The organism is Amycolatopsis albidoflavus, assembly GCF_039525725.1.
Lineage (GTDB): Bacteria > Actinomycetota > Actinomycetes > Mycobacteriales > Pseudonocardiaceae > Amycolatopsis > Amycolatopsis albidoflava.
This window is the reverse complement of record NZ_BAAAHV010000021.1, coordinates 108,421-221,123: the sequence shown is the minus strand read 5'-3', so window position 1 is coordinate 221,123 and position 112,703 is coordinate 108,421. Positions and strand designations below refer to the sequence as shown.

Sequence of the window (112,703 nt, the reverse complement as noted above, 5' to 3'; positions counted from 1 at the left end):
CCACGGCCCCCAGCTGGCCAGCCTCGCGGCCGCGATCTCGGCGGTCTTCACGGTCATCGGCTGCATCGGCACGCCGTGGCTCGCCGACAAGCTCGGCCGCCGGGGCGCGCTGGCGCTGTTCTTCGCGCTGATGACGGTCGGCATCGTCGGGACCTACGCGATCGCCTATCCGCTGAAAAACCTGCCGCTGCTCTTCGCGTTCCTGCCGATCCTCGGCCTCGGCGGGGCGAACTTCGCGGTGTTCACCGTGTGGCTGCCCGAGCAGTACCCGACGCTGTTCCGGGCCACCGCGTTCGCGTTCACCACCACGATCTCCCGCTGGTTCGCGGCGGTCGGGACGTTCGTGCTCGGCGTCGCGATTCGCGGCACGGGTTCGATCGCCGTGCCGCTGGCGTCCACCGCCGTCGTCTTCGTCGCCGGATTGCTCCTGCTCCCGCTTGTCCCCGAGACCCGCAACAAACCGCTGCCCGAGTGAGGAAATCAGTGAAGGACACCCATCAGCCGCCCCTGTTGACCGCGTTGTCGAGCGCTTCCGCGGACAGTCCGTTCGTCCGGGTCGGCGATTCCTCGCTGTCGCTCGACGACCTGCGCGGTGCCGCCGCCGCGGTCGCGGACCGGATCGCCGGAGCCCGCCGGGTCGCGGTCAACGCGAACGCGAGCATGGAGACGATCGTCGCCGTGGTCGGCTGCCTGACCGCGGGCGTGACCGCGGTCCCGGTCCCGCCGGATTCGGGACCGGCCGAGCGACGCCATGTCCTGTCCGACTCCGGCGTCCAGCTCTGGCTGGGCGAGGCACCAGACGACGTCGAACTCCCAGTCGTGCCTATCGACGTCTCGGCCCGGTCCTCGAAGAGCTATCCGGAACCAGCCGCCGAAAGCCCGGCGTTGATCGTCTACACCTCGGGGACCACCGGCGCGCCGAAGGGCGTCGTGCTGTCGCGCTCGGCCATCGCCGCGTGCCTGGACGCGTTGAGCGAAGCGTGGGAGTGGACCGCCGAAGACACCTTGGTGCACGGGCTTCCTTTGTTCCACGTCCACGGGCTGGTGCTGGGCGTCCTCGGCGCATTGCGCGTCGGCTCACCGCTCACGCACACCGTGCGGCCGAAGCCTGCGGCTTACGCGGAAGCGCGGGGTTCGCTGTATTTCGGCGTCCCGACCGTATGGTCCCGGGTGTGCGCGGAGCCGACTGCCGCGCGTGCGCTGGGGTCCGCGCGACTGCTTGTTTCGGGCAGCGCGCCGCTGCCCAAGCCGGTCTTCGAAAAGCTGTCCGGGCTTACCGGTGCCGCGCCCGTCGAACGCTACGGGATGAGCGAAACGCTGATCACCCTCAGCACGCGATACGACGGCGAACGGCGGCCGGGCTGGGTCGGCACCGCGCTGTCCACTGTCCAAACGCGACTGTGCGATGACCGGGACCAGCCGGTTCCGCACGACGGCGAGAGCCTCGGGCAGCTTCAGGTGACCGGCCCGACGCTCTTCGACGGGTACCTCGGCCTGCCGGAGAAGACCGCGGAGTCGTTCACCGAGGACGGCTGGTTCCGCACCGGCGACATCGCCGTCGCCGACCCCGGCGGCTTTCACCGGATCGTGGGACGGGAATCGGTCGACCTGATCAAGTCAGGCGGCTACCGCATCGGGGCGGGCGAGGTGGAACAAGCGCTGCTGGCCCACCCCGGCGTCCGCGAAGCGGCGGTGGTCGGTGTGCCCGACGACGACCTCGGGCAGCGAATCGTCGCCTATGTGGTCGGAGACAGCCTCGACGGCGCCGTGGTGACGGACTTCGTGGCGGGGACTTTGTCGGTCCACAAGCGACCGCGTGAAGTGCGGGTCCTGGAATCCTTGCCGCGCAATGCGATGGGGAAGGTGCAGAAGAACCTTCTGTGACCATCGAGTGCGGCGGCGAGGTGTTTCGTCGCCGCACTCGGCCGGGCTACTTCGCCCCGATCGCCTCCGCCAACGCCAGCACCCGCCGGGCGTTCTCCACATGCAGATTCTCGATCATCCGCCCATCCACAGTCACCACACCGCGTCCCTCAGCCGAAGCCTCCTCGAACGCCGCGATGATCCGCTGAGACCGGTCGATCTCCTCCTCCGAAGGAGCGAAGACCCGGTTGCACGGCTCCACCTGCGAAGGATGGATCAACGTCTTCCCGTCGAACCCGTACTGCCGCCCCTGCAAGCATTCCGCCTCGAAACCGGCCGCGTCCTTGACGTCGTTGTAGACCCCGTCCAGGATCACCTTCCCGGTCGCGCGCGCGGCCAGCAGGCACAGCGAAAGCCCGCCCAGCAACGGTCCCCGGCCCGGTACGAACTCCGCGTGCAGTTCCTTCGCCAGGTCGTTCGTGCCCATCACCAGCACGGTCAACCGTTCCGACGCCCCCGCGATCTCGGCGGCGTGCAGCATCGCGATCGGCGTCTCCACCATCGCCCAGATCTTCGTGTGTTCCGGCGCTCCGCCAAGCTCCAGCGCGCGCTCGATGTTGTGCACCTCAGCCGCCGAGTTCACCTTCGGCACCACCACGGCGGCGGGGCCGGCGGCAGCCGCGGCGCGCAGGTCGGCGTCGTGCCATTCGGTGTCCAGGCCGTTGACTCGGATGGTCACTTCGCGCTTGCCATAGGTACCAACAGCAGCGCAGACACGTTCCCGTGCGGCTTCCTTCGCGTCCGGTGCGACGGCGTCTTCCAAATCCAGGATCAAGGCGTCCGCCGGAAGCGTCTTCGCCTTCTCCAGCGCGCGTTCGTTCGCGCCGGGCATGTACAGCACGGACCGCCGCGGGCGGAGTTCGGTCATGACTGGGTCTCCTTCGTCGCGGCGTCGTACGCGGCGGCCAGTTCGGGGTCGGTGGCGGCCAGTTCGTCGGCCAGTTCCACGACCACCCGGCACTGCTTGACCGAGGCGTCGTCCTGCATTTTCCCGTCGATCATCACCGCGCCGGTGCCGTCGCCCATCTCGGCGATCACGCGCCGGGCCCACGCCACATCCGCGGGGGACGGCGAGAAAACCTTCTTCGCGATGTCGATCTGCACCGGGTGCAGGCTCCACGCGCCGACGCAGCCGAGCAGGAACGCGTTGCGGAACTGGTCCTCGCACGCCACCACGTCGCGGATGTCGCCGAACGGCCCGTAGTACGGAAGGATTCCGTTCATCGCGCACGCGTCGACCATCCGCGCCACCGTGTAGTGCCAAAGATCCTGCTGATACGTCGTCCGGCCCTCGTTGAGGTCGTCGCCGACCGGGTCGGTGCGCACCAGATAACCCGGGTGGCCGCCGCCGACACGGGTCGTCTTCATCCGGCGGCTCGCGGCCAGGTCGGCCGGGCCCAGCGAGATGCCCTGCATCCGCGGTGACGCGCCGGCGATCTCCTCGACGTTCGCCACGCCGCTCGCCGTTTCCAGGATCGCGTGCACCAGCAGCGGTTTCGTCAGCCCGGCCCGTGCTTCCAGTTGCGCCAGCAACCGGTCGACGTAGTGAATGTCCTGTGCGCCTTCGACCTTCGGGACCATGATCACGTCGAGCTTGTCGCCGATCTCGGTGACCAGGGTGATCAGGTCGTCGAGCACCCACGGCGAGTCGAGGCTGTTCACCCGCGTCCACAGCTGCGTGCGGCCGAAGTCCGTCGCCTTCGCGATCGACACCAGCCCGGCGCGCGCGGCTTCCTTGCGATCCGCGCGGACCGCGTCCTCGAGGTTGCCCAGCAGCACGTCGGTCTTCTTCGCGATGTCCGGGACCTTCGCGGCCATCTTTTCGTTGCCCGGATCGAAAAAGTGGATCATGCGCGACGGCCGCACCGGGATCTGCCGCGGCGGCTGCGGCGCTCCGACGGCGAGCGGGGCGAAGAAGTCCTTCGGCGAGCGCATCCTGGTCCTCCCGGCGGGTACTTGACCGACGGGTAACCCTAAACCGGAGACCCGAACCCCCGCTGCGGCGAAGCTCACCCGCCATCCGGGTGACGCCCGTGACCAGGGAAAGTCCACTGTGGAACCCGGTTGATTAGGCCGATCGGAGTAAGGCATTGCGCCGCCTGCCTCGCCCCCGCGCGGGTGGCGCGACACCCAGGGGAAGCGCTCCGTGCGCACCACTCACCCCCGTCTCACTCGGTTGGCCGCACGGTCGGGCTGAAGTCGAACGACCGCCTACCGACCGGTCACCGACCGCTGAGCGCCGCCGATCGCACGCGGCCGGGCAACCCGGAGACCTCGCGTCTTTGCCCTGGTACTCAGTTCATGTACCGGTTTTCGCCGGTGCTTGAGGAACAGGTGCTTGAAGGAGGCGGACTCGTGGCGGCTACCCCACAGAACACCGAGCGCTCGACGGTCGCCGGCGGTGCGAAGCGCAGCCGGACGACGGCGAGCCGGGTGCTGCCGCCGATCGAGCTCCCCGCGAGCGTCGACGAGCTGGCGCGCAAGGCCGCGGCCCTGCTGGGCTGGAACGGCGTAGTGCTGCCCGCGACGACCCTGCTCGGCCGCAAGGTCAGCATCGTCGCGAAGCTCAAGACCGACGTGCACGCGGAGCGGATCGCGATGGGTGTCGGTCCCGTCGCCGATCGCGCCCTCGTCGACACCTGGACCTGGCCAGAGCTGGCCGCGACCGCACCCGCGCCGGCCGCCGAGATCATCGGCGTCCTCGCGGTCGCCCGGCACTGGCGGACCGCGATGGCCTCCGCGGTGCCCTTTTCGCGCTACGGCGAGGCCGCGATGGTGCTCCCATCGCCTGCCGTGCTGACCGATGACTACGTGACGAACTGCCTGCCGCGCGCCCGCGCCTACGGCCTCGCGGTCGTCACCGCCGACCCGTACGCCACCACCGACCTCGACCTCGACACCCACCACGACCGGGTGCTGCTGCAGGAGGACCCGGTTTCGCGCTGGGTCAACGAGATGGCCTACGACCTGCTGTTGCGCGAGGACGCCGACGCCCCAGTCCCGGCCGAGGCGGACTGAAGCACCGGCGTCGGTGCTCGCGCGGCGATAGAGTCGGGTTCATGCGAGTCGTCATTGCTGGCGGACACGGCCAGATCGCCCTGCACCTGGAAAAGCTGCTCGCGCAGCGGCACGACGCTCCGGTCGGCATCGTGCGCAACCCGGATCACGAAGCGGACCTCATCGCAGTCGGCGCCGAGACTGTTGTGCTCGACCTCGAGAAGTCCGATGTGGACGCCGTCGCCAAGGTGCTCGAGGGCGCGGACGCCGCGGTGTTCTCCGCCGGTGCCGGCCCGGGCAGCGGCGAGGGTCGCAAAGACACTGTGGACCGCGGCGCGGCCGTGCTGTTCGCCGACGCCGCGCAGCGCGCTGGCGTCCGCCGGTTCATCCAGGTCGGTTCGATCAACGCGGACAAGGCGGACGACCCCGGCTTCGACCCGGTTTTCGCTGCCTACCTGCGGGCCAAGCGCGCCGCCGAGGAAGACCTCAAGGTCCGCGACCTCGACTGGACGATCCTGCGCCCCGGTCGCCTGACCAACGATTCCGGCACCGGCCAGGTGAAGATCGCGGAGAAGGTCGGCAGCGGGGAGATCCCGCGCGAGGACGTCGCCGCGGTGCTGCTGGCGCTGCTCGACACTCCGGCGACGGCCCGGCGCACGCTGGAGCTGGTCTCCGGCGACGAGTCCATCGCCGACGCGCTGTCCCGGATCTGATGCGCGACATCGCGGTTTTCAGCGGCAGCGCGCATCCCGAGCTCGCCGAGGAAATCTGCGCCAACCTGGGCGTTCCGCTGCTTCCGGTGGAGATCGACCGGTTCGCCAACGACTGTCTCCAGGTCCAGCTCCAGGCCAACTGCCGCGAGCGGGACGTGTTCCTGATCCAGCCGCTGGTCAAACCGGTGCAGGAACACCTGGTCGAGCTGCTGCTGATGCTCGACGCGGCCCGTGGCGCCTCCGCCGCGCGCACCACCGTCGTGATGCCGCACTATTCGTACGCGCGCTCGGACAAAAAGGACGCGCCGCGGATCTCCATCGGCGGCAGGCTGGTCGCGGACTTGATGGTCACCGCGGGCGCGAACCGCGTGCTCACCATGACGTTGCACTCGCCGCAGGTGCACGGGTTCTTCAGCGTGCCGGTCGACCATCTGCACGCGCTGCGCGAGCTGGCGCGGTACTTCCGGCAGTACGACCTTTCGGAGACCACGGTCGTGTCGCCGGATTTGGGCAACGCCAAGGAAGCCGCGCATTTCGCCCGGCTGCTCGGCGCGAAGGTCGCGGCCGGTGCCAAACAGCGGTTCGCCGACGACCGGGTCGAGATCACGTCGGTGATCGGCGAGATCGCCGGACGCGACATCATCGTGCTGGACGACGAGATCGCGCGCGGCAGCACGGTGCTGGAACTGCTGGGCCGGCTGCGGGAGATGGGCGCGCGGTCGATCCGGGTGGCCTGCACGCACGGGCTGTTCGCCGACGGCGCGCTCAAGCGGATCGGCGGCCAGGAGGACGTGCTGGAGATCGTCTGCACGAACACGGTGCCGGTTCCGGTCGAGGAGCGCACGGAGAAGCTGCGGATTCTGTCCATCGCCCCGGCGCTGGCCGAGGCGATGCGGCGAATCCACAATGGAGAGTCGGTCAGTTCGCTGTTCGAGCCGAACTGATCACGCGCTGCCGAGGACCCGGTCGAGATAGGTGTTGGCGAACGTCCCGGCCGGGTCGCATTCCTTGCGGATCCGCAGGAAATCGTCGAAGTGCGGATAGCGGGTGCGCAGGACGGACGCGTCGAGGTCGTGCATTTTGCCCCAGTGCGGCCGTCCGCCGACCTGGCCCACGACGTTCTCGAACGCGGCGAAGTATTCGCGGTAGGGCATGCCGAGGAACTGGTGGATCGCGATGTACGCGGAATCGCGGCCGTTCGCGGTGGACAGCCAGATGTCGTCGGCCGCGGCCACGCGCACCTCGACCGGGAACGCCACCGGATCTTTCAGCCGCGGTACCACTCCGCGCAGTTCGGCCAGCACGTCGAGCACTGATTCGCGCGGGACGGCGTACTCCGACTCGACGAACCGCACGCCGCGATGGGTGACGAAAACGCGGTGCGAAAGATCGCTGTACTCCCGAGGCGACGACACCTGCGAGGCGAACGCGCCCAGCGGCCGCACCAGCTTCGGCACCGCGCGGCCGAGCCGGCAGAGCCCGCCGAACGCGACGTTCTCGGTGAGCTCGTAGTCCACGAACTGCTTTAGGCGGGACAACGGTTTCCGCTCGGCGTTCACCGGCAGCCGGTTGTTGCGCTTCACCAACGCCTTGGTGCCGTAGGGAAACCAGTAGAACTCGAAGTGGTCGTTGTTCGCGGCGTTGTCGTCGAAGCCCTCGAGAACCTGCTCCAGCGGCTCCGGACGTTCCTGCGCGGAGAGCACAAAGGACTGTTCACATTGGAGGGTCACGGTGCTGATGACGCCAAGCGCGCCAAGGCCGACGCGGGCGGCGTGGAACAACTCCGGACGTTCGTCGGCCGAGCAGCGGACCAGCGAACCGTCAGCGAGCACGAGTTCCAGTGCGACGATCTGCGTCGAGATACCGCCGAAGCGCGCACCGGTGCCGTGCGTGCCGGTGGAAATCGCGCCGGCGATCGTCTGTGCGTCGATGTCGCCGAGGTTCGTCATCGCGAGCCCGAGCGCGTCGAGAGCGGCGTTGAGGGTGCGGAGAGTGGTGCCGGAACGGACCGTGACCTGCTGCGTTTCGAGGTCGGCGCGCTCGATGCCGGTCCACGCGGTGAGGTCGAGCGCGTCGGAATCGGCGGCGGCGATCGCGGTGAACGAATGCCCGCTGCCCCACGGGCGGACGCGGTGGCCCGCCGCGGCGACCCCGGCCACGACCTCGGCGATCTCGGCCGCGCTGCGCGGCCGGTGCACCCGTTGCGGGGTGGCCTTGGCCGTTCCGGCCCAGTTGCTCCACGTCATTGCGGCACCTGTTCTTCGCTGGAAGGTTCCCACGATAGATGCCGGAACCGTAAGTGAATAGTATTCGCGTTTCAAGCGTTGTTGTCGTACCGTAAGTGCGTGACCACCTCAGCGCACGGGTACGACCTCGCGACGAAGGACCTGGATCCGCCGCTCGCGATCGTCGACCTGGACGCCTTCGACGCCAACGCCGACGACCTGCTGCGCCGGGCCGCGGGCAAGCCGATCCGGGTGGTCAGCAAGTCCGTGCGCTGCCGTGCGCTGCTGGAGCGGGCGCTCGCGCGAGACGGCTTCGAAGGTCTGATGTGCTACTCGCTCGCCGAGGCCGTTTGGCACGCTGAGCTGGGCACTTCCGACGACATCGTGGTCGCGTACCCGACTGCCGACCACGAAGCGCTCCGTCGGCTGGCGGCGAGCGAACGTGCTCGCGCGGCGGTCACGATCATGGTCGACTCGACCGAACACCTCGACCTGGTCGACGCGGCGCTTGGCCATGGCCACCCGGACATCCGCGTGTGCCTCGAACTCGACGCTTCCTGGCGCCCGCTTCCCGGCGTGCATGTCGGGACAAGGCGTTCGCCGGTGTTCAAACCGGGGCAAGCTGCGGCGGTGGCGCGGAAGATCGTCGAGCGGCCGGGCTTCCAGCTGGTCGGGATGATGGCGTACGAAGGCCAGATCGCCGGGCTCGGCGACGCTGCCGGAAAAGGCCTGCAGAACCGGGTGGTCGGCTGGATGCAACGCCGTTCCGCGGCCGAACTCGCCCGCCGCCGCAGTGCCGCGGTGCGCGCCGTGCGCGAAGTCGCCGACCTGGAGTTCGTCAACGGCGGCGGCACCGGAAGCATCGAGACCACCGGCGCGGAGAACGTGGTCACCGAGATCGCCGCCGGTTCCGGCTTCCTCGCGCCGACGCTGTTCGACGGCTACTCGCACTTCCAGCCGCGCCCGGCCGCGCTGTTCGCGCTGCCGGTGGTGCGCCGTCCGGCCAAGAACGTCGCGACGCTGTACTCCGGCGGCTACATCGCTTCCGGCCCGACCGGCCCGTCGCGCGAACCGTCGCCGTACCTTCCGGAAGGCTTGCGCCTACTGGGTTTCGAAGGCGCTGGCGAGGTGCAGACGCCGGTGACCGGCGAGGCCGCGCGCAGCCTGCGACTCGGCGACCGGGTCTGGCTGCGGCACGCGAAAGCCGGGGAATTGGCCGAACGCTTCCTGGCCTACCACCTCGTCCGCGGCAGCCAGGTGGAGCGCACCGTCCCGACTTACCGCGGCGAGGGGCAGAACTTCGGCTGAGCCGGATGTTGGCCTCAGTCGCCGAATTTGCTTGCCAGATAACCCTTCACCACGTGCTTGGCCTCGGCGACGATCCGCTCGTCCCCGTTCGGGTCGCGGCGGAAGGCGAGCTTCAGCAGCGCGTCCGCCGTCTCGTTGGCGATCGCGATGGCGAAGCGGAGTTCGTCGGCCGGCCGGTCGACGTGCCCGCGCAGGATTTCGACCAGCGAGTCCGCGATGACGGAGTTGTTGTCGCGGTCGTCGGCCAGCAGCCGGACGTCGATGACGTCTCCGAAGTGGACCTTCGAGAATCCCGGCACCTCGCGGTGCATCTGCAGGTAGATGTCCAGCACCGAGTCGACGATGTTCCACCAGTGCTCCGGGCTGAGCTGCTGCAGCCGCTCGTTCACCGCGGCCACGAACCGTTCCAGGTTCCGCTGCGTCAGCGCCTGCACGACCGCGCGTTTGTCCGGGAAGAACTGGTACAGCGACCCGACCGCGACGCCCGCTCGTTTGGCGATCAGCGTGGTGGTGAGCGCGTCGTAGCCCAGCTCGTCGATGAGCACGGCGCTCGCGTCCAGCATCTGTTCCACTCGCCGGGCACTGCGTTGCTGAACCGGCTTTCGCCGCAGCGGTGTGGGTTCAGCCTGGGTCTCGGCCACGTCGTTCCTCGGAGTCTCTCGCGATTCACTCATCTGATCTGGGACTTTAGCGCCCCGCGGGGCTTCCCCCGAGACGAGTGACGACCTAACATATGAGAACTTTTCACGTTCACCCGCGAGGGTGTCCGAAGGCAAGGGGTGCTCAGCGTGGACCATCCGACCTTCCCGCCCGGCTTCCTGTGGGGTGTCTCGACCTCGGCGTTCCAGATCGAGGGGGCGACGGCCGAGGGCGGCCGGGGACCGTCCATCTGGGACACGTTCACCGCCACCGAAGGCAAGATCGCCCGGGGCGAGGACGCCAAGGTAGCGGCCGACCACTACCACCGCTACTCCGAGGACATCGCCCTGATGGCGGAACTCGGCGTCGGCGCCTACCGGATGTCGATCGCCTGGCCGCGCATCCAGCCCGACGGCGCCGGCAAGCCCAACGCGGAGGGACTTGCCTTCTACGACAAGCTGATCGACGAGGTATGCGCCGCCGGAATAGCTCCGGCGATCACGCTGTACCACTGGGACACGCCGCAGGCGATCGAGGACGCGGGCGGCTGGCGCTCCCGCGACACCGCCTTCCGCTTCGCCGAATACGCCACGATCGTGGGGGAGCATTTCGCCGATCGGGCGAAACTCTGGATCCCGCTCAACGAGCCGATGGTCATGTCGATCTACGGCTACGGCATCGGCGAGTACGCGCCCGGCGAGTTCCTCCTGCTCGACGCGCTCCCCACGGCGCATCACCAGAACCTCGCCCACGGACTGGCCGTGCAGGCGCTGCGCGCGGCGGGCGCGACCGGCATCGGCACCGCGAACAACCACTCGCCGATCTGGCCGGACCACGACACGCCCGCCGACCGCGCGGCAGCCGACTGGCTCGACGCGCTGATCAACCGCACCTTCGCCGACCCGATGCTGCTCGGCAGCTACCCCGAGCAGGTCCATCCGCACCTGCCGGAGAACTTCGCCGACGACCTCGCCACGATCGCGCAGCCGCTCGATTTCTACGGCGTCAACTACTACGAGCCCCAAGGCGTGACGGCTCCCGGCGAGGGCAACCCGCTGCCGTTCGAACTGCGCCCGGTCGAGGGTTATCCCATGACCACCAACGATTCCCCGATCGTCCCGCAGGCACTGCGCGACCTGCTGGTGTCCTTCCACGAGCGCTACCGCGAGCACCTGCCGCCGATCCAGATCACCGAGAACGGCTGCAGCTTCGCCGACGAACCGGCCGCCGACGGCACCGTCCCGGACCCCGAGCGGATCGAATTCCTCGCCAGCCACCTGCAGGCGTTGCGCGAAGCGATGGATGCCGGCGTGGACGTGCGCGGATACTTCGTCTGGTCGCTGCTGGACAACTTCGAATGGTCCAAGGGTTACGCGCCGCGGTTCGGGCTCGTGCACGTGGATTACGAGACACAACGCCGCACCCCCAAGGATTCCTTCTCCTGGTACCGGAAGCTGGTCCGCCATGAGTGACACCGCCGCCGCTGTCCCGGATGTCTTCGCCGAGCCGGTCAAACGCGTCCGCGCCGGGTGGATGACGCTGCTGTTCCTCGCGAACATCGCGCTCTGGCTCGGCGTTTACGCGCCGATTCAGGTGCTGCTCCCGCAGCAGGCCGAACTCCTCGACGCCGCGCACAAGGAAACCGTCTTCGGCGTCGTGACCGGCATCGGCGCGGCCGTCGCGCTCGTCGCGAACCCGGCGATCGGCCTGCTCTCGGACCGCACCTGCTCCCGGTTCGGCAGGCGGCATCCGTGGACGATCGCGGGCGGCGCGATCGGCGCGGCCGGGCTGCTGGTGCTGGCCGAGGCCCCGAACGTCGGCGTGATGACGATCGGCTGGTGTCTCGTGCAGGCCGGGCTCAACGGCATGCTCGCGACGCTGATGTCCGGCATCGCCGACCGGGTTCCGGTCGGGCAGCGCGCGCAGGTCGGCGGGCTGGTCGGCATCGCGCAGATGCTCGGCACCGTGCTCGGTGCCGTGGTGGTCGTGGTGATGCTCGACCTCGCCGGCCTCCCGCTCGGCTACGCCGCTTGCGCCGCGATCGTGCTCGCCGGCGCGGCGGCGTTCGTGCTCCGCACACCGGACGCGCGGCTGCCGGTGGAGTTTCGGCCCAGCGGCCGGATCCGCGAAATCCTCGCCGACCTGTGGGTCTCGCCGCGGCGGCATCCGGACTTCGCGTGGGCGTGGGGCTGCCACTTCATGATCAACCTCGGCAACGCGTTCGGCACGCTCTACCTGCTGTTCTTCCTCAAGGACGCGGTGCATTACCCGGATCCGGACAGCGGCCTGCTGATCATGATGGGGCTGTACGGCGTGGCGTTGGTGATCGGCGCGGTGCTGGCCGGGCACTTCTCCGACAAGTCCGGAAAGCGCAAGCCGTACGTCCTCGGCTCGGCGGCGATCATGGCGTTGGCCGCGCTGCTGCTGGTGATCTGGCAGAGCTGGCCGGTCGCGCTGGTGGCGTCGCCGTTGCTGGGCGTCGGCTTCGGCGTCTACATGGCGGTGGCGTTGGCGATGCTGACGCAGGTGCTGCCCGCGGCGCAGAACCGGGCCAAGGACCTCGGCGTGGTCAACATCGCGAACTCGCTGCCGCAGGTGATCGCGCCGCTGCTCACGACACTGATCCTGCACTGGCTCGGCGGGTATCCGGGGCTGTTCGCGGCGTCCGCGGTGGCGACTTTGCTGGCCGGGATTTTGGTGACGCGGGTCCGGTCGGTGGGTTAGCGCTTGCGTTTGAGCGCGCTCACAGGCTTAGCGTCTTCGGCATGGAGAAGGAAGACGCGCTGACCGAGGCGCTGCGCCTGGCGGTCGACCCGCCGGGCACGGTGTCGGTCGAAGCGCTGCGGGAACTGGCCCGGGACGACGACGCGAACGAGTGGGACATCGCCACCACCGCGGAACACCTCGGGCTGAACCCGCACACGCTGCGGTACTACGAGCGGATCGGGCTGGTCGAGGTCGCCCGCGACAGCGCCGGGCACCGGGTTTACGACGCGGCATCGGTGCGCCGGCTGGTGTTCCTGACGCGGATGCGCGTCTCGGGCATGCCGATCAGCGACCTGCGCCGCTACGTCGAGTTGATCGAGTCCGGCGCGGACACCGTGCCCGAACGGCGCGAAATGCTCCTGGAGCACCGCGACACCCTGCGCGCGCAGATCGCTCAGCTGCAGCTTTCCCTCGCCGCCACCGAATACAAGATCGCCACTTACCAGGAAGGCCCGCTCCCGTGACCCAGTACGACATCGACAGCCCGGAAAACCTCGCCCGCCGCAAGAACGGGCTCGAGGTGCTGTCCCGCATCGACGGTCACCAGGGCGAGGCCGTCATCGATTCGCTCGCCGACATCAACCCCGCGCTCGGGCACCACGTGGCCGCGTTCGCCTTCGGCGACATGTACGACCGGCCGGGCCTCGACCCGCGCAGCCGCCAGCTGGTCACCCTCGGTGTGCTGACCGCGCTCGGCGGCTGCGAACCGCAGCTGAAGGTGCACATCGGCGCGGCGCTGAACGTCGGGCTCAGCCGCGAGGAAATCACCGAAGCGCTCATGCACTCGGCGGTCTACGCGGGATTCCCGCGAGCGCTGAACGCCACCTTCGCCGCGCGCGAGGTGTTCGCCGCGCGCGACGCGGAGGAAACCGTCTGACGTTCGCGGCGTCCTACTTCTTGTCCGGCAACGGCGGCAGGTCCGCGGGCGGGATGATCTCCCCTTTTTCGTTTCGGCTGAACGGGTCGCCCTTGGGCGCGTTGTCGAACTGATTCGGGTACGGATGGCCCATGACGCGATTGCCGTTCGCGTCGTCCATGGTCTTGGGCGGTTTGAGGTTGTCGAAGTCCTTGATGAGCTTGTCCACGTCCGCGGCACTGTGCTTCCCGGGGTCTTTGCCGAGGTCAAGGAACCGGTCGCGCATGTCGCTCCATTCCTTGTACTGCTCCTTCGTGCCGCCGGGCCAGTCGAAGTCCGAGCTGCCCTTGACGTTGTCCATGAACGCGTCCTGCTCGGGCTTCTTCATGTGGTCGGTGGCCTTGATCGCCCCGTCCGCGTATTCGTTCTTGATGTCCTTGAGGTAGCCCGACGAATTGTCGAAGGCCTCCTTCGGCGTCTCGCCGTTCTTGATGCGGTCCTGGACGTGCGGGAACTTGTCCACGACGCTGCCGATAGAGGTGTTCGGCTTGCCAGGGCCGAGCGGAAGGTTGTTCGGGTTGCTGTTCATCTTCCGCAGCTCTGTCGTGTACTTCTTCGTCAGTGCGGCCTGATCCTTCGCGGGCTGGTGTTCCACCCACTTCTTCATGTTGTCCCGCATGGTCTGGAACGAAATGATGTGTCGCGCGTGAACCTTGTCGCCGGTGTTGTAGAACGGGCTCTTCGGGTCCTTCTTCTGCGCGTCGATGACGTCCTGGGCGCGCTTCTGGAATCCGCTCGGGCGGGCCCAGGGACCCTTTTCCTTGGGCTCGGCATCGGTTTTCTTTTTCTTGTTGGATTTGTCCGAGCTGGCGCTAGTGCCGTCGTCGTCCTTGTCGCGCTTGCGCTTGTCTCCGGCCTTGTCCTTGCTGGCCGAGGAAGAACTGCCGCCGCCGTTGTCGGAGTTGTGCTTGGCGGTGGAGTCCGCGGGCGGCGGGTCGGTGTCCTTGCCTTTGCCCTTGTTGCATTTGAGGCCGAGCACGTCGGTGGCGGCGAACGGGTCGGGAACGTAGTTGCCCGGGTTCGGCCCGCCTTCCAGCCCGAGCGGGTCCTGGCTGATGTAGCGCGCGACGGCCGGGTCGTAGTAGCGGAAAACGTTGTAGTGCAAGCCGGATTCGGCGTCGGCGTACTGGCCGGGGAACTGCAGTGGGATCCCGCCGGGCTGGACCTTGCCCCACAGCGAACGCCGCGCGCTCCAGGCGAGGCCGCCCTGCTCGTCGATCAGTTCGGTCGGGGTGCCGATGGCATCGGTGACCACGGACGCGAACCGGTCGCCGCCGGGGCCGCGTTCGACCTGGGTGACCGGTTCGTCGCTGCCCGGCCTGCGTTCCCAGGTAGTCGTCCGGCGCACTCCGGCCGGGTCGGTGTGCTCCTGTTCGATGAGCACGAAGCCGTCCCACACGAACCGGGTCGATTCCGCGACGGAGCCGTCGGCCAGCAGCCGCTCCTTGGCGATCCGGCGGCCGAGCGGGTCGTACCGGTAGCGCCACTGGGCGCCGTCCGGCGTGCGCAGGCCGGTGAGCAACTCGCCGGTCCAGGAGTACTCCCACACCCGCACTCCGCCCGGATGCACCTCGCGGTGCCGGATCCGGCGGCCGAGGGCGTCGTAGTCGGCGGACAGACCGGAGCTGCCCGACCAGGCGGTCAGCTCGCCGGCCGGGTTGTAGCGCAGCTCTTCCGTGCCCGCCGCGGAGGACACCGTGACCACGCGTCCGGCCGGGTCCCGCGTGTAGCCGGTCTTCCCGGCGAGGCTGTCTTGCACCGCGGCGAGGCTGCCGTCCGCGTAGTACTCGAGACCGCGCCGCCGCACCGGGGATGTTCCACGGGAAACCTGCTGCGCGGTGAGCAGCCCGCGCGGGCCGAACGCCTGCTGCAGGGTGCTGACCCCGTCGGTGTCGCGGGCGAGCACGCGGCCCTCGTCGTCCAGCCGGTAGCGCACGGTGTGCCCGGCGGTGGCCAGCGAAACCGGCCGGTCCTCCTCGTCGAAGGTCCACACGCTCTCGGCGCCGGACGGCGTGCGACGGCGGATGGTCTGGCTCTCCTCGTCGTAGGCGAAGTGCACCTCGACGCCGTCGATCGCCTCGCGGACGACCCGGCCGTACCGGTCGCGGTCGAACTCCACCACCGAGTCCGCGGACTCCGCGCGCACGACGTTGCCGACCGGGTCGTACGCGTAGCGCACGGTCCGGTGCGGGCTGCGGATCTCGACCCGGTTGCCCAGCAGGTCGTACTTGTTCTCGGTGACTGAACCGTCCGGCTCGGTCACGGCGACGGTCTGCCCGGCCGCGTCGTAGGCGTAGGTCCGGGTCCGGCCGTCGAAATCGGTCTGCGCGACCAGCCTGCCGAGCGGGTCGTAGGTGTAGGTCCAGGTGCGGTTCAGCGGATCGGTCACCGACGTCAGCCGCAGCTCGGTGTCGTAGGTGTAGCTGGTGCGCGCGCCGGACGGGTCCACGACCGCGGTGACCATGTCGAACGGACCGTACTCGCGCTTGGTCGCGCGGCCGAGTTCGTCGACGTGCTCGATCTCGTTGCCCTCGCGGTCGTACCGCCACATCGCGCGCTCGCGGCGCACCCCGACGCGCGAGGCGGGTTTGCCGTCGACCGTCCAGCCCAGCTGCACGCGTCCGCCGCCGACCTCGGGCGCGGTGCGCGGCCGGCCGAACTGGTCCAGCTCCTCGTCGGAGACCTCGGCTTCGGCCAGGAAACCGGGCAGCTCAGGTACCGCGGGCTGGTCGTACCGGCGTTGCCAGGTCCGTCCGTTGCCGTGCACCGTGATCGAAGCCAGTTCGACGCCGTCGTGCTCCAGTTCGGCAAGGCTGCCGTCGGGACGGGCGATGGTGAGCGGCGTGCCGTCCTCGTCGTAGGTGTACTCGGTGATCCGGCCGAGCGGGTCGACCCGGCGGAGCAGATTGCCGTAGCGGTCCCATTCGGAGAGCGTCACGTTGCCCAGCGGGTCGGTCTCCCGGACCGGCCGTCCCTCCAGGTTGTACTCGTATTCCGAGGTGTGGCCGAGGGAATCGGTGAACCGGGTGATGCGGGCCTCGGGGAGGAACTCGAACGCGCCGCTGTAGAAACCCTGATCGCCCTCGGTGCGCACGCAGCGGCCTTCGGTGTCGTAGACGTAGCGGTAGGCGATCCCGTTGCGGTCTTCCCAGCTCGTGACCCTGCCGTCGGGATCGTAGGTGTAGCGCATCGCCGTGCCCGAGGAGTTGATGACCTCGGAGAGGTGACCGCGGTAGTTGTAGCGGTAATTGCGCACGACGACGTCCGGAGCCGGGCCGGCACCGATCATCCGCAGTTCGGTGACGCGGTGCCCGTCAGTGCGGAAGCCGACCTGGATCCCGCTGGAATGCGTGAGCAGCGCCGGCGCGCCGGAGTCGTCGTAGGACAGTTCGGTCCGCGCGCCGTCGGCGTCCTCGATCGAGCGCAGCGGCAATGCCTTGCCCTCGCCGGAAAACCGCATCGTCCGGTCCGGACGCACCTGGTCGATGGTGCAGCTGCCGTCGGCGTGCTTGGTGAGCGGCCAGCGCGCGCCTTCGGTCGGCAGCACCGGCTCGTCCCCGGCGGGCATCGGGTAGTAGAGGGTCACGCCTTCCGGCCCGTAGTACCGGATGTACTCCTCGCCGAACTCCAGCCGCTGGTCCACAGTGGACGCCCAGGTCGAGCCGAACCACCGCCCGGAGCGATACGACGACCGGTGCGTCCGCCGCATCAGCAGTTCCGGCAGTTCGAGGTCGTAGTCCTCGACGAGCACCTCGCCGGTGGAGATGACGACCGGGTCGGTCAGGCAGGGCGGATCGGCGTCGCCCTCCTGCTTCGCGTTGGACGCCTCGGTCTTGTCCTTCTCCGGGTCGGACCGCTCGTTCCCGCCGCGTTCGTTCTTGTTCCCGCCGCCCTCGGCACCGCCGTTGCCCTGCGGCTCGTCCTTCGCGGGTTCGCGCGGAGGCGGCTCGTGGTTCCCGCCGCCCTTGTTTTCCGGCGGCGGCCCGTCGTGCGCGCCGGAGGTGTTGGTGGACTCGTCCTTGACCGGCGGCGGTTTCTCGCCGCCGCCACCGCCTTTTTCGTTCGGGGTGTCCTTCGCGCCGGAAGGCTTGGTGGAGCCGCCGCCGGGAGACTTGATCTCCTTCGGCGTGTGCGTGGCGTCCTTGGCGCCGCCCTTGATGCTCTTCATCGACTTGGCGACGTTCTCGAACAGGCCCTTGGTCTTGGTGAGGAGCTTGCCGAGTTCCTTGAGCGCCTTGGTGAGGTTCTTGACCAGTTCGGCGATCTGCTTGGCGGTCTTGGCCACCAGGTTGACCACCTGCGGCACCACCCAGGCCATCCCGATGCCGAGGGTGAACAGCACCTGCAGCGCCCACGAGATCAGGTGCGCCACGACCTGGGCGATGATGTCGCGCACGAGCATCCGCACCGCGCCCACGACCTCGCCCGCGGTCTTCACCCCGCTGCCCGCGCCTTCGCAGGCCTGCGCGGCGCCTTCGAGAGTCTTGGCGACCTCCTCGGCCTGCTTGCGGTAGGCGTCGGCGCTGGTGCCCTCCCAGGACTCGATGTCCTTTTTGACCTGTGCGGCCAGGTCCTGGGAGACCGCCGAGACCTCTTTGGCGACGTTCTTCCAGGTCTCGGAGTACGCGTGCACCTGGTCCGGGTCGCCGGCCAGTTTGTCCAGCGCTTCCTTGAGCGGGCCGACATGCTCGATCAGCCAGCCGACGCCCGCGGCGAGGATCGCGCCGAACGGGTCCATCACCGCGGCGAGCGCTTCCATGCCGACCCCGACCGCGCCCATCACGGTCGCCGCCCAGTCGCCGGACTCGATACCGTCCTTCAGGCCCTTGCCAGCCTCGAGGATCGAGATGCCGGAGATAGCCGAGGTCGAGTCCTGCTTTTCGGCGACCAATGGATTCGACATACCGGCCCTTCTCGACGCTCAACACACATCACTTGGGCGCGCAGCCGAATTCGAACGCACAGACCCCCGGATCAGGTTACCGAGAGTTCTCGCGCGGTTGCCTCGGTGTTGCGCTTATGTACGTCGGCGGTGCCCGCGTTTGCCAGCGGGCCGGCGGCAAGCGCACAAAACCCGCCGCGGAACTCCGGAACTCGGAGTCGGCGGCGGGTCTGGGAAGTGGAACCGCGGGCCGGTGCCGGTCGGGGGAGGGGAGTGCAACGGCACCGGCCCGCGGAGTTCTGGGTCGCGACCGGTGCGGCGGCACCGGTGCGATGATCTTCAACCTAGCGTCCGATTACTGCGTCCGCTAGGTGTTCTGCCGGACATTTTTCGATTAATCGCGTTTGCGGGCTAGGGGTGGCCGAGGGCGGTCCGTCTCGCTCGGGGGGACGGACGGACCAGCCCTCGGCCGGGCGAGGATGCCGGGCGGCCGAGCCGGTTGGGGCTTCCGGGCTCGCCGCGCGCTCGCCAGTCGAGACGGGTGGGGTGATCCGCCCGGACTCACCCCACCCGAGGGGTCAGGCGCTGATCGGCCGGGGCTTCACCAGCGCGTGCCTGCCAGTGGTCTCCGCGGGCGATTCGGCTCGCCGGTTCTGGCCGGGCACGGCGGGAACCGCGGCGCGGCGGCGGGCGGGCCGGTGCCCGGCCGCGGAGAGCGCCTGCGGGGCGAGACCGCCCGCGACCAGGTGCTCGTGCGCCACCTGCCACACCGAACACGGGGCCTTGCAGCGGTGCCAGCGCGTCGAACAGGTGGGGCAGTCGCCGCGCTCGTCGGGCTCGTGCGCCTGCAGCATCGCGCGCCAGCCCTCGGCGAGCCGGGGCAGTTCGGAGCGGGCGACCGAGACCAGCGACGGGGCGTCGGCGCGTTCCGCCAGGTCGGACAGCATGTCGAGGCGCTCCCACACGGCGTTGCGGAGAACCTGACCGAGAACCTGATCCATGGGGAAACTCACCGTCACCTTTCCGCCATCGTGGCGGCTTCGTTGAGCGCGGCCCGGAGCTGGCCGAGCTGGCCGGACGTGAGGCGGGCGGTCTCCCCGGGAGGGGACACCACGACGACCTCGTCGTCCTCGACGAACACCGTCACGGCGCGCTCGCGGCTGATGAGATCTCCGCATTGCACGCGCCACACGACCTGGCCGCCCTCGAAATGCCGCACGCCCGCGGTACGCGGGTCAGCGGACACCGAAGCGGCGACAGCGGAAGCGACAGTAGGCGGCACCGGGCGTGCCGTGGCGATTCCCGGTGCGGCGGGCCGAACGGACCGCACCGCGGTCCCGGCGTGTCCTCCACCGAGCGAATCCACGAACTCCACTGTCCCTCCACGCTTTCTCGTCCCGGGCCGGCGCATCTTGCGAGATGCACCTGTCCCGGCAGATCTGTGTCGTCGGGTCCATCGCTCTCCGTGATCGCTGCGGGTGTGCGAGCAGTGACGGAGATCTGGCAACTACAGTGAAGTGAAACCGGGTGCGAGAGAAGGTCGAAACCGCGTCATAGCGGTGACCGGACCGCGTTCCACGGTAAGCGGTCAGCGGAGTTCGGCCCTGCCGATCAACCCGGCTGTCCGCGCGTTTCACAAGGTTCTCGCGTGTGCTTAGGGTGCTGATCAGACGCCCAGGAGACGGTGAGGGGGCGCAATGGCAATGGATGCCAGTGCTGGCAGTGGTTCCGGAGTCTCTCACGCAGACGCCCGGTCAGGCAGTCCGGTTCCGGCCGACGCCTGGGAACAGCCCGACATGCGGGAGGCGCTCGCCGCCCGCGAGGTCAGCGCCGTGTACCGGCTGTTGCGCAAACACGGAGTATCGCAGCGCCAGATCGCCGCGATGACCGGCCAGTCGCAGTCCGAGGTGTCGGAGATCCTCAAGGGTCGCCAGGTCATGGCCTACGACGTGCTCACGAGAATCGCCGACGGCCTGGGTGTCCCCCGTGGATACATGGGTCTCGCCTATGACGAGACCACGGCGATACGGGTCGTCGGCGCGTCCGACGGCCGGCAGGCTGAGGAGGACGAGTCCGTGAAGCGACGGAGGTTCCTCGCGCACGCCGCCCAGGTCACGATGGGTGCGGCGGTGTTCGGTCCGGAATCCGGCACGTGGTCGGAGGCGCCCGCGCGCACTCCCGCCCCCGGGCGCATCGGGACGACCGACGTGCGCCAGGTCGAGGCGGCGACCAGAGCGTTGCGCGCGCTCGATTACCAGTACGGCGGCGGATTCTGCCGCGACGCGGTCGTCGCGCAGCTGTCCTGGGGCCAGCAGATGCTCGACTCCAGCGCGGCCGAGCAGGTGAAGACCCGGCTGTTCACCGCGATCGCGGACCTGCACAGCCTCGCCGGCTGGACGTCGTTCGACACCGGTCTGATGGATTCCGCGCGCGGGCATTTCGCGCAGGCGCTCGACCTGGCCAAACAGGGCGGCGACCACCACCTGGTGGCCAACGTGCTGTACCGGATGGGCCGCGTCTACCTGCACCAGGACGCGGCGAACGACGCGCTGAAGCTGTTCCAGCTCGGCCAGATCGCCGCCCAGGAATCCGGTTCCGAGCTGGCCGTCGCCGTGCTCTGCGCCAACGAGGCGTGGGCCTACGCGATGATGGGCAACGAGGAACAATCGGTGAAGCTGCTCGGCCGGTGCAAGGACGAATTCGCCCGCGCCGACCTGGCCTCGGCCGAATCGTGGGTCAAATTCTTCAACGAGACCGACGTCTACGCGATGACCGGCACCGTGCACACCGTGCTGGCGATGAAGAACCCCGAGCACACGAAGTACGCGATCCCGGCGCTGAGCCGGGCGGTCGACGCCTACACCGACGACATGGCCCGCAGCAAGGCGTTCATGCTGAGCGCGCTCGCCACGAATCACCTGCTCGAGGGCGATATCGACCACGGCGTGAAGATCGGCGGCAAGGCCATCGAATGCGCGGAAAGCATCAAGTCCGCGCGGGTCAAAGACCGGATGCGGCCCCTTCAGGTGGAGGCCGAACGGCGGCGCAACAACCCCGACGCCCGCGACCTCGCCGACCGGCTCAAGATCTTCTACGCGGCCTGAGCCCGACCGGATTCGCCTTGCCCGAAGGCAGGTTCACCCCTGCGAAACTGCGCCGGGTGCTGACCGCCACGTGCGCCCGGCTGGGTCTCGACCCGGCGGGCGCACGTCTGCTGCGGTTCACCAACAACGCGGTGTTCGCGCTGGCCGGGGCACCGGTCGTGGTGCGGATCGTCGGCTCCACGCGGCTGCGCCACCGCGTCGGCACGGTCGTGCGCGTTGCCGAGCATTTCGCCCGGCACGACGTGCCCGCGGTCCGGCTGCTGGCCGGGGTCGAGCAACCGCTCGACGTGCGAGGACACCTCGTCACGGTCTGGGATCTGGTGCCGTTCGCCGGACCGCCGCCGACGCCCGCCGACCTGGCCGGGCTGCTGCGCCAGGTGCACGCGCTGCCCCCGCCGGACGGCCTGCCCGAATGGGAGCCGCTGAGCTCGATCGAGGCCAGGGTCGCCGACGCCGAGGAGCTCGCCGCCGCCGACCAGCGGTTCCTGCTGGAGCGCTGTGCCGAGGTGCGGGACCGGCTCGACACCCTGGATTTCCCGCTGGCCAGGGGATTCGTGCACGGCGACGCGCATCCGGGCAACGTGTTGCCCGGTCCGGACGGCCCGGTGCTGTGCGATTTCGATTCCTCCTGCGTCGGCCCGCCGGAATGGGACCTGACGCCGCTCGCCGTCGGCCGCGAACGGTTCGGTGACCCGCCTGCCCGGTATGCCGAGTTCGCCGAGGCTTACGGCTTCGACGTGACGGCCTGGCCGGGGTTTTCCGTGCTCCGGGCGGTGCGGGAGCTGAAGCTGACGACGAGCGTGCTGCCGATTCTGCGCAGTCATCCGCCGGTGCGGGCTGAACTCCGCCGTCGGCTGGCGGACCTGCGCGACGGCCGGACGGCCACCGCGTGGACGAGATACCGTTGAGCGGGATTCTGCACGTGCATTCGCCGACTGCAGATGACCGTTCGCCGCTTTCCGTCGATGGCCCACGAGGTATCGCTGTGCAGCGAGAATTCGGTCCGGCAGGTCGCCCCACTTAGCGTACTGCTAGTCCCATTGTGCAAGTTGCGGCTACCCGCCGTCACTTCGGCCGGTCAGGACACCGCGACCGGGGCCCGGGTAAGCACCACCGCGAAGCCGAAAGCGAGACCCATCACGGTCAGTTCCAGCGTGGCCCACGACGCGAGCGCCGTCCGCTGGTGTCGCACGATGCGCGGCATCAGCCGCCACCGCAAGTTGGCAGCCAGCAGCGCGATCGCGCCGGTGCACAGCACCTTCAGCACCATCAGCTGGCCGTACGGCGTGGTGAACACGCCCGCCCAGAAGCTGATCGTCGGATTGGCGAGGATTTCCACGATGCCGTTGAAGAGACCGGTCACCGCGGACAGCACCAGGCACAGCGTCGCCAGCTTCGAGAACCGCGGTAACGCGTGCGCGAGCAGCGTCCGGTTCGCGGCCAGCAGCACGATCATCGCGCCGAGGCCGCCGCACCAGGCGACCGCGCTCATCACGTGCAGTTCCATCGAGATCATCGTGTAGTCGTGATAGGCCCAGTTCGACGCGTGGCCGGTGACCGGCAACGGCAGCAGCGCGAACATGCCCAGGCCCACCCGCACCTCGGCGGGCACCTTCTCGCCCTTGCGCAGCGCGACAAAGCCGAGCGCGGCGTGCAGCAGCGCGAGCACCGCCACGATCACCAGCGCCTTGCCCGCGCCGACGTCGGCGATGTAGCTGCCGATGTCGCCGCCGGTCAGCATCTTCTTGCCCGGCTTGTACTCGGCGGTCTGCAGGATCAGCGCGACCACCGCGGTCGCCGCCCAGATCAGCGCGGCGGCGACGGCGGCGGGACGAGCCCGGCGCATGACCGGTTCGGTGAGCTTCGGCCGGTCGTAGCCGACCAGCACGGACAACAGGGCCAGCCCGATCGTCGCGACCGCCGACAGGTCCAGCAGCACGCGCACGACCGGGATGGCCGCCGAGACCACCTCGCTGGGTTCCACCACGCCCGGAATGGGCGAGGACGCGGTGAGCGCGATGCCGATCAGCGCGCCCAGCAGTCCCCCGACGACCACGCAGGCGAGCGTGGCCCAGCGGATAGCGGAGGTGGTCTCGGCTCGCGTCACTGGTCCGCCTTTTCCGATCCGGGGTCGCGGCCGGTGCGCAGCGCGACGGTGAGGCCGATCGCGAGCAGCACCACCGCGCCGGCGATCCACACCCAGATCGGCACGCCGCTCGACGACGATGAGGACGAGGCGGCCGCCGGCGAATTCGCCGGAGCCCCGGCCGCCTTGGCCGCGTCGCCCTTGGCCGGGGTGCCGTTGCCCGCGGCGGTGAGGGTGAACGGGATCTCGCCGGACACCGGGTGTCCGTCGGCGGAGAGGACCCGGTAGCCGACGGTGTACTTGCCCGCCGGGCCGAGCGGCCGCAGCGGTGCGCTCAGCACGTTGTTCTCCACCGTCACCGGACCCTCGGCCCACTGGCTGCCGTCCGGCCCGGTCACCGCGATCTGGTTGACGTCGGCGTTCTGCACGTACTGGTCGAACGTGAGCGTGACCTTCGCCGGGCCCTTGGCGACGGACGCGCCGTTGGCCGGGTCGGAGTTGATCAGCACGTTGTGCGCTAGCGCCGGGGTGGCCGTGCCGAGCAGGGCCACCCCGGAAATCGCCAGCGCGAGAAGCGCTTTACGCATTACTTGGTTCCTTCGGTCTTTCCCGCGGCCGGACGACGGGAACGCAGCACCGCGCCCGCGCCGACGCCGAGCCCGAGCGCGCCGACGACGAGGCCGGCCCCGCCGAGCCAGCGCGCCGTGTTGTCCGACGAAGAGGCGGCGTCGGCGTTGTCACCGGAGGCCGCGGTCTGCGTGTGGCCGCCGTGCTCTGAGGATTCGGCGGCGGCGAGCTTGATGGTCGGGGCCGGGTGCTCCGGCTCCTCGCCGCTGGGCGGGGTGGGCTGGTTCCAGTCCACCACTTTGCCACCCTCGTAGGTCTGGATGGCGGGGAATTCGAGCTGGTCGACGTTCGAGGGCAGGGGGCCGCCGCTGACCTCGAACTCCTGGAACTCGGTCGAGCCGATCTTCGTGCCCGGCTGCGCGGTCCAGACGACCTTCGTGACCGCCTCGGTGATCTTCGTGCCGGACGCGGTGGTCACCGGCTGCGGCAGCTTCGACTTGGTGACCTCGGCGGTCCAGCCGGGGATCGGCTTGGTGCGGAAGTTGCCGATGCCGTACTCCGGTTTGACGTCGACCTCGACCTTGATCGTGCCGAGCTTCGCGTCCTCGTTGGGGACGCGGAAGAAGATCGTGCCGTAGCCGCCCTTGGCCGGCTGGTCGCCGTAGACGTTGGCGGTCACGTGCGCGGACGCGATGCCCGCGCCGAGCAGACCGGTGGCGGCGACGGTCGCGGCGAGCACGCCGGCGCGACGAAAGACATGGTGGGACACAACTGCTCCTGAACAGGGGTGAGCCGACGGAGGCAGAGCCTGCGCCGGAAAAGGGGAAAGGGTGGTGAGCGGCAAAGCCGGTTAGAACCGGCATCAGCACTCACGAGGGGTTCAGGAGCCCGCAGGAGGTCCGCGCCGTCCACGGACGCGCCTCAGTTCAACGCTCAGCAACGGCACCGCGCCAGCCGCACGCGGCCGCGCGATCCCGGCTGCCGCCACCGGAACCGGCAGCGGCCGGATCAGCAGCGGAAGAATCACCCGCACCACGCGGAGCACCGCGAGCAGCATCGCGTCCGCCCGGGCCAGCACCAGCGCGGTGAGCAGGGTCGCGACGGCGTGCGCCGCGGTCATCGCCCAGCCGTCCGGCGCGGCAGCCGCACCACTCGGGTCGTGCCCGCCGAGCGTCGTCAGCACGAGGTGCATGACGAGCTGTCCGCCGCCGAGCACGGCGATGGTGGCGAGCGGTCCGCGCGCCCGGCCGGCGAGCGCGGTGGCGGTCCAGCCGAGCAGGCCGGTCAGCAGCAGGGTGAGCGCGGGATCCGGCAGTCCGCCGTCGGCGGCCGCGTGCGCGGTGACGGCGAGTGACGCCGAACTCAGAGCGAGCAATCCGCCGCGGACAGCGGCGAGTGCGCCGCGATGCCGGGCCGGGGTGCTCATTCGGGCAGCTTAACGGCACTCCGGTGGGTGACTGAAGTGTCTCGAATGGTGAGCATCTGCGGAAAACCCACAGGTAGGCGGGTCTCGATCCGGTAAATACCGCCCGGTGGGGCCCGTCGCTTCGGTTGCCGACCCCAGGCGGATGCGAAACGGTGGGTAATCACAACCGAGAAGTGGGGGTTTCGACCGTATCCGTTCCGGGTAGTCACCCTGCCGATTGATGGGCTACTCCGAACGGGTGACGTCCGGGGCTCGCAAGCTGGCGGGAGAACGAATACGGATGAACCTCTTCGAGTACATCTCGGACCGGTGGGGAAGGCTGCTGCTCCAGGCGTGGCTGCACACCAGCATGGTGGTGCAGTGCACGATCCTCGCCGCGATCCTTGGCGTGCTGATCGGCATCGCCGTCTATCGCAGCCCCATCGGCTCCGCAGTCGCCACGGCACTGGCCAGCACGATCCTCACCGTCCCGTCGTTCGCCCTGCTGGGTCTGCTGATCCCGCTCTCGGGCCTCGGCTCGACCACCGCGGTGATCGCGCTCGTGCTGTACGGCCTGCTGCCCATCGTCCGCAACACGATCGTCGGCCTCGACGCGGTCGACCCGGCGATCACCGACGCCGCCCGCGGCATCGGGATGAGCAGGCTGTCCGTGCTCACCCGGGTCGAACTGCGGCTGGCCTGGCCGGCGATCCTCACCGGCATGCGGGTCGCCACGCAGATGCTCATGGGCATCGCGGTGATCGCGGCCTACGCCAAGGGCCCCGGCCTCGGCGCTGAGGTCTTCTCCGGCCTCACCAACGCCGGGAGCACGAACTCCCTCAACCAGGCCCTCACCGGCACCGTCGGCGTGGTCATCCTCGCGCTGGTGCTCGACGGCATCTACGTCCTGATCAAGCGATTCACCATTTCTAGGGGTGTCCGTGGCTGAGCACACTGCGACCGAAGAAACCGTCTCCGGCGTCGAGATCGAACTCGACCACGTCACCAAGCGCTACTCCGGCACCCGCGCCCCCGCGGTCGACGACTTCTCGATGGTCGTGCCCGCGGGCAAGATCGTGGTGTTCGTCGGCCCGTCCGGCTGCGGCAAGACCACCACGATGCGGATGATCAACCGGCTGATCGAGCCTTCGTCCGGCCGGATCACCATCGGCGGGCAGGACGCGCTGAAGCTCGACGTGGACACCCTGCGCCGCCAGATCGGCTACGCGATCCAGCAGGCCGGGCTGTTCCCGCACTTCACCGTGGCGCAGAACATCGCCGTCGTGCCCGGCCTGCTCGGCTGGGACAAGAAGAAGGTGACCGCGCGGGTCGAGGAGATGATGGACCTGGTCGGGCTCGACCCGGCCGATTTCCGCGACCGCTACCCGCGCCAGCTGTCCGGCGGGCAGCAGCAGCGCGTCGGCGTGGCCCGCGCGCTGGCCGCCGATCCGCCGGTGCTGCTGATGGACGAGCCGTTCGGCGCGGTCGACCCGATCACCCGCGGCAACCTGCAGGACGAACTGCTGCGGCTGCAGACCGACCTGAAGAAGACGATCGTCTTCGTCACGCACGACTTCGACGAGGCGGTCAAGCTCGGCGACCGGATCGCGGTGCTCGGCAACCAGTCGAAGATCCTGCAGTACGACACGCCGGAGTCGATCCTGGCGAACCCGGCCGACGACACGGTCGCCGGATTCGTGGGCGCCGGTGCTTCGCTCAAGCAGCTGACCCTGCTGCGCGTGCGCGACGTCGAACTGCAGCAGGACGCGCTCACCACGACGATCGACGAATCGCCCGCCGACGTGCGGGAGAAGCTGAGCAAATCGCGCAAGCCGTTCGCGCTGGTGCTCGACCAGCGGCGGCGGCCGATCCGCTGGGTGCACGTGCGCGAGCTGACCAACGCGACGTCGCTGGGTTCGGTCGGCAAGCCGCTGCGCGACATCGTGAGCCTCCAGTCGACGCTGCAGGACGCGCTTGAGGCGATGCTCGCCGAGGGCGGTTCGGTGCCGGTCACCGGCGCGCGCGGCGAATACGCGGGCACGATCAAGCTGGACACGGTCATCGCGACGATCCAGCAGCTGCGCGACGAGCACGCCGACGACCACGTCGACGAGGACGGGGCCACGGCATGACCGCTGCCGTCGATACCGGTTTCAGCACCGAGTCAGGCTCCCGCCGCGCGGAACGCGTCCGGCTGTTCGCCCAGCCCGCCGTGGTCGTGCTGATCGTCGCGGTCACGCTCATCTGGGTGTTCGCGAGCGGGCTCACCGCGACCGAGAAGGAAACCCTCAACGCGGAGTCGCTGCTCACCGCGCTGCGCGACCACTTGGCGATGACCGTCGTGGTCACCGCGATCGTGGTGCTGGTGGCGGTGCCGCTCGGGATCATCGTGACCCGGCCGTGGGCGAAGTGGCTCGCGCCGATCTTCCTGGCGATCGCGAACATCGGACAGGCCGCGCCCGCGCTGGGCGTGCTGGTGCTGTGGTTCATCTTCACCGGCGCGGTCGGCGGGCTCTGGGTCGCCGCGCTGCCGCTGGCGTTCTATTCGCTGCTCCCGGTGCTGCGCAACACGATGGTCGGCATCCAGCAGGTGGACCCGTCGCTCATCGACGCGGGCCGCGGCATCGGGATGTCCGCGCAGAAGGTGCTGTGGCGGGTGGAATTCCCGCTCGCCGTCCCGCTGATCCTGGCCGGCCTGCGCACGTCGCTCGTGCTGGCGGTCGGCACCGCGACGTTCGGCATGTTCGTCAACGCGGGCGGGTTCGGGCTCCTGATCGACACCGGCTACAAGCTCAACCTCACGAAGGTGCTGATCACCGGTTCGGTGCTGGCCGTCGCGCTGGCGCTGCTGGTGGACTGGCTGGGCGCGGTCGCCGAGCAGTACTTCGGACCGAAGGGACTGCGCTGATGAACGTCCTGAAAAAGGCGGGCGCGCTGGTCGGCGCCGCCCTGCTCGCCGGGACGCTCTCGGCGTGCGGGCTCGACGTCAACACCTCGATCCCGTTCAAGATCGAACCGGGCTCCATCCGGCCGATCCCGTCGCTCGAAGGCCAGCGGGTGGTCGTCGGGTCGAAGGACTTCACCGAGAACATCATCCTCGGGTACATGGCCGAAATGGCGTTGAGCGCGGCGGGCATGGACGTCATCGACCTCACCGACATCAAGGGGTCGAACTCGTCCCGGCAGGCGCTGCTCAACGGGCAGACCGACGTGACCTGGGAGTACACCGGCACCGGCTGGATCAACTACCAGGGCAACGAACTGCCGGTTCCGGGCGGGGAGAAGGCGCAGTACGAGGCCACGAAGAAGGCCGACGCGGAGAAGTACGGCGTCACCTGGCTGAACTACTCGCCGCTGAACGACCAGTACGCGTTCGCCACCACCGAGGCGTACGCGGCGAAGAACAACCTCAAGTCCACCTCGGACCTGGCGAAGTTCCTCACCACGCATCCGGATCAGAACCGGTTCTGCCTGGAGACGGAGTTCACCAGCCGCCAGGACGGGTTCCCGGCGGCGGTCAAGGCGTACGGGTTCAAGAATCCGAAGATCGAGAACTTCGGGATCGGCACCATCTATTCGGCGGTGGCCAACGGCACCTGCCCGGTCGGCGAGGTGTTCACCACCGACGGCCGGATCTCCGGGCTGAACCTGCGCGTGCTCGAGGACGACAAGAAGGCGTTCCCGCAGTACAACGCGGCGGCGACGCTGCGCACGGAGTTCCTGGACAAGTATCCGGAGATCCGCGGTCCGCTGGAGAAGGTGGCGGCGGCGCTCGACAACAAGCAGATGGTCGAGCTGTGCAAGAAGGTCGACGTGGACGGCAAGGACGCCGGCACCGTCGCGCACGACTGGATGCTGGAGAAGGGCTTCATCAAGTAGCGCATCAGCGGTCCGTGAAGGGCTCCTTGAGGGAATCTAATTCCCTCAAGGAGCCCTTCACGGCTTTTCAGATGCCCAAGCGGTGCAGCAGCTGGTCTTCGAGCCGTTCGAGTTCGCCGGTCACCGCGCGGTGCGCGGCCTTGCGCCGAGCCGCGGGCATGCGCTCGGCGGCGCGCACCGTGGCCGACAGCTGCTCCAGCGTCGACTGCGTCTCGGCGGCGAACTTCTGGTCCTGCTCGGTCGCCTTCGCCGACTTCTTCAGCTCGCCGAGCCCCTGCACGAGACCCGCGATCCGGGCGTGCAGGGCCGCGCCGCGGCCGGTGTACTCGCCGAGCTGGTCGACGGCGACGCCCAGCTTGCGGGCCTGGTAGCGGTCGTACGCCTCCCGCGCCGCGCCCGCCGCGCGGACCGCGTACGGCGCGAGCACCGGCAGCACCGCCGGTCCGAGCACCTTGGCCACCGCGACCGCGTTCTTCGCCTTCTTCGGGGTGATCCGGGCTTCACCCTCGTCCTGCTTGGCCTTGTCTTGCTTGGCCTTGCGCGCCATGGCCGTTACCTCCCACGCCTTCTCCGGATGAACTTACTGGTCCCCGACGTGACGGGCATGTCGGCTCGCGCGGGGAATGTCGTACCCACGATCTATTGTGATCGCTATGGGAGACGAGGTGTTGCTTGACGCGGGAGCGGTGAGCCGTTGCCGCCGCCGGGTGCACCTGGAACACGACCCGGCGATGCGCGACGTGCCGCTGCCGCCGCCGGATCCGACGGCGCAGCAGCGCATCGACGACGCGACCGCGCACCGCGAGGAAATCCTCGAACAGCTGGTCGCGGCCTCGGGGCCGGACGCCACCTGGGCGCGGGTGCCGCGCGCCGCGTCCGCGGGCGAGCGCGTGCAGCGCACCGAGCAGGCGTTCGCCGATGCCGCGCAGTACATCTGGGGCGCGCTGCTGCCCGCCGATCCGGTCGGGCACCGGCGCGGCGGCATCGACCTGCTCGTGCGCGTCGGCGACGGATACGTGCCGGTGCTGGTGGTCCGGCACCGGATCACCGATCGCGGCCAGGGCGCGCCCACCACCGCGATGACGGAGCTGGACCCAGCGCTCCGCTCGCCGGACGAGCTGCGCAAGGTCCGCTCGCAGCCGCGAGACCAGCTGCGTCTCGCGCATCTGCGGCGAATGCTGGAGTCGCGCGGCCTGGCGGCCAGCGGACGCGCCGTCGGCGGCGTGATCGGTCTGGACGCCGATGTTGTCGTGTGGCACGACCTCACGGCGGGCACCTGGCCGGGCGGCCGCAGCGCGCTGGACGAGTACGACGCGCGCTTCGAGGACCGGCTCGCAGTCGCGACCGCAGCCGCCACGGGTGCCGAAGCGTTGGCCGCGCCTTCGCGAGTGTTGGAATGCCGACGGTGTCCCTTCTGGGCCACCTGCGAGGTCGTGCTCACCGAGACGCGTGACGTGAGCCTGGTGGTGCGCGGCGAGGACGCGGGCGAGTTGCGGCGCGTCGGAGTGTCCACTGTAGACAAGCTGGCCGCACTGGACCCGGCCGCCGAACCGCCGCCGATGAACTGGACGGGCGGCACATTCTCGGACGCGATCATGCTGGCCCGGGCGTGGCTGGCGGATCTCACGGTAGTGCGCCGCACGCCGCAGATCGAAGTGCCGCGCGCGGACGTCGAGGTCGACGTGGACATGGAGAGCTTCGGCGACGCCGGCGCTTATCTGTGGGGGACGCTGCTGTCCGGAGCGGACATCGGGGTGCCGCAGGGGTACCGGGCGTTCGCGACCTGGGAGCCGCTGCCAACGGTGGACGAGGCGCGGTCGTTCGCGGAGTTTTGGGCTTGGTTCACGGATGTTCGTGCGCGGACTCTCGCCGCGGGGCTGACTTTCCGGGCGTATTGCTACAACGCGCTCGCGGAGAACCGGTGGCTGTTCGGGTCGGTGGAGCGGTTTGGGGAGTACTCCGGGGTGCCGGAGAAGCGGGCTGTGCAGTCCTTTGTGGACTCTGATGAGTGGGTGGATCTTTTTCGCAGCGTGACCGATCAGTTCCTGTGCTCGCGGGGCAAGGGCCTGAAGGTGATCGCTCCGGTGGCCGGGTTCTCGTGGCGAGATCCGGAAGCCGGTGGCGAGGCTTCAATGCGGTGGTACCGGGACGCGGTCGGAATGGACGGCGCGGTTCCCGATGATGAACAGCGGGAGCGGTTGCTGCGGTACAACGAGGATGATGTGCTGGCGACTAAGGCGCTGCGGGAGTGGATGAGCGGGCGGGCTCAGGATGAGGTCCCGTATATGTTGGATATCTGAGTTTTCGCCGGTGTTTCTGCTGGTGCGGTGTGGGGCCACCACCCCTCAGCCGGATTGTGACTACGGGCGGCGGGTGCTTGTCAAGGCGGGAAAGATGCCTTGACAAGCACCCGCCGCCCGTGTTTTTGGCTTCGTATCGGGGTTGTGGGGTTGTGGGTGCCTCGCCTTCGCGCGGGGGCTTTGTCTCGCGTCGCTCAGGCTAGGCCCATCCTGCCCAGGTCTGCCCCGCCCTGCTCAGGCCCACTCCGCCCTGCCCAAGCCCGCATCGGCCAGGTCTGCCCCGCCCTGCTCAGGTCCGTCTCGCCCACGCTGCCTGGCAGTTTCTCGCCCGGTCCTGATTGCTCGCGTGAACCAGCCTGGCTTCGTCCGCCCTGCCTTCCTTGCCGCGGCGGCCCGTTTCTCCCGTCGTTGCGGCCCGGCGCGCTTCTGCATATACTCGTTGGCGAGTACTCGTTGATGAGGAGGCCCGGCGTGAAGCGGCGGAAGGTGTCCAACTTGCTGGGCCTCGCCGTGCTGGCCGCGTTGTGCGAGCGGTCGATGCACCCGTACGAAATCGCCACCGTCCTGCGGAGTCGCGGCAAAGAGGACGACCTGAAGATCAAGTGGGGCTCGTTCTACACAGTGGTCGGCAACCTCGAAAAGCACGGTTACATCGAGGCGGTCGAGCACGTGCGGGACGGGGCCCGGCCGGAGCGGACCGTTTATCGGATCACCGAGGCTGGCCAGGCTGAGCTCGAGGATTGGGTCGCCGAACTGCTCGGGACGCCTGATCCGGAGCCGACGCGGTTGCACACTGGGTTGTCGGTGATGCTCGCGCTCGGACCGGACATCGTTGACCAGCAGTTGCGGCACCGAGTTGGCGAGCTGGAGCGGATGATCGACGCCCGTGTCGCGGCGCTGGAGAAGATGCGGGCCGAGGTGTCCCGGCTGTTTCTCGTAGAGGGCGAGTACCAACTGGCGATGTGGCGCGCGGAAGCCGAATGGGTCCGCGGGCTGCGCGAGGAGCTGGCCTCCGGCGCGATTGCGGGGGTCGAGGAATGGCGGCGCTACCGGGAAACCGGGGAGCTGCCCGACATGGCCGCCTTCGTCATGACCGAAGGCGAATAAAGAGGTCCCGGAGGAGGTGCTGGCACACCGCCCCCGGGACCGGGAACCGTCGAACTGGAAACCGCGAGTGCGGGAACCTGTCCTCGGGCTGCAATCACCAGGATACGGGGCACCTCTCTCGCGGCACCGGTTCGGTACCAACCGAACAGGGAGAAAAGCACAATGGGGAACACGCAGGTAAAGCGTCATCGCACGAAGCTGCTGCCGGAGATGGAAGGGCCGATCGCCCGGGTGTACGCGCGGGGGCGGCGCACCGAACCGCAGCTTGTGCAGTATCGCGAATCGGCCGAGATGCTGGTCGCGGATCTGGCCGAGGGTGCTGACGTGCTCGAGATCGCGCCGGGGCCGGGTTTCTTCGCCGTCGAATTGGCTCGCACCGGGCGGTGCTCGGTGACCGGGCTGGACATCAGCCGGACGTTTGTCCAGCTGGCTCGGGAGTACGCGCAAGAACAGGGCGTCACGGTGGACTTCCGCCGGGGCGACGTCGCGGCGATGCCGTTCGCGGACGGGTCGTTCGATTTCCTGATCTGCCAGGCGGCGTTCAAGAACTTCGCCGACCCGGTGGACGCGATCGACGAGATGCACCGGGTGCTGCGGCCCGGCGGCGTCGCGCTGGTGCAGGACTTGAGCCGGAGCACCACGGACGCGGAGCTCGACGCCGAGGTCGAGCGGATGAATCTCGGTCCGGTGGGCACGTTCTCCACCGTCCGGGTGCTGCGCGGGCTGCGGCGGCGGGCGTACACGCCGGAGCAGTTCAGGGCGACCGTCGCGGAGAGCAAGTTCCGCACCTGCGAGGTGACCCCGGACGGGATCGGCCTCGAGGTGCGGATGCGCAAGGCGTGACCTGAGGGAGCGGGTGTGCCGCCGAGGGGGCAGCACACCCACTCCCTCACCAGGTCAGCGCGGGGCCATCCGCAGCGAGCCGTCCATGCGGACGACCTCGCCGTTGAGGTAGTCGTGGTCGATCAGCGACAGGGCGAGCTGCGCGTACTCGTCCGGGCGCGCCAGCCGCTTCGGGAACGGAATTCCGGCGGCGAGGCCGGCGCGGAACTCTTCGCTGACCGTGGCGAGCATCGGGGTGTCGACGATGCCGGGCGCGATCGTCAGCACGCGGATGCCGTGCGAGGCGAGGTCGCGCGCGGCGGGCAGCGTCATCCCGACCACGCCGCCCTTGGACGACGCGTACGCCACCTGCCCGATCTGGCCGTCGAAGGCGGCGACGGACGCGGTGTTGATGATGACGCCGCGTGCGTCGTCGGCCAGCGGCTCGGTCTTCGCGATCGCCTCGGAGGCGACGGTGAGCACGTTGAAGGTGCCGACCAGGTTGATCTGGATGACCTTCGCGTACAGCCCGAGGTCGTGCCTGCCCTTCTTGGACAGGATGCGCGCGGACGGTCCGATGCCGGCGCAGTTGACCACCGTGCGCAGCGGTACGCCCGAGCCGGCCGCGGTGTCGACGGCGGCCTGCACCTGGTCCGGGTCGGTCACGTCGGCCTCGACGTAGGTGATGTCGTCGACCTGCTCGGCCTTCTCGATCGAGGGCGCGAGGTCGAGGGCGAACACCCGCGCGCCTTTCGCGGCCAGTGCCTTGGCGGTCGCGCCGCCGAGACCGGACGCGCCACCCGTGACGAGCGCTGCGGTGTCGGTGATCTGCATCTTCAGCCTTCCTCCTGCTCTCCGGTGCCGCGGTGCACCTCCGCGCCCAGGTTAACGCTCGTTCGCACCGGTGCCGGAGTGTGTCGCCTCACCCGCTTCTCGTCGCGAGGAGTATTCGGCCTCGACCGCTTCCGTTAGCACTCAGGTCAACTCCGGCTGTCACCTTCAGCACTATGAGCTCAGCTCGGATCGTGGTGGTAGGGACGGGATACGTCGGATTGACCACGGGGGCTTGCCTCGCGAGCCTCGGGCATCGCGTCACCTGTGTGGACGTGGACGTGGCGAAAGTGAACCGGCTCTCCGCGGGCCGCGTGGACATCCTCGAACCAGGACTGGCCGAATTGGTCTCCCGCGGGCTGGCGAACGGACGGCTGTCGTTCGTGGTCGGCGCGCGGGAAGCCGTTCGCGGCGCGGAGGGGGTCTTCCTCTGCGTGCCGACGCCGATGGGCGCGGGCGGGTCCGCGGACTTGCGGGCGGTGGAGGCGGTGACCACCGAGATCGGCGACGTGCTGCCGTCCGGCTGCGCGCTGATCACGAAGTCGACGGTGCCGGTCGGCACCGCGAAACGGATCCGCGCGATGGTCGGCCGCGACGACGTGCCGGTGGTGTCCAACCCGGAGTTTCTGCGCGAAGGCACTGCGGTGCAAGACTTCCTGAACCCGGACCGGATTGTGGTCGGGTCGGATTCGCATGCCGCGGCCGCGTGGGTCGGGCAGCTGTACGGCGATCTCGCCGCACCGATCGTGGTCGCCGACGCGGCGAGCGCGGAACTGGTCAAGTACGCGGCGAATTGCTTCCTCGCGCTCAAACTGTCCTATGTGAACTCGATCGCCGAACTGTGCGAACGGCTCGGCGCGGACATCGACCTGGTCACCGAAGGCATGGGCTACGACCGGCGGATCGGCCGCACGTTCCTCAAGCCCGGACCCGGATGGGGCGGTTCGTGCCTGCCCAAGGACACCAGCGCGCTGGTCAAGGTCGCCGAGTCGGTCGACTACGACTTCCGCATGCTGACCTCGGCGATCGACGAGAACATCGCCCAGCGCGACCGCATTGTGGCGAAGATCGCAGGCGCCTGCGGCGGAACGCTGGCCGGCGCGCGGATCGGCGTGCTGGGCTTGGCGTTCAAGGCGGGCACGAACGATCTGCGCGATTCTCCCGCGCTGGCAGTGTCTTCGGTGCTCGGCGCGCTCGGCGCGGAGATCACCGCGTACGACCCGGCGGTGTCCGGCGGCATCGCCGGGATGACCGTCGTGGACGATCCGTACCAGGTCGCCAAGGACGCGGATGTCGTTGTGGTGCTTACCGAATGGGCCGAGTTCCGGAACCTGGACTGGGTCGCGATCGCGGACGCGATGGAAGGCGACGACGTCGTCGACACCCGGAATCTGCTCGACCCCGGGATGATCCTCGACGCGGGATTGTCGTGGCAGGGCGTCGGCCGTCCGCGCGCGGCCCGGCGGCGAGTTCCGGTTTCCTGATTGGAAATCCGCTTCGGCTGCGCTACAGTCGTCGGCGGCATCGCGTGTCGGTCACCGGCTGGGTGAGACATGGAGGTGCTGGGATGCCTTCTGGAGGCATTGCTTCGTGTCCCTCTCTCTTGAACTGAATCACCTGATGGTCCCGTCCCGGAACAACCGGGAATCCGCCGAATTCTTCGCGAACCTGCTCGGTTTCGAGATCGGCGAGGAATGGGGCCCGTTCATCCCGGTCGAAACCAGCAACGGCGTGCGGCTCGATTTCGCCACGGTCCCGGACGAGGATCGGAAGCTGCAGCACTACTGCTTCCTCATTCCCGAGGACGACTTCGACGCGTTTTTCTTGCGGCTGAAGGAATCCGGGGTCGAGTACCACGCCGGGCCAGGCGGTCAGGGCCCCGGCGAGATCAACCACAACCACGGCGGCCGCGGCGTGTATTTCCTTGACCCGGGCGGAAACGGGATCGAGGTCATCACGCAGCCGTACGAGCCGGAGCGGAAACGTCCGGCCAGCTGGTAAGTCCTTTGCGGACGGACGGCGGGCGGGTCACAGCGAAAGCGAGGCCCACCCGCCGCCCGCGGCCAGCAAAGTCCGGACGCCTTCCGCGTGGTCGGCGAAAGCGGCCAGATCGGCGTGCAGCAGCGCGGCGCGTTCGGAATCAAGCGGATCCGTGTCGTCGCGCCAGAGTCCGAGCGTCCAGTTGGCGGCCAGCAGCATCGAACGCACCAGCCCGGCGACCGCGGAATCCGGCTGGGCGTGCGCGGCGAGAATCTCGTCGCACGCGGTGAAGCACCGTTCGAGTCCGCGGACGGCTTCGGCGGGCGTGCCGTCCCAGTCCGGTCCCGGCCAGGCGCACGAGCCCAGCGCGAGCCACAGCTGCCAACCAGCGGTCAGTTCGGCTTCGTCGCGGGGCGTCCAGTGCGCGGCCATCCCTTGAGTGTGCGCCCCGGCGGCCGGTTTGCCGCCGGGGTTTTGGCCGAGGTCACGTGCGTGGCTGTTCCCACAACCAGAACTCGATCCCCTGGTCGTCGGCACAATCGGCCGTTCGGCCGTACGGCTGGTTCTCCACCTCGCCGGACCGGCCGCCCCCCTCGCGCACCCGGCCGAGCGCGGCTTCGAGGTCGTCGACGGCGAACATCAGCTTCCACCCGGCCTGCAGTTCCGAGCCGCCCCACATCCCGCCGGGCAGGCCGTCTCCCTCGATTCGCCACGCGGTCGGCAGGCTGCCCTGAGTGAACTGCCAGCCGAGCACCGCGCCGTAGAACGCCTTGGCCCGGACGTCGTCGGGCACCTGGAAGGTGAAGTACCCGGCCTCGCCGTGCCGATACGTGCGCTCCCCGGGCGTTTTCGCTTGTGGCGCGGCCTTTCCGACCAGCCAGCGCTGGCCGTACGGGTCCTTGATCACGCCGTTCAGTCCGTAGCCGCGGTCCTCGACCGGACGCAGCAGTTCAGCGCCCAGCTCCACTGCCCGCTGCGCCGCACCCTGCGGATCGGGCACCTCGACGCGCACCATCGCGCCGCCCTCGGGAGCGACGACATTGCCCAGCTCGGGAAATTCCTCGGCCAGCATCAGCACGCTGCCGCCGATGTCGAGTTCGGCGTGCCCGACCCGGCCGTCGTCCATCACGATCGGATCGGACCGGCGGCGCGCGCCGAAGACCTCGACGTAGAAGTCGAGCGCGGCCCGCGCGTCGGTCACGACCAGGTAAGGCGTGAGCGCACCCGCTCGCGCCTGCGTGGTTTCGGTGGTGGACATCTCCGCTCCGTTCAGGATCAGGCGGCGGAGGTCGTCCCGCAGCTGGGCGGCGAAGGCCGGATCGGGGTCGGCCGGAGTCGAGGGCAGCGCGAGCGCGTCGAACGGTTCAGCCATCACGTCCCTCCTTCTCCTGGTAGCCGCGGCGGAACGCGGTTTTGGCCCGCGTCAGCAACGCCTCCGTCGCGTGGATGGTCCGGCCGAGGTGCGTGGCGACGTCGCGCACCGGAAGGCCGTCGACATAGCGCAAGGTGAGCACCGCCCGATGCGGGATCGCCAGCGATTCGAGCACCTGCCGTGCGCGCAGGTGGTCGAGCTGGTCGTCCCAGGGATCCTCGACGTCGCATTCGGCGTCGTGCACGAGCCGAAGCCCGCGCTGTTCCCGTTCGGCGCGCCGCCAGTGATCGGCCAGCTTGTGCCGGGCCACCCCGATCAACCAGGGCGTGCTCACCGGCGGCGCGTGGTCCTTGCGGCAGGCGGCGACCGCGCTCAGGAACGTCTCCGAAGTCAGTTCCTCCGCCAGCACGCGGTTGCCGCACCTCGCGAGCAGGTAGCCATAGACCTCCGGCAGGGCCTTCTCGTAGAGGCCGAGCAGCGCGAAGGCCGGGTCTGGCTGCACCCGAGGTTCCGTCACATCCCCATCGTCGTCCGGGAGCGGGGTTTTCCGTCGGTCGAATTTCTCAGCGCGGGTCGGGCAGCTTCCGCGCCAGCCCGGATACCAGCAGTGCGAGCGCCGCCAAGATCCCGATGACCAGCACAAACGCGCCTTGGTAACCCATCGCGCCGGGCACGCTCAAGCTGGCGAACAGGCTGCCCAGCACCGCGACGCCCAAGGCCAGCGACGTCTGCTGGGTCGTGGTCAGCACGCCGCCGCCGACACCGGCCAGGTCGGCCGGCACTCGCGAAAGCACCACCCGGAACAGCGTGCTCATCGCGAGCCCGTTGCCGACGCCGATCAGCACCATCGCCGGGGCCAGCTGCCAGATCGACAGGTCGGGCCAGTCCAGCAGCGCGGTTGCGGCGAGCGCGATCAGGCCGACGGTGAGGATCAGCCCGCCGATCGGCACGATCTTGCGGCCGAACCGGGCGACCAGGTGGCTGCTGACCAGCGACGTCGTGAAGTACGCGACGGCCATCGGGGTCAACGCCAGCCCGGCGCCGAGCGGGCCGAGGTGCAGGCCGTTCTGCAGAGTGACGGCGTAGACGAACATGAACGAACCGAAGGTGCAGAAGAACGGCACCGCGACGGTGAGCCCGTGCCGCACGCTCGCGGTGCGCAGCAGAGCCGGCGGGAGCAACGGCGTTCCGCCCGCGGCTTCCAGCTTCCGCTCCACGCGGGCGAAGCCGTACGCCGCGAACGGGAAGATCACCAGCAGCGCGATGCTCCACCACGGCCAGCCGAGCGCGCGGCCTTCCATGATCGGAATCAGCAGCGACAGCAGCGAAACGGCCAGCAGCACGGTGCCCCAACGGTCGACGCCGAGCGGGTTGCTCGCCCGGCTGTCCGGCACCGTGCGGCGCGCGATCAGCAGCCCGACGATCCCGATCGGCACGTTGACCAGGAAGATCGGCCGCCAGCTCAGGTCCCATACGTTGGCGGCCACCAGCGCGCCGCCGAGCAGCTGCCCGACCACGGTGGCGATGCCGCCGGTCGCGCCGAAGAGGCCGATCGCCCGCGAGCGGCGTTCGCCGGACGTGCCGGCCTGGATGATCGACAGCACCTGCGGCAGCAGCATCGCCGAAGCCGCGCCCTGCGCGACGCGGGCGATGACCAGGGTGGCGGCGTCCGGGGCGACGCCGCAGGCCAGCGAGGTGAGCGTGAACAGAGTGAGACCGAGCAGGAAAAGCCTGCGGCGGCCGAAGGTGTCGCCGAGCCGTCCGCCGAGCACGAGCAGCACCGCGTACGCGATGCCGTAGCCCGCGACGACGAGTTCGAGGGTCGCGGTGGAGGCGCGCAGGTCGGCATCGATCGTGGGCAGGGCGACGTTGACGATGAAGAAATCGATGATCGGCAGCGCTGCCCCCAGCAGCACGGTGATCAAGCCGGCGGACGTGAGTCCCGTCCGTTCCGGCGTCCCGACAGCAGCGGTGGCCGTCGCCGGGGCAGGGGTGGTAGTCGTCATGAGTACTACGTTCCGCCGCGCGAGACCCTGGTACCAGGTGTGCTTTTATCCTGGTACCACGACTACCTGGTAACAGGGTCGGCGGTGTGCTTACCTGGTATTCGTGACCACTGGCATCGAAGACCGCCTGCGCCGGACCGAGCTGGGGGAGTTCCTCCGCAACCGGCGCGGGCGGATCACGCCCGAGCAGGTCGGCCTGCCGCTCAGCGGCCGCAGGCGCACGCCGGGGCTGCGCCGCGAGGAGGTCGCGCAGCTCGCCGGGGTGGGCGTCACCTGGTACACGTGGCTCGAGCAGGGCCGCGACATCAACGCGTCCGAGCAGGTGCTCAGCGCGATCTCCCGCACGCTCCGGCTGGACCCGCACGAGCACGTGCACCTGTTCACCCTCGCCGGCGCGCCCGAGCCGGTCACCGAGAAGAAGCACTGCTCCGCGATCACGCCGTCGATGCAGGACATGATGGTCCAGCTGGAGCCGTTCCCGGTCGCGGTCCGCAACGCGCGCTTCGACGTGCTCGGCCACAACGCGGGCTACGACTGGCTGATGGGCGGCGTCGACGCGATCCCGTACGAGGAACGCAACACGCTTGTCCAGTGCCTGCTCAATCCGCGGTGGAAAGAGCGAATGGTCGACTGGGAACAGAACGTGCCGCGCATGGTTTCGTCCTTCCGCGCGGCGATGGCCGAGCACGTGGGCGAGCCCGGCTGGAAGTCGCTGGTCAAACGGCTTCGGGCGGAGTCGCCGTGCTTCGACGAGCTGTGGAGCCGCCACGACGTGAACACCGAGCTGGCCAAGAGCAAGCGGTACCTGCACCCCGATGCGGGGCTGTTGACGTTCGACTTCACCTACCTCTACGCCGGCCGCCGCTCGGAAATCCGGATGTCGGTCTACACCCCGGCGAACGACGAGACGCTCGAGAAGCTGCGGGAGTTCGTGCCGACCACGCGGTAGCGCAGGTGGGTCACGCCCTCGCCCGGGGTGATGTCCGGCTCGCCGAGGCGCACCGGTCCTAGCCCGAACTCGCCGAAGAACGGCACCCCGCCGCCGAGGAGCACCGGCACCAGATCGATCTGCAGCGCGTCAAGCAGTCCGGCCTCCAGGCATTGCCGCGCCATCTCGCCCGCGTTCACGCCGACGTCGCGGCCGTCGGCCAGTTCCTTCGCCCGCGCCACCGCGACCTCGATGCCTTCGGTGACGAAGGTGAACGGCGAGTCCTCCCATCCAGCTGGCGGCTCGTGCGTCACCACGACCACCGGCCCGCCGAACGGATGCATGCCGCCCCAGCCCGAGGTCAGGTCGAACAGCCGCCTGCCGACGAGCAGCGCTCCGGTCGATTCCAGCTGCGCGCGCACGACTTTCGCGCTGGCAGGGGACATGCGCAGGGCGCGTCCCGGCTGCGCGGTCGGCACCTCCTCGGTGCCGCTGCCCGTCCAGCCGAAAAGCAGATCGAACCCCGACTCGCCAGGTCCCGCCACGAAACCGTCCAGCGACATGCTCGCCCCGGCCACTACCTCGCCCATCACCGTCTCCTTTTTTCGCCGTTTGACCAGTGAACGGAGCCGTCCGGGAGTTCTCGACATACCGCGTCACGCGTAGCCCGATCCCGCGCTACACGACGGACGCGCCCGCCCGCCTTCCCCGGTAGTTTTCGCACCATGCACTACTGGTGGCGGGAGCAGAACCCGTGGTTCGGGCGGGTGTTCCGGACCTTCGTGGTGCTCGCCTTCGTGCTCGGCGGCTCCAGCGCGTCCGGCCGCTGGCAGCACGCCCCGCATCCGCTGAGTCCGCTCGGTGCCGCGTGGCTGGCCGCGACCGTGCTCACCTTGCTGCTCGTCCACCGCTTCCCGCTGCCGCTCTTCGTGCTCACCGCGGCTTCGGCGTACGCGTACTACCTGTCTCCCGAACCGGGCGGGCCGGTGATCATCGTTCCCACGGTCGCGCTCTTCGTGCTCACGCGGCGGAAGGGTCCAGTGGTCGCCGGGAGCACCGGAGCCGCGGTCCTCACAGGGGCCTACGTCGTCCACATCATCCTCACGCAAACGTTTGCGGTCAGTGCTTGGGCACTGTTCGCCGTGGTTTGGATGGCCGCCGTGATCGGCATCGCGACGGCGGTCCGGTTCCAGTTCGCGGCGGTCGCTGCCCGGCGCGAGCAGGCCGACGAGCACCGGCACCGGATGGCCGAGCAGGAGCGGCTCCGCATTGCCCGCGAGGTGCATGACGTCGTCGCGCACAGCCTCGCGATGATCAACGTCCAGGCGGGCGTTGCCGCGCACGTCGCGGATCGGCGGCCGGAGCAGGCGAAAGAGGCGCTGCTCAACATCAAGGCGGCCAGCGCGTCCGCGCTCAACGATCTCCGCGCGACGCTCGCCGTGCTGCGCTCCGGCGAGAACCGCGCGCCCGCGCCGAGCCTTGCGCAGGTCGAAGAGTTGCTCGACCACGCGCGCGCCGCTGGGCTGGAAGTCGAACTGCACGGCGAAGCTGGCGAACTGCCCGCTCCGGTGGACGGTGCGGCGTACCGGATCCTGCAGGAGTCGCTGACCAATGTTGTCCGGCATGCCGACGGGGCTCAGCGCGTCGAGGTCCGCTTCGAGCGGAAGCCGGGCACGCTGGTCCTGATCGTGCGCGACGACGGCCGCGGCACCGTCCAGCCGACGCCCGGACACGGTCTGCGCGGCATGCGAGAACGCGCGACGGCGCTCGGCGGCAGTGTCGACGCGAGTGTCACCGGGCAGGGTTTCCAGGTGCGGGCGGAACTGCCCGTGGAGGGGGAGAAATGACCATCCGCGTCGTACTGGCCGACGACCAGGCCCTGGTCCGCGCCGGATTCCGGCTGTTGCTCGACACCGAGGACGGCTTCGAGGTGGCTGGCGAGGCGAGCGACGGCGAGCAGGCCGTCGCGCAGGCGATCGAGCACCGGCCGGACATTGTCGTGATGGACATCCGGATGCCCGGCACCGACGGTCTCGAAGCGACCCGCCGGATCACCTCGCATCCCGAGCTCGCCGGGGTGAAAGTGCTGGTCCTGACCACTTTCGACGTCGACGAGTACGTCTACGAGGCACTCCGCGCCGGGGCCAGCGGCTTCCTTCTGAAGGACACCGAACCGGTCGAACTCCTGCACGCGCTGCGCGTCGTCGCGGCGGGGGAGGCGCTGCTCGCCCCGACCGTCACGCGCCGGCTGATCGCCGAAATCGTCGGACGGCCCGAGCACCGGCGGATCGACACCTCGGCCGTGCGGGAGGTGACCGAACGCGAACGCGAGGTGCTGGCGCTGGTCGCGGGCGGGTTGTCGAACGACGAAATCGCCGCCCACCTGGTGATCTCCACGGCGACCGCGCGGACGCACGTCAGCCGCATCATGACCAAGATCGGCGCCCGCGACCGGGCACAGCTGGTGGTGCTGGCGTACGAATCCGGCCTCGTCTCCCCGCGCCGTGGCTCGCACGAATGAGCTAAGCCAGGAGTGTGAGTTACGCCGTGTCGGTGAACGCCCTCCCACCCTCGCACGCCTTACAGGCAGAGCATCAGACCTCAGCGAGGGGTGTGGCGGAAGGAGTCCCGGTGGCGTGGGAGATCGTCTTGGTCGCCGCGCTGGCCCTGGTTTTCCTGGTCCGGCTGGTAGCGCAGCTCCGGCGGAGCTGACGGCCGCCGACGCGGAGGCATCGGCCGGCGCACCGGCGGCTCGGCCGTGCGGTCGACGCCCGATTCGGCGACGGGACGCGCCCGGTGCGCGCCGCCGTTCGCGCGAGGTGCCATCGTGCGCGGCTGAGCCTCGTTGGGCGGCGGCGCGCCGTTCCTCGGCATCCGCCCGTTCGGCACGGGACGCGGCCGAGGCGCCGGACGACGCGGCGGTGCCGGTTCGGCGGGAATCCTCGGGATCTCGAGGGTTACTTCGGAGTCGTCGACGAGCTGGGTCTTTTCCCCCGGCGTTTCGACCGGCGGCTCTACTGGCGGTTCGGGCGTTTCCGGCGCGGGCGGAGGCGGCTTCGGCCGATGCGACAACCGCCGCGCCAGCGAGTGGCTCGGCCGCTCCACGAACCGATAGCTCAACTCGACCACCCCGAACACCGCCGGGATCACGATCAGCAGCGCGATCGGCAGCGGCACCGCCGGGCGCAGCAGCTGCAGCAGCACGAACGTGACCAGCATGTGCAGCAGGTAGATCGAGTAGCTGCGCTCGGACAGCATGGTCCAGATCTTGCGCTGCTTCAGCCGGTCCTCGGCGAACATGCCCATCAGGAAGCAGGCGACGGCGAAGGCCAGCGCGAGGTTGTACGAGCTGTCCACGCGGCCGACGTCGATGACGTCCGCCAGCACGTACAGCGACCACGCGCAGCCGCCGTACAGCGCGCCCGTCCACAGCGGGATCTGCTTCTTGGTCGTCGCCCAGACGATCTGGCCGATCAGCATCGCGGGCAGGTACGACACGTTCACCGCGAACAGCGACCACGACGGCCCGAACTGCGACCGGCTCATCATCACCACGAAGATGAACGTCAGCTCCACCGCGATCCCGAGCCACACCCACCGGCGCAGCAGCGGCAGCACCGCCATCAGCAGCAGGTAGAAGATGACCTCGACGATCATCGTCCAGGCCACCGGCACCAGCACGACCTGCGGGAAGATCAGGTAGTTGGCCAGCGTGGTGTTGGTGAGGACGGTGAGCGGGTTCAGCGTCTGCGCCTGCCCGGTGGACGGCGGGTGCAGGTTCACCAGCAGCAGGAACACCGTCAGCGCCACCACGAACAGCATCGGCGCGTACACCCGGATGAACCGGTTGAGCGCGAATCGCCCGGTACCCTGGCGCAGCGCGATCGGCGTCACGACGAAACCGCTGACCAGGAAGAAGAACGGCACCGCGATCTGCCCGATGCCCTGCTTCGACATGTGCATCGGATCGCTCGTGAGCGCCTCGATGAAGTCGACGTACGGGGCTTTGTCGTTCTTCGCGATGATCCACGGATGGGCGATGTGGCTGTAGAAGACCAGCAGCGCGCCGAGGCCGCGACCGATGTCGATGAAGACGATGCGGGTTTTCTTCGGCGGCGCGGACGACGGCTCGGCCAAGGCAGCGGAATCCGGCTCGGCCAGCGTGATCACCCCCGTCTTCCGCTACCGACAACCTCGTGAAGGCTACCGCCTCGCACCCCCGGCCCGGAGGTACTCCCCGCAATTGGCGGTAAGCGGGGGATAAGTCACAAGACCCGTTCTGGCCTCGGATTATGTGGTCGGCAGGTACGATCAGGCAGGAATTCGTCCGGTTTCGCGCTAGGTAGTTCAGGAGTTCGGGGAGCGTGCAGCAGTCCAGTCTCGACGGAGCCGTCGAGCGTTCGCCGACCCTGCGTGCCGCGTTCCGCCAAGCCGCCCCGGCGATCAGCCTCTATCTGCTGTTCCAGATCGTCGCGTTCGGCGTGCTGTGGATGATGAGCTGGAAGGCCGACGTGTCGCCGGGCCGGTTCATCGACAACTTCGACGCGAACTGGTTCCTTTCGGTCGCGCAGCACGGCTACAACCAGCCGATCACGCTCGGCACCGACGGCTTGCCGGTCGAGAACAGCCTGGTGTTCTTCCCGCTTTACCCGGCGACGGTGGGGCTGCTGACGCTGGTCGGGATCCCGCCGCTCGCGGCCGGGATGACGATCTCGCTGCTGGCCGGATGCGCCGCGGCGTGGGGGCTGTTCGTGCTGGGCCGCGACCTGGCCGGACCGCGAGTGGGCCTGCTGGTCGCCGTGCTGTGGTCGATCGGGCCGGGTTCGACGGCGCTGCATCTGGCGTATTCGGAATCGCTGCTGATGGCGCTCGTGGCCTGGACGTTCGTGATGCTCGCGCGGCGCGAATGGCTGGTCGCGGGCGGGTTCGCGGTGCTGGCCGGGCTGACCCGGGCCAGCTCCGGGGCGTTGATCGCCGCGGTCGGCATCGCCGCGCTCATCGCGGTTTTCCAGCGCCGCGACGGCTGGCGGCCATGGGTCGGCGGGCTGCTCGCGCCGCTCGGCCTGCTCGGCTACCTCGGTTACGTCTGGATCCAGACCGGCCGCCCGGACGGCTGGTTCTGGCTGCAGAACGCCTGGCAGATGCACTTCGATTTCGGCGTTTTCACCTGGACCCAGGTCCGCGAAGGCCTCACCTCGGACGACGCCAGCTGGATCACCGTGACCGCGCTCGTCGTGCTCGCCGCGGTGGTGCTGCAGTTCTGGACCTGGGCGACGAAGCTGCCGTTGCCGTGGCAGATCTACGGCACGCTCACCGTGGTGATCGCGCTGTGCTCGTCGAACTTCTTCCAGTCCCGCGCGCGTTTCCTGCTGCCGGCGTTCGTGCTGACCGTGCCGGTCGCGCTCATGCTGGCGAAGCTGCCGAACCGGGTACTGGCCGTGCTGCTGCCGGTGATCACCGTCGGAAGTGCTTGGTACGGCGCGTTTTTGCTGACCATCGCGCACGTGGCGCCCTGAGCCGCCACGTGCGCGATCAGCTCAGGGCGCGAGCCAGAGCGTGACGAATTCCTTCTCGTCCGCCTTGGCCGCGGCGATGATCGCCGAGTCTTCGAGCACCTCGTCGGCCGGGCCGTCGTCGGTGACCACCTTCGCCGTGTAGCCGAGCGAGCGGTACCCGGCGAGCACGGCGACCGGGTCGTCGCCCAGCTCCGCGATCGCGCCCGGGTCGAACTCGCACACGACGTGCGGCCGGTCGCGGCGCAGCACCTCGGCCAGCCCCGCCAGCGCCCGGTGGTCGCGGCCCTGCAGGTCGACCTTCACCAGGCTGATCCGCTGTTCGGTCACCTCGGGCACGGAATCCAGCCGCACCGCCGGGACCTCGACGCCGGAGCCGTCCGTGGTGACGCGGTTGTCGCCGCTGTTGCCCGGGGTCGCCTGCGCCAGGTGCACGGTGCCCGGCTCGTCCCACGCGGCCGACTCGACCACGGTGACCAGCTCGCCCGCCGCGGCGGGAAGGTTGACCTCGACGTTGCGGCGCAGGTACGCGGCGTTGACCGGGTCGGCCTCCACCGCGATCACCCTGGTCACTTCCGGCGTGGCCCGCAGCAGCCGCAGCGTGTGGTAGCCGACGTGCGCGCCGATGTCGAGGAACGCGCCGTCCGCCAGCGACGCCATCAGCTCGGCCTCGCTGTCCTCCCAGGACCGGTGGAACAGGATCCACGGGAGCATGACCTCGTCGACCGGCATCAGCAGCGCGCCGACGTCGCACTGGACGACGTCCGCGCCGCGCGGCACCGGAGCGTGCCGGAGCCGGGCCGCGTCGCGCATCGCGCTGACGTCGAGGGTCACCCGCTGGATGGCCTTCTCGTCGGCGTCGAGCCGCTCGTCGCGGCGCGCGAACATCTTGTGCACGGTCCCCGCGGCGGCTTCGACCTCCGCGCCGACCCCGTCGTAGCCCTCGGCCAGCTTTGCCACATCGGCTTCGAGATTGCGCAGCGCCAGCTCGGTTTCCGGGGACTGGCGACGCAGCTCGTCGACCGTGCCGCGCAACGCTTCGAGCCGTTCGCCGAGTGCGCGCGTGGACAGCGCGGCCCGGCGGGATTCGTCGACGTTGCGTTCCAGGCCTTCGATCCGGTCCAGCAACCGCCGGTTGCTTTCCTCGGTGGCCGCGAGCAGCGCGCCCATCACGTTGCGCTGGTGCACGTCGTAGTGGTCGATCGCGCGCAGCACGGCCTTGCGCAGCGCGGGCGCGAGCGGCAGCCGCGACGGCGTGCTCGCTTCCGGACGCCAGCGCAACGCCTCGGTCGCCTGCTCCAGCGGGCTGAGCGGGTGCTGGGGCGGCGGTGCCGCGGTGCGCTGCCGCTCCTGCCAGGTCGCGTGCGCCTGCTCCAGCTCGCGCCGCATCCACTCGGCCGCGGTCGCCATCGACCGCTCGCGCAGGATGACCTCTCGCGCGCGCTTGCCGCGGGCCGTCGCCTCGGCCGGGTCGTCGGCGATCTGCACCATCGCGGCCGCGGCGGCGTCCAGATCGGGCTCCGCCCAGACCGCGTCGGCGTGGTACGGGTAGTTGCCGTCGCCGACCGGCACCAGCCGGTACGGAATCGGCCAGCCGGTGGACGCGTCGAGGAATTCGGTGGTGCTGGAGTAATCCGTCGAGAGCACCGGCATCGCGCGCGCCATCGCCTCGGCGACGGTGAGCCCGAAACCCTCGCTGCGGTGCAGCGAAACGTACGCGGTGCTGGTCTCGTACAGCTCGTGCAATTCGGCGACGCTGAGGTAGCGCTCGATCAGTTCGATCCGCTCGTCGCCGCGGACCACCGCGCGCAGCCGTTCGGCGGCCTGCGGGTGCAGCTTCGAGTTGATCGCCTTGACGGTGAGCCGGACGTCTTCCCGGCCAGGGAACGCCCGCTGGAACGCTTCGACTGCGCCCCAAGGGTTTTTGCGCTCCGCGACGCTGTTGAAGTCGAAGGCGAACAGGAATCGCACCGGTTCGCCCTTGTCGCGCGCGGGCGGTGAAGGCTCGCCCGGATCGCGCACCGGCACCGGAATCGTCTTGACCGGGATCGGCGAATGCTCGGCGAACGCGCGCCGGCAGAAGTCGCTGACCGTCCAGACCTCGTCGAGCATCCCGAATGCTTCGTGCTGCCACTGCGGGAAATCTTCGAGTTCCCACGCCCACAGCCCGATCCGGTAGCGGCCGGCGCCGACCTCGGGGTGGTTGGTCAGGATCGTGCGGGTCTGGTCCGCGTTCACCGCGAACACGCTGACCGGGAACCTCGGGTCGCCGACCGTCGCGGGCCGTTCGATGCCGGTGCGGTTCGAGACCGCCTTCTCCTCCAGCACCGTGGCCACCGGCACGTCGCCGGTTTCGATCGCCTCGAGCACGATCCGGCCCATCTCGCCGAGCCCCAGCTCAGCGGTCAGGTAGCCGAGCAGGTTCACGCCGAACTCGTCGTGCGGCGGGCGGGTCGCGACCGGTTCGGACGGCAGCGCCCACTCCGGCAGCCCGGCCTCGGCGACGCCGGAGCCGGTGCACCAGTGCCGGAAACCGTCGGCGTCGTCGCCGTACGGGTGCGGGAACGCCATCTGCAGGTCGATCCGCGACGCCCAGATCGCGTGCGTCAGCCGGTTCAGCCCGGCCGCGGCCTGGCCCTGGTCCTCCGGCGTCGCGAGCCATTCGCGCAGCGCGAGCCCGCCGTCCTCAGCGTAGGCGTGCGGCGGCGCGGGCTTCTTCTTGCGCTCGGACTTGATCCAGCCCTCGCGGAAAACGCGCCGCGCGAGCTTCGGCACCGGCGTGCCGTCCTGGAAGTCCTTGAAGCCGTAGGGAATCGAGTCGAGCGACTCGGCGTACCCGGCTTCGCGCAGCTTCGTGCCGTACGAATCGCAGATGGCGCGAAGGTCGTCGTTGTGCGACAGCAGCACGCGCGGCTTGCGCGCGCAGTGGAAGCTGAGCAGCCACGGCTTTTCCGGCCGGTAACCGCTGAAGTGGAAGAAGCGCAGCTTCGCGCCGCCCGCGGTCAGGTCGCCGTCCTTGTCGCGGCCGATCGGCCGCTCGTGGAGGTTCCAGTACGCGACGTCGAATCCGGGATCGGTGACCACGTGGTGCCGGAACAGCGACGGCACCTGGTCGACCCAGCGCTGGTCGGTGAACAGCTGCTGCTCGGGCGCGACGATCGCGTCGTGGCGCAGCCTGCCCGCCCAGAAGTCGAGGAACGGCCCGGCGCCGCGGCCGACGCCGATGAAGCCGAGGTTGAACATGCCGGTGCCCATGATCACCGCGTCGTCCGGCTCCATGCCGTCCTGCGGCAACGGGGTCAGGAAGTGCGGCGCGAGCACGATGTCGTGCTCGCGGGCCAGCTCGGCGACCTCGGGGATCGGCGCGAACAGCTCGATGTCCGGGTCGAGGTAGATCGCGGCCTCGGACTCTTTCAGCAGCTCGCGCAGCAGGTACGGCTTGACCGACGTGGCGAGTTCGGTGACCGAGTACGCGGTCGCCATCCGCAGGTAGTCGTCCTCGTCGATGCCGAACGCGGCCGGGCCGACGACGGTGAGTCCGTCGCCGGCCCGGTCCGACTGTTCGCGCGGGGCGTCGATGATCGCGATGACGAAGCGGCCGCCCGGATGGTGCTCGAGGTAGGACCGGGCCAGCACGCGCGCCGCGGGCACGTAGTTGCGGGCGACGATCGTGCAGGCAGTGGTACCGGGCTCAGGCATCGGCGGTCAGCACCGTGAGCTGCTGGTTCAGCGCGGTGGTGAAGTCGGTCTTCGTCTGGCTCTTGCCGGACACCTCGACGCGGACGATCACGTTGCCGTGCGCGTAGTGCCCGCGCGACTGGGCCGACTGGCCTTCCTTCGCGTCGATCGAGGTGGCGTACACGCCGTTCGGGGCGGTGGTGTCGCGCTTGGCCCCGTTCGTCGTCTGGACCTCCATCAGCTTCTCGGCCGCGGTCTTCGCCGCGGTCGGGCTGCTGGCCTGGGCGAGGAACAGCGTGATCAGGTTGCCGTCTTCGAGGTGGTACACGACGAACTTGACCTTGGACGCGCCCGCCGCCTGGTAGGCGCTCAGTTCCTGCGGGTTCAGGTACTGCAGGGTGTCGACCTGCGAGAACGACGTGATGTCGTCGTGCGTCTCGGCCTTGCCCGGCATGCTCGCGACGCCGAGCGGGTCCGGCGGCTTCGGCGCGGCCGAACTCTGCGAGTGCTGCGCGGTGGTCTGCTCGGTGCCGCCGCCTCCGCTGTCGCGGCCCCACAGCATGTACGCGCCGAAGGCGATGCCGGCGAGCACGATCACGGCACCGACGATCGCGCCGATCTTCTTGCCGTTGCCCTTCTTCGGCTTGTCGCTGAAGTACTCCGGACCCTGGCGGACCCATTCGGAGTCGCCCCCGGACGGGCCGAGCGGCGGAAGATCTCCGCCGCCCCACGGCGGGGTCTGATCGCTCTCGGCCGCGTTCCACGGCTGCTGCGGGAAGCCGCCGGGAGGCGAGGCGGGCCCGCCCTGCGGGAACCCGCCGGGCGGGGAGTAGTGCGCCTGCGGCTGGTGCTGCTGCGGCTGCACGACCTGGGTGCGCTCGGGACCGGCGTCCGCGGGCGGCTGCTGGGTCTGCCACGACTGCACGACCTGGGTGCGCTCGGCGCCGCCGTCGGCGGGCGGCTGCTGCGGAGCCTGCGGCTGCTGCTGCGGCACGCCGCTGGGCGGGCTGACCGGGGCGATCACCTGCGTCGAGTCCGCGCTCTGGCTCTGCGGCGGCGGGGTGGGCTGGTCCTGCTGGCCGACAGCCGAGGACAGCACCTGATCACGCCGGATGCGATAGTCGTCCGCGGAGAGTCGCCCTGACGCGAGCTCCTCGTCCAGCCGGCGCAGCTCCTCCTGCCAGGACACCAGGGCCCCCCTTATCTGTCGGCATGGCGACGGTCAATGCGTCGTCGCTACCCGATTGTGTGTGACGACGTGGACATTGTGCACGGGTGCGACCCCACGTGACCTGGCGGGTCGCCTTGTGCGCCGGGGTGCGTTCAGCTCGCGGGCAGCGCGGCCGTGACCTTCGCGCGGATCTCTTCCATCCGGGACCGCAGCGCCGCCGGATCCTGGCCCACCGGGCCCGACACGCCGATGCCGACCGACACGCCGCCGGAGGTGTACCAGAAGGCCAGCACGCGTCCGGCCGGGCTGCTCCCGGTGTAGAGCAGGTCGGTGGCCGCCGGGCCGAGCGGGCTGCTGTCGAACCCGCCGGTGACGAGGTTCTGCCGCAGGCCCTGGACGAGCTGGCCGGCCTGCGCCTTGGACGGCGTCGGAACCGCGATCAGCGTCGTGCCGCCGTCGGTGCCGGCGTAGGCGTGGTAGACGAGCTGGTCCGCGCCCGCCGCGCGCATGAGGTTCGCGTCGGCGTCGGAAACCGCCTTGGCCTGGACTGCCTTGTCCAGCGCCATGGTCGAGTTTTCCGGGCTCGGCGTGCCCTGCAGCGCGGGCAGCTTGTCTTCGAGCGAGGGCGGCTGGGTGTTCGGCGCGGACGACGCGGCGGGCGGTTGCGCGGCCGTGTTGTTCGAGTCGTTCTTGTTGCCGAGGAACCAGATGCCCCCGACGACCAGCGCCAGCACCACCAGCACGGCCAGCGACAGGAACAGCCAGGTCGGCTTCGAACGCCGCGGTTTGGCGTCGTCCTCCCAGAGCCGGCGCGGCTCCGGCTGGTTGCCGTTGGCGGGGATCGCGCCAAAGACGGCGGTGGGCCGGTCGTCGGCGGGGCTCGGCGCGGTCGTCGGCCGGTCGGTGGAGAACGGGGTGCCCGGGGTGTGCGCGAAGGCGGGCTGGGTCTTCTCCGACGCCGGGGTCGCCGGGGCCGCCTGGGTCGCCGCCGCGGAGTTCAGGAACGACTCGACCGCGGGCGGTTCCGGCGCGGGCATCGCCGGGTTGGTGCTGGCCCATCCGACGACCGGCTGGCCCGGTTGCTGGCCGGATTGCTGCTGGCCTGGCTGCTGGTGGCCCGGTTGCTGGCCGGGCTGCTGCGGTTGGCCGGGGGTGTGCCACTGCACGGGAGCGACGCCCGGCCAGGTTCCCGGCTGCGCGGGCATCTGCTGCTGAGGCTGATGCGGCGGAGGAGGGCCGGCTTGGCTCGGCGCGCTCGGCGGCGTGGTCGGGGTCTGCGGCGGGGAGAAGAACGGCGCTGCCGGGCTGGCCGATGCCGCCGGATTGGTCGAGGGTGCCGGGCTGGTCGACGGTGCCGCGTTGGTCGAGGCCGCCGGGTTGGGCGAGAGCGCCGGGTTGGTTGAGGGCACCTGGCTGGTCGACTGTGCCGGGCTGGTTGACGGTGCCGGACTGGTCGAGGCCGCCGGGTTGGACGAGGCCGCCGGGTTGGCGGCGGGCTGCTCCGGAGTCGTGGTGCTTCCGGGCGGTGTGCCCGGCGAGGTGGTGCCGTCTGGTCCCAGCCGAAGCGTGGTCGTCGGGTCGTGCTCCGGCATCGTCGCCACGACCTGCGTGGTGCTAGCGCTGCTGTCGGCGGAGGTGCTCGGAGCGCTTGGCTCGGCCGCGGCCTGGCTGTCCGATCCGGCAGGCGCTGCCTGGGCGGCCGGTGTGCTCCAGCTGGGTGACCCGCTCGCCGGCGCCGCGTCCTGCCGCAACGGCGACGCCACGGGCGAAGCCGCCCCGCCGCCCGACGCCTCGGCGAGCAGTTCGTCGCGCTGGCGGCGGTGTTCGGCGTGGCCGAGGCGGCCGGCGGCCAGCTCCGCGTCCAACCGCCGGAGCTCTTCCTGCCAGCTCATCACGCAACCCCCTGTCACCGGTTCGGGCGACAGTGTTCCACGCGCCCCGGCTCCGTGGGGCTCAGGTGCGCAAGATCAGCCGAGATCTGCCCAGATCAGGCACCCGCTTCGCGCCCGGCCGCGCAACCGCCCCGTCCGTACGATCGGGAGCATGTCCTCCGCGCGCGGTGCGCTCGCCGCCCTTGCCGTGGATCGGCTCGCCGGTCTCGACATCACCGCTGCCGAACTCGTCGAGGCCGGGGCGCGGGCCGTCGGCGAGGGCCTCGACGCGCCCTCCCTGCCCGAACTGGCCGCCCTCGACTACCGCGACCACCAGGCGGTTTCCGCCGCCTTCTCGCACGTGGTCGAGGAGCTGGGCATCGAACTGCCGGTCGACGCCACCGCCGCCCAATGGCAACTGCTCGGTGAACACCTCGGCGAAATGGTGCGCGGGGACGTCCCGCTCGCCCAAGCCGCGAAGAGCGTCAAAGCCTTCGACGGACGGCTCGGCCACCCGGCCGCCCTCTCCGAACTGCGCCAGTGGCTGGCGATGCTCGCGACCTGGATCCCGACCGACGTCACGCCGGTCAGCTACTGCGAGCAACAGGTTCTGCAGCAGGCCCGGGCGGTACTCGCCGGTCCGTGGCCGCCGGCCACCCGTTAAGCGGCAAAAACTGTCGTACATATGTTCTAAAATTGGCCGTGTACTGGGGAAACCATCCACCGGAAGGCGGCCGCCCATGACTAGTTCGAAGCAGGCATACGTCACGCTGCCCACGTTCGTCGGGTACAGCGCCAGCAAGGGCCCGTCGCGTTCGTCGTTCGTCCGCAGGCAGCGCCGGCTGTACGAGGACCCGGCCCGGGCGGCGTTCAACTACTACCGCCGCGCGGCGAACGCGGTCCGGGCCGGAAGGGCGGCCCGGCAGGACGAGGTGGCCATGCGCGCGCTGGTCAACAACGCGGACGAGCGCACCCGCCCGCATTACGCCGCGATCGCCGACGGCTGGCTGCGCTACCTCGGCAGGCGCGATCCGAAGCTGGTGGAGGTCGGGCGGGCGAAATTCGAGCTCGGCGAGCTGGAGATCGGCATCAGCCCGCAGCTGGGGTTGCGGAAGTCGAACGGTCGCAAGTTCGCCACCTGGCTGTACTTCAAGGAGGAGCCGCTCACCCGGGACGCCGCGCAGCTCGCGTTGTGGCTGCTCACCGAGGGCATGCCGGATCTGCTGCCGGGCGGGGAAGCGCTGGTCGTGGACGTGCGCCGGGCGAAGGAGTTCACCTTGTCGGCGCGGGACCGGGAGCGGCTGCGGCCGTGGGCGGCCAGCGAGGCGTCGGCGTTCGTCACGCTGTGGCGCGCCGCATAACGCCTGCGTGCATGACTGACGGGGGCGTGGGGTAGAGGTAGCTGCGGACCGGGCGGTGTTTCCCGGTCCGCAGGCCACCCGGTCGAGTGACAGCTTGGCGCTCGGCTCCGGTGGACTGGACAATCCCGGCCCCGGACACGAAGCTTTCGGCAGTTTCGAGCCCGGTCGATGACTTCGAGGTCGACAAGTGAACGCTGCTGCAGCCTGGGAGCCGCTCTCGCGAGTGGCTGACGAACCCGCTTGGTATTGGGTGCACGACAAGCTCAGGTTCTGGCCGAGCACCTTCGCGCACGACTGGCCGGGTTTCCATGAGCCGCGCCCTTCGGCGGCCTGGGATCTCTCCACCGGCGAGTACGACCGTGCCTCGGCCGAGTTCCGTCTCGGCCCGTACGCGGTCGAAGAGCACGACGTGGCCCGCGCGGTGCTGGCCGCCCTGCGGGAGACGACCGCCGAGGACGACTGGCTGTGGGTGCTGCACTGGCAGCATCAGTCGTTCAAGTTCTGGCCGCACCGCATGCAGCAGAACGCGGCTTGGCCGGTCTCGGTCTTCCCGCGCGGCGACTACCACCTGTTCCTCGCCTCGGACTTCAGCTACGGCACGCTCGGCCACCCGTGGGAACGCACCCTGTGCGTTTTCGGGGACAAACTGCTCCCCGCGGTCGAAAAGCACGCCGACGGCATCCTCACGAACCAGCTGCGCCGGGACGGCCGGCCCTCTGCGCTGACCCGCTGAGCACCGCCGCTGCTACCGTCTCGCACGTGTTCGAATACCACGGCTGGGTGACCATCGCCGCCACCGCGACCGGCGACGACGACGCAGCTCTGCTGGAGCGCATGGTCGAGCGAGTCCACCGCTCCCTGCAGAACACCACGATGCTGGACCTGGTTGACTTGCGCTGGAGCTCGGGCCTGCCCATGCTCCATCTGGGTGGTCTAGACAAACACGGCGGAGCCATCACCCCGCAACTGCTGGAAACCTTCGCCCGGGTAGGAGAACTGGCCCCCGGCTCCTACGGCCTCCTGCACATCTGGGACGACCAGCACCCAGAACACGACAACGCCTTCCAGGTATACCGAATGGCAAGAGGCCAATTAACAGAACAAAAAGACCCCCACCTGTCCCCCATCGCCCCCACAGCCCTAGACACCTACGAGCTATAACGAGCAAGCCCAACACGGGCAAACGCGGGATCCCGGGATTCGCCCTCGAGGATGCCCTACCTGCGCAGTTTTGCTTGCGCAGCAAGCCAAACGCGCCCCACCACCCAACCGCAGCCGAAGGCACCGCGGGGGTCCGGGGGCTCGGCCCCCGGGTGAAATGGCGAGAGGCCTGTATCCACGCTTTTTGTGGATACAGGCCTCTCGGACGCGAGCGGATGACGGGATTCGAACCCGCGACCCTCACCTTGGCAAGGTGATGCGCTACCAGCTGCGCTACATCCGCGTTAACCGCTTGGTGCTCGGTGTTGAACACACTCTATACCGTCGCCTCGGTGACACTTTCGGGGGCCCCGACATACGCGTGGACCTGCTGAGATGCGGTGCTTGCGCGTCACGTCGAGCGCACAAGGGGTGACGACGGGCGCTCTGCTCCGTATGGTGTCCCCAATCGACTTCAGTGGTGAGTCCTTCGGGGGAGGAGGTGCCTTGCCGGATGACCGAGCTGGGCACGGTGCCGCCACCAGCGGCCTCGGAATCCGACGAGCAGGCACTTTTGAAGCGGCTGCGCGACGGCGAGGACGCCGCGTTCGGGGAGTTGTTCGAGCTGCACGCGGCGGCGGTGCGCAGATTGGCGCAAAGTCTTGCCTCCGATCGTTCTGAGGCCGAGGACATCACCGCGGAGACCTTCTTCCGCGTGCTGCAGGCGTTGCGCCGCGGTGCGGGTCCGCGGGATTACGTCCGGGCGTATCTGCTGACGGTCGCGCGGCGGGTGTCGTGGGAGTGGCACGGGGCGCGGCGCGACGTGCCGGTGACTGATGACGAGCTGACGTTCCGGGCGGGCGCTGGGGTGGACACCCCTGCTCGGACGGCTGAGCACACGTTGATCACGACGGCGTTCACGAGTTTGCCGGAGCGATGGCGGACGGTTTTGTGGCAGACCGAGGTCGAGGGCGAGCAGCCGTCGATGGTGGCTCCGCATTTCGGGTTGTCGGCGAACGCGACGGCGGCGTTGGCGCGGCGCGCGCGGCAAGGGTTGCGGGCGGCGTATCTGCAGGCGCATCTGTCGGTGAATCGCGGTCCGGAGACCTGCCGCGCGGTGGTGGAGAAGCTCGGCGGGTTCACCGCGGGCAGCGTCACCGGCGCGGAGGCGGAGCGGATCAAGGCGCATTTGCTGGGGTGTCCGTCGTGCCGGGCGACGCAGGACGAGCTGCGGGATGTGTGTTCGTCGTTGCGGGCGCACGCCGGCGTGCTGGTGCTCGCGGTGCCGGCGCTGGCCGGGGCCGGGAAGGTCGGCGGCGCGCTCGCGACGGTGAAGAGCGTGGTGTTCGGCTCGAAGGTGAAGGTCGGGCTGGCGCTGGCGTCGACCGCGGCGGCGGGCGCGGTGAGCCTGACCGCCGGTCCGCTGGTGTTCGGGTCGCATCCGATGCAGAACGTCGGGTTGGGCGGGGGTGCGCCGGAGCTGGCGTTGCAGCCGCCGGAGCAGCCTCCGCCGCCAGTGCAGCAGGGTCCGCGGATCATCTCCGGGAAGCTGTACGGGAGCGCTCGGCCGGCCCGCGGCGCGGTCCATCCGGGTGCTTCGCAGCATCTGGGTGCGGCCGAGGTGCCGCGGGTGCCGCAGGCGCAGCAGCCAGTTGCCGACGATCAGTCGCCGGCACCGGATTCCTCCGGCTCGACGCCTCGGGACGATCTGCCTGGTCAGGAAAGCAGTCATTCGGGCACTCCGATGACGAGCCGGTCGTCGAGCACTGAGTCGCGCGCGGATCTGGACACGTCCACCAACTCGTCGAGCCCGGGCGTGCTGAGCACGACGACGGACGACACGAGGTCGACTTACGCTCCGCCGCCCTCGTCGTATGTGCCGTCGCCGGATTCGTACGTGCCGCCGTCGATCACGACGACGCCGACCGGGTCGCGGCACGTCGCGCCTGCCGGTCCGAAGTCGTCCAGCTCGGAGTACTCGTCCGACTGCCCGAAGTCCGCGAAGTCTTCGAAGCCTGCCCGGTCTTCGGAGCCCGCGAAGTCTCGTCAGTCCGCCAAGCCGGCCAAGCCTTCGGAGCCGGAGAAGTCGTCCAGGACGGACTCCACGTCCGGGAACGATGTCACCGGTTCGGCCGATTCCTCAGCGGACGCAAGCTCCCGAACAGCCAAAACCCGGCAAACCACCAGTAACTCTCAGTGAGCACCTCGCGCTCGACGGCACGGTCACGGTAACGTTGACCGAGTTCGACGTCGCCCGGGAGGCAACAGGATGAACCGGCTGGTGCGCGGCGAAGACGGTCGCCATTGGGTGGTCCGTGCCCAGATGGAATGGCGGGCTCCCGCCACCGCGGACGATTTCGAGCACGACGTCGCAGGCAGTTACGGACCTGGCATCGCGATGATCGTGGTCATGGTGTTCCTCGTGATCGCGCTGGTGGTCTGGACGCCGGATGTCGTGAAGGTGCCCGCGTGGGTGCTGCTCGCGTTGCTGCTGGTGGTGCTGTTCTTCCCGCTGCGGTGGATCCTGCGCCGTCCGTGGACGGTGGTCGCCGAGACCGAGGGCGACGTCGCGGGCGACCGGCCGTCGGAGCGCTGGGTCGGCACGATCCGCGGCATGTTCACCGTGTCCGGCGAGGTGAAGCGGATCTCGAAGACGATCCAGAAGCATTCGCTGCCGGACTTCGACGGTCCGCTGCACCCGGTCGAATAGGCCTGGCCGGAACGGGACCGGCGCGCGAGACTGGTGCCATGCCCGAGTTGCCCGAGGTCGAAGCACTGGCCCATCACCTGCGCGAGAACGCCGTGGGGAGCACCGTTTTCCGGCTCGACGTCGCGTCGCTCAGCGTGCTGAAGACCGCGATGCCGCCGTATACCGAGCTGCACGGCCGCGAGATCACCGACGCGACGCGGCACGGGAAGCATCTGGACGTCGTCCTCGGCGACTTGCACCTGGTGGTGCATTTGGCGCGCGCCGGGTGGCTGCGATGGTCGGACGGGTTGGCTCCGGCTCCGTTGAAGCCGGGGAAGGGGCCGATCTCGCTGCGGGTGCATCTGGAGTCCGCTTCCGGGCCTGGCTTTGACCTGACTGAGGCCGGGACCAAAAAGGGGCTGGCGGTGTGGATCGTCGCGGATCCCTCCGAGGTGGCGAGCGTGGCTCGGCTGGGGCCGGATGCGCTGGCCATTGATGCTTCGCGGTTGCGGGAGTTGTTCCAGGGGAAGGGGACTCGGCTGAAGTGGGCGTTGACTGATCAATCGTTGATCGCGGGGATCGGGAATGCTTATTCGGACGAGATCATGCATCGGGCGAAGCTGTCGCCTTATGCGACGGTGGGGAAGTTGGACGAGGGTGCGTTAGAGGTCCTCGCTGAGGCGATTCGCGAGGTGGAGACGGATGCTGTTTCGCGGTCTGTGGGACAGAAGGCTGCGCGGTTGAAGGGGGAGAAGCGGTCGGGGCTGCGGGTGCATGCTCGGACTGGGCTTCCTTGTCCGGTTTGCGGGGACACTATTCGGGAGATTTCGTTCGCGGATAAGTCGTTTCAGTATTGTGCGACTTGTCAGACTGGGGGGAAGCCGTTGGCTGATCGGCGGATGTCTCGGTTGTTGAAGTAGGTCTCTTGTGGCGGGTGGGCTCGTCGCCTGGCGGCGACATTGCCGTGGGGGTTGCGTGGGGCACCCCGAAGCTTGATTGTGCTGACGGTCTGGGGGTGCTTGTCAAGGCGGGAAAGATGCCTTGACAAGCACCCCCAGACCGCAGGGAGGCTTCGTATCGGGGTGCGGGGGAGGGGCTGGGTGCCTCGATCGTTGGGTGCATCGGCGGCGGTTTGGGGGCGTTCCTCTCGCGGCGCGTGGGGGCGTGAGGGGAACCCTCACGGACTCTGATTTCCTCAGGGGTCCCCTCACGGACCTGGCTGGGCTCGTCGGGAGCCTGGCCTGCCGGAAGCGTGGTGAGAAGCGAACGGCCGTTTCCTTCTGCGCACTCCTCCTGCGCACGCGCGAAGGCCCACAGCGCGGCGCCGCCTAAGAACCCTCATCCGCACTAGCAAAGCAATGAAGGGACCCTTCAATCCTCACCATCCGTAGCCGTGAACGGTCCCTTCACCCCACTTATCGACGACTCAGTGCCACTGCCACCACCCGAACGGCGCAAGATCCTCACGCTCACCGGGAGTGACGGTAGGGTTTGCCCACTCTCGGCGTCGCTACTGGACAGAAAGTGGGGAGCAGACCTTGCACCCGGTCGGTCGAGCGCAGAGCATGGACGTCGTGTCCGACTTCCCCTATGCGCTGGTCGTCCCGTGGGTCCTGGTCGGCATCCTGGTGTTCGTGGTGCTGGCCCTCGCCTTCCGGGCGCGTCGGCCCAAGGGCGTCATCCAGGACGCCGTTCTGCAGGCCGTCCACCGGATGTCCAAGGCCACGCCCAACCTCCGGGCGGGGCTCGACGAGGAGGCCGCCAACCGGATGACGGCGGAGCTGCTTGAGGTGCTCGACTGTCTCGCCGTCGGCATCACGGACAGTGAAGGCACGCTGCTGTCCTGGGCGGGCGAGGCCACCGATCACTATCTGGACGTCGTCGAGGACATCGGGACCGCGTTGCGCAAGCATCGTCGCGCCGTCGCTGATCACAACAAGATGCCGTGCAATCACCGTGGCACTTGCAAGATGAAGACCGCCGCCATCGTTCCCATTCTCGTCGAGGGCGAGGCTGAGGCGACGCTGATCGTCGTTGGGCGCACGCGCGGCAAGCTGGTGCAGATGGCTGAAGCCGTGGGCCAATTCGTCTGCACGCAGTTTGAGCTCGCGAGGCTGGAAGAGTCGCGCAATCAGTTGCAGCAGGCGGAAATCAAAGCCCTGCGCGCGCAAATCTCGCCGCACTTCGTCTACAACGCGCTCAACACGATCTCCGCCCTGATCCGCACCGACCCGGAGGAAGCGCGCGAGCTGCTTCAGGACTTCGCGGACTTCACGCGCTATTCGTTCCGCACGTCTGGCATGTACACCACGCTCGCCGAGGAACTGCGCAACATCGACCGGTACCTGACCATCGAAAACGCTCGTTTCGGCGGCCGGCTCGAGGTGCGGATGAAGATCGCGCCCGAGGTGCTGAGCGTCGTGGTGCCGTTCCTGATCATCCAGCCGCTCGTCGAAAACGCCGTCAAACACGGCCTGGCCAGCAAGCCGAGCGGCGGCTGCGTCACGGTGATCGCGCGGGACGACGGGCACGAAGCGCTGATCACGGTCGAGGACGACGGCATCGGCATGGATCCGCGTCAGCTCACCGATTTGCGCAACGCGCACCGCACCGGCGCGCACGTCGGGCTCGGCAACATCAACCAGCGGATGCGGCAGGTGTTCGGCGAGGATTACGCGCTCACCGTCGAAACCGCGCCGGGTGCTGGGATGAAGGTCGCGTTGCGGGTGCCGAAGTTCAAGCTCGGCGTGCGGCCGAACATGCCGGACTACTCCGCCGACGTTCCGCAGCAGCCGCCCGCACCGGTCGAGCCGGATCCGGAACCCGACGGAGTGCACGGCTCGCGTTCGGGAATGCTGCCCGCGCACTGAACTGGTTAGCCTGGGCAGATGAGCGTGACCGACAAGCTGACTTCCCGCCTTCCCGTGCTCGGCGACCGGGGCGACCGCAAGGACGTGGTCGCCGTCGTGAAGCTGCACGGCGTGATCACGCCGACGCCGTCGCCGCTGGCTCGCGGCGCGATCAACCTCGGTGCCGTCGAATCCGCGCTCACCAGGGCGTTCGCGCACGACCGGCTCAAGGCCGTCGCGCTGCAGATCAACTCGCCCGGCGGAGCTCCGACGCAGTCCGGCCTGGTCGCGGAGCGGATCCGGCAGCTGGCCGACGAGAAGGGCGTGCCCGTCCTCGCCTTCGCCGAGGACGTCGCCGCGTCCGGCGGATACTGGCTCGCCTGCGCGGCCGACGAGATCTACGCGCACCGGACGTCCATGGTCGGCTCGATCGGCGTCATCAGCGGCGGGTTCGGGTTCACCGGACTGCTCGAACGCTTCGGCATCGAGCGCAGGCTGCACACCGCGGGCGCGAACAAATCGCGGCTCGACCCGTTCAGCCCGGAGAAGCCCGAGGACGTCGAGTGGCTGAAGAACATGCACAGCCAGCTCCACGAACTGTTCGTGGAATGGGTCAAGGAGCGCCGCGGCGACCGGCTGACCGATTCCACCGATTTGTTCACCGGCGATGTCTGGCTCGGCCACAAAGCGGTCGACCTCGGACTGGTCGACGGGCTCGGCTCGCTGCGCGAGATCGTCACCAAACGGTATCCCGGTGCCGAGATTTCCGTGGCAGAGCCGAAGAAACCGCTGCTCGCGCGGCTCGGGATCGGGGCTCCGGCGGCAGCGAGCGCGCTGTTGGACGCGGTCACCACGAAGGCGGCCTGGTCGCGTTTCGGGCTGTGACAGCTGGTGAGCGGCGACTCCGGTACGCCACTCACAAGCGGCTCTCTCGGCTGGGGTCTGGACAATGCACCTCGCAATCGGCAGGATGCGTCTCACTGTGAGTGCTCACGACGACACCCGGAAACTCATCGTCCTTGCCGTGGACGACGAGCTGGCCGGGCTGGACGAACTCAGCCACGGACTCCAGAACAACCCGCACATCCACCGCGTTTTCCAGGCCTCGGACGCCTCCGACGCGCTGCGGCTGTTCTCGCACGACGACCCGGAACTGGCTGCCCGGCGGGCAACCGGCCTGCCGACGGTCGACGCCGTGTTCGCCGACATCGACATGCCCGGCCTGTCCGGGATGGAGATGTCGCGCGTGATCGCGGCGATGAACCCGTCGCCGGTACTGGTGTTCGTCACCGGGCACGCCGAGGAAGCGGTGAACGCGTTCGACCTCGGCGCGGTCGATTACGTGCTGAAGCCGTTCCAGCAGGACCGGCTCGACCGGTCGGTCGCGCGAGTGCGCGAAAAGCTCGCCACGGTCGCGGGCCCGCCCGCCGGCCAGGGCGGCGCCGAGCCGGTGAAGAACGACGACGAGGTCATCCCGGTCGAACTGGCCGGCACCACGAAGCTGATCCCGCGTTCGTCGGTCCGCTGGGTCGAGGCCCAGGGCGACTACGCGCGGCTGTTCACCACCGAGGGCAGCCATCTCGTCCGGATCCCGCTCGCCCAGCTCGAGGAACGCTGGGAGAAGGCCGGATTCGTGCGGATCCACCGGTCGTTCCTGGTCGCGCTGCCGCTGATCACCGAAATGCGGATGGGCCAGGGCGGCTACCAGGTCGTGATCGGCAACGAGGAGAAAGTGCTGCCGGTCAGCAGGCGGCACACCCGGGCGCTGAAGGACCGCATCGTCGGTTCCGGCCGGGGCGGCTAGCCGTCGATGTCCTCGCCCGAAGACCCTTACCACCGGCTCGAGAACGGAGTCCGCAAACCGGACCCGACGCTGGGCGTGCGGCCGGAGGACCGCGCGGTGGTCGAACCGGTGCCGCCCGCTCCCGAACCCGCTCCGCGGTTCAGCGAACCCGCGCACGTGCGGCCGAAACGGGAAAAGGTGGTGCTCGCCGATTCGCGGCAGTCGTCCGGGCGGATGCGCGGGCGGGTCGAGCTGGAAGAACAGACCAGCTGGGGAAAACTGCTGGTCCGCGACCTGGTCAAGGTGCAGCTGCGGACGTCGGTGTGGCTGGCCGTGCTCGTGCTGGTCGTGCTCGGGATGCTGCCCGCGCTGTTCTACTTCCTCCCGGCAGTCGCGCGGTTCACCGTGATCGGCATCCCGATCCCGTGGCTCGTGCTCGGCCTGCTTCCGTTCCCGTTCCTCTTCGCCGTCGGCCTCTGGTACAACCGGCTCGCCGAGCGGCACGAACGCGACTTCGTCGACATGATCGAGAACTGACCCGCGCGGGGGATGCGCGCCGCGGTGGCGGCGCGTCGCTAAACCGTGTGGTCGTGCGAGGATTCACGCCGTGCAGCTGACCCCGTGGACGTTGACCGGCTTGGTGCTGGTCGCCTTCGCGACGTTCTACCTTGGCTTCCGTTCGTCGCGCGGTGCCACCAGCACGCACGATTTCCTCGTCGCCCGCCGCACCGTGCGTTCCAGCCGCAACGCCGCGGCGATCTCCGGCGAATACCTGTCGGCGGCGTCGTTCTTGGGCGTCGCGGGCATGGTGCTCAAGCAGGGCGCCGACGCGACCTGGTATCCGATCGGCTTCACCGCCGGATACCTCGCGCTGATGCTGTTCGTCGCCGCGCCGCTGCGCCGCTCGGGCGCGTACACGCTGCCGGACTTCGTGGAGGCCCGGCTCGGTTCGATCGGCCTGCGCCGGTTCGCGACCGCGGGCGCGGTGTTCATCGGAATTCTTTACATGGTCCCGCAGCTGCAGGGCGCGGGGCTGACGCTCGCGCAGATCGTTCCGGTACCCGCGTGGGCTGGTGCGCTGCTCGTCATCGTTCTGGTCGCGGTGAACGTGATGGCGGGCGGGATGCGCGCGATCACCGTGGTGCAGGCGTTCCAGTACTGGCTCAAGCTGTTCGCGATCGCCGTGCCGACTTTCGTGCTGTGCATGGTTTTCTTCGCCGGCGGCGGACCGGGCGGCGTGCGCGCGCTCGGTGCGCCCGCGCCGCCGGTGTTCCCGTCGGACACCAAGGTGACGGTGCAAACCGACGTCACCGTGAAGGTCACCACCGAGACGTTCTTCTACGCACACGGCCGCATCGACGACGGTCCCGCGGGCGGCATGGCGCGCTGGTCGCCGCTGGTGCCGCACAAGGTGTCCTCGGGGACGACGCTGGAATTCGCCGCCGGCACGCCGGTGCCGATCGTGAGCGACGCGCCCACGTCGAACGACTCGTGGCTGCATCCGGCGTCGAGCGGCATCAGCGACCTGCTGCAGACGTACTCGCTGATTTTCGCGCTGTTCCTCGGCACCATGGGCCTGCCGCACGTGCTGGTCCGCTTCTACACCAACCCCGACGGCAAGGCCGCGCGCCGCACCACCGTGCACGTGCTGCTGCTGCTCGGGCTGTTCTACCTGTTCCCGACGATGCTGGGCGCGCTCTCGCGGATGTACGTGCCGCAACTGCTGGTCACCGGCAACACCGACGCGGCCGTGCTGCTGCTGCCGACCGCTGTGTTGCCCGGCTGGCCGGGACAGATCCTCGCCGCGGTGGTGGCGGCGGGCGCGTTCGCGGCGTTCCTGTCGAGCTGTTCGGGACTGCTGGTGAGCGTGGCCGGGGTGGTGTCGACGGACCTGCTGCCGGGTCGGGTCAAGGACTTCCGGGTCGCGACACTGCTGGTCGCGATCTGTCCGATGGTGCTCACGCTGATCTTCCGCACCGAGGACATCTCGCTGTCGATCGGGATGACCTTCGCGCTCGCGGCGTCGACGTTCAGCCCGCTGCTGCTGCTCGGCATCTGGTGGCGCAAGCTCAGCTGGCCGGGCGCGCTGGCCGGGATGGTCGTCGGCGGCGGGCTGGTGCTCGGCGCGCTGGCGTACAACATCGTGTGCGAGTACACCGGAGACAAGATGCCGTGGTTCACCGTGCAGCCCGCGCTGATCTCGGTGCCCGCGGCGTTCCTGGCGACCTACGTGGTGAGCAGGCTGACCCGGTCCGGCCGCCCGGAACTGGTGAACGACATCATGCTGCGCCTGCACGCCCCCGACCCGCTCGGCCTGATGCGCGACCGCGCGGTCGCCCGCTTCGGCCAGGCCGACGAGAAGCTGCGCGCCGGCCGGGGACGGCACCGCAAGGCGTAGCGGTTAGCGTTCCTCACACGCGTACAACGTCATGACATGGGAGCATGGAACCTGTGGTGAGCCCTGCTGAAATTCCGACCGCCGAAGTCCGCGACCTTCCCGCGGACGTCGCACTGCTCGACGTCCGCGAGGACGACGAGTGGGCCGCCGGGCACGCCCCCGCCGCGGTCCACATCCCGCTCGGCGAACTGCCCGCCCGAGTCGGCGAACTCGCCGAATTCCCCGAGGACAACCCGGTCTACGTCATCTGCCGCTCCGGCGGCCGCTCGGCGCGCGCCGCGGCCTGGCTGAACGCCAGCGGCTGGGACGCGGTCAACGTCGCGGGCGGAATGGGCTCCTGGGCTCGCGAAGGCCGCCGCATGGTGAGCGAACACCCCGACGCTGAACCCGAGGTTCTCTGACGGATGCCTGCCCAGTCTGTTCCCGAGCCGCCGGAATCCTCGGATCCGGCGTCCTTCGTGCCGGGCTTCGGCCGCGACGAAGGGGACGCTGGGGACGGTTTCCGGCCGGATTCTGCTTCGCCGGTCAACGCTGGCGGCTCTCCGGGGGCGGCTTACGGGCAGGCTGGTTCCGGCGCGGGTCAGACCGGGTCGTCGGGGGCTCCGCAGGGGAATGGGCCTGGTAACGGCTGGGCTGGTTCGGCTGGCCAGGCTGGAGTGGAGGCGGGGTCGGCTGGCCGCGAGCAGTCGTATCCCGCTCAGGCTGGGGTGCCGGATGCGGGGCCAACCGGCCGCGAGCAGTCCGGTGCTCAGCCGTATCCGGCCCAGCCCGGTGGCATGACTCCCGGGCCAACTGGCTTCGTCCAGCCTGCCCCGCCACCGCAATCCGGCGTGCAGCCGCATCCCAGCCAGCACGGTGGCGCTGCCGGGTACGCGCAGCCGGGAATGCCTCCGTACCCCGGCCACTGGGCGCAGCCGCAAGCCGGTCCCGCGCATCCCGGCCAGCAGTTCGCCACTCCGTACCCGCCGCAGTACCCCGCGCACTACCCGGCGCAGGCGTACCAGCAGCATCCGGGATACGCCCGCCCGTTCACCGCCGCCCCGCAAGGCGCGATCCATCGGCCGGCTCAGCAGCAGCCGCAGCCGACCCCGCCGAAGCGGGCGGCCAAACTGCGCTGGGTCGCCTCCCCGCCGCCGAGTGCCGTCCGCCGTCGCCGTGCTGTGCCCGCGACGCCCTACTCCGGTCCGCCGTCCTACCCGGTCCCGCCGCGATGGGGCTTCCCGAACCTGACGTGGCGCCGTCCGACGAACGTGCCCGGCACCGCGTCCGGCGAGATCCGGCCGATCGACCGGATTCCGGTGCTCGCGCGGAGCCTCACGACGATCCTCTGGACGTTCGCCGTCCTCGCGGTGATCGCGGCGGTGGCGGAGATCTGGCGGTACGCGCTCCTCGTCGAAAGCCGCGATTCCGCGCTGAACACCGGCGTCGTCGGGTTCTCCGACGCGTTCGTCATGCTCGCCGGGCTGCTCACCACGATCTTTTCGCTGCTGCCCGCGGGTCTCTCGGTCTGGTGGCTGCTGGTCGCCCGGCAAGCCGCCGCCGACGAAGCCGGGGAAGCGCCGCCGCGGCCGGTCTGGCAGGTGCTCGTGAGCGTGCTGGTGCCGATCGTGAACCTGCCGCTCGCGTTGTCCGTGGTCAGCGAATTGGAGCACGCCGTCCTCCGTCGTCCCCGTGACGTGCGGCCGAAGCCCTCGCGGCTCGTGCTCGGCTGGTGGGGTGCGTGGCTCGCGAACTGGGTTCTGCTGGCCGTCACGATCGTCTGGCGCATCCGGCCGGGCGTGCAGGCGATGGCGGACAGCGTCCTGCTGGTCGCGCTCACCGACCTCGCCGCGGCCGCGCTCGCGATCGTCACCGCGCTGGTGATCCGGCGGTTCTCGCATCTGCTGACGCCGATCGCCCCGGAACGGCTGCGCGACCTCCGCGTGCTCAAGATCGAGGGCGCGCCGGAGCCGGAGCTGCGGACCGCGCGGCCGGTCGGCGCCGCGCGTTAAAGGTCGCCGAGCGCCGGTTCCAGCTGGCCGAACGCGACCGCCGCCGAGTCGCGGATCTGCGCCACCAGGTCGTCCGCCTTGACGTCCTGCCAGGTCAGCTGCCAGACGTCGTCGAGAAGAAGCCGCAGCACTGACGTGAGGTGCGCCCCGGCCGTCCGCGACAGCATTTCGCGGTCCGGATGCCGGTCGAGCAGCGCGGCGACGAGCTGGTTTTCCCGGTCGGCGTGCATGTCCCGAAGCGCGGACGTGAGGCGTTCGCTTTGCCGCACCATCCGCACGAAGGACACGTCCGCGAACCCGAGCAACGCGCTCGTCTTGTCCAGTTCGGCGAAGAACCCGTCCCGCACGGCGTCCAGCGCCGGCGTCTCGGGATTGGCCCGGACCAGGTCCGCGGGCCAGTCCACGAAGTCCACCCGGATGTCGAAGACCAGGTCTTCCTTCCGGCTGAAGTGATTCGTCACGGTCATCTTGGCGACCCGCGCCGCCTCCGCGACCTCGGCGATCGTCACCTGATCGAACCCGCGCCGGATGAACAGCCGCGTCGCCACCGCCGAGATCGTCTGCCGGGTCTCCAGCTTCTTCTGTTCCCTGAGGCTCACCCCGGCCAGTGTACTAGGTCCGACCTAAAATTGTGCTTGACCTATTCACTAGGTCCGACCTAATCTCAGGTCCGACCTAATGAAGGGGGTGACTCGGCTCGATGACTACGCGGCTTCCGGTCTCCGATTCCGGGCTTCGCAGGCTCGGCGGGGTGCTGATCCAGGGCGCGGTGCTGTCGATCCTGGACGCGACGATCGTGTCGGTCGGGATCGGCGTGATGGCGCGCGACCTGGACAGTTCGCTGCCGACCATGCAGTGGGTCGCCAGTGCGTACCTGCTGGCCGCCTCGCTCACCATCCCGCTGTCCGGCTGGCTCGCCGACCGGTTCGGCGGCCGTCAGGTGTGGATCGCGGCCGTCGCGCTGTTCACGCTGGGCACGGTGCTGTGCGGTTTCGCCTGGTCAGCACCGGCGTTGATCGCCTTCCGCGTGCTGCACGGCCTCGGCGGCGGTCTCATGCAACCGGTCGGCCAGGCGATTTTCGCGCAAGCGGCCGGTCCTCGGCTGGGCCGGATGATCGGCGTCGTGACGCTGCCCGCGACCGTCGCGCCGGTGCTGGGCCCGATGCTCGGCGGCGCGCTCGTCCAGGATCTTGGCTGGCGCTGGCTGTTCTTCGGCATCGTCCCGTTCGGCGTCGCCACCTTGCTGCTCGCCGTGCGGGTGCTTCCTCGCGAGAGCCCCGCTGGCACGCGCGATCCGCTCGACGTCCGCGGCCTCCTGCTTCTCCCGCCAGGCCTCGGCGCACTCGGCTACGGCCTAGGCGAAGGCTCCAACACCTTCGCCATCGCCGGTGCCGTGCTGCTGATCGCCTACGCCTGGCACGCCCGTCGTGCGCAAGCGCCTTTGCTCGACCTGAAGTTGTTCGCGCACAAGGCTTTCACCGTCGCGAGCGCGAGCACCTTCTTGCTGGGCGCGTCGCTGTACAGCTCGATGCTGCTGCTTCCGCTTTACTACCAACAAGTCCAGCACACCTCCGCCCTCGCCGCCGGGCTCCTGCTAGCGCCACAAGCTCTAGGCTCAGCCGTCGTCCTCATCGCAGGCGGAAAACTTTTGGACCGCTTCGGCTCGCGAACAGTCATGCTCACCGGCATCGCGCTGTCATTGGTGGGCACGATCGCCTTCACTCAACTCGGCGATTCCCCAAGCCCGACCCTGTTGACAGTTTCGCTGCTGATCCGTGGGTTCGGCCTAGGCGCGACGGCCACCCCCGGGATGACGATGCTCTACACCTCGCTGGAACGCACCCAAATCCCGCGAGCGGCGAGCGCGATCAACGTCGTCAACCGCATCGGCGGCTCGCTGGGCACAGCGTTGCTGGTAGCCGTCCTGCATGCGCAACCGGCTGGTGCCGCCGCGTTCGGTACCACGTTCACCTGGGCGCTAGGCCTTTCCCTGCTGAGCTTCATCCCCGCCCTCTTCTTCCCGAAAGGAACCCGCGCATGACGCTGCGCCTCCTGGCCGTGCACGCCCATCCGGATGACGAATCAAGCAAAGGCGCCGCGACCCTGGCCCGCTACGCGGCCGAAGGGGTCGACGTCCTGGTCGCCACCTGCACCGGCGGCGAACGCGGCGATGTACTCAACCCAACTTTGGACCGAGAAGAAGTCCGACGGGATCTGCCCGCGATCCGTCGCCGGGAAATGGCTGACGCAGCAAGGATTCTCGGCATCCGGCACACGTTCTTGGGCCACGAGGACTCAGGCCTGACGGAACCTCCTCCCGCTGGAAGCTTCGCCGCGCTCCCCTTGCCCGAAGCGACAAAGCCGTTGCTGGACTTGATGCGGGAATTTCGTCCACAGGTAGTGGTCACCTACGACGAAACCGGCGGTTATCCACACCCCGACCACATCCGCACGCACGAGGTCACGACCGCCGCCTTCGCCGAATCCGACGACGGCACCCCGCGCAAGCTCTACTACCTGGCCACCCTCAGCCGATCGTGGTTCCAAGCGATACACGAGGCGACCCTCGCCGCCGGCCAAGAATCGATGATGGGTCCGGTCTTGGAAGAACTGCCGCCGGCCGACGTGCTCACCGTGACCACCCGCATCCGCTGCGAAGACCACTTCGCGACCCGGGATGCCGCGTTGCGCGCGCACGCCACGCAGATGGATCCGGAGCACCCGTTTTTCGCGCACTCGCGCGAGATTGAGCGGAAGGCCTGGCCTTGGGAGGACTACCACCTCGCCCGCACGAACGGTCCCGTCGAGATCGGTGCCGGGTTGGAGGACGACCTGTTCGCGGGGTTGCGCTGAGGCCGCCGCTCGGGGGAAGGAGCTCGGTTGCCCGCGCGAACTCGACGGTGGTTTCGGCGGGTGCGCCATGTTGAGCCCGGTGTGCCGTGCCGTTCGCGGGTTTGCGCTGAGGCCGCTGCTGAGTGAGCGTTTCGGTGCGGTGGTGCGGTGGTGCGGTGGTGCGGTGGTGCGGTGGTGCGGTGGTGCGGTGGTGCGGTGGTGCGGTGGTGCGGTGGTGCGGTGGTGCGGTGGTGCGGTGGTGCGGTGGTGCGGTGGTGCGGCGGGAACATCCACTGTGGACAAATACCCGCCGGAGACCTTCGCGATTATCCAGCACTCACCACCCCAAGCCAGCGAACCCTCAGCCAGTCACCGGCAGATTCCGCAGCCCCCGGATCACGAACTCCGGCCGACGCTCCGGCGGCGCGGCCAGCCGCAACTCCGGAAGCCGCTTGGTCAACGCCGTCAACGCGGCCGCGATCTCCACCCTGGCCAGCGGTGCCCCGACGCAATAGTGGATCCCCATCCCGAACCCGAGGTGCGCGTTCGGCGACCGGCCGATATCCAGGGTGTCCGGGGCATCGAACACCTTCGGGTCACGCGCCGCGGCACCCAGCAACGCCCCGATTTTCGCGCCCTTCGCCACCCGGTGACCGGCGATCTCCACATCCTCAGTCGCCGTGCGTTCGAACAACTGCAACGGCGAATCGAAGCGGATCAGTTCTTCCACAGCCGAGTCCAGCAACGTTGGGTCGGACCTAAGTCGCTCCCATTCCGCCCGGTGAGTCAACAGCGCGGTCACCCCGTTGCCGATCACGTTCACCGTCGCCTCGTGGCCGGCCATCAGCAGCAGGACGGCGGTGGCGACGACCTCGTCAGGGGTCAGTTCGCTCGCGGTCAGGTCCCGGACGATCCCGCGTGGGGAGCCAGCCACGACGTCGCGCAAGTAGCTCACGAAATCGGCCGCGGCTTGCTCGGCGGCGTCGCGGCCGTCCTCGGAAAGGCCGTACTCGTACATCTTCACGATGGCGTTGCTCCACGCCACCAGCTGTGAGCCGTCCGAGGCCGGGACGCCCAACAGCTCCGCGATGACCGCGACCGGCAACGGTTGCGCCAGGTGTTCGAGCAGGTCCGCGCTGCCGTCGGCGGCGATTTTCGCGGCCAGAGTGTCCACCATGGACTCCGCGAGTTCCGCGACCATCGGCCGCAACCGCTGCACGTGACCCCGGCCGAACTCGCCCGCGATGACGCGGCGGAGGCGGGTGTGCGCGGGCGGCTCGTTCTCCAGCAACGAGTTGCGGTGCAGCAGGTTGAACGACGCGAACCGCTCCAGCGGCTGCGCGTCGGTCCAGATCCGGCCGAGTCCGCGGTGCCGGAGGACGGCGGCGGACGCGGCGTGCGAAACCGTGATCGCGATGCCGAGGCCGTCGTGCTGGTGCACCTCGCCTTCGGCGCGCAGCGCGGCGAACGCGGGATACGGGTCGGCGAGGAAGGCGGGATCGCGAGGGTCGAACACGAGCAGACTCTAACCCGCGAGCCCGCGCACCCGGTCGCTTCGATAGCGTCTGACATCGAGTTCCGAGGAGGCTGAAATGGGTAAGGGCGCGCGTAAGAAGGGTCCCAAGCCGGACCGCAAGCCGAAGGTGCGCGACGTCTTCGTCGGGCAGCCGTTCGAGGGTCTGGCGGCGGAGCCGGAGCTGATCGCGTTGCGCGAGTTCGTCCCGTCGGCCACGGCGAAGCTCACGCTCGCCGACGGCGGCGACGTCACGCTCGGCACGGTGCTGCCCATGGCCGCCGCGGCGTTCGTGCGTTCGGACGGCGAGCGATTCCTAGGCCTCCAGGTGCAGACACGCTCCTCCGACATCAGCCGCGACCTCGGCCGCGCGCTTCGCTGGCTGCTTGAGGCCGGACCGGGCGACGTGCTGTCGGTGCCGGACACAACCTCGCCCACCGACCCGGACGAGCACAACCGGCTCCAGGACCTGCTCGTGCCGAGTGCGGAGCTGGAGGTCGCGCTCCACACGGACTTCGCGTGGTGGCTGCCCGAGGACGCGGACGCGACCGGCGACGTCGCGGTGTCCCTCGAGCGCGCCAACGCCGCGATCATGCCCACCGACCGGCTCGGCTCCGGCGCCTACTGGGTGCTCGCCGGCGAGAAGGCGCACCTGCGCTGGGTCCGCCCGGAGCCGGAGAACCTGCTGCTGCAAGCGCTTGCGCGGCTATCCGCGGCGGGCACGCTCGGGCTCGGCGAGGGCACCCGCTACGCTGGCTCGTTCCGCGCGCACGGCCTGCTCGTCCCGGTGTGGGACCTCGACCCCGAGGCGCACGCCCGGGAGTGGGCCGAGCCCAAGGACCAGCTCGGCGCCCGGCTGGACGAGGCGCTCAAGTCGCTCGACTCCGAGCCGCTCAACGCCACCGAGCGGCGTGCCCGCGACGGTCTGATCGGGCGGCAGCTCACCATTCGCTGATGTATCCACATGTGGACAACTCGACCTGAGTTGTCCACATGTGGGTAAGTCGATGGGACGATCCCAGCGTGATCCTCCACATCTGCACTCGCGACGAGTGGGCCGCGGTGCCCGAAGACGGCGAGTACCGCGCGCCGTCGCTCGAAGACGTCGGATTCATCCACTGCTCGGACCCGGGCACCGTCGCGCTGCCCGCCAACGCGCTCTTCCGCGGCCAGCCCGGTCTCGTGCTGCTGGAAATCGACCCCAAGCTGGTCGACGCGCCCGTCCGCTGGGAGGACGGCGCGCCGCCGGACCCGCGCGGAATCCAGTTTCCGCACATCTACGGCCCGATCCCGCGAAACGCTGTGGTCTCGGTACACGATTTCCCCACTGACGCGGGCGGCGCCTTGAAGCTGCCCGAGTCGCTTTCCGTGCGCTGACCTCAGTTGTCCACAGCTACGGAAAGTAGCGACGGAGACGGGACAACCCCGGGGGGCGCTCATGCGTGGTGGGGATGACGAGGAACCGTCGCTGGACGCGGTCATCCGGGGAGGGGGCGATACGGTGACAGCAGCCGCGTTGCCCCTCGCGAGCGGAGATCCGCCGTGGGCCGGGCCGCAGACGGAAGCCGTCAACACCACCGCGGACTTCGGTGACTTCGTGCGCGAGGCCCTGCCCGGCCTGCTCCGCTACGGCCACGTGCTCACCGGAAACCCGCACGACGCCGCCGACCTCGTCCAGACCGTGCTCGAAAAGATGGGCGCACGCTGGTCGTACGTGCAGCAGAAGACCGGCGACCCGCTGGCCTACGTGCGGCGTTCGATGGCGAACGCGCACGTCAGCCGCTGGCGCCGGACGCGGCGGGAGAACCTCGTCGCGGACCTGCCGGAGACCAGCCCGAGCGCGCCGAAGGATCCGTTCGAGCACGAGCCGCTGTGGCAGGCGCTGCGCGACCTCCCGCCGCGGCAGCGCACGGTGATGGTGTTGCGGTACTACGAAGGACTGTCCGAAGTGGAAATCGCCAAGGCGCTGGACATCAGCCAGGGGACGGTGAAAAGCCAAGCGAGCAAGGCCATCGCGTCCTTGCGGGCGAAACTGAGGAACCAGGAAGGAGGTGACGCGGGGTGAGCGAGTCCGAGGATCTGGAACAGCGCCTCCGCGCCCTCCTCGCCGACGACCGGCTGGCTGTCCAACCCACCGAGGACGCCGCGTCGGTCATCATGGCGGGCGCGCGCCGGCGGCGGCGCAGGCAGCGCGTCCTGACGTCCGCGGCCGGGGCGGCGTGCGTGCTCGCGGTCGCGTCGGCCGGGCTGGCGGTGATCCAGTTGCGCACGCCGCCGGCGGCAACTGACTTCACCGCCCAGCAGGTCGCCTCAGCCCAGCCCACGGTGCCCTCTTCGGTGCCCGAGCCTCCTTCGAGCGCCGAATCGACGCAGGTCCAAGCGCCGGTCGAGCCGTCGGAGCACGGTACGGCCGAACCGCCGGTGCCGCCCGCGCATCCGCACCACACGAAGCCGGCACCGCCGAAGACCACGCCGACGAAGGCCGCTTCCGGAGCGTTGGTGAACGCGGACGGCCTGGGCGCGGTGAAGCTCGGCATGACCGAGCAGCAGCTCGCGGACCAGGGCATGAAACTCACGGCGGTCAAGGAGTCGGCTGGCTGCACGTACTACGACGTCAGCGGCGCTGGCGTTCCCGCCGCGACAGCAGTCGTGTCGCCGGACAACGGCGTGGTCGCGGTGAAGCCCGACGGTGCCGCGCACACCCCGGAAGGCGTGGGCGACGGGACGCCGAAGGACCAGGTCACGTCGACTTATCCGGGCACGTCCGAGTCGGGGAGCGCGCTTGTTTCGCCCACCGGCGACCAGGGCGCGTACCACTTCACGCTGAACTCGGACGGGGCGGTCCAGGCCATCGAGGTCCGGGCGAAGACGCAGGACTGCGCCAGCTGAAAATTCCCGCGAGCCGATGTCGATTTGGCTCCGCGCCGCTCGTGTAGCGGGTGACGGGCCGGTCCGCGGTCCGCGGGAGCGGAAGGACATCCCCGATGCGTTCGATCAGCGTCATCCTGAGCACCACCCTCGACGGCGTCGTGCAAGGCCCCGGTCGCAGCGATGAGGACACCCAGGACGGCTTCGACCTGGGCGGCTGGGGCAACGGCTACAGCGACGACGTCATGGCGCGCGAGATGGGGAAGGGCATGAACCGGCCTGGCGACATGGTGTTCGGCCGGCGCACCTGGGAAGACTTCGCCACCGCGTGGGGGCCGCGGACGGACGGGAACGTGTTCACCGCGCACATGAACGCGGCCACGAAGTACGTCGCCTCCACCACCCTCGACAACGCCGACGCCTGGCAGAACTCGGTGCTGCTGCGCGGTTCGGCGGTGGAGACTGTCGCTGAGCTGAAAGCCTCGCCCGGCAAGAATCTCGCGATCATCGGCAGCGTCTCGCTCGTGCGCTCGCTGCACGCCGCCGGACTGGTCGACACCTACACATTGCTGATCCACCCGTTGACGCTCGGCCGGGGCGCGCGGCTGTTCGACGGACCGGCGCCGTTGACCAAGTTCACGCTCACCGGAAGCGTCGCGACCACCACCGGCGTGCTCATCGCGCACTACGAGCGGCGCTGAAGTTATCCACATGGGGAAGCCCGGTTGTCCACAATGGGGACAACCGGGCTTCCGGACGTGCTCGAGCGTTACAGCGCGCCACCCGCGACCGGGGGCATCCCGGCGTCCGCGCCGGCGTCGCCGACGGCCTCGCGGTGCAGGAACTTCTCGATCTCGTAGACGTTGTCACCCGCGCGGCGCGCGACCGTGACGAGCGTCGACATCTGGGAGATCTCCTCGACCTGCTCCTTGAGGAACCACTGGGTGAACTGCTCGCTGATGTAGTCCTCCTCGGCCCGGGCGGCCTTCGCGAGCGCGGAGATGTCGGCGGCGACCTCCTTCTCCTGCTCCAGGGCGAGCTCGATCAGCTCGAGCGGGGCGGAGAAGTCGTTGCGCACCTGGCCGGTGCCGGGGATCTCGACGTGGTGATCCCGGTCGAGCATGTACTGGACGAGCGCCATCGCGTGATTGCGCTCCTCGACGGACTGCTTGTAGAAGTGCTTCGCGAGCTGCGGCAGGTCCTCGTTGTCGAACCAGACCGCGAGCGCGATGTACTGCTGGGAGGCGTTGAACTCGTTGTGAATCTGCGCCTGCAGCAGTTCGTAGAACTTAGAGCGCGGTTCTTTCTTCGTAGCGGCCATGTCCATCACGGTACGTCAATGTCCGATTGTTTTCCACTTTTGGCTGGTGATCTCCACCCTATTAGGGTTACCATTCCTCAAGAAGGAAACACTTATTTTGGTTAGCCTTCCCTTAATGTGTTTACCCTTATTAAGGAAAGGCTAACTTCGCCCGTGCGGGGAGTCAGTGCCGCTTCGGCGGGGGATCGCGGCGCACCGGGCAGGACATGCAGCGCGGGCCGCCGCGTCCGGATCCCAGCTCGGACCCGGTGATCGGCAGCACCTCGATTCCCGCCGCGGTCAGCCGTTCGTTGGTCTCCGCGTTGCGTTCGTACCCCACGACCACGCCAGGGGCCAAGGCCAGCGTGTTGTTGCCGTCGTCCCACTGCTCGCGCTCCGCGGTGACCGGGTCGAGGCCGGTGTCGATCACCCGCAGCCGGTCGATCTCCATCGCTTCCGCGGCGGCTTCGAGGAATGGCGTCGGGCCGGCGACTTTGACGCCGCCGTCGCCGGTCGGCTTGATGGTGAACGCGGTGAGGGAATCGCGCGCGAGCGGATACATCACCACGGCGTCGACATCGACCATCGTGCACACGGTGTCGAGATGCATCGTCGCGCGCGATTGTTCGATCGGCACCGCGACGACGGTATGCGCGAGTCCGTCGGCGAATACGGAACGGGCGAGCGATTCGGCGCCAGCAGGCGTCGTGCGTTCGCCGACGCCGATCGCGACGACACCGGGCGCCAGCAACATGACGTCGCCGCCTTCGATCGGCGCGGAATGCGCGCCGTAAGCGCGGGCGGCGTGGCGGAATCGCGGATGGTAGGCGTAAATCAGGTCGAGCAGCGCCGTTTCCCGCCGCCGCGCGGGCATGGTCAGCGACGAGATCGCGACGCGGTCGCCGATCCAGGCCGACGAATCGCGGGTGAAGAGCAGGTTGGGCAACGGGTCGACGGCGAAGTCGCGCGGGTTGTGCATCATCCGCACCAGCGACGCGCCCTCGGCGGACGGCAGCTCCTCGAACGTCATGCCCGCCATCAGGACCTCGGCGAGCGTGGGCGCGTCGACGCTCGTCAGGTGCGACCTCAGCGAATCCGCGAGGTCGTTGCCGAGACGACGGTCGTCCACCGCGGCGTGGACACCGGCGGCGTGCGCGCGCTGATCTTCCAGCGCGGTGCGGAGAACGTCGGCCAGCAGCAGCACCTCGACGCCGCGGCCGCGCAGGACGTCGGCGAACGCGTCGTGTTCCTGCTGCGCGCGGCTCACCCACGGGATGGAGTCGAAAAGGAGCTTGTCGTTGTTGCGGGGAGTGAGCCGTTTCAGCTCGTTTCCCGGCCGGTGCAACAGGACTGCCCGCAGCGGCCCGACTTCGCTGTCCACCTTGGGAGGTGCGGCCATCTCGCTCGTCTCGCTCACAAAACGGAGCCTAATGAGCGGGCATCACGGGAGCCAGGAAAGACGGCCTTTCAGCAACGAATAGCCGACGAAGGACACCACATCGAACAAAGTATGCGCGGCGATGAGCGGCCACAGCCGGTTGGTCCGCTGCCACACCCGGCCGAACACCAGCCCCATCACGAGGTTGCCGACGAAGCCGCCGAACCCTTGGTATAGGTGGTAGGAACCGCGCAGTACCGCCGCGCCGAACAGCGACGCGTTCTCGCGCACGCCGAGTTGGCGCAGCCGCGTGAGCAGGTAGCCGATTACGAGCACTTCCTCGGCGAAAGCGTTGCCGAACGCGGAAAGCGTCAGCGCGATCGGCCGCCACCAGGTATCGCCCAAAGTGGACGGTTGCACCGCGAGGCTGAAGCCGAGGTGATAGGAGATGAAGTACAGCGCGAGCCCGGGAATGCCGATCAGCGCGGCGATTCCGACGGTGATGAGCGCGTCGGAGCGGATGCGGCGGCTCAGGCCGATTTCCCGCAGTTTCAGCCCGGCCCGCCACAGCAGGTACAGCCCGAGCCCGCCCCAGCCGATCAGCTGCGCGGCGCTCAGCAGCTGCTGGAGGAGGTCCAGCAGGCTCGCGGCGGCGCGCGGGACGTTGAGCTGCACTTGCTGCTGCGCCAACGGGGTCGGGCGCAGCAGAGAGTCCACAAGGGACAGCAGGCTGCGCGCACCGGACAGCCCGAGGGTGATGCCGAAGACGAGGACCAGCTCGATCTTGACCGCGCGCCGCTCGCGGGCGTCGGTGATCGGAGCCGGGAACGCCGGAAGTGCCGGATTGAGCCAGGAACGCAGGCCCGATGGCCCTCCGGAACGCTCTGTGGTGCGCATGAACGCACGCTACCGTCGGGGTATGCCGAGGACTATCGCCACCAACACGAAGGTCGAGCGCGCCGAGCTGGTCGCGTTCCTCAAGCAGCGGCACCACGCGATCCTGGTGACCACCCGCGCCGACGGACGGCCGCAGCTGTCCCCGAACACGTGCGGCGTCGACGACGAGGGCCGGATCGTCATCGCGACGTATCCGAAGCGCGCGAAGGCGGTGAACCTCCGGCGCAACTCCCAGGTGTCGGTGTGCGTGCTGTCGGACGAGTGGAACGGCCCGTGGGTGCAGGTCGACGGGACCGCGGAGGTGATCGATCTGCCGGATTCGGTCGAGCCGCTGGTCGACTACTTCCGCAGCATCTCCGGCGAGCACCCCAACTGGGACGAGTACCGCGAAGCGATGCGCAAGCAGGGCAAGAGCCTGATCCGGATCACGATCGACCGCTGGGGCCCGATCGCGACCGGCGGGTTCCCTCCGGAGCTGGCGGACGACTGAAGCTCCGTGAAGGACTCCTTGAGGGAATCTGATTCCCTCAAGGAGTCCTTCACGACCGGTCAAGCTTCGCCGCGGAGGAACGGGCAGCCGAGCAGCCGCCGCAGTTCCGCCGCCAGCTGCGGCGGGCTGTCGACCGTCCGGGAGAACGCGAGGCGGACGTCGTGGTCGCCCGCCGCCGATTCGACGCGCAGGCGCAGGCCGTACCGGTCGAGGCCGAGCGGGCGGATCCGGCCGCCGCGCAGGTTCGCCGGCAGGTGCCGGGCCAGCTGCTCCACCACGTCCGGATGGTCGCTTTCCAGGTGGCGCAGCCATTCGGCCTCGTAGTCGTGGAACGGGTCCGGCGGGGCCGCGCTGAACATGTGCGGCCGCAGCGAATGCGTGCCCTCCGCGTCGGCGAGCACCAGCGACGCCGGGGTCAGCCGGAGCAGCGTGAGGCCATGGCCGACGTCGAGAAGCCGGTGGTCCGGCCGCTGTTCGGCGATCGACACCGCACGCGCGCGGGCCGACACCTCCGTCAGCGGCCGGAGCCATCCGGTGATCCACAGCAGGCCGCGGACCGGTTCCCGCAGCGCCACCGGGGCGTGGTCGGCGAGCTCGACCATGACGGCGAGCTCGCCGCGCTGAGCCTGCCGGGACGCGCACACCATCGGGTGCTCGTCCGGCAGAAGAATGCTGACGCTTCCGCTGTGGTGCACGTGATGCAGGACGGGCTCGACGCGTTCGGCTTCGCAGCCGGCGTTCTCGACGGTCGGCATGATCGTCGCCGGGCCGCCGCGGGTCGCGATCGTCTTCGCGCGTTCGGCGGGGTTCGGCGCGGGCGGGCGGCGCACGGATACGGGTGCCTCGGTCACGGCTCACCTCCTACTTAGGTGAGCCTAACCTGAATTGCCACGCAAAGGGAAGAGTGCGCGCGAAGATCACCCACGGGGCGGGAAAGTGCTGGTCAGCGAGTCGGATCAAAGGCGGGGCCGGGCGGATTCGGCCGATCGGGGCGGTTGATCCTTCGGCGAAAGGCTCTCGGAACGCGTCCGCAGAGCGAACGATTTTGTCCTCTTGCCGTACGCTACTAGCGTGTCAGTCGTGTCAAGCGCTGTGGAACTCACGCCCCCCGGCCCCCGTGGAATTCCTCCCCTGTTCGCGCGGCTCGTCGACGACTCGGCGCTCTTCCCGCCCGCGGACGTCGCGATGCCGGAGGCGCTTCGCGCGCACTTCGCGTCGCGCGGCGGAGAACACGCCGGGGTGCTCGGGGTTTTCCTGTGCCAGGCCTCGCGGCTGCCCGAGCTGATCACCGAGCTGATCAAGATCAAACCCAAGGAGCCGCTGCCGCTGTCGCTGATCATCGACACCGGGCTCGGCGGCGTTCCGAAGGCGATCTCGATCGTCGAATCGCGCAGCGAGCTGCTGTCGCTGCGGATGGTGGAGATGCCCGCCCCGTCCGACGTCGACGAGGTGTGGCTCGAGCGCGTCTCGGAGTTCGTGCCCGAGGACGTCATCCGGGTGGTCGAACCGCGCCGCGGCGTCGGCTGGCTGGACGGCGTCCGCAACGTGATCGAGCACGGCAGCTGGCCGAAGATCCGCTGCGGCGGCAAGGCGGGGGAGAACTTCCCCAGCGTCGACGAGGTCGCCGACTTCCTGTCCGTGGTCAGCGGCTCGCCGGGGGCGTCGTTCAAGGCGACGAACAGCCTGCACCGCGCGGTCCGGCACGTCGACGCCGAGACCGGCTTCACGCATCACGGCTTCCTGAACCTGCTCGTCGCGTCGGCGCGCTGCCTCTCCGGCGGCGACGTCCGCGAAGCGCTCGAGTCGACCGACGGCAAGGCTCTCGCCGACGAAGCGCGCGCGTTGCCGGAGCCGGCCGCGAAGGCGGTGCGAGAGCTCTTCGGTTCGTACGCGGCGGCTTCGTTCGCCGAGCCGGTGGCCGACCTGGGTGAACTCGAACTGTTGTGAGCACGGAGGGGTCGCTGACCCTCGACCGCGGTCTGGCGCTGCTGCAGGCGGTGGCCGATTCGGGCGAGCAAGCGGCGACCATCTCCGAGCTGGCGGTGACCATCGGCGCGAGCCGCGCGGCGGTGTACCGGCTGCTGGTCCCGTTGGCTGAACGCGGCCTGATCTGGCGGGACGGCACGAAGGTGCGGCTCGGCGTCGGAGTGCTGCGGCTGGCCGGTCAGGTGCTGCCACAGCTGCGCGAGGCCGCGCGGCCGGTGCTGCGCGAGCTGGCCGAGAAGGTCGGCGCGACAGCGCATCTGACGGTCGCGCAGGGCGATCACGCGCAGGCGGTCGCGGTGGTGGAGCCGTCGTGGACGAGTTATCACGTGGCTTACCGGGTCGGCAGCAGGCATGCGCTCGCCGCGGGCGCGGCGGGCCGGGCGATGGCGTTGCGGCCCGGTGGCACTGACCAGTGGGCCGTGTCGACCGGCGAGATCGAGGCTGGTGCTTCGGGGGTGGCCGCGCCGGTGCGTGGCGTTCCTGGGCTGCGGGCGAGCGTCGGGGTGATCTCGTTGGAGCCGCTGGTTTCGGACGAGGTCGGGCCGTTAGCGCTGGAGGCGGCCGCGAAGCTGGCCGAGGTGTTGCGGACCTAGCGGCGGGACGCGGCGACCAGCGGCCGGACCATGGTCAGCAGCAGCGCCAGGTCCACCGTGAACAGCAGCCGCTCGAACAGTCCGAGCGTCACTTCCTGCTGTGCCGGCCCGGTGATCAGGGTGAAGACGAAGCCGCCTAGTACTACCGCCACGCTGGCGAAACTCGCGACGGCCAGCCGGCGGATCGTCGTGCGGCGCGGCTCCCACGGGCACGAGCGACCGCCGCGCCGGGTCAGCAGCCAGGCGGCGGTGGGGAGCGCGAGGAACGCGGTGAGGGCGGCGGCGTTGTGCAGCTGGCCGTCGAAGGAACGGGCTTCGCCGTTGGGGTCGACGGGGACCGTCGCGCAGATGGTGAGGCCGGCGCACCAGACGCCGAGCAGGACGACGACCGCGGGCGAACGGCGAGCCTTGACGAGCCCGGCCAGCAACGCCAGCGAACCCAGCGCGAGGGCCAGGCACATGAAGGCGAACAGTCGCGCGGCCGAGTGGTCGCCGAGCCTGCCGTAGACGTACTCCGAGAGCGTCTGCCAGACCGGGCTGATCTGCGCGGAAAGCCGCAGGTGCAGGTCCGTGGCGATGGCCACGGCCGCCCCGATGCCGACCAGCGCGAGCCTGCCGTGCACCGGCGAAACCGGAGGCGCGGCGGCGCGGGAAGTGGTCGGCACGGGCGCTCCTCGGCGGTCATGGCGGAGGCCATGGCGTCACCGGGGGTTCACCTGGTCCTCGTTCGGGGGTTCCGAAGAGGTTACCTGGCGTTCCTGTGAAACCGCGGTTACCAGAGCAGCTGGGCCAGCGCGAACGCGGCGAATCCGGCGAACACGAACCCGGCGACCCGCTGGATCAGCTTCGGCCGGATCCGGTCGCGGATCTTCGCGCCGATGAACACCGCCAGCCCGGCGACCGACACGAGCGCGACGAACGCGCCGACCCCGACCGCGAACGGATTGCCAAGGCGCGCGACGAGACCGGCGGTCGCCAGCTGCGAGGCGTCGCCCCACTCCGCGGCGAAGAGCACGCCGAACGACGTGAGCGCGGAGCGCAGGAACGAAACCGGCCCGGGCCCGGAGCGGGAGGCGTCCTCGCCCGCCTCGCTGCCTTCGCTGAAGCCCTCGCGCAGCAGCAGGAACGCGCCGACGCCGAACATCGCGGCGACCAGCACCGAAACAAGGGTTTCCGGCAAGAGCGTGAGCAGGCTGCCGAAAGCGACCGCGATCACGCATTGCACGGCGAACGCCGCGCATACTCCGGCGAATACCGGCCAAGCCCGGAAACGGGTGGTGAGCACGAGGGTCGCGACGAGCGTCTTGTCCGGCAGCTCGACGGCCAGTACCAGGCCGAACGCGCTGAACAGAGCGACCAATGCGGGAGACATGAGTTCGTGCTCACCCCTTTCACTGCAACGATAAAGGGGAGGTTCAGAAAACCGCAAGCTGATGGGTTTCGCGAATTGCCTGATAAGGTCGGCAGAATGCTGGCCGCCGGGTAGCCGGATTATTTTTTTCGGTGCGCCGAATTCTGTTTTCCGGCTGCGGTACGGTGCGGGTCATGTCTGCTGACCACGTCGTCGTCACCACCACCGTCGACTCCGAGGCCGCCGCGCGCACCATCGCCGCGAGCGCCATCGAGGCCCGGCTCGCCGCGTGCGCCCAGATCGTGGGGCCGATCACCAGCGTTTTCCGGTGGGAGGACGAGGTGCAGACGGCGGCCGAATGGCGGGTCGAGTGCAAGACGGCCGCGGACCGGTCCGGCGCGCTGGAGGAGTTCCTCAACGTGCGGCATCCCTACGACCTGCCCGAGGTCATCGTCACGCCGATCGTCGGCGGCAGCCCGCGGTACTTGTCGTGGCTCGTGGAGGAGACGCGCTAGCCGCCACCTGATCGGGGGTAGCTCCGCTCTTTCCCCGCGCGGGGTTTCGGCAGGTCGGCGGGACGTTGGTCCCGGCTGGTTCAGGACGTGTTGAACTGGCTGGCGCGGGTGTCCGCGCGGAGGATCGAACCCGTGGATGTCCTAGAGCTCGCGCGGTGGCAGTTCGGCATCACCACCGTCTACCACTTCCTGATGGTCCCGCTGACCATCGGACTTTCGGTGCTGGTCGCGGCCATGCAGACGGCATGGGTGCGCACCGGCAAGCCGCGGCACCTCAAGATGACGAAGTTCTGGGGCAAGCTGCTGCTCGTCAACTTCGCCATGGGCGTGGTCACCGGGATCGTGCAGGAATTCCAGTTCGGGATGAGCTGGAGCGCCTACTCGCGGTTCGTCGGCGACGTGTTCGGCGCGCCGCTCGCGATGGAGGGCCTCCTCGCGTTCTTCGTCGAGTCGGTCTTCCTCGGCCTGTGGATCTTCGGCTGGGACCGGCTGCCGCGCCGGGTGCACCTGGCCTGTGCCTGGGCGTTTTCGCTGGCCACGATGGCCTCGGCGTACTTCATTCTCGCCGCGAACTCGTGGATGCAGCACCCGGTGGGCGTCGAGTTCGTGAACGGCAAGCCGACGATGAACTCGATCGGCGCGGTGCTCACGAACAACACCGCGCTCGCCGCGATCCCGCACACGCTGGCCGGCGCGTTCTCGGTGGCGGCGGCGTTCCTGGTCGGCGTGGCCGGATGGCACCTGTGGCGGCGTCGCAAGTCGGATTCGGACGAACACCGCGACGTCTGGCGCTCGTCGCTGCGTCTCGGCGGCTGGGTCGGCGTGGTGGCGTTCGCGGTGCTGGCGATCACCGGCGACATGCAGGGCAAGCTGATGTTCGAGCAGCAGCCGATGAAGATGGCGTCGGCGGAGGCGTTGTGCCACACGGAAAAGCCGGCGAGCTTCTCGATCATCGCGATCGGCGACGTGGCCAACGCCAACTGCGAGGACGTGAAGACGTTCAACGTGCCCGCGCTGCTGTCTTTCCTGGCGCACAACGACTTCTCGACCGAGGTCAAGGGCGTGGAGAACCTGGTGACCGAGTACCAGGCGAAATACGGCACGAACTACCCGAACGACCCCGCGCTCGGAACGCTGGCGGGCAAGCCGATCGACTACGTGCCCAGCCTGCCGGTGACGTACTGGGGCTTCCGGATCATGATCGGCTTCGGCGCGATCTCGGCGGGCATCGGCCTGCTGGCCCTGTGGCTCACCCGGCGCGGCCGGATCCCCGGGGGACGCTGGTTCCCGCTGATGGTGCTGGGCGGCATCGCGACGCCGTTCATCGGCAACAGCGCCGGCTGGATCTTCACGGAGATGGGCAGGCAGCCGTTCGTGGTCGCGCCGAATCCGACCGGCGTCGAGGGCATGTGGATGTTCACGGCGCAGGCGGTGTCGAAGCTGACCGTCGGCGAGGTGCTGACGTCGCTGATCTCGTTGACAGTGCTGTACGCGGTGCTGGGCGTGGTGGAGCTGTACCTGATGCGCAAGTACATCCGGGGCGGGGTGGACGCGGTGATGCCGCCCGCTGCCTCTTCTGATTCCGGCGGTTCTGATGATTCCGAGGACTCCGATGGTTCCGATGACCAGGCGCTTTCGTTCGCCTACTGACCCGGTGGAGCGGGCCGGGGTGCCGCCAGAAGACCCGGAGGGCCGGGTCTGGGCGCGGCCCGCTCCACTGGCCTGGACTGAGTGTTCGGGCGTTCGTGGAGACACCACTGCTGCGATGGAAATGACGGAGGTGGAGATGAACGCAACGCTGGACAGGCACGCCTCGGCCTCGGCCTTGATAGCCGCCCCCGCGACGAACCAGCCCGCCGCGACGACGCCCCACCTCGCGTCCCCGCCCGCGGTACCGAGCGCCCCCACCCCAGCTCACACCGCCCAGCCGCACCAACCGCCGCGAACTCTTGCCCCAACCCCTCCCCGCGCGTACGCAGCCCCCACCCTCACCGGGGGGACGCCCCGTACCCAGCGTAATCGGGTGGTGGCTCTCGCGGGTTACCCACAGCAAATCTGTGGACAACTCGTCGGGTTGTGGATAACTCAGGGCCATCGTGGGGACAACCCGGTGGCCGACCGGATGACGCCGGCAGGCGCCGGACGAGGTGAGTGGGGATGACACTCGAAACGCTGTGGTTCGCGATCGTCGCGTTGTTCTGGCTGGGGTATCTCTTCCTCGAAGGATTCGACTTCGGCGTCGGGATGCTGCTGCCGGTGCTCGGGAAGACGAACACCGAGCGGCGCGTCCTCGTCAACACGATCGGGCCGGTCTGGGACGGCAACGAGGTCTGGCTGATCGTCGCGGCCGGGGCGACCTTCGCGGCGTTCCCCGGGTGGTACGCCTCGCTTTTCTCGGGCGCGTACCTCCCGCTGCTGCTCGTCCTCATCGCGCTCATCGGGCGCGGCGTCGCGTTCGAGTACCGCGGCAAGGTCGACTCCGAGCGCTGGCGGCGCGTCTGGGACCGCGTGATCATCATCGGTTCCTGGGTCCCGCCGCTGGGCGTCGGGCTCCTGCTCGCGACCACCGTGCTCGGCCTGCCGCTCGACGCGCAAGGCAACCGCGTCGGGTCGCCGTTCGAGTCGGTCCGGTGGGACACGCTGCTCGGCGCGGTGGCCATCGTCGGCTTCTCGCTCGTGCACGGCGCGGCGTTCCTGGCCCTGAAAACCACCGGTGACCTGCGGGAACGTGCGCGCACGCTCGCGCTGCGCATCCTCCCGGTCGGGCTGCTGCCGCTGATCGCGTTCCTGGTGGTCGTCCAGGTCCGCGAAGGCAAACTGTGGACGCTCATCTCGCTGGTGATCGTCGTCCTCGCCGCGGCGGTGGCGTGGCTGCGGCTGCACGCCGACCGCGACGGGCAGGCGTTCGCCGCGCTCGCGGTCGTCATCACGGGCGCCGCGGTGACCTTCTTCGGCGCGCTCTACCCGAACGTCCTTCCGTCCACATTGGACCCCGCGCACTCGCTGACCGTCATGAACACCGCGGTCAGCCACTACACGCTGACGGTGATGACCTGGGTCGGCGCGTTCGGCGCGCCGGCGGTGCTGATCTACCAAGGTTGGACCTACTGGGTTTTCCGCAAGCGCATCGGCGTCCAGCACATCCCGGCGGCGCACTGACATGACTGAACTTCCCGGCCGCGCACCCCTTTCCGCCACCGGGTCCCCCATGGACCCAGTGCGGCCGGGCAAGGGTCCGCTCGGCGCGCTTTCGGCCTTGGGGCCGGCCGCGCGCCGAGCGCTGATCCTGGTCGCGGTGCTGTCGTTCGGGAACGCGGTTTTCCTTGTCGGGCAAGCCTTTCTGCTAGCAGACCTCCTCGCGGACGTGGTCTCCCGGGGGCTGGGGGAAGGGGGCCGCACCGTCCAGCTGGCTGTTCTGGTCGCGCTCGTCGTGGGCCGCGCCGGCACCAGCTGGGCGGTGCGGGTTGTCTCCGCACGCGCCGCCGCGACCGCGCAACGCGACCTGCGCGCCCGCGTCGTCGACCACGCGTTGCGCCTCGGCCCGGAATGGCTGGCCCGGCGCGGTCACGGCGAACTCACGACGCTCGTCACGCGCGGCCTCGACGCACTCGATTCCTACTTCCGCGAGTACCTTCCCGCGCTCGTCACCGCCGCGGTCGTCCCGCTCGCGGCAGGCGCGGCGATCCTGTGGACAGATTGGCCGTCGGCGGTGATCATCGCCGCGACGGTCCCGTTGCTGCCGATGTTCGCTGTCCTGGTAGGAAAATTCACCGCCGACCGGGTTGCCGGCGCGACGGACGCGGTGCACCGGATGTCCGGTCTGCTCCTCGAACTGGTGCGTGCGTTGCCAGTGCTCACCGCGTTCCGGCGGGCTGACGCGCAGGCCGAAACCGTGCGGAAACTGTCGGAACGGCATCGTCGCGCGACGCTCAAGACGTTGAAGGTCGCGTTCTCCTCGGCGTTCGTGCTGGAGCTCGCCGCGACGCTGTCGGTCGCGCTGGTGGCAGTCGTCATCGGCGTCCGACTCGTCTCGGGTTCGCTCCCGCTGGCGATCGGACTCGGCGTGCTGATCCTCGCTCCCGAGTGCTACCAGCCGATTCGCGCGGTCGGCGCGGCATTCCACGCGAGCGAGGACGGCGTGGAAGCGGTCCGCCGGGTGACCGCGGTGCTCGCGGAGCCGGTCCCGGCCGACGGAACGCGCACCGCGCCTTGTGGATCGTTGGTTGTGTCCGACCTAAAAGTCGCCCGACGCGGCGGATTCGCCCCGGACGGCGAGAGTTTCGAGGTCCGCCGCGGCCAGATCGTGTGGCTGCGCGCACCGAGCGGTGGCGGCAAATCGACGACATTGGCGACATTGCTGGGCTTCGTGCCGTCCTATGACGGGTCGGTCATGGCCGGTGACGTCCCGCTCGCCGAAGCCGACCTCGAACGGTGGCGCGCTGGCATCGCGTGGGTTCCGCAGACGCCAGTCTTCAGCGGCGGCACAGTGCGGGAAGAGCTTGCCGGACCCGACGTCGACGCAGTGCTCAGCGAACTGGGCTTGCACGGTCTCGCCGACCGTCCGGTCGACCGGCTTTCCTTGGGACAACGCCAGCGCGTCGCCGTGGCTCGAGCGTTGCTGCGGGTTCAGTCGGGCGCGTGGTTGCTGCTGCTGGACGAGCCCACCGCGCACCTGGACGACGTCAATGCACGGCGGGTGCTGGACGCGGTGGAGCGAGCCGTCGAAAACGGGGCAGCGGCGGTAATCGCCGCGCACGAACGTTCTGCCGCAGTGGCCATTGAGGACTCAGCTCCAAGCGCGGTCGTTGAGTCCGCTTCGGACAGTCCCGATGCGCGGCCGATTCCCTGGCGCGCGTTGCTTGACCGACGGCTCTTCTCCGGCGCTTTCTTGGGTGCCTTGGCGCTTTTGGCCGGGATCGCCCTTACCGCGACTTCCGGTTGGCTGATCGCCAAAGCGTCCCTGCAGCCACCGATTCTGACCTTGACCGTCGCAGTCGTCGGGGTACGTGCTTTCGGACTAGGACGGGCCGGACTCCGGTATGTCGAACGGCTCGTGACGCACGACGCCGCGTTCCGGATCGCCGGACGGTTGCGGGTTCGCTTGTGGAATGCGTTGGTGCGCTTGGGTCCGGCGCGCAGCCTCGAAGCCGGGGAGAGCCAGCGGCGACTGGTGACCGATGTCGACACCGTGCGGGATTTGCTGCCGCGAGTCGTCTCGCCGCCGATCGTGGTCGGGCTGGTCGCGGCCGGGGCAATCGCGGTGCAGACGATGGTCCTGCCCTCGGCCGGTTTGGTGCTGGCCCTGACGGTGCTGGTCGGTTTGGCGGCGCCGGCGGTCGCGCTGCGCTTGGAACGCCGCGCGACTTCGGCCCTCGCGGCCGGACGACGTGACGTCGCGGCGCGGGTCTTGGTGCTGTTCTCGTCGGCAGCGGAGTTGCTCGCCTACGGCCGGGCGGCTTCGCGTCGCCGCGACCTGGCCACGACGGACACCCAGCTGGCAATCGACACGCGACGGCAGGCGTTCGGCGCGGGCGCGGCGGACGCGCTGATCACGCTGGCGACCGGGGCGGCTGCGGTGGTCAGCACGATGCTGGCCGCGGGGGCGGTCGGCCGCGGGGAGCTGGCGGGCGTGATGGCGCCGCTGCTGGCGTTGGTGCCGTTGGCGTTGGCGGAGGTTTTGGCGCTGCTTCCGCAGGCAGCGGTGCATTGGGACACGCTGCGAGCGGCTCGGGTTCGGCTTGGTGCGGTAGTTGGCGAGCCGGAGATTGGTGCTGCGCTGGGCGGCGCGGTCGCTGGGGAAGCCTGGATTCCTGGAGCTGACGGTCACGAAGCTCACCCGAGTGCTGAACCGGCGGGAGTGCGAGACGAGGCAGCGTCCGTCGTTGCTGAACCAGGCCCGTCCGAAGTCCGGTTGCGGGGTGCGGAGCTGGGGTGGCCTGGCGGCGAGGCAGTGCTGAAGGACGTCGAGCTGAGCGTGCCGACCGGGGCTTATGTGGCGGTCGTCGGGCCGAGCGGGGCTGGCAAGTCGACGTTGGTGGCGGCTTTGCTGGGGTTCCTTCAGCCTCGAGCGGGCGAGGTTGTCGTGCCGGGCAAGGTGGCTTGGGCGCCGCAGGAGCCGATGTTGGTGTCGACGACGGTGGCGGAGAATTTGCGGCTCGCGGACCCTCGGGCGGAGACGTCCGATTTGCGGCGGGTGCTGGATCAGGCGCAGTTGCCGGACCTGGATCTGGCGACGGTGCTCGACAGCGCCGGGGCCGGGTTGTCCGGTGGGCAGGCGCAGCGGGTGGCGTTGGCGCGGGCGTTGCTGGCGGCTCCGTCGGCGGAGTTGGTGTTGCTTGACGAGCCGACGTCGCACCTTGACGAGCCGACGGCGCGGGCGTTGCGCGCGACGTTGCGTACAGAGCTTGCTGGACGGACCGTCGTGCACGTAACGCACAATGCGGACGAAGAGCTGCAAGCGGACATGGTTTTCGAGGTTCGGGACGGGCGCGTCGTGCGGCGGGCGTTGCCGCGGGTGGCGGCGTGACGGAGGGTTGTTGGTGACGGTCACGATTTCGGGTCTGGGGCTGGGGTCCGCGCTAAGGTCGGAGTTGCTCATGGACCCGACACTCGCCGCGCGCGCCCTCTCCGCGGCTACGGAGATCACCAGCACCGCGCTGTCCGGGGACGACCCGGAAGCGGTGCTGGAAACAGTCGTGGCCAGGGCTGTTGAACTCGCGGACGCGGACCTCGGTTTGGCGATGGTCAGCGCCGACGACGGGCGCGTCGTGGTCGAGGCGGCGTATGGGGTCGACGGCTTGCTCGCGGAGGCGCCGGCGGGCGACGTCGAAGGCGGGCCGGTCGGGGAGCTGCGCGGGCTGACGCTCGAGACGGACTCCGCGGCGGGCCAGGTCGCGCGCGGCAGCGAGCCGATCGCGGCGGAGGACTTCATCGTCGATCCGCGGACGGCGCCGTATGTGCCGGACGAACTTCGCGGGTACGGGCCGTTCGCAGCCGCGCCGTTCGGTTCCGGCGGGCGGGTGCTTGGCGCGCTCACGGTGTACCGACGGCAGGGGCGCGAGCCGTTCTCCGCGGGCACGGTCGAGATGCTCGCGGCGTTCGCGGCGCAGGCCGGGGTAGTGCTCGCGCTGGCGGAGGGCGCGAACGCGCGGCATCGCGTGACGCTCTATCAGGAGCGCGAACGCATCGCCCGCGAACTGCACGACGTGATCGTGCAACGGCTCTACGGCACCGGGATGCAGCTGGACCGCGTCCGCCGCAATATGCGGAAACGCTTCGCGCAGGCCGACGGGGCCCGGCTGTCCGACGCGATCGACCAGCTGGACCAGACCATCGAGGAAATCCGCGGCACCGTGCGCGCACTGCGCTCCCCGGAGCCGCGCCACGACCCCGGCACCCCGACGGACCTCGCCGAATCCGCGCGCGGCGAGGTGCGCATCGCCGGCGAACTGCTCGGGTATCCGCCGACCCTGGAGTTGTCCGGCGAGTTCGCCGACATTCCGGCCGAACGGGCCGACCACATCCGCGCGGCACTGCGCGAGGCACTGTCCAATGTGGTCCGACACTCCGGGGCGAGCGAGACCCGCGTGACGTTGACTCGCGATGCGGAGGGCGTGAAACTTCGCGTGCGGGACAACGGATCCGGGGTGCCGCAAGGGGTTGCTACCCGGGGGCTCCGGCATCTCGCCGAGCGTGCTGATGCTGCTGGTGGGCGGTTTTTCCTCAATTCTTCGCCTAGTTTGGGGACACTTGTCGCGTTTGATCTGCCGCTGGGGTGATCACGTTGTGGCGCAGGGGTTTGGCAGTCGTCGCAGCTTCGGCTCGACGTCTGCGGCGGGCCGCGACGCCGCGGTGGGTCGCCAAGCTGCGGCGGCCGTCAAGCAGCGACAGGCTGTCACGTCGCAACGGGACATTAATCCTCAACGGGCCGTGACGCCGCAATGAGCCGTGACGCCGCGACGGGGTGCCAAGCTGCCACGGGCCGCCGAGCCGCGACAGGCCGTGCGCCGCGACGGGCTGCCAAGCTGCGACGGGCCGCCATGCGGTGACAGGTCGCGACGCTGTGACAGGCCGCCAAGCTGCGACGGGCTGCCGAGCCGCGACGAGCTGCCGAGCCGCGACGGTTTGCGCTGCATCGACCACAGTAGCCGCATTGCCATGTCCTGCAATGCGATAGTCCGCCTTGCATCGGGCCTGCGCGGCAGTTACCGCGCCGCGACGAGCGCGTCGCGGTAACCGCATCGCCGACCGAGCTGTCATTGCGTTGGACTCGTCGCGTCAGCTGTACTGCGCAGCCTGCACTGTGTCGTCGACCCCGCGTTGCGGCGACCTAGTGCCGCGCTGAAACGCTGCGTCGACTCGGCCTGGTGCCGACCTGGTGCCATGCCGAAACGCCATACCGAAACGCCATGCCAAAACGCCATGCCGACCCAGCGTTGCGGAGACCTGACCCTGTTTCGGGCCGCCACCACAAACCCGCTGCCTCAGGCCTAGCCACCGCGCAACCGTCGTATCGAATCCGTCGCCTCGGAATCGCAGCGAACGCACTGCCGCTGTACCTGTCGAACTCTGCACCTGTCGAATCGCTCGCAGCAAACACGCTGTCTCAACCTCGCGCCGCTGTGAACCCACCGCTGTGAACACACCGCGCACCAAGAGATTCAGCCTTCACGAGTCATCGAACACGCTCCTTCCCCACGTTTCCGCCTGCCACCGAGCCGTCACCCATGGTATCGAGAAATCGAACATCTATTCGGCACTCAATTGGGTGAATCAATCAACGGCAGTCGGCTACCCTCAGCTTCGTCCGGGACGCCGAGAACCCCGTACGCAGCAATGCGTACGGGGTTCGGGCGCGGAATCAGCAGGGGTCAGTCGCGCGCAGCGAAGAAAGCGCGGATGTCGCCGGCGAGGAGGTCGGGGCGTTCCAGCGCCGCGAAGTGGCCGCCTTCCTCGAAGCGGCTCCAGTGCACGATGTTCGTGTTGTCGCGTTCGGCGAAGGCCTTGATGGTCTGGAAGTCGTCCTTGAACACCGCCACGCCAGTGCGCGCGTCGCTCACTCGCGGTTCGGCCTCCGCGCGGGCGTTCTCCAGGTAGCTGCGGCTCATCCCGGAGGCGGCGTTGGCGAACCAGTTCACGCTCACCTCCATCAGGATCTTTTCCAGCGGCACCAACGAAGTCCCGTTGCCGAAGGAGTTGAACAGCTCGCTGTAGGCGAGTAATCCGATCGGGGAGTCACTGAGGCCGACGGAAACCGTTTGGGGACGCGAGGCGTTCATCGTGTTGTAGCCACCAACTGATTGAAACCATTGCATGTGCGCGAGACCGGCGTGGTCGGCCGGGTCGAGGCGTTCGAACTCCGCCGGGTCGCCGGACGGGAACGAGAACAGCTGCAGGACGTGCAGGCCGAGGAAGCCCTCCGGGTTCAGCAAGCCGAGCTCCCGGGCGGTCATCGCGCCGTTGTCCGAGCCGTGGATTCCGTAGCTCTCGTACCCGAGGCCGCGCATCAGCCGGTCGTACGCGGCGGCGACGCGAGGGATCGTCCAGCCGGACTCGGCGACGGGCTGCGAGAAGCCGTAGCCGGGCGCGTCGGGGACGACGACGTCGAAGGCGTCCTCGGCGCGGCCGCCGTAAGCGACCGGGTCGACGAGGCGGTCGATCAGGTCGAGGTAGTCGACCGACGAGCCGGGATAGGTGTGCGCGAGCAGCAGCGGCGTCGCGCCGGGGTGGGCGGAGCGGACGTGGATGAAGTGGAACGTCTGGCCGTCGATCTCGGTGGTGAAGTGCGGGAAGGAGTTGATCCGCGCTTCGGCGGCGCGCCAGTCGAAGCTCCGCCACGCCTCGATCGCCGTCCGCAGGTAGGCGTTCGGGGTGCCGGCGTCCCAGTCGTCGGTCGGCGACGGCTGCGGCAGGCGGGTGCGGGCGAGGCGGTCGTGCAGGTCCGCGAGTTCGGCGTCGGTGACCTCGACGGTGAAGGGGCGGAGGGTGAGGGAGGCGGTTGCGTTCGTCATGAGAAGAACACTAGGAGGCTAATAGGTAGGATCAGTTCCTAATAGAATAGGGAGTTTCGATGGCTGATCCGACGGCGCGGTTGCTGGCGCTTCTCGCACTGCTTCAGAGCGCGGCCGGGCGGAGCGGCAGGGAGCTGTCGGAACGCCTGGGCGTCTCGGCCCGGACGATCCGCAACGACGTCGAGCGGCTGCGTGACCTGGGCTATCCCGTCGAGGCGGCGCGCGGGAACGTCGGTGGCTACCGGCTCGGCTCTGGTGGAAAGCTGCCTCCCCTCCTGCTCGACGACGAGGAGGCGGTGGCGGTCACGGTCGGCCTGCGGGCGGCGGCGGGCATCTCCGGGATCGACGAGGCAGGCACGCGGGCGCTCGCGAAGCTGGAACAGGTGTTGCCGGCCAGGCTGCGTCCGACGGTCGACGCGCTGCGGTCGACGATCGACCGCGGTCCGGAGAACACCGGCACCGACGCGCCCGATCCGGAGATCGACGGTGCTGTGCTGCAGGAGGTCGCGCGGGCGATCCGGCACGTCGAATGGCTCCGGTTCGACTACGCGGACGAGCTGCGGCTGGTCGAGCCGTACCGGTTGCTGAGCTGGCAGCGGCGCTGGTACCTGGTCGCCCGCGATCCGCAGGACGGCAGCTGGGCCACCTACCGCATCGACCTGATGGAACCGCGGATGCCGACCCGTCGCCGGTTCGAGCCGAATCCCTTGCCCGGCGGGGATTACACCGCCTTCGCGATGCGCACGATCGCGGCGAGCGGCTGGCTCGTGCACGCGCGCCTGCGCATCGACGCTCCGGCGGAGAAGGTGCTGGCACGGATCAACCCGACGGTCGGCGTCGTCGAACCCATCGGCGAGAACCAGTGTGTGCTCGTCACCGGCGCGGACAGCCTGGACACGGTGGCTGTCTACATTGGAATGTTGATGATGGACTTCACCGTCGAGTCGCCGCCGGAACTGGTCCCGTTGCTGCAGCTGCTGTCCGAACGCTACGGACGCGCCGTCGCGGGAAGCTGATTCACGGGCAGCTGATTCACTTGCCGCGCCGGGCAATCCACGCCGCGGCCTGGGTGCGGCGCTGCATGCCGAGCTTCGCGAGCACAGACGTCACGTAGTTCTTCACCGTTTTTTCAGCGAGGAAAAGACGTTCGGCGATCTCGCGGTTCGACAGGCCCTGCCCGATCAGCTCCAGCACGTCCCGCTCGCGATCGGTGAGGGCGGCCAGTTCGTCGGTCGGCGGATGGCGCAACTTGTCGAGCACGCGGGCGGTGCTGACCGGGTCGAGCAACGACCGCCCGGCGGCGACCTCGCGGACCGCGTTCACCACGTCCTGGCCGCGCACCTGCTTGAGCAGATACCCCGAAGCGCCCGCCATGATCGCGCCGACCATAGCTTCTTCGTCGTCGAACGCGGTGAGCATGAGACAGGCAGGCGGATTCGGCTTGGACCGCAGTTCGCGGCAGAGCGTGATGCCGTCGCCGTCCCCGAGCCGCACATCCACGACCGCGACATCCGGCTCGACGTGCATAGCCACCGCGAGCGCCTCTTCGACACTCCCGGCCTCAGCGACCACTTCCAGGTCGGCCTCGTCGCTGAGCAGGTCGCGCAGGCCCCGCCGGACGAGTTCGTGGTCGTCTACTAGCAGCACCTGGATCGGCATATGTCCAGGTTACGGTGCGTGGGGCGGTTCGTCTGCCGGTCGTGCCGCACGACACCAGGAGTTACCGCTCGCAGGCGATTCCGTCGCCGTCGCGGTCCAGACCGGAGCGGTAGCCCGGGTCGCCGCGGTGAAGCGGGGTGACCCCAGCGGCTTTCGCGGCCGCGCAATTCTTGTAGTACGCAGCGCTCGGCTGTTCGGGTTCCGGCTGGTCCTCGACCGGGGGCGGCGGGGGAGCGGCTTGCTCGGACGTGCGCGGGGCCGGTGGCGGGGCGGGCGTTTCCTTCGGCGGAGCAGGGGGCGGCACCGGCGTCGGCGCGGTGATGACGCCCTTGCAGGGTTCCGCCCACAATCCGGCCGCCGCTTGCTGGGCCGCGTTTGCCGCGTTGCGCAAAGAGTCGGAGATGACGTTTCCGGCCAGCCGCGCGTATCCGGCCGAAAGCGTCGCGGTCGCGTAGTCGGTGCCGTCGTTCAATGCGAGCGCGACGCCGTCAGTGGTGTCCGTGGTGATCTTTACTGCCGCGCCGGCGAGCTTGTTATTGGCCCAAGTAACGGTTTCCGTCGCGTAGCAGTTGTTCCCAGTCGCCACTTCGAGACCGAGGACGCGCACGGTGCGATGGCTGCCGTCCGAACCGGCCAGTTCGACGTTAGCGGCGTCGGTGATTTTGTCCACGGTGTACGTCACCGGCGCCGGAGAGACTGAGGTGGTCACCGGGGTTGTCGAGGGCGGGGCGGCGGGTGCGGCAACCGGCTCCGGCGTCGGCGCGGGCTTTCCGAACACCGCGCCCAGAATGAAGAGAACCGCGAAGACGCTGAGGACGACCGTCAGCCAGGTCGGGAATTTCAGCTTGGGGCGCGGCGGCGGCGCGGGCGTGGAGTGCATTCGGAAATCCTCTTCCTGAGGCGGGTGCCGAATGGACTTCGCACAAGCGGCCGCGAGTGTTACACGACAGGGTTTCGCGGAAAGGAAGAAGTCACGGATCAGTTACAAAGCAAGCTTTCTCCGCAGCGGGTGTGACGGTTCGCGACTGCCCCGCGATGGTTATGGGAACTGTCCAGGAGAAAGCGCACCCCCGATGGCCGAGCTGATCGAACGACTGTCCCTGTCCCCGACCGGGCAGGTGCCCGCGAGCGGTACGGAATTCACCGCGATCGACGTGAAGACGACCGGATTGCACGCCGGTCGCGTGCTGGAGGTCGCCGCGATCCGGTTCCGCGGGGACGGAACCTTCCTCGGCGAGTTCGCGACGGTCGTCGCCGCGGAGGCGAACCGGCGCAATCCGCACCGCATCACCGCGGCGGAACTAGCTGGTGCGCCGGCTTTCGGCGACATCCTCAGCCGGTTGTTCGATCTGTGCCGGGGCGCGGTCGTCGTGGCCCACGACCTGTCTTCGGCGGAGAGCCTCCTCGCCGAGATCAGCCAGCTGGGCGTCCGGCTGCCCCGGCTGCCCGGAATCTCGCTCAAGGACACCGCACAGGCGACGTTGCCGTTGCCCAACTACCGTCTCGCCACCATCGCCCGCGCCTTCGGCATCGAGGACTTTCCCGGTTACCTCGCCGAGCCGGCCGCCCGGGCGTGCGCGCAGGCGATGATCGCTCTCGTCGGGACCCATGGGTTGCGGCTGGCGCACCCGGTGCGTTTCCCGGAATTGCCGCGGTATGCGGCCGGGGCGGCAGCCCTGCGCCGGTCGGTGGACGGCGCGGAGAAAGGGTGGATGGCCGAGGCGGTCGACCGGGTTTCCGCGGGAGACGGCGGACCGGTCGCGCAGGCTTACCTCGATCTGCTTGCCGAAGCGGTCGGCGACGAATTCCTGGCTGACGAGGAGGTCTCGGCGCTTGCCGGCCTAGCGGCTGAAGCTGGGCTGCCCGCAGCGGAGGTCCGGCGGGTGCATGCCGGTTTCGTCGCGGAGCTGCGCCGGGTCGCGGAGGCCGACGGGGAGGTGACTTCCACCGAGTACCGCGAACTGCGGCAGGTCGCGGAGGCGCTCGGGGTGCTGGAAGCGGTGGTGGACCTGAAGGTGACCGCCACGGGACACAAGCCGACGAGAGTTCTCGTGCTCGGCGCGACGGCGGACGCGGACCAGTTCCGGGCGCGGGTGCTGTCGGCGGGATTCCAGCTCGCGAAGAACCTGACGGGCTCGGTCACGCACCTCGTGTACGACGCGGAGGTGCGTGAGTCCGAACCGCGGCTTTCCCGGGCGCTCGAACTCGGTGCGCACGTCGCGCGGCTGGACGAGGCTCCGGTGTTGTTGGGTTTCGAGAGCGCCCCGCAGCCGAGACATCAGAAGGCGCCCTCGGGCAGCAGCCGGCTGGCCGGCCGGGTGCTGATGGGAATCGGACTAGTTCTGATGGTCCTCACCGTCGCCGCGATGTTCGGCGGCGCCGGGTTGGGGCCGGGGATCTTTCTGGGTGTCTTCGCGGTCGGTGCGCTGGTCGGCGGCTGGTATCTCGACGAGACGAAGCGGGTGGCGGCCGGGTCAGCGGGCTAGCGGAGGGAACCTCTTCTCGTTTCGGTCCACCTTCGCGTTCGCCGCTTCCAGCAGGTCGATTCCCAGCACGTCCGCCAGCCGGACGAGATACAGCATCACGTCGGCGATTTCGTCTTGGACGTTGAACTCCTGGGTCGGGTCCGCGCGCCAGTTCGCGGCCTCTTCCGGCGTCAGCCACTGGAACAGGGCGATCAGCTCGCCTACTTCGCCGGACAGGGCCATCGTCAGGTTTTTCGGGGTGTGGAACGGTTCCCATTCCCGGGCGGCGGCGAAGTCGCGGAGGCGCTGGGTGAGGTCGTCTAGGGTCACCGGACCTGACTATCACGCGCAGTGCTCACCTGGGGTGTCCGGGTTGGGCCGAAAAGAGTACGCCGTTGGCCCACACGCCGGTTACGGGCGATACGGCAGACTGTTCCCGTGAGCGTCCCCGACCCGGTCGAGTACACCGCCAAAATCGGTGCGGTTCTCGACACTGTGCGGCGGCTGCTCGACTCCGGCAGCCGCGCTGATCTCGCGCCGCTCGCCCGGCGGGCGGTGGACGACATCGTGGGCATGCTCGAGCAGCACGGCGACCTCGCGGCGGACCTCGAGGAGCGGCTTGACCAGGCGGTCGCGTTGTACGCGCGGGCTTGTGCGGCTCGGCCGCCGGAGCCGGGGCAGCTCGCGGACTGGGTGCTGGAGGCGGCGTTCAGCGGGCGGGCGGTCGCGGTGGCCGATTTCGCGGCGGCGCTCGGGGCGGGCGGGCTCGCGCGGATGAAGTCCATTGTGGACGAAGTGTTGCGGGTGAAGCAGCCGGAGAAAGCCGAGATCGCGCAGCGGCTGCAGGAGGAGATCGCCGAGGCCAGCGGAGACGTCGACGGGCTGGTCGCCATTCTCGCGGCCAAGCCGCCTCGGGTGGACGTCAGTCTCAAGATTGTCCGGGTGTTGCGGGCGGCTGGGCGGCACGGCGAGGCGATCGCTTACGCGGCGCGGGTGCTGACTCCGCAGCGGGCGGGAACGCGACTACGGGCAGAGAACCCGAGGGCGGAGAAGCCACCGACGGAAAAGCCGCAGCGGGCAGAGAAGCAGCAGCGGAAAGAAACACCGCAGCAGGCGGAAGCCCCGCACAAAGAAGAACACTCCATTTCGGAGTATCGCGAGCGGATCGAGCAGCTGATCGCGCAAAAAGAAGCGGGCGCGTACCGGGAAGCGGCGCAGTGCCTCAAAAAACTGCGCACCCTGCACAAGCAAGCGGGTACGGCGGAGGAGTTCACCGGCTACGTCGCCGAGCTGGTGAACGTCCACCGCCGCAAAACCCGGTTGCTTGCGGAGATCCGGTCGGCCCGGATCGCGCTACCGAAGGGCTAGATTTCGGCCAGGGCGGCGCGGTAGGCGTCCAGGTCGTAGTCCAGCTGGTCTTCTTCCTCGGTTTCGGTCAACTGTCCTTCCAGGACGGTCACCAACCGGTCGAGGACCTCGGTGCGGGAAAGGTCCTGCCGCAGCAGGTTCTGCGCGGCGGTCCACACTTCGGCGGGCTCGTCGTCCCACAGCTGGTCCACAATGGACGTCTCAAGCGCGAGGCGGAGACCGTCGGCGCCGTCGAATTCTTCCGCGGCCAGCGACTCGTGGTACTCCGGGTGCGCGCCGATCACCAGCAGCCGGCGCTGTTCCGGGTCGCCCGGGTCCAAGTCGGTCAGTTCCTCGTCACCGATCACTGTGGACAGTTCGGGCACCGCGAAACGGCGGCGGGCCACCACTTCCAGGGCTTCTTCGGCGGACTCGGTGCCGTCGAGGTAGTCGCTGAAGTCGTCTTCCTCGTCGTCGTCCGAGAGGTACTCGCCGAGGTATTCGGTGACTTCTTCCAGCAAAGCCGCGGTCGCGATTTCGGACAGTCCGGCGCGCGCGGCGGCCCAGCCCGCCCAGGACAGCACGACCGGCGCGACGGCGTCCTCGTCTTCCAGCTCGTATTCGCCGTCCAGCAAGGATTCGAGGAACCGGGCCAGCTTCTCCGGACCGACGCGCAGCGGGTTCGCCTGTTCCACCCGGCAGCCGTGGTCCACCAGCAGATTGGCGATTTCGCGGGCGGCGTCGGCGTCCGGCAGGTTCGTGTCGGCGAGGAACTGGGTGACGGCTCCCTCGCGCTGCGCGGCAGTCCACTCGGCGACCGGCGGAACCTCAGTGGGCTCCGGCAGCGAACGCGCCCAGGTCAGCGCGATGGCGTGGAATCGCGTGTAGTCCTCGCCGACGTCCGGCTCGTCCAAGGCGTCCGTGGCGGCGATCCCGGACACCAGCAGCCGGTGCGCGTCGGCGGGTTCGATCTTCTCCAGTACGACCAGTTCGCCGTCTTCCTCGACCTGCGAGCGCATTTCGGCGAGCACCTCGTGCGGCTCCTCGATGACCACCAGGTCGCGCACCCGGCCGCCCTCGGTGAAGTCCAGCAGCGCGAGCAGGCCGAGCGAGTGGTCGCCTCGGGAAAAGACGCACAGCAGCGAAGACTCGTCGCCGTAAACATCCCCGGTGCGCCAGCATTCGCCGACGCTGACCTGCCCGACCTCGGCGGCCCACTCCGGCTCCGGGATGCCGCGGCCGAGCACCACGCCGAGCGCCTCGGCCGCCGCCGAACGCTCCTCTTCGGACTCGGCCAGCACCTTCAGCGCGGCCAGCAGCGCCGCCGCGCCAGGGGTGATCTTGCGCTGGGCGAAGGCGATCAGCTCAAGCCCGAGCTGGCTTTCCGGCTCGTCCTCCACGACGACGTCCCGCCACTGCCCGACGACCTCGGAACCGAGCAGGTCGATGTCGAACGGACCGGGCTCGGCCGCGACCGCGGAGAAGTCCCGCAGCACGTCCTTGAACAGACCGTTGACGCTGGGGGCGGTGGGTAGGGAACTCTTCTTGCGCGCGCGGCTCACCGGACTCATGCCGCACATCTTGCCTGGACCGAAAGCTCAGGCCTCAGCTGGTCGGCTCCGCCGTGCCGCGTGCCTTCAGGCGCCGTTCGCGCAGCGCGTCGTCGAAGTCGACGACGAACGCCCCCGCGGCCATCGCGACCAGCAGCGTCAATCCCAATACCGCGCCGACCCAGGTCAGGACGATAGTCAACATCGTGGCCTCCTTCGCAGGTCAAGTGCGACTTCCTGCTGCTTTCAGGGTCGCTTGCGGACCGGGGCGCTGGTATCGGCCAAGTGGTTACGAAGACGCTGGCCGATCGGTCAATTACCCGGCTCTTGTGCAGAAAGAGAGCAGAAGGAGGCCAGTGAGGCGCGTGTGGGTGATGCTCAGAGTTTCCGCAATCGAACACGGTTGATGGCGTGGTCGGCGTCCTTGCGAAGCACGAGCGTCGCGCGCGGCCGGGTCGGCTTGATGTTCTCCATCAGGTTCGGCTCGTTGATGGTGCGCCAGAGGTGCCGCGCTTCCTCGCGGGCCTCGTCGTCGTCCAGGCCGGCGAAATGGTGGAAGTGCGACGCCGGGTCGGCGAACGCGGTGTGCCGCAGCTTCAGGAATCGCTCGACATACCAATGCTCGATGTCGTCGATGTGCGCGTCGACGTAAATCGAGAAATCGAACAGATCCGAAACGGTCAGGCTCGGGCCGGGCTGCAGGACGTTCAATCCCTCGATGATCAGGATGTCCGGCCGCTCCACGACCTGCTCCTGGTCCGGGAGGATGTCGTAGGCCAGGTGCGAGTACACCGGCGCGGACACCCGCTCGGCCCCGGACTTCACCTCGGTGACGAACCGCAGCAGCGCGCGCCGGTCGTAGCTTTCCGGGAAACCCTTGCGGTGCATGATCCCGCGCCGGGTCAGCTCGGCGCGCGAGTAGAGGAACCCGTCGGTCGTCACGAGGTCGACGCGCGGGTGGTCGGGCCAGCGGGCGAGCAGGGTGCGCAGGATCCGGGCGGTGGTCGACTTGCCGACGGCGACACTGCCCGCGACGCCGATCACGAACGGCGCTTTGGTGTTGCGGCAGTCCTCGCCGAGGAACGTCGTGGTGGCCTCGTACAGCTGTTGCCGGGCCTTCACCTGGAGGTTGATCAGCCGCGAAAGCGGCAGGTACACGTCGGCGACCTCGGCGAGATCGATTTGTTCCCCGAGCCCGCGGAGCCGGACCAGCTCGTCCGCGGTCAGCGGCAGCGGAGTGGAGCTGCGCAGCTCCCGCCACTGTTCCCGATGCAGCTCTACATAAGGGCTGAGTTCACGGACCCGTGTGGGCATCGCACACTCCTCGGCCGTCGCCTGCGCTGGCTCCGTCTGCGCTACTTCCGTAACGCCGTATCAACGGTAGGGCTTACCGCGCGTGAACGCGCTGTGATGTGATGCACGCACCCCTGAGCCGAGAGGTATTCGATCACCGAAGGTGACCGTTGGCCCCGAACACTTCCTGCCACGCGGCGGCGACCTGACGGGCGCAGGTGGCCGGTGCCACGCCGCCGACGCCGGTGCCGAGACCGGGCATCGCGATCGTCCGCACCGCCGAGGCGACCGAGCCGGAATCCAGCTGTCCGCGCTGCCACTGCAGGAACACCGCGCGCGCCGCGAGATACGGGTGGACGGTGTCGGCGGGCAGCCGTTCGCCGGGCTCGCGCATGGTCGGCGCGCTGATCAGCCACGCCGGTTCGGACTCGCCGGTCGGGACGATCACCGACTCGCCGATCGGCAGCTCACCGCCGTATGAAGCCAAAACCGCACTGCGCACGCTCTGCTCGATGCCGGGGAACGCCCGCGCGTAGACCGCGTCGATCCCGCCGCGCATCCAGCCGTAGGAGTTGGCCGGGCTGACCACCGCCTGCGCGGCGATGTCGAGCACCGAACCGCGATGCACCCGGACAGAGCCGCCGACGTCCGCCACGGCGGAGGTCCACGCCGCGGCCAGCGGTTCATCGACGGCGCACAGCACCAATTCCGGCGTTCGGGGAGAAACCGGCGAAACGGCTTCCCCGTGCCCGGCGTGTGTGCCTGAGTCGGCGGTCACCGTTCCAGCATGGCAAAAAACGCCACCCGGCGTAACCGGTTTAGCCACCGGCTGTCCGAGTGAAAAGCGCCACGCGCGCGGTCGCTAGCCTGACTCCCGTGTTGCGGATCGCGTATTTCGGCCCTCAGGGCACGTTCACCGAGCAGGCCGCCCGCGCGCTCGCGCCGGGCGAGGACCTGACCCCCTACGAGACCGTCCGGCTGGCGCTGCAGGCTGTCCGCGACGGTGCCGCGGACGCCGCGTGCGTGCCGATCGAGAACTCCGTCGAGGGCGTGGTCCCCGCGACGCTCGACGGGCTCAGCGACGGGGATCCGCTCGTCGCCACGGCCGAGACGATCCTGCCCATCCACTTCAGCGTGCTCAAACGGCCGGGCGGCGGCGAAATCCGCACTGTCGCGAGCCATCCGCACGCGCTCGCCCAGGTGCGCGAATGGCTGGAGGCGAACCTGCCGGACGCCACCCCGGTCGCCTCGTCGTCCACCGCGGCCGCGGCCGTCGGCGTGGTCGAGGGCGATTTCGACGCGGCGGTGTCCGCGCCGGTCGCGATCGAGCACTACCCGCTGGAGGAGCTGGCGACCGGCGTCGCCGACGTCTGCGACGCGCAGACCCGGTTCCTGATGGTGCGTCGCCCCGGCGAACTGCCCGCGCCCACCGGAGCCGACCGCACGTCGATCGTCGCGGCCGCGGTCAACCGCACCGGGACGCTGTCCGATCTGCTGGTGGAGCTGGCCGTCCGCGGGATCAACCTGACCCGGATCGACGCCCGGCCGACGCGCAGCAACTTCGGCGAGTACCGGTTCTTCATCGACTTCGAGGGGCACGTCGCCGAACCCCGGATCGTCGACGCGATGGCCGCCCTGCGCCGACGCTCTCACCTGCGCTTCCTCGGTTCGTACCCGCGAGCGGACGAGGTCGCGGCCACGATCGAGGACGGCGCGGGGAACCAGGATTTCCTCGACGCGCAGGCTTGGGTCGACGCCGTTTTGAAGGGAGAGGGCGCATGAGGCTGTTGCTGGTCCGGCATGGACAGACCGAGGGCAATGTCCGCCGCGCGCTGGACACCGCGTTGCCCGGCCCGCCGCTCACCGAACTCGGCCGGGAGCAGGCCGCGGCGCTCGCCGAGCAGCTGAAATCCGAGCCGATCGTGGCGGTGTACGCGTCGGAGGCGGTGCGGGCGCAGCAGACCGCGGCGCCGCTGGCCGAGGCGTTCGGGTTCGACGTGCAGGTGATCGAGGGCGTCAAGGAGGTCGACGCCGGCGACCTCGAAGGCAATACCGACCCGGACTCGATCGGCGTCTACCTGGACGTGGTGAAGGCCTGGACGGAAGGCGACCTCGACGTCTCGATCCCCGGCGGCGAGACCGGCGCGCAGGTGCGCGACCGGATGCTCGGCGCGGCGGGCGAGCTGCGGGCCAAGCACGAGGAAACCTCGCCGGACGGCGTGGTCGTGCTGGTCAGCCACGGCGGCGCGATCCGGCTCGCCGGGGAGTGGCTGGCCGCGAACGTGCCCGCCGAGCTGGCGAACGAGGCGCTGATCCCGAATACGAAGTTCGTCGAGCTGGAAGCCCGCGACCACGGATGGGAGTGCGTCCGCTGGGTCGACACCCGCCTTTCGTGAGCGGTTGATCACTCGCTCGGGGAAACGCTGAGTGAACCCGCATCCGGTGGGGAACTCACCGGATGCGGAGCAACCCCGTCCGGACATGGCACGTCCTCCGGAAGAGGTTCCACCCAGTTCGGCGTTCACCAGCACAGCGAGGCGAGTGAGATGGCAAACACGAAGAAACCGTGGTTTTCCCTGGTCTTCCTGTCCGCAGTGGGCGCGTCGGGGGCGCTGCTGCTTTCCGCGTGCGGCCAGGGCGCTCCCGCCGCGAGCGGCCCGGCGAGTTCGGACACCCCGTCGAGCAGCCCGATGTCGTCGGCTTCGTCCGCGGCGTCGTCGGCTCCTTCTTCCGCGTCGTCCGCGCCCAGCGGCGGCTCGGCTCCGGCCGACAAGCCGCCCGCCGACAACGGCCTGTGCAAGGCAGGCGACGTTTCCCTGTCGCTCGGCGGCGGCGACGCCGGCGCCGGTTCGGAGTACCGGCCGCTGCTGATCAAGAACACCAGCGGCACACCGTGCACCATCCAGGGCTTCCCTGGCGTGTCCTACGTCGGCGGCGAGAACGGGGCCCAGATCGGCCCGGCCGCCGATCGCGACGGCGCCAAGGGCGCGCCGGTGAAGCTGGCTCCCGGCCAGTCCGCCGCGGCCGACCTGCAGTTCGCGCAGGTGCGCAACTTCGACCCTGCCGTGTGCAAGCCGACCCAGGTCAAGGGCCTGCGCGTGTACCTGCCGCAGGAGAAGGCGTCGAAGTTCGTGCCGCTCGACGGCCTCGGCTGCGCGGGCACGAACATCCCGGGCAAGCAGCTCGGCGTGAAGACCGTGCACAAGGCCTGACCGAGGCTCTGCGCGTGGGGATCAGCCCCGCGCGCAGAGTTGTTCCACCTGGACGACGGCGGCCTGCTGGTCGCGGTTGTCGAAGCGGCTGCTGAGCACCATCTTGTTCACCGCTTCGAGGCTTTTGGCCAGCGGCTGGTAGTTGCCGTCGAAGGTCGCCGCCGCCTTGGCCAGCTCCATCGCGCCGGTCACGCGGTGCACCGAATCGTCGGACATCCGGGTGAACTGCGCCGCGTCGACGCCGCCCGTGGTGTCCGGGATGTGCCCAGCGCGAGAGAACGCGGCACACGCGGCCGCGGCGTCGACATTCGCTCCGGCGCGCTGGCCGGACAGTCCCCACAGCAGCCCGACCACGCAGGTGCCGAGCACGAACCCGGCGACGGCGGCGAGGACGAGCGGCCGGCGGGTGGCAGGAGGCGGTGACTCCAGGTCGGTGTCGCGGTCGTCGTCCGGCAGCGGCGGAGTGTCGAGCGCAGTCATCACGTACCTCCGGGCGGCCGGGGTGAGGTGCTATTTCAGCACCAAAACCGCGCCGGATCACTGCTGCGAACGGACTCCGTCCCCGGTCGAGGCCGTTTTGTCATCGAGCGGGCGGCCGCGCAGCGCGAACAGTGCGTAAGCGGTCACGAACAGCAGCAGAACGCCGGAAGCGGTGAAGGTGTCGCCCGCCGATCCGAGCAGCTTCGTGAGCAATCCGCCCAGGAGCGCGCCGAGCGGAATCGCGCCCCAGACGACTGTCCGCCACACCCCGAGCACGCGGCCGAGCAGCTCGCCCGGCACGAGCGTGTGGCGCGCGGTCGCGAGCACCACGTTCACCGCCACCACCGCCGCCGCGAAGACGCCGAACAGCACCGCGGACACCACCGGCTGGCGCACCAGGCCCATGCCGCCGAAGCCGAGCGCGCAGAACAACACCCCGCCGACCAGGACCGTCCGCCGTCCGATGCGCCGGACCAGCCGCGGTGTCAGCCCTGCTCCGAGCAGGCCACCGGCACCGCCGACGAACGCGAAAGCGCCGAAGGTGGCGTCGGACAAATGCAGGTCTTCCAGCGCGTACAGCACCAGCTGCGCCTGGGCCAGTTCGCTGATCAGGCTGAGCAGACCGGCGATCGCGAGCAGTCGCAGCAACAGCGAATGCCGCCGCAGCCAGCGGAAGCCGTCCGCGAAATCCGCCCGGATGTGCGACTTGGTTTCCTGCCGCGGCCGGTAGCTGCCCGCCATGCCCAGCAGCACCGCGGCGCCGACCGCGAACCCGACGGACGAGAGCAGGAACGGGAAGACCGCGAACATCGCGAAGGTGGCGCTGCCGACCGGGCCGCCGAGGAACGTCTGGCCGACGATCTCGCAGGCCTGCAGTTTGCTGTTGGCGCTCTCCAGCCGGTCCGCCTCGACCAGCGAGGGCGGCAGCACGTTCGCCGCGCTCTCCGCGACCGTTTCGGCGATGCCCACGAGCAGCGACGCGACGTAAATCGTCCAGATCTCCATCGCGGCGAACGCGAGCAGCGCGGTGACCGCGGCGACCACGAGCGCGCGCATCGCGTTCGCGGCGATCATCGCCTTCTTGCGGTCGATCCGGTCGACGAGGGTGCCTGCCGGGATGGCGAACAGCAGCCACGGCAGGAACTGCACCGCCGAAAGCGCGGCGATCTCGACCGGATCGCGGGTCAGCGTGGTGGCCAGCAGCGGGAAGGCGACCTTGGCGATGCCGTCGGCGAGGTTCGACGTGCCGCTCGAAGCGAGCAGCCAGCGCAGCCGGCCGTCCGTCGTCCGATGCGACACAAACCACCTCACGAAAACCGGAAACTGCCTGATCAGGACAGTCTAAAGAGATCAGCCGCGTTCCGTGACGCTTTGATGACCTTCGGTGTTTTCCGTGGTGGCGGTGCGTTGTTGAGCAGGGAAGAGCAACGGGCGGGCGGGGTTCCGCCGGAATCAGCCCCAGCCGAGTTCGTGCAGCCGCTCGTCGTCGATGCCGAAGTGGTGGCCGAGTTCGTGCATGACGGTGATCAGGACTTCCTCGACGACGTCGTCCTCGGTGTCGCAGATGTCGAGGATCGGCTCCCGGTAGATCGAGATCCGGTCCGGCAGCGCACCGCTGTAGTGGCTGGTGCGCTCGGTGAGCGCGATGCCGTGGTAGAGCCCGAGAATGTCCGGCGCCTCCTCGTTGAACTCCTCGACCAGCACCACGACGTTGTCCATCGCCGCGGCGAACTCCGCGGGCACCTGGTCGAGCGCGTCGGCCACGAGTTCCTCGAACCGGGCCTGGCTCATCTCGACGGGCACCGCTCAGTTCCCGCCGGAACCGGAACTCGGCGGCGGGCTCTGCTGCTGGCCGGACGAGCTGGAGGAGCCGCTCTTCACGCTGCCGGTGACCGCCTGGAACCCGCTGCCGTCCTGCAGCGTGGCCGCGACCTTGCAGTTGACCTTGGTGGACCCGGCGTCCCAGCTCTCCTGCTCGCGCGAGTCCCAGCCCAGCGTGAGCTTCTTCGAGGAGAGATCGGAGCTGCCGGTGTAGTCCTTCGCGGCCTTGTTGCACTCGGTGTCGAGCCAGGACTTCTGGTCGTCCAGCTTCGGGTAGCCGTCCTTGAAGTGCGAGGCTAGGTCGAGCGTCGCGATCATTTCGTAGGAGTGCGGCTTGCTGCAGTCGACCGGGTCGCCGACGCCCTTGCCCGCCAGCGCGAGGCAGGTGCCCGGGGCCCACACCATCGACTGGTCCTGGGTCTTCGCCGCGCCGGTGGTGGGCTGCAGGCCGCCGCCCGGACCGGCGAACTGCAGGCCGCAGCGCAGCTGGCGGTCGCCGCCGGACCACTGCGCCGACGTGGGCCGCAGCAGGTTGGTGGTGAGCTTGCCGTACGGGTCGAGCGGGTGGCCGAGGTACGGCCGCACGTCGCTGTTGCACTGCTGCTGCGCGATGTCCTGCCATTGGTCGAGGCTCGGGAACGGAGCCTGCTGCGGGAACTTCGCGCCGATGTCGACCACGGTGGTGACCTCGAACAGGTGCGGCTGGGTGCACGGCACCTGGTGCGCGTCCGAGGCGTCCTTGGCGTTCCAGGTCAGGCAGGTGCCCGGCGGCGAGTGGAACGCCTGCTGGGCGGCCTCGGTGAGCTTGCCCTCCCCGCCGCCCGCGCCGCCGGCGAGCGTGTCGGTCCAGGAGAAGGCGACGCTCAAGGCCAGCGCGATGACCGCGCCGAAGAACACCCCGGCCATCACCACGCGGGTGGTCAGGGTCTGCATACGCGAAGGGAACCGCTCCGAGCGTTGAGACATCGATACCCATGATGCCCGCGCCGCATGAACCGCGCGTGTGCCGGGTCGATTAGGGTGGAACGCGGGGTTTGCAGTGCTGGGGGATTACGGAGCGCACATGACGCAAGACGACAACAGCGGCGCGCAGCCGGCCGAGGAGCAGAAGAAGCCGGGTTCGATGCGGTTCCAGGACGCGAACACGCAGCCGCGGCAGCCCTCGGTGGCCGAACAACGGGCCCGTAAACAGGCCATCGCCGACCAGGAACGCGAGCGGCAGGAAGCCCTGGCGGCGCGGGAGGCGGCGGACGCGAAGGCGGCCACCAAACGCAAGATCCTGATCGGCAGCGGGGTCACTGTCGGTCTCGTCGGGCTGGTCGCGACGTTCTACACGATCGCGAAGCCCGCCGAGGTCACCGCGTCCTGCGTCACGTCCGACGGGGTCATCCAGAACGACGACTACTGCACTGACGACTACGCCCAGCGCCACGGCGGGCACTACAGCGGCGGGTTCTGGTTCATCCCGATTCCCGGCGGCACCGGGTTCACCCAGTACCGCTACAACTACGGCGGCACCGGGAACATCGGGCAGCACGTGTCCGGCGGCAGCTACACCGCGCCGTCGGGCAACACCAACGTTTCGACCAAGTCGGGCACCAGCGTCCAGCGCGGCGGGTTCGGCATCAGCGGCAAGAGCGGCACCTCCGGAGGCACCGGCGGGACCGGCAAGAGCGGAGGCTCGTAGGTGTATCGGGACCGGCGGGAACCGCGCCGCGACTGGCAGCGGATCGTCGAAGAGCAGGGCCTGGTCTACGGCACCCCGGCACGCGACGGCACCGGCAAGCCGCGGCCGTACTGGGACGAGTCGGTGCACTACGTCTTCGACATGGACGAGGTGCTCTCGCTCGAGGCGGACGTCGAGCTGCTGCACTCGATGTGCCTGGAGGCCGTCGACAACGTCGTGACCACCGAGCAGTACCAGCGCTTCGGCATCCCGGAGTGGGTGTGGCCGCACATCGCGGAATCGTGGAAGCGCCAGGACCCGCACGTCTACGGCCGCTTCGACCTGCGCTACGACGGCAAATCGCCGGCCAAGCTGCTGGAGTACAACGCGGACACGCCGACCACGCTGCTGGAGGCGTCGCTGCTGCAGTGGCACTGGAAGACCGACGTCTTCCCGGAAGACGATCAGTGGAACTCCATCCACGAGAAGCTGGTGGAGCGCTGGGAGGAACTCGGCGGCAAGCTGCCGTCGAACGAACTGCACTTCACCTGGTCCGCGGCCGACCCGAGCGGCGAGGACCACGTGACCACGGCGTACCTGCAGGAGACCGCCGCCGAGGCCGGGCTCGACACGGTCGGGCTCGCGATCGAGGAGATCGGCTGGGACCCGGTGCTCAAGCGGTTCGTCGACCTCGCCGAGGCGCAGATGTCCACGGTGGTGAAGCTGTACCCGTGGGAGTGGGTCGTCGACGAGGAGTTCGGCAAGTTCGCGGTGGAGACCATGCCGCGCACGCTGTGGGTCGAACCGCTGTGGAAGATGCTGCTGTCGAACAAGACGCTGCTCGCGGTGCTGTGGGAGAACTACCCCGGGCACCCGAACCTGCTGCCCGCGTTCGCTGACGACCCCGGCCTCCTCACCGAGTACGTGCGCAAGCCGAAGCTCGGCCGCGAGGGCGCGAACGTGCAGATCGTGGCCACCGGGTACGAGACGCAGACGGACGGGGTCTACGGCGCGGAAGGCTACGTCTACCAGGCGTTCGACCCGCTGCCGGAGTTCGACGGATACCGGCCCGCGCTGGGCGCGTGGATCGTCGGCGACCAGTCGGCGGGGCTCGGGATCCGCGAGACCAGCGGACTCGTCACCGACGACGGTGCGGCGTTTGTCCCGCACCGGATTCCGGAGTCGTGATAAAACCCTGGATGTCCGATTTGCTGAGCTGACTCGGCCATCCAGGGAGACTCCGTGTCCACGACGCTCGCGCTGCCCGCAACGTTCGGTTCCGACCTCGTGCGCGGCATCGGCGCGATCCTGCTGTACGGCATCGTCGGCCTGCTGCTGATGTTCGCCGGCTTCTACGCGATCGACTTCACCACGCCGGGCAAGCTGTCGAAGCTGGTCACCCGCGGGCTGCCGAACGCGGTGATCGTGACCGCGTCCGGGCTGCTGTCGATGGCGTTCATCGTGGTCGTGGCGATCTACAGCTCCGCGAGCGACTTGACCGCCGGGCTGATCACGTCGCTGGTCTACGGCCTGATCGGGGTCATCGTTCAGGTGCTGGCCGTGCGGCTGCTGGAGTGGGCGACCCGGATCGATGTCGGGTCCACGATCCAGAGCGAGAAGTTCGCGCCGGCGAGCGTCGTCGTGGCGGCGGCGCACCTGGGGCTCGGGCTGGTCGTCGCGGTAGCGATTTCGTAGCGTTCGCGCACTGCCGCGCGGTCCCGTTCCCACTAACGTGGGAACCGTGCGATTGCTCAGGACGCCGGAAGACCGGTTTGCGGATCTGCCCGACTTCGCGTTCGAACCTCAGTACACCGACCTGTCCGACCCGGACGGCGGCCTGATCAGAGTCGGCTACGTCGAGGCGGGACCCGCCGACGGGCCGCCGGTTCTGCTGCTCCACGGCGAGCCGAGCTGGTCGTTCCTCTACCGGAAGATGCTTCCGGTGCTCGCCGACGCCGGGCTGCGGGCGATCGCGCCGGACCTGGTCGGGTTCGGGCGGTCGGACAAGCCCGCGGAGATCGTCGACCACAGTTACGCGCGGCACGTGGAGTGGATGCGCCGGTTCTCGTTCGACGTCCTCGGGCTCGAAGGGGTCACGGTGGTCGGGCAGGACTGGGGCGGGCTGATCGGGCTGCGGCTGGTGGCCGAGAACCCGGGGCGCTTCGCCGGTGTGGTCGCGGCCAATACCGGGCTGCCGACGGGGGACGTGGACATGCCTCCGGTGTGGCACAAGTTCCGGGAGGCGGTGGAGGGCGCGCAGATCCTGGACGTCGGGCGGTGCGTGCAGGCCGGCTGCCAGACGCCGCTGTCGGAGGAGATTCGCGCGGCTTACGACGCGCCGTTCCCGAACGAGATGTACAAGGCCGGACCGCGGGCGATGCCGGGGCTGGTGCCGACCCGTCCGGACGATCCGGCGTCGGAGGCCAACCGGGCGGCTTGGGCGACGCTGACTGAGCTGGACGTGCCGTTCCTGTGCGCGTTTTCGGACGGGGATCCGATCACCGGCGCGATGGGGCCGATTCTGCAGCGGTCGATGCGCGGGGCGGCTGGTCTGGACCATCCGACGGTCGCTGGGGCGGGGCATTTCCTGCAGGAGGACGCGGGGGAGACGCTCGCGGAGCACGTGGCGCGCTTCGTCCGCCGCTGACCGGCTGCCGTGCGGGACGGTTCCCGCACGGCTTGCGGCGCCGCGGGATCAGTTCAAGCAGGACGCGGCCAAGCGAGGCAGCCTGCGCCGCATCTCTGCGGCGTCCTCGTAATCGAACTCCCACTCGGGGTCCAGCGACGGGTACCGGACCGTGAACGAGTCAGCGGGAATCTCCTCTCCGGTCGCGTCGAGGTGCGCGTTCGACGCGATGCCCAGGGTGGCTTCGCACTCCAGTTCTTCGCCGTTCGCCGTGGCCTCGCGCGTCGCGGACAGTTCGGCCAATTCGTCCGGGGCGGCCGTGATCCGTTCGAAGACCTCCCGGCCTTGTACGACCAGCCAGCCGCGGAAGTAGTCGAAGCCGTCGTCGGAGCAGCCGCCGTTGACCAGATAGGCGGCTGCCCACAGCGACCCGCGGTAGGAGTCGGCCAGCAGGTCGCAGACGATCTGCTGGGCGGCCACGATCTCCTCCCGCGGACGCACGGCGAGCAACGCGCGGGCTTGTTCGGCTACCTCGTAGCTGTCGCTCGGTGCGGAGGCCTGGCCGCGTGCCTGGTCAATCAACGCCCAGAACTGTTCGGTGTTCACGAGCACGGATCTTCGCACCGGGGTACGACAAAATCGGCGGGGCGAGCGGTCAGGACAGCGCGGCCAGCGAGTCGAGCAGGATCTGCAGACCCTCGGCGGCTTCGGCCTCGGTGAGCGTCATCGGCGGTCCGATGCGCAGGACGTTTTTGTGCAGCCCGCCCTTTCCGATGAGCAGCCCGCGGTCTTTCGTTTCTTCCAGCATTTGCTTGGCAGCGCGGACATTCGGCGTCGTGGTGCCCGGCTCGATCAGTTCGACGCCGATCATCAAGCCCTTGCCGCGCACCTCTCCGACGAACGGGCTGTTCGCCGCGCGCAGGCCTCGCATCAGCTGGTCGCCGCGGGCTTTGCAGTTCGCCTGCAGGTCGTGGTCGTCGATGTAGTCCAGGACGGCCAGCGCGCCCTGCATCGACACCGGGTTGCCGCCGAAGGTGGAGAACGACTCTGCTTTGAAGCAGTCCATCACGTCGCCCCGGGCGACCACGCCGCCTACTGCGAGGCCGTTTCCCAGGCCCTTCGCGAAGGTCATCATGTCCGGCACCACGTCGTGGGCCTGGATGCCCCAGTAGTGGTCGCCGGTGCGGCCCCAGCCGGTCTGGACCTCGTCGGAGACGAACAGGATGCCGTGGTCGTCCAGGACTTCCTTCATCGCCTTGAACAGGCCGTCCGGCGGGGAGCTGAAGCCGCCGACGCCCTGGATCGGCTCGGCGATCAGGCAGGCGACGTCGCCGGCGGTGGCGGTTTCCAGGAGTTCGACCAGGTCGGCGACGCAGGCGTCGATGTAGGCCGCGTCGGGCAGGTCGCGGAAGGGGCTGCGGTAGCGGTAGCCGCCGTGGACGTAGTTGACCTTGATCGGGCTCAGCGACGACGCCGACCAGCCGCGGTTGCCGGTGATCGCGACCGTGCCGAACGACCGGCCGTGGTAGGAGTTCCGCATCGCCAGCACCTGGTTGCTGCGGCGGTACTGGGTGGCGAGCATCAGCGCGGTGTCGTTGGCCTCGCTGCCGGAGTTGGTGAAGAACACCTTGGCGTCCGGGATGCCGGAGCG

General features: G+C 69.3%; 108 protein-coding genes and 1 tRNA gene (2 of these 109 only partly in view). 64 read left to right on the top strand and 45 right to left on the bottom strand.

Annotated features, from left to right (window positions below; all coding sequences use genetic code 11):
* Both ABD156_RS31645 and ABD156_RS31640 read left to right on the top strand, forming a co-directional pair.
* A protein-coding gene (locus tag ABD156_RS31645; protein ID WP_344282148.1) for an MFS transporter crosses the window boundary here: on the top strand, positions 1-475 show its final stretch. The gene continues 848 nt to the left of window position 1, outside the view; only the last 475 of its 1,323 coding nucleotides appear in the window; its start codon lies off the left edge, out of view; its stop codon occupies positions 473-475.
* 8 nt (positions 476-483) lie between these two features.
* The gene (locus tag ABD156_RS31640; RefSeq protein WP_344282146.1) at positions 484-1,884 is read left to right on the top strand and encodes an acyl-CoA synthetase; all 1,401 of its coding nucleotides are present in this window, start codon (positions 484-486) and stop codon (positions 1,882-1,884) included.
* A 46-nt stretch (positions 1,885-1,930) separates the two neighbouring features.
* Here ABD156_RS31640 and ABD156_RS31635 read toward each other — a convergent pair whose 3' ends face one another.
* Positions 1,931-2,791, bottom strand: coding sequence for an HpcH/HpaI aldolase/citrate lyase family protein (locus ABD156_RS31635; protein WP_344282144.1), 861 nt, complete (start codon positions 2,789-2,791; stop codon positions 1,931-1,933).
* Positions 2,788-3,858 (bottom strand): HpcH/HpaI aldolase/citrate lyase family protein, encoded by a 1,071-nt coding sequence (locus tag ABD156_RS31630; RefSeq protein WP_344282141.1) that lies wholly within the window; start codon positions 3,856-3,858, stop codon positions 2,788-2,790. The genes ABD156_RS31635 and ABD156_RS31630 overlap by 4 nt, the downstream gene beginning before the upstream one ends.
* A gap of 420 nt (positions 3,859-4,278) precedes the next feature.
* On the opposite strand from ABD156_RS31630, the gene ABD156_RS31625 reads away from it, so the two are divergent.
* The 3 genes from ABD156_RS31625 to ABD156_RS31615 are packed head-to-tail and all read left to right on the top strand — an operon-like array spanning position 4,279 to position 6,577.
* Positions 4,279-4,941, top strand: coding sequence for a hypothetical protein (locus ABD156_RS31625; RefSeq protein ID WP_344282138.1), 663 nt, complete (start codon positions 4,279-4,281; stop codon positions 4,939-4,941).
* Between the two features lie 41 nt (positions 4,942-4,982).
* Positions 4,983-5,633 (top strand): SDR family oxidoreductase, encoded by a 651-nt coding sequence (locus tag ABD156_RS31620; RefSeq protein ID WP_344282136.1) that lies wholly within the window; start codon positions 4,983-4,985, stop codon positions 5,631-5,633.
* On the top strand, positions 5,633-6,577 hold the full coding sequence (locus tag ABD156_RS31615) for a ribose-phosphate diphosphokinase (RefSeq protein WP_344282133.1): 945 nt from the start codon (positions 5,633-5,635) through the stop codon (positions 6,575-6,577). The genes ABD156_RS31620 and ABD156_RS31615 overlap by 1 nt, the downstream gene beginning before the upstream one ends.
* On the opposite strand, the gene ABD156_RS31610 is transcribed toward ABD156_RS31615, so the two are convergent.
* Positions 6,578-7,879: a D-arabinono-1,4-lactone oxidase gene (locus ABD156_RS31610; protein ID WP_344282130.1), complete on the bottom strand. Its 1,302-nt coding sequence runs from the start codon at positions 7,877-7,879 to the stop codon at positions 6,578-6,580. It lies immediately after the preceding gene.
* A 99-nt stretch (positions 7,880-7,978) separates the two neighbouring features.
* Here ABD156_RS31610 and ABD156_RS31605 point away from each other — a divergent pair, with 99 nt between their 5' ends.
* Positions 7,979-9,166, top strand: coding sequence for an amino acid deaminase/aldolase (locus ABD156_RS31605; protein ID WP_344282127.1), 1,188 nt, complete (start codon positions 7,979-7,981; stop codon positions 9,164-9,166).
* A gap of 14 nt (positions 9,167-9,180) precedes the next feature.
* Here ABD156_RS31605 and ABD156_RS31600 read toward each other — a convergent pair whose 3' ends face one another.
* Positions 9,181-9,840, bottom strand: coding sequence for a TetR/AcrR family transcriptional regulator (locus ABD156_RS31600; RefSeq protein ID WP_037806876.1), 660 nt, complete (start codon positions 9,838-9,840; stop codon positions 9,181-9,183).
* 114 nt (positions 9,841-9,954) lie between these two features.
* On the opposite strand from ABD156_RS31600, the gene ABD156_RS31595 reads away from it, so the two are divergent.
* Genes ABD156_RS31595 through ABD156_RS31580 form a run of 4 tightly spaced genes read left to right on the top strand, consistent with a single transcriptional unit; the run spans position 9,955 to position 13,448 of the window.
* Positions 9,955-11,277 (top strand): GH1 family beta-glucosidase, encoded by a 1,323-nt coding sequence (locus ABD156_RS31595; protein ID WP_344282120.1) that lies wholly within the window; start codon positions 9,955-9,957, stop codon positions 11,275-11,277.
* Positions 11,270-12,529 (top strand): MFS transporter, encoded by a 1,260-nt coding sequence (locus tag ABD156_RS31590; protein WP_344282117.1) that lies wholly within the window; start codon positions 11,270-11,272, stop codon positions 12,527-12,529. The genes ABD156_RS31595 and ABD156_RS31590 overlap by 8 nt, the downstream gene beginning before the upstream one ends.
* Before the next feature lie 41 nt (positions 12,530-12,570).
* On the top strand, positions 12,571-13,035 hold the full coding sequence (locus tag ABD156_RS31585) for a MerR family transcriptional regulator (protein WP_344282114.1): 465 nt from the start codon (positions 12,571-12,573) through the stop codon (positions 13,033-13,035).
* Complete coding sequence (locus ABD156_RS31580; RefSeq protein ID WP_344282111.1) at positions 13,032-13,448, top strand: carboxymuconolactone decarboxylase family protein; 417 nt, start codon at positions 13,032-13,034, stop codon at positions 13,446-13,448. Before ABD156_RS31585 ends, ABD156_RS31580 begins: the two co-directional genes overlap by 4 nt.
* A gap of 13 nt (positions 13,449-13,461) precedes the next feature.
* Here the strand turns inward: ABD156_RS31580 and ABD156_RS31575 are convergent, their stop codons facing one another.
* From ABD156_RS31575 to ABD156_RS31565, 3 genes are all read right to left on the bottom strand, one after another.
* A complete protein-coding gene (locus ABD156_RS31575; protein WP_344282108.1) occupies positions 13,462-18,390 on the bottom strand; it encodes an RHS repeat-associated core domain-containing protein in 4,929 nt (1,642 codons plus the stop codon).
* 557 nt (positions 18,391-18,947) lie between these two features.
* A complete protein-coding gene (locus ABD156_RS31570; RefSeq protein ID WP_344282105.1) occupies positions 18,948-19,370 on the bottom strand; it encodes a hypothetical protein in 423 nt (140 codons plus the stop codon).
* A gap of 14 nt (positions 19,371-19,384) precedes the next feature.
* Positions 19,385-19,744 (bottom strand): hypothetical protein, encoded by a 360-nt coding sequence (locus tag ABD156_RS31565; RefSeq protein ID WP_344282102.1) that lies wholly within the window; start codon positions 19,742-19,744, stop codon positions 19,385-19,387.
* Between the two features lie 328 nt (positions 19,745-20,072).
* On the opposite strand from ABD156_RS31565, the gene ABD156_RS31560 reads away from it, so the two are divergent.
* Together ABD156_RS31560 and ABD156_RS31555 are read left to right on the top strand one after the other, a co-directional pair.
* Complete coding sequence (locus ABD156_RS31560; RefSeq protein WP_344282099.1) at positions 20,073-21,473, top strand: NsdA family TPR-like regulatory protein; 1,401 nt, start codon at positions 20,073-20,075, stop codon at positions 21,471-21,473.
* Between the two features lie 17 nt (positions 21,474-21,490).
* The gene (locus ABD156_RS31555) at positions 21,491-22,381 is read left to right on the top strand and encodes a phosphotransferase enzyme family protein (RefSeq protein WP_344282096.1); all 891 of its coding nucleotides are present in this window, start codon (positions 21,491-21,493) and stop codon (positions 22,379-22,381) included.
* Positions 22,382-22,551: 170 nt separating this feature from the next.
* On the opposite strand, the gene ABD156_RS31550 is transcribed toward ABD156_RS31555, so the two are convergent.
* The 4 genes from ABD156_RS31550 to ABD156_RS31535 form a co-directional block, all read right to left on the bottom strand.
* Positions 22,552-23,580, bottom strand: coding sequence for a copper resistance D family protein (locus ABD156_RS31550; protein ID WP_344282093.1), 1,029 nt, complete (start codon positions 23,578-23,580; stop codon positions 22,552-22,554).
* A complete protein-coding gene (locus tag ABD156_RS31545; protein ID WP_344282090.1) occupies positions 23,577-24,146 on the bottom strand; it encodes a copper resistance CopC family protein in 570 nt (189 codons plus the stop codon). Before ABD156_RS31545 ends, ABD156_RS31550 begins: the two co-directional genes overlap by 4 nt.
* A complete protein-coding gene (locus ABD156_RS31540) occupies positions 24,146-24,895 on the bottom strand; it encodes a YcnI family copper-binding membrane protein (RefSeq protein ID WP_344282087.1) in 750 nt (249 codons plus the stop codon). Before ABD156_RS31540 ends, ABD156_RS31545 begins: the two co-directional genes overlap by 1 nt.
* A gap of 111 nt (positions 24,896-25,006) precedes the next feature.
* A complete protein-coding gene (locus ABD156_RS31535; RefSeq protein WP_344282085.1) occupies positions 25,007-25,552 on the bottom strand; it encodes a hypothetical protein in 546 nt (181 codons plus the stop codon).
* A gap of 280 nt (positions 25,553-25,832) precedes the next feature.
* Here ABD156_RS31535 and ABD156_RS31530 point away from each other — a divergent pair, with 280 nt between their 5' ends.
* The 4 genes from ABD156_RS31530 to ABD156_RS31515 are packed head-to-tail and all read left to right on the top strand — an operon-like array spanning position 25,833 to position 29,410.
* Positions 25,833-26,480: an ABC transporter permease gene (locus ABD156_RS31530; protein ID WP_037806896.1), complete on the top strand. Its 648-nt coding sequence runs from the start codon at positions 25,833-25,835 to the stop codon at positions 26,478-26,480.
* Entirely contained in the window at positions 26,467-27,663 is a 1,197-nt protein-coding gene (locus ABD156_RS31525) for an ABC transporter ATP-binding protein (RefSeq protein ID WP_344282082.1), read from the top strand. The genes ABD156_RS31530 and ABD156_RS31525 overlap by 14 nt, the downstream gene beginning before the upstream one ends.
* Positions 27,660-28,439 (top strand): ABC transporter permease, encoded by a 780-nt coding sequence (locus ABD156_RS31520; RefSeq protein ID WP_344282079.1) that lies wholly within the window; start codon positions 27,660-27,662, stop codon positions 28,437-28,439. The genes ABD156_RS31525 and ABD156_RS31520 overlap by 4 nt, the downstream gene beginning before the upstream one ends.
* Positions 28,439-29,410 (top strand): glycine betaine ABC transporter substrate-binding protein, encoded by a 972-nt coding sequence (locus ABD156_RS31515; protein ID WP_344282076.1) that lies wholly within the window; start codon positions 28,439-28,441, stop codon positions 29,408-29,410. The genes ABD156_RS31520 and ABD156_RS31515 overlap by 1 nt, the downstream gene beginning before the upstream one ends.
* Positions 29,411-29,477: 67 nt before the next feature.
* Here ABD156_RS31515 and ABD156_RS31510 read toward each other — a convergent pair whose 3' ends face one another.
* Positions 29,478-29,957, bottom strand: coding sequence for a DUF6474 family protein (locus ABD156_RS31510; protein WP_344282073.1), 480 nt, complete (start codon positions 29,955-29,957; stop codon positions 29,478-29,480).
* A gap of 106 nt (positions 29,958-30,063) precedes the next feature.
* On the opposite strand from ABD156_RS31510, the gene ABD156_RS31505 reads away from it, so the two are divergent.
* The 3 genes from ABD156_RS31505 to ABD156_RS31495 all read left to right on the top strand — a co-directional run bounded on the left by ABD156_RS31505 (position 30,064) and on the right by ABD156_RS31495 (position 33,660).
* On the top strand, positions 30,064-31,710 hold the full coding sequence (locus ABD156_RS31505; RefSeq protein WP_344282070.1) for a TM0106 family RecB-like putative nuclease: 1,647 nt from the start codon (positions 30,064-30,066) through the stop codon (positions 31,708-31,710).
* 471 nt (positions 31,711-32,181) lie between these two features.
* Entirely contained in the window at positions 32,182-32,817 is a 636-nt protein-coding gene (locus ABD156_RS31500; RefSeq protein WP_344282067.1) for a PadR family transcriptional regulator, read from the top strand.
* A gap of 162 nt (positions 32,818-32,979) precedes the next feature.
* Positions 32,980-33,660: a class I SAM-dependent methyltransferase gene (locus ABD156_RS31495; protein WP_344282064.1), complete on the top strand. Its 681-nt coding sequence runs from the start codon at positions 32,980-32,982 to the stop codon at positions 33,658-33,660.
* A gap of 54 nt (positions 33,661-33,714) precedes the next feature.
* Here ABD156_RS31495 and ABD156_RS31490 read toward each other — a convergent pair whose 3' ends face one another.
* The gene (locus ABD156_RS31490) at positions 33,715-34,473 is read right to left on the bottom strand and encodes an SDR family NAD(P)-dependent oxidoreductase (RefSeq protein WP_344282061.1); all 759 of its coding nucleotides are present in this window, start codon (positions 34,471-34,473) and stop codon (positions 33,715-33,717) included.
* A 173-nt stretch (positions 34,474-34,646) separates the two neighbouring features.
* Here ABD156_RS31490 and ABD156_RS31485 point away from each other — a divergent pair, with 173 nt between their 5' ends.
* Together ABD156_RS31485 and ABD156_RS31480 are read left to right on the top strand one after the other, a co-directional pair.
* Positions 34,647-35,954 (top strand): UDP-glucose dehydrogenase family protein, encoded by a 1,308-nt coding sequence (locus ABD156_RS31485; protein WP_344282057.1) that lies wholly within the window; start codon positions 34,647-34,649, stop codon positions 35,952-35,954.
* A 136-nt stretch (positions 35,955-36,090) separates the two neighbouring features.
* Positions 36,091-36,471, top strand: a complete 381-nt coding sequence (locus ABD156_RS31480; protein WP_344282054.1) for a VOC family protein — start codon at positions 36,091-36,093, stop codon at positions 36,469-36,471.
* A gap of 27 nt (positions 36,472-36,498) precedes the next feature.
* On the opposite strand, the gene ABD156_RS31475 is transcribed toward ABD156_RS31480, so the two are convergent.
* From ABD156_RS31475 to ABD156_RS31460, 4 genes are read right to left on the bottom strand one after another with little or no spacing between them, the layout of a single operon-like run.
* A complete protein-coding gene (locus tag ABD156_RS31475) occupies positions 36,499-36,882 on the bottom strand; it encodes a hypothetical protein (RefSeq protein ID WP_344282051.1) in 384 nt (127 codons plus the stop codon).
* Positions 36,883-36,934: 52 nt separating this feature from the next.
* Positions 36,935-37,822, bottom strand: coding sequence for a VOC family protein (locus tag ABD156_RS31470; RefSeq protein ID WP_344282048.1), 888 nt, complete (start codon positions 37,820-37,822; stop codon positions 36,935-36,937).
* Complete coding sequence (locus tag ABD156_RS31465) at positions 37,815-38,339, bottom strand: RNA polymerase sigma factor (protein WP_344282045.1); 525 nt, start codon at positions 38,337-38,339, stop codon at positions 37,815-37,817. The genes ABD156_RS31470 and ABD156_RS31465 overlap by 8 nt, the downstream gene beginning before the upstream one ends.
* Positions 38,340-38,385: 46 nt before the next feature.
* Positions 38,386-39,828: an MFS transporter gene (locus tag ABD156_RS31460; protein WP_344282042.1), complete on the bottom strand. Its 1,443-nt coding sequence runs from the start codon at positions 39,826-39,828 to the stop codon at positions 38,386-38,388.
* Positions 39,829-39,931: 103 nt separating this feature from the next.
* Here ABD156_RS31460 and ABD156_RS31455 point away from each other — a divergent pair, with 103 nt between their 5' ends.
* Positions 39,932-40,777 carry a helix-turn-helix transcriptional regulator gene (locus tag ABD156_RS31455; protein ID WP_344282039.1) on the top strand — a complete coding sequence of 282 codons (846 nt, stop codon included), beginning with the start codon at positions 39,932-39,934 and terminating at the stop codon, positions 40,775-40,777.
* Here ABD156_RS31455 and ABD156_RS31450 read toward each other — a convergent pair.
* Positions 40,714-41,346, bottom strand: a complete 633-nt coding sequence (locus tag ABD156_RS31450) for a dihydrofolate reductase family protein (RefSeq protein ID WP_344282036.1) — start codon at positions 41,344-41,346, stop codon at positions 40,714-40,716. The two genes, ABD156_RS31455 and ABD156_RS31450, sit on opposite strands and share 64 nt — an antisense overlap.
* A 135-nt stretch (positions 41,347-41,481) precedes the next feature.
* Between ABD156_RS31450 and ABD156_RS31445 the strand changes: the two genes are divergently transcribed.
* Together ABD156_RS31445 and ABD156_RS31440 are read left to right on the top strand one after the other, a co-directional pair.
* Entirely contained in the window at positions 41,482-42,603 is a 1,122-nt protein-coding gene (locus tag ABD156_RS31445; RefSeq protein ID WP_344282033.1) for a sensor histidine kinase, read from the top strand.
* Complete coding sequence (locus tag ABD156_RS31440; RefSeq protein ID WP_344282030.1) at positions 42,600-43,277, top strand: response regulator; 678 nt, start codon at positions 42,600-42,602, stop codon at positions 43,275-43,277. Before ABD156_RS31445 ends, ABD156_RS31440 begins: the two co-directional genes overlap by 4 nt.
* Positions 43,278-43,357: 80 nt before the next feature.
* Here the strand turns inward: ABD156_RS31440 and ABD156_RS31435 are convergent, their stop codons facing one another.
* Positions 43,358-44,926, bottom strand: coding sequence for an acyltransferase family protein (locus tag ABD156_RS31435; protein ID WP_344282027.1), 1,569 nt, complete (start codon positions 44,924-44,926; stop codon positions 43,358-43,360).
* Between the two features lie 194 nt (positions 44,927-45,120).
* Between ABD156_RS31435 and ABD156_RS31430 the strand changes: the two genes are divergently transcribed.
* Positions 45,121-46,272, top strand: coding sequence for a hypothetical protein (locus tag ABD156_RS31430; RefSeq protein WP_344282024.1), 1,152 nt, complete (start codon positions 45,121-45,123; stop codon positions 46,270-46,272).
* 21 nt (positions 46,273-46,293) lie between these two features.
* Here the strand turns inward: ABD156_RS31430 and ABD156_RS31425 are convergent, their stop codons facing one another.
* The 3 genes from ABD156_RS31425 to ABD156_RS31415 form a co-directional block, all read right to left on the bottom strand.
* Positions 46,294-49,968 carry an FkbM family methyltransferase gene (locus ABD156_RS31425; RefSeq protein ID WP_344282022.1) on the bottom strand — a complete coding sequence of 1,225 codons (3,675 nt, stop codon included), beginning with the start codon at positions 49,966-49,968 and terminating at the stop codon, positions 46,294-46,296.
* Positions 49,961-51,136, bottom strand: coding sequence for a hypothetical protein (locus ABD156_RS31420; RefSeq protein ID WP_344282019.1), 1,176 nt, complete (start codon positions 51,134-51,136; stop codon positions 49,961-49,963). The genes ABD156_RS31425 and ABD156_RS31420 overlap by 8 nt, the downstream gene beginning before the upstream one ends.
* 134 nt (positions 51,137-51,270) lie before the next feature.
* Positions 51,271-53,010, bottom strand: coding sequence for a hypothetical protein (locus ABD156_RS31415; protein ID WP_344282016.1), 1,740 nt, complete (start codon positions 53,008-53,010; stop codon positions 51,271-51,273).
* Between the two features lie 151 nt (positions 53,011-53,161).
* Here ABD156_RS31415 and ABD156_RS31410 point away from each other — a divergent pair, with 151 nt between their 5' ends.
* The 4 genes from ABD156_RS31410 to ABD156_RS31395 all read left to right on the top strand — a co-directional run bounded on the left by ABD156_RS31410 (position 53,162) and on the right by ABD156_RS31395 (position 55,511).
* Positions 53,162-53,653, top strand: coding sequence for a hypothetical protein (locus ABD156_RS31410; RefSeq protein WP_344282013.1), 492 nt, complete (start codon positions 53,162-53,164; stop codon positions 53,651-53,653).
* 76 nt (positions 53,654-53,729) lie between these two features.
* Positions 53,730-54,350: a hypothetical protein gene (locus ABD156_RS31405; RefSeq protein WP_344282011.1), complete on the top strand. Its 621-nt coding sequence runs from the start codon at positions 53,730-53,732 to the stop codon at positions 54,348-54,350.
* Between the two features lie 223 nt (positions 54,351-54,573).
* On the top strand, positions 54,574-55,083 hold the full coding sequence (locus tag ABD156_RS31400; protein WP_344282881.1) for a DUF2716 domain-containing protein: 510 nt from the start codon (positions 54,574-54,576) through the stop codon (positions 55,081-55,083).
* A gap of 26 nt (positions 55,084-55,109) precedes the next feature.
* Positions 55,110-55,511: an Imm7 family immunity protein gene (locus tag ABD156_RS31395; RefSeq protein ID WP_344282008.1), complete on the top strand. Its 402-nt coding sequence runs from the start codon at positions 55,110-55,112 to the stop codon at positions 55,509-55,511.
* Positions 55,512-55,721: 210 nt separating this feature from the next.
* Here ABD156_RS31395 and ABD156_RS31390 read toward each other — a convergent pair.
* Positions 55,722-55,794 (bottom strand) — tRNA-Gly (locus ABD156_RS31390).
* Between the two features lie 210 nt (positions 55,795-56,004).
* Here ABD156_RS31390 and ABD156_RS31385 point away from each other — a divergent pair.
* The 10 genes from ABD156_RS31385 (at position 56,005) to ABD156_RS31340 (ending at position 67,200) form a co-directional block, all read left to right on the top strand.
* Positions 56,005-57,690 carry a zf-HC2 domain-containing protein gene (locus ABD156_RS31385; RefSeq protein ID WP_344282005.1) on the top strand — a complete coding sequence of 562 codons (1,686 nt, stop codon included), beginning with the start codon at positions 56,005-56,007 and terminating at the stop codon, positions 57,688-57,690.
* A 69-nt stretch (positions 57,691-57,759) separates the two neighbouring features.
* Positions 57,760-58,200 carry a DUF983 domain-containing protein gene (locus ABD156_RS31380; RefSeq protein WP_067578516.1) on the top strand — a complete coding sequence of 147 codons (441 nt, stop codon included), beginning with the start codon at positions 57,760-57,762 and terminating at the stop codon, positions 58,198-58,200.
* 38 nt (positions 58,201-58,238) lie between these two features.
* On the top strand, positions 58,239-59,099 hold the full coding sequence (locus tag ABD156_RS31375; protein ID WP_344281999.1) for a DNA-formamidopyrimidine glycosylase family protein: 861 nt from the start codon (positions 58,239-58,241) through the stop codon (positions 59,097-59,099).
* 645 nt (positions 59,100-59,744) lie between these two features.
* On the top strand, positions 59,745-61,049 hold the full coding sequence (locus tag ABD156_RS31370; RefSeq protein WP_344281998.1) for a sensor histidine kinase: 1,305 nt from the start codon (positions 59,745-59,747) through the stop codon (positions 61,047-61,049).
* A gap of 18 nt (positions 61,050-61,067) precedes the next feature.
* Entirely contained in the window at positions 61,068-61,913 is an 846-nt protein-coding gene (locus ABD156_RS31365; RefSeq protein ID WP_344281995.1) for a S49 family peptidase, read from the top strand.
* Positions 61,914-61,998: 85 nt separating this feature from the next.
* A complete protein-coding gene (locus ABD156_RS31360; protein ID WP_344281992.1) occupies positions 61,999-62,832 on the top strand; it encodes a LytR/AlgR family response regulator transcription factor in 834 nt (277 codons plus the stop codon).
* Positions 62,833-62,838: 6 nt separating this feature from the next.
* Complete coding sequence (locus ABD156_RS31355; RefSeq protein WP_344281989.1) at positions 62,839-63,348, top strand: hypothetical protein; 510 nt, start codon at positions 62,839-62,841, stop codon at positions 63,346-63,348.
* Between the two features lie 70 nt (positions 63,349-63,418).
* Positions 63,419-65,209 (top strand): sodium/solute symporter, encoded by a 1,791-nt coding sequence (locus ABD156_RS31350; protein WP_344281986.1) that lies wholly within the window; start codon positions 63,419-63,421, stop codon positions 65,207-65,209.
* Positions 65,210-65,253: 44 nt separating this feature from the next.
* Complete coding sequence (locus ABD156_RS31345; RefSeq protein WP_344281983.1) at positions 65,254-65,610, top strand: rhodanese-like domain-containing protein; 357 nt, start codon at positions 65,254-65,256, stop codon at positions 65,608-65,610.
* Between the two features lie 483 nt (positions 65,611-66,093).
* On the top strand, positions 66,094-67,200 hold the full coding sequence (locus tag ABD156_RS31340; protein WP_344281980.1) for a DUF4328 domain-containing protein: 1,107 nt from the start codon (positions 66,094-66,096) through the stop codon (positions 67,198-67,200).
* Here ABD156_RS31340 and ABD156_RS31335 read toward each other — a convergent pair.
* Positions 67,197-67,799 (bottom strand): TetR/AcrR family transcriptional regulator, encoded by a 603-nt coding sequence (locus tag ABD156_RS31335; RefSeq protein WP_344281977.1) that lies wholly within the window; start codon positions 67,797-67,799, stop codon positions 67,197-67,199. The genes ABD156_RS31340 and ABD156_RS31335 overlap by 4 nt on opposite strands.
* Before the next feature lie 101 nt (positions 67,800-67,900).
* On the opposite strand from ABD156_RS31335, the gene ABD156_RS31330 reads away from it, so the two are divergent.
* Positions 67,901-69,241, top strand: a complete 1,341-nt coding sequence (locus tag ABD156_RS31330) for a DHA2 family efflux MFS transporter permease subunit (RefSeq protein ID WP_344281974.1) — start codon at positions 67,901-67,903, stop codon at positions 69,239-69,241.
* Positions 69,238-70,053, top strand: coding sequence for a mycothiol conjugate amidase Mca (gene mca / locus ABD156_RS31325; protein WP_344281971.1), 816 nt, complete (start codon positions 69,238-69,240; stop codon positions 70,051-70,053). Before ABD156_RS31330 ends, mca begins: the two co-directional genes overlap by 4 nt.
* A 340-nt stretch (positions 70,054-70,393) precedes the next feature.
* Here mca and ABD156_RS31320 read toward each other — a convergent pair whose 3' ends face one another.
* Positions 70,394-71,548, bottom strand: a complete 1,155-nt coding sequence (locus ABD156_RS31320; protein WP_344281968.1) for a cytochrome P450 — start codon at positions 71,546-71,548, stop codon at positions 70,394-70,396.
* 76 nt (positions 71,549-71,624) lie between these two features.
* On the opposite strand from ABD156_RS31320, the gene ABD156_RS31315 reads away from it, so the two are divergent.
* The 5 genes from ABD156_RS31315 to ABD156_RS31295 all read left to right on the top strand — a co-directional run bounded on the left by ABD156_RS31315 (position 71,625) and on the right by ABD156_RS31295 (position 75,114).
* Positions 71,625-72,500 carry a DUF5926 family protein gene (locus ABD156_RS31315; RefSeq protein WP_344281965.1) on the top strand — a complete coding sequence of 292 codons (876 nt, stop codon included), beginning with the start codon at positions 71,625-71,627 and terminating at the stop codon, positions 72,498-72,500.
* A gap of 68 nt (positions 72,501-72,568) precedes the next feature.
* Positions 72,569-72,922 carry a DUF952 domain-containing protein gene (locus ABD156_RS31310; RefSeq protein WP_344281962.1) on the top strand — a complete coding sequence of 118 codons (354 nt, stop codon included), beginning with the start codon at positions 72,569-72,571 and terminating at the stop codon, positions 72,920-72,922.
* A gap of 124 nt (positions 72,923-73,046) precedes the next feature.
* Positions 73,047-73,610: a SigE family RNA polymerase sigma factor gene (locus ABD156_RS31305; RefSeq protein WP_377925998.1), complete on the top strand. Its 564-nt coding sequence runs from the start codon at positions 73,047-73,049 to the stop codon at positions 73,608-73,610.
* On the top strand, positions 73,607-74,434 hold the full coding sequence (locus ABD156_RS31300; RefSeq protein ID WP_344281956.1) for a hypothetical protein: 828 nt from the start codon (positions 73,607-73,609) through the stop codon (positions 74,432-74,434). Before ABD156_RS31305 ends, ABD156_RS31300 begins: the two co-directional genes overlap by 4 nt.
* Before the next feature lie 95 nt (positions 74,435-74,529).
* The gene (locus ABD156_RS31295) at positions 74,530-75,114 is read left to right on the top strand and encodes a dihydrofolate reductase family protein (RefSeq protein WP_344281953.1); all 585 of its coding nucleotides are present in this window, start codon (positions 74,530-74,532) and stop codon (positions 75,112-75,114) included.
* A 68-nt stretch (positions 75,115-75,182) separates the two neighbouring features.
* On the opposite strand, the gene ABD156_RS31290 is transcribed toward ABD156_RS31295, so the two are convergent.
* The 3 genes from ABD156_RS31290 to ABD156_RS31280 form a co-directional block, all read right to left on the bottom strand.
* The gene (locus tag ABD156_RS31290) at positions 75,183-75,734 is read right to left on the bottom strand and encodes a ferritin (protein WP_344281950.1); all 552 of its coding nucleotides are present in this window, start codon (positions 75,732-75,734) and stop codon (positions 75,183-75,185) included.
* A gap of 163 nt (positions 75,735-75,897) precedes the next feature.
* Positions 75,898-77,094: an arginine deiminase gene (locus ABD156_RS31285; protein WP_344282878.1), complete on the bottom strand. Its 1,197-nt coding sequence runs from the start codon at positions 77,092-77,094 to the stop codon at positions 75,898-75,900.
* A 60-nt stretch (positions 77,095-77,154) separates the two neighbouring features.
* A complete protein-coding gene (locus ABD156_RS31280; RefSeq protein ID WP_344281948.1) occupies positions 77,155-77,988 on the bottom strand; it encodes a CPBP family intramembrane glutamic endopeptidase in 834 nt (277 codons plus the stop codon).
* 22 nt (positions 77,989-78,010) lie between these two features.
* Here ABD156_RS31280 and ABD156_RS31275 point away from each other — a divergent pair, with 22 nt between their 5' ends.
* Complete coding sequence (locus ABD156_RS31275; protein WP_344281945.1) at positions 78,011-78,478, top strand: PPOX class F420-dependent oxidoreductase; 468 nt, start codon at positions 78,011-78,013, stop codon at positions 78,476-78,478.
* Between the two features lie 59 nt (positions 78,479-78,537).
* Here the strand turns inward: ABD156_RS31275 and ABD156_RS31270 are convergent, their stop codons facing one another.
* Complete coding sequence (locus ABD156_RS31270; protein ID WP_344281942.1) at positions 78,538-79,329, bottom strand: DUF2470 domain-containing protein; 792 nt, start codon at positions 79,327-79,329, stop codon at positions 78,538-78,540.
* A 241-nt stretch (positions 79,330-79,570) separates the two neighbouring features.
* On the opposite strand from ABD156_RS31270, the gene ABD156_RS31265 reads away from it, so the two are divergent.
* A complete protein-coding gene (locus tag ABD156_RS31265; RefSeq protein WP_344282875.1) occupies positions 79,571-80,425 on the top strand; it encodes a hypothetical protein in 855 nt (284 codons plus the stop codon).
* The gene (locus ABD156_RS31260; RefSeq protein ID WP_344281940.1) at positions 80,422-81,057 is read left to right on the top strand and encodes an IclR family transcriptional regulator domain-containing protein; all 636 of its coding nucleotides are present in this window, start codon (positions 80,422-80,424) and stop codon (positions 81,055-81,057) included. Before ABD156_RS31265 ends, ABD156_RS31260 begins: the two co-directional genes overlap by 4 nt.
* On the opposite strand, the gene ABD156_RS31255 is transcribed toward ABD156_RS31260, so the two are convergent.
* Together ABD156_RS31255 and ABD156_RS31250 are read right to left on the bottom strand one after the other, a co-directional pair.
* A complete protein-coding gene (locus ABD156_RS31255; protein ID WP_344281937.1) occupies positions 81,054-81,722 on the bottom strand; it encodes a DUF998 domain-containing protein in 669 nt (222 codons plus the stop codon). The genes ABD156_RS31260 and ABD156_RS31255 overlap by 4 nt on opposite strands.
* 107 nt (positions 81,723-81,829) lie before the next feature.
* Positions 81,830-82,429: a TMEM165/GDT1 family protein gene (locus tag ABD156_RS31250; protein WP_344281934.1), complete on the bottom strand. Its 600-nt coding sequence runs from the start codon at positions 82,427-82,429 to the stop codon at positions 81,830-81,832.
* Between the two features lie 173 nt (positions 82,430-82,602).
* Here ABD156_RS31250 and cutA point away from each other — a divergent pair, with 173 nt between their 5' ends.
* From cutA to ABD156_RS31225, 5 genes are all read left to right on the top strand, one after another.
* Positions 82,603-82,923 carry a divalent-cation tolerance protein CutA gene (gene cutA / locus ABD156_RS31245; protein ID WP_037718964.1) on the top strand — a complete coding sequence of 107 codons (321 nt, stop codon included), beginning with the start codon at positions 82,603-82,605 and terminating at the stop codon, positions 82,921-82,923.
* Between the two features lie 132 nt (positions 82,924-83,055).
* Positions 83,056-84,573: a cytochrome ubiquinol oxidase subunit I gene (locus tag ABD156_RS31240; RefSeq protein WP_344281929.1), complete on the top strand. Its 1,518-nt coding sequence runs from the start codon at positions 83,056-83,058 to the stop codon at positions 84,571-84,573.
* Between the two features lie 507 nt (positions 84,574-85,080).
* Positions 85,081-86,082, top strand: coding sequence for a cytochrome d ubiquinol oxidase subunit II (gene cydB / locus ABD156_RS31235; RefSeq protein WP_344281926.1), 1,002 nt, complete (start codon positions 85,081-85,083; stop codon positions 86,080-86,082).
* A gap of 49 nt (positions 86,083-86,131) precedes the next feature.
* The gene (gene cydD, locus ABD156_RS31230) at positions 86,132-89,449 is read left to right on the top strand and encodes a thiol reductant ABC exporter subunit CydD (protein ID WP_344281923.1); all 3,318 of its coding nucleotides are present in this window, start codon (positions 86,132-86,134) and stop codon (positions 89,447-89,449) included.
* 70 nt (positions 89,450-89,519) lie between these two features.
* The gene (locus tag ABD156_RS31225) at positions 89,520-90,701 is read left to right on the top strand and encodes a GAF domain-containing sensor histidine kinase (protein WP_344281920.1); all 1,182 of its coding nucleotides are present in this window, start codon (positions 89,520-89,522) and stop codon (positions 90,699-90,701) included.
* A 1,092-nt stretch (positions 90,702-91,793) separates the two neighbouring features.
* Here the strand turns inward: ABD156_RS31225 and ABD156_RS31220 are convergent.
* Positions 91,794-92,933, bottom strand: a complete 1,140-nt coding sequence (locus ABD156_RS31220) for an epoxide hydrolase family protein (RefSeq protein WP_344281917.1) — start codon at positions 92,931-92,933, stop codon at positions 91,794-91,796.
* Between the two features lie 59 nt (positions 92,934-92,992).
* On the opposite strand from ABD156_RS31220, the gene ABD156_RS31215 reads away from it, so the two are divergent.
* The gene (locus ABD156_RS31215) at positions 92,993-93,949 is read left to right on the top strand and encodes a helix-turn-helix transcriptional regulator (protein ID WP_344281914.1); all 957 of its coding nucleotides are present in this window, start codon (positions 92,993-92,995) and stop codon (positions 93,947-93,949) included.
* 16 nt (positions 93,950-93,965) lie between these two features.
* Here ABD156_RS31215 and ABD156_RS31210 read toward each other — a convergent pair whose 3' ends face one another.
* Both ABD156_RS31210 and ABD156_RS31205 read right to left on the bottom strand, forming a co-directional pair.
* Positions 93,966-94,592 carry a response regulator gene (locus tag ABD156_RS31210; RefSeq protein WP_009085782.1) on the bottom strand — a complete coding sequence of 209 codons (627 nt, stop codon included), beginning with the start codon at positions 94,590-94,592 and terminating at the stop codon, positions 93,966-93,968.
* Between the two features lie 61 nt (positions 94,593-94,653).
* Positions 94,654-95,472, bottom strand: a complete 819-nt coding sequence (locus ABD156_RS31205) for an excalibur calcium-binding domain-containing protein (protein WP_344281903.1) — start codon at positions 95,470-95,472, stop codon at positions 94,654-94,656.
* Positions 95,473-95,665: 193 nt separating this feature from the next.
* Here ABD156_RS31205 and ABD156_RS31200 point away from each other — a divergent pair, with 193 nt between their 5' ends.
* Complete coding sequence (locus ABD156_RS31200; protein ID WP_344281900.1) at positions 95,666-97,078, top strand: 3'-5' exonuclease; 1,413 nt, start codon at positions 95,666-95,668, stop codon at positions 97,076-97,078.
* Here ABD156_RS31200 and ABD156_RS31195 read toward each other — a convergent pair.
* Positions 97,067-97,387 carry a nucleotide pyrophosphohydrolase gene (locus tag ABD156_RS31195; RefSeq protein WP_344281897.1) on the bottom strand — a complete coding sequence of 107 codons (321 nt, stop codon included), beginning with the start codon at positions 97,385-97,387 and terminating at the stop codon, positions 97,067-97,069. The two genes, ABD156_RS31200 and ABD156_RS31195, sit on opposite strands and share 12 nt — an antisense overlap.
* A 108-nt stretch (positions 97,388-97,495) precedes the next feature.
* Here ABD156_RS31195 and ABD156_RS31190 point away from each other — a divergent pair, with 108 nt between their 5' ends.
* The gene (locus ABD156_RS31190) at positions 97,496-98,425 is read left to right on the top strand and encodes a hypothetical protein (RefSeq protein ID WP_344281894.1); all 930 of its coding nucleotides are present in this window, start codon (positions 97,496-97,498) and stop codon (positions 98,423-98,425) included.
* Here the strand turns inward: ABD156_RS31190 and ABD156_RS31185 are convergent.
* The 4 genes from ABD156_RS31185 to ABD156_RS31170 form a co-directional block, all read right to left on the bottom strand.
* Positions 98,422-99,975: a hypothetical protein gene (locus ABD156_RS31185; protein ID WP_344281890.1), complete on the bottom strand. Its 1,554-nt coding sequence runs from the start codon at positions 99,973-99,975 to the stop codon at positions 98,422-98,424. The genes ABD156_RS31190 and ABD156_RS31185 overlap by 4 nt on opposite strands.
* A gap of 34 nt (positions 99,976-100,009) precedes the next feature.
* Entirely contained in the window at positions 100,010-100,159 is a 150-nt protein-coding gene (locus tag ABD156_RS31180) for a hypothetical protein (RefSeq protein WP_344281886.1), read from the bottom strand.
* A 173-nt stretch (positions 100,160-100,332) separates the two neighbouring features.
* Positions 100,333-101,268, bottom strand: a complete 936-nt coding sequence (gene coaA / locus ABD156_RS31175; protein WP_344281883.1) for a type I pantothenate kinase — start codon at positions 101,266-101,268, stop codon at positions 100,333-100,335.
* A 133-nt stretch (positions 101,269-101,401) separates the two neighbouring features.
* Positions 101,402-102,025: a macro domain-containing protein gene (locus tag ABD156_RS31170; RefSeq protein WP_344281880.1), complete on the bottom strand. Its 624-nt coding sequence runs from the start codon at positions 102,023-102,025 to the stop codon at positions 101,402-101,404.
* Positions 102,026-102,123: 98 nt separating this feature from the next.
* Here ABD156_RS31170 and pheA point away from each other — a divergent pair, with 98 nt between their 5' ends.
* From pheA to ABD156_RS31155, 3 genes are all read left to right on the top strand, one after another.
* Positions 102,124-103,029, top strand: coding sequence for a prephenate dehydratase (gene pheA, locus ABD156_RS31165; RefSeq protein ID WP_344281877.1), 906 nt, complete (start codon positions 102,124-102,126; stop codon positions 103,027-103,029).
* Positions 103,026-103,643: a histidine phosphatase family protein gene (locus tag ABD156_RS31160; RefSeq protein WP_344281874.1), complete on the top strand. Its 618-nt coding sequence runs from the start codon at positions 103,026-103,028 to the stop codon at positions 103,641-103,643. The genes pheA and ABD156_RS31160 overlap by 4 nt, the downstream gene beginning before the upstream one ends.
* 150 nt (positions 103,644-103,793) lie before the next feature.
* A complete protein-coding gene (locus ABD156_RS31155; RefSeq protein ID WP_344281871.1) occupies positions 103,794-104,459 on the top strand; it encodes a DUF4232 domain-containing protein in 666 nt (221 codons plus the stop codon).
* 21 nt (positions 104,460-104,480) lie between these two features.
* Here the strand turns inward: ABD156_RS31155 and ABD156_RS31150 are convergent, their stop codons facing one another.
* The 4 genes from ABD156_RS31150 to ABD156_RS31135 all read right to left on the bottom strand — a co-directional run bounded on the left by ABD156_RS31150 (position 104,481) and on the right by ABD156_RS31135 (position 107,726).
* A complete protein-coding gene (locus tag ABD156_RS31150; protein WP_344281868.1) occupies positions 104,481-104,939 on the bottom strand; it encodes a hypothetical protein in 459 nt (152 codons plus the stop codon).
* A 57-nt stretch (positions 104,940-104,996) separates the two neighbouring features.
* Complete coding sequence (locus ABD156_RS31145; RefSeq protein ID WP_344281865.1) at positions 104,997-106,238, bottom strand: MFS transporter; 1,242 nt, start codon at positions 106,236-106,238, stop codon at positions 104,997-104,999.
* Positions 106,239-106,391: 153 nt separating this feature from the next.
* Positions 106,392-106,742, bottom strand: a complete 351-nt coding sequence (locus ABD156_RS31140) for a metallopeptidase family protein (protein WP_344281862.1) — start codon at positions 106,740-106,742, stop codon at positions 106,392-106,394.
* A gap of 3 nt (positions 106,743-106,745) precedes the next feature.
* The gene (locus ABD156_RS31135) at positions 106,746-107,726 is read right to left on the bottom strand and encodes a septum formation family protein (protein ID WP_344281859.1); all 981 of its coding nucleotides are present in this window, start codon (positions 107,724-107,726) and stop codon (positions 106,746-106,748) included.
* 97 nt (positions 107,727-107,823) lie between these two features.
* Between ABD156_RS31135 and ABD156_RS31130 the strand changes: the two genes are divergently transcribed.
* The 4 genes from ABD156_RS31130 to ABD156_RS31115 are packed head-to-tail and all read left to right on the top strand — an operon-like array spanning position 107,824 to position 111,073.
* Positions 107,824-108,447, top strand: a complete 624-nt coding sequence (locus tag ABD156_RS31130) for a hypothetical protein (protein WP_344281856.1) — start codon at positions 107,824-107,826, stop codon at positions 108,445-108,447.
* Positions 108,448-109,614: a glutathionylspermidine synthase family protein gene (locus ABD156_RS31125; protein ID WP_344281853.1), complete on the top strand. Its 1,167-nt coding sequence runs from the start codon at positions 108,448-108,450 to the stop codon at positions 109,612-109,614.
* A 54-nt stretch (positions 109,615-109,668) separates the two neighbouring features.
* Positions 109,669-110,121, top strand: coding sequence for a DUF350 domain-containing protein (locus tag ABD156_RS31120; RefSeq protein WP_344281850.1), 453 nt, complete (start codon positions 109,669-109,671; stop codon positions 110,119-110,121).
* 37 nt (positions 110,122-110,158) lie between these two features.
* Positions 110,159-111,073 (top strand): haloalkane dehalogenase, encoded by a 915-nt coding sequence (locus tag ABD156_RS31115; protein ID WP_344281847.1) that lies wholly within the window; start codon positions 110,159-110,161, stop codon positions 111,071-111,073.
* Positions 111,074-111,121: 48 nt separating this feature from the next.
* Here ABD156_RS31115 and ABD156_RS31110 read toward each other — a convergent pair whose 3' ends face one another.
* On the bottom strand, positions 111,122-111,658 hold the full coding sequence (locus ABD156_RS31110; protein ID WP_344281844.1) for a DUF4240 domain-containing protein: 537 nt from the start codon (positions 111,656-111,658) through the stop codon (positions 111,122-111,124).
* Between the two features lie 49 nt (positions 111,659-111,707).
* Positions 111,708-112,703, bottom strand: partial view of an aspartate aminotransferase family protein gene (locus tag ABD156_RS31105; RefSeq protein ID WP_344281841.1) — the 3' portion only. 285 nt of this gene lie beyond the right edge of the window; only the last 996 of its 1,281 coding nucleotides appear in the window; its start codon lies beyond the right edge, outside the window; its stop codon occupies positions 111,708-111,710.

Bases quoted from the DNA above. Each gene is read 5' to 3' on its own strand.
- ABD156_RS31415 (WP_344282016.1), bottom strand. From the start codon at position 53,010: ATGAGCTGGCAGGAAGAGCTCCGGCGGTTGGACGCGGAGCTGGCCGCC.
- ABD156_RS31635 (WP_344282144.1), bottom strand. From the start codon at position 2,791: ATGACCGAACTCCGCCCGCGGCGGTCCGTGCTGTACATGCCCGGCGCG.
- ABD156_RS31155 (WP_344281871.1), top strand. From the start codon at position 103,794: ATGGCAAACACGAAGAAACCGTGGTTTTCCCTGGTCTTCCTGTCCGCA.
- ABD156_RS31150 (WP_344281868.1), bottom strand. From the start codon at position 104,939: ATGACTGCGCTCGACACTCCGCCGCTGCCGGACGACGACCGCGACACC.
- ABD156_RS31205 (WP_344281903.1), bottom strand. From the start codon at position 95,472: ATGCACTCCACGCCCGCGCCGCCGCCGCGCCCCAAGCTGAAATTCCCG.
- ABD156_RS31480 (WP_344282054.1), top strand. From the start codon at position 36,091: ATGGTCCCGTCCCGGAACAACCGGGAATCCGCCGAATTCTTCGCGAAC.
- ABD156_RS31475 (WP_344282051.1), bottom strand. From the start codon at position 36,882: ATGGCCGCGCACTGGACGCCCCGCGACGAAGCCGAACTGACCGCTGGT.
- ABD156_RS31365 (WP_344281995.1), top strand. From the start codon at position 61,068: ATGAGCGTGACCGACAAGCTGACTTCCCGCCTTCCCGTGCTCGGCGAC.
- ABD156_RS31360 (WP_344281992.1), top strand. From the start codon at position 61,999: ATGCGTCTCACTGTGAGTGCTCACGACGACACCCGGAAACTCATCGTC.
- coaA (WP_344281883.1), bottom strand. From the start codon at position 101,268: ATGCCCACACGGGTCCGTGAACTCAGCCCTTATGTAGAGCTGCATCGG.
- ABD156_RS31485 (WP_344282057.1), top strand. From the start codon at position 34,647: ATGAGCTCAGCTCGGATCGTGGTGGTAGGGACGGGATACGTCGGATTG.
- cydD (WP_344281923.1), top strand. From the start codon at position 86,132: ATGGACCCAGTGCGGCCGGGCAAGGGTCCGCTCGGCGCGCTTTCGGCC.
- ABD156_RS31375 (WP_344281999.1), top strand. From the start codon at position 58,239: ATGCCCGAGTTGCCCGAGGTCGAAGCACTGGCCCATCACCTGCGCGAG.
- ABD156_RS31590 (WP_344282117.1), top strand. From the start codon at position 11,270: ATGAGTGACACCGCCGCCGCTGTCCCGGATGTCTTCGCCGAGCCGGTC.
- ABD156_RS31280 (WP_344281948.1), bottom strand. From the start codon at position 77,988: ATGCGCACCACAGAGCGTTCCGGAGGGCCATCGGGCCTGCGTTCCTGG.
- ABD156_RS31510 (WP_344282073.1), bottom strand. From the start codon at position 29,957: ATGGCGCGCAAGGCCAAGCAAGACAAGGCCAAGCAGGACGAGGGTGAA.
- ABD156_RS31225 (WP_344281920.1), top strand. From the start codon at position 89,520: ATGGACCCGACACTCGCCGCGCGCGCCCTCTCCGCGGCTACGGAGATC.
- ABD156_RS31385 (WP_344282005.1), top strand. From the start codon at position 56,005: ATGACCGAGCTGGGCACGGTGCCGCCACCAGCGGCCTCGGAATCCGAC.
- ABD156_RS31370 (WP_344281998.1), top strand. From the start codon at position 59,745: ATGGACGTCGTGTCCGACTTCCCCTATGCGCTGGTCGTCCCGTGGGTC.
- ABD156_RS31530 (WP_037806896.1), top strand. From the start codon at position 25,833: ATGAACCTCTTCGAGTACATCTCGGACCGGTGGGGAAGGCTGCTGCTC.
- ABD156_RS31355 (WP_344281989.1), top strand. From the start codon at position 62,839: ATGTCCTCGCCCGAAGACCCTTACCACCGGCTCGAGAACGGAGTCCGC.
- ABD156_RS31535 (WP_344282085.1), bottom strand. From the start codon at position 25,552: ATGAGCACCCCGGCCCGGCATCGCGGCGCACTCGCCGCTGTCCGCGGC.
- ABD156_RS31215 (WP_344281914.1), top strand. From the start codon at position 92,993: ATGGCTGATCCGACGGCGCGGTTGCTGGCGCTTCTCGCACTGCTTCAG.
- ABD156_RS31505 (WP_344282070.1), top strand. From the start codon at position 30,064: ATGGGAGACGAGGTGTTGCTTGACGCGGGAGCGGTGAGCCGTTGCCGC.
- ABD156_RS31180 (WP_344281886.1), bottom strand. From the start codon at position 100,159: ATGTTGACTATCGTCCTGACCTGGGTCGGCGCGGTATTGGGATTGACG.
- ABD156_RS31630 (WP_344282141.1), bottom strand. From the start codon at position 3,858: ATGCGCTCGCCGAAGGACTTCTTCGCCCCGCTCGCCGTCGGAGCGCCG.
- ABD156_RS31620 (WP_344282136.1), top strand. From the start codon at position 4,983: ATGCGAGTCGTCATTGCTGGCGGACACGGCCAGATCGCCCTGCACCTG.
- ABD156_RS31220 (WP_344281917.1), bottom strand. From the start codon at position 92,933: ATGACGAACGCAACCGCCTCCCTCACCCTCCGCCCCTTCACCGTCGAG.
- ABD156_RS31135 (WP_344281859.1), bottom strand. From the start codon at position 107,726: ATGTCTCAACGCTCGGAGCGGTTCCCTTCGCGTATGCAGACCCTGACC.
- ABD156_RS31470 (WP_344282048.1), bottom strand. From the start codon at position 37,822: ATGGCTGAACCGTTCGACGCGCTCGCGCTGCCCTCGACTCCGGCCGAC.
- ABD156_RS31405 (WP_344282011.1), top strand. From the start codon at position 53,730: ATGACTAGTTCGAAGCAGGCATACGTCACGCTGCCCACGTTCGTCGGG.
- ABD156_RS31330 (WP_344281974.1), top strand. From the start codon at position 67,901: ATGACTACGCGGCTTCCGGTCTCCGATTCCGGGCTTCGCAGGCTCGGC.
- ABD156_RS31610 (WP_344282130.1), bottom strand. From the start codon at position 7,879: ATGACGTGGAGCAACTGGGCCGGAACGGCCAAGGCCACCCCGCAACGG.
- ABD156_RS31450 (WP_344282036.1), bottom strand. From the start codon at position 41,346: ATGGGCGAGGTAGTGGCCGGGGCGAGCATGTCGCTGGACGGTTTCGTG.
- ABD156_RS31200 (WP_344281900.1), top strand. From the start codon at position 95,666: ATGGCCGAGCTGATCGAACGACTGTCCCTGTCCCCGACCGGGCAGGTG.
- cydB (WP_344281926.1), top strand. From the start codon at position 85,081: ATGACACTCGAAACGCTGTGGTTCGCGATCGTCGCGTTGTTCTGGCTG.
- ABD156_RS31380 (WP_067578516.1), top strand. From the start codon at position 57,760: ATGAACCGGCTGGTGCGCGGCGAAGACGGTCGCCATTGGGTGGTCCGT.
- ABD156_RS31210 (WP_009085782.1), bottom strand. From the start codon at position 94,592: ATGCCGATCCAGGTGCTGCTAGTAGACGACCACGAACTCGTCCGGCGG.
- ABD156_RS31130 (WP_344281856.1), top strand. From the start codon at position 107,824: ATGACGCAAGACGACAACAGCGGCGCGCAGCCGGCCGAGGAGCAGAAG.
- ABD156_RS31250 (WP_344281934.1), bottom strand. From the start codon at position 82,429: ATGTCTCCCGCATTGGTCGCTCTGTTCAGCGCGTTCGGCCTGGTACTG.
- ABD156_RS31490 (WP_344282061.1), bottom strand. From the start codon at position 34,473: ATGCAGATCACCGACACCGCAGCGCTCGTCACGGGTGGCGCGTCCGGT.
- ABD156_RS31275 (WP_344281945.1), top strand. From the start codon at position 78,011: ATGCCGAGGACTATCGCCACCAACACGAAGGTCGAGCGCGCCGAGCTG.
- ABD156_RS31460 (WP_344282042.1), bottom strand. From the start codon at position 39,828: ATGACGACTACCACCCCTGCCCCGGCGACGGCCACCGCTGCTGTCGGG.
- ABD156_RS31495 (WP_344282064.1), top strand. From the start codon at position 32,980: ATGGGGAACACGCAGGTAAAGCGTCATCGCACGAAGCTGCTGCCGGAG.
- ABD156_RS31585 (WP_344282114.1), top strand. From the start codon at position 12,571: ATGGAGAAGGAAGACGCGCTGACCGAGGCGCTGCGCCTGGCGGTCGAC.
- ABD156_RS31290 (WP_344281950.1), bottom strand. From the start codon at position 75,734: ATGGCCGCTACGAAGAAAGAACCGCGCTCTAAGTTCTACGAACTGCTG.
- cutA (WP_037718964.1), top strand. From the start codon at position 82,603: ATGTCTGCTGACCACGTCGTCGTCACCACCACCGTCGACTCCGAGGCC.
- ABD156_RS31575 (WP_344282108.1), bottom strand. From the start codon at position 18,390: ATGTCGAATCCATTGGTCGCCGAAAAGCAGGACTCGACCTCGGCTATC.
- ABD156_RS31615 (WP_344282133.1), top strand. From the start codon at position 5,633: ATGCGCGACATCGCGGTTTTCAGCGGCAGCGCGCATCCCGAGCTCGCC.
- ABD156_RS31185 (WP_344281890.1), bottom strand. From the start codon at position 99,975: ATGAGTCCGGTGAGCCGCGCGCGCAAGAAGAGTTCCCTACCCACCGCC.
- ABD156_RS31425 (WP_344282022.1), bottom strand. From the start codon at position 49,968: ATGCCTGAGCCCGGTACCACTGCCTGCACGATCGTCGCCCGCAACTAC.
- ABD156_RS31560 (WP_344282099.1), top strand. From the start codon at position 20,073: ATGGATGCCAGTGCTGGCAGTGGTTCCGGAGTCTCTCACGCAGACGCC.
- ABD156_RS31515 (WP_344282076.1), top strand. From the start codon at position 28,439: ATGAACGTCCTGAAAAAGGCGGGCGCGCTGGTCGGCGCCGCCCTGCTC.
- ABD156_RS31545 (WP_344282090.1), bottom strand. From the start codon at position 24,146: ATGCGTAAAGCGCTTCTCGCGCTGGCGATTTCCGGGGTGGCCCTGCTC.
- ABD156_RS31570 (WP_344282105.1), bottom strand. From the start codon at position 19,370: ATGGATCAGGTTCTCGGTCAGGTTCTCCGCAACGCCGTGTGGGAGCGC.
- mca (WP_344281971.1), top strand. From the start codon at position 69,238: ATGACGCTGCGCCTCCTGGCCGTGCACGCCCATCCGGATGACGAATCA.
- ABD156_RS31340 (WP_344281980.1), top strand. From the start codon at position 66,094: ATGCCTCCGTACCCCGGCCACTGGGCGCAGCCGCAAGCCGGTCCCGCG.
- ABD156_RS31160 (WP_344281874.1), top strand. From the start codon at position 103,026: ATGAGGCTGTTGCTGGTCCGGCATGGACAGACCGAGGGCAATGTCCGC.
- ABD156_RS31445 (WP_344282033.1), top strand. From the start codon at position 41,482: ATGCACTACTGGTGGCGGGAGCAGAACCCGTGGTTCGGGCGGGTGTTC.
- ABD156_RS31295 (WP_344281953.1), top strand. From the start codon at position 74,530: ATGCGTTCGATCAGCGTCATCCTGAGCACCACCCTCGACGGCGTCGTG.
- ABD156_RS31315 (WP_344281965.1), top strand. From the start codon at position 71,625: ATGGGTAAGGGCGCGCGTAAGAAGGGTCCCAAGCCGGACCGCAAGCCG.
- ABD156_RS31410 (WP_344282013.1), top strand. From the start codon at position 53,162: ATGTCCTCCGCGCGCGGTGCGCTCGCCGCCCTTGCCGTGGATCGGCTC.
- ABD156_RS31600 (WP_037806876.1), bottom strand. From the start codon at position 9,840: ATGAGTGAATCGCGAGAGACTCCGAGGAACGACGTGGCCGAGACCCAG.
- ABD156_RS31520 (WP_344282079.1), top strand. From the start codon at position 27,660: ATGACCGCTGCCGTCGATACCGGTTTCAGCACCGAGTCAGGCTCCCGC.
- ABD156_RS31440 (WP_344282030.1), top strand. From the start codon at position 42,600: ATGACCATCCGCGTCGTACTGGCCGACGACCAGGCCCTGGTCCGCGCC.
- ABD156_RS31345 (WP_344281983.1), top strand. From the start codon at position 65,254: ATGGAACCTGTGGTGAGCCCTGCTGAAATTCCGACCGCCGAAGTCCGC.